At 75.1% G+C, this 112,987-nt stretch carries 114 protein-coding genes, 2 tRNA genes and 4 riboswitches (1 of these 120 cut by a window edge); of the genes, 65 read left to right on the top strand and 51 right to left on the bottom strand.

The features are described from left to right. The 3 genes from pta to AB2L27_RS11385 form a co-directional block, all read left to right on the top strand. Window positions 1-1,704, top strand: the 3' portion of a protein-coding gene (pta, locus tag AB2L27_RS11395) for a phosphate acetyltransferase (protein WP_370441584.1). 408 nt of this gene lie to the left of the window's left edge; the window shows 1,704 of its 2,112 coding nt (coding positions 409-2,112); the start codon falls outside the window, past its left edge; its stop codon occupies window positions 1,702-1,704. Window positions 1,705-1,890: 186 nt separating this feature from the next. Continuing rightward, entirely contained in the window at window positions 1,891-3,588 is a 1,698-nt protein-coding gene (locus tag AB2L27_RS11390; RefSeq protein WP_370441583.1) for a DEAD/DEAH box helicase, read from the top strand. Between the two features lie 128 nt (window positions 3,589-3,716). Continuing rightward, a complete protein-coding gene (locus AB2L27_RS11385; RefSeq protein ID WP_370441582.1) occupies window positions 3,717-4,157 on the top strand; it encodes an OsmC family peroxiredoxin in 441 nt (146 codons plus the stop codon). 36 nt (window positions 4,158-4,193) lie between these two features. Here the strand turns inward: AB2L27_RS11385 and AB2L27_RS11380 are convergent, their stop codons facing one another. Both AB2L27_RS11380 and AB2L27_RS11375 read right to left on the bottom strand, forming a co-directional pair. Further along, window positions 4,194-5,129, bottom strand: a complete 936-nt coding sequence (locus AB2L27_RS11380; RefSeq protein ID WP_370441581.1) for an oxygenase MpaB family protein — start codon at window positions 5,127-5,129, stop codon at window positions 4,194-4,196. A gap of 20 nt (window positions 5,130-5,149) precedes the next feature. Beyond that, complete coding sequence (locus AB2L27_RS11375; RefSeq protein ID WP_370441580.1) at window positions 5,150-6,013, bottom strand: NAD(P)H-binding protein; 864 nt, start codon at window positions 6,011-6,013, stop codon at window positions 5,150-5,152. Window positions 6,014-6,095: 82 nt separating this feature from the next. On the opposite strand from AB2L27_RS11375, the gene AB2L27_RS11370 reads away from it, so the two are divergent. Then, entirely contained in the window at window positions 6,096-6,482 is a 387-nt protein-coding gene (locus tag AB2L27_RS11370; protein WP_370441579.1) for a winged helix-turn-helix transcriptional regulator, read from the top strand. Between the two features lie 12 nt (window positions 6,483-6,494). Here the strand turns inward: AB2L27_RS11370 and AB2L27_RS11365 are convergent, their stop codons facing one another. Then, window positions 6,495-7,343, bottom strand: coding sequence for an SDR family oxidoreductase (locus tag AB2L27_RS11365; protein ID WP_370441578.1), 849 nt, complete (start codon window positions 7,341-7,343; stop codon window positions 6,495-6,497). Window positions 7,344-7,419: 76 nt separating this feature from the next. On the opposite strand from AB2L27_RS11365, the gene AB2L27_RS11360 reads away from it, so the two are divergent. From AB2L27_RS11360 to AB2L27_RS11345, 4 genes are all read left to right on the top strand, one after another. Next, window positions 7,420-9,132: a metallophosphoesterase gene (locus AB2L27_RS11360; RefSeq protein ID WP_370441577.1), complete on the top strand. Its 1,713-nt coding sequence runs from the start codon at window positions 7,420-7,422 to the stop codon at window positions 9,130-9,132. Window positions 9,133-9,184: 52 nt separating this feature from the next. Then, entirely contained in the window at window positions 9,185-9,397 is a 213-nt protein-coding gene (locus AB2L27_RS11355) for a hypothetical protein (RefSeq protein WP_370441576.1), read from the top strand. A gap of 95 nt (window positions 9,398-9,492) precedes the next feature. Next, window positions 9,493-10,113, top strand: coding sequence for a DUF47 domain-containing protein (locus AB2L27_RS11350; protein WP_370441575.1), 621 nt, complete (start codon window positions 9,493-9,495; stop codon window positions 10,111-10,113). Window positions 10,114-10,115: 2 nt separating this feature from the next. Next, window positions 10,116-11,108, top strand: coding sequence for an inorganic phosphate transporter (locus AB2L27_RS11345; protein WP_370441574.1), 993 nt, complete (start codon window positions 10,116-10,118; stop codon window positions 11,106-11,108). 126 nt (window positions 11,109-11,234) lie between these two features. Here AB2L27_RS11345 and pstB read toward each other — a convergent pair whose 3' ends face one another. The 8 genes from pstB to AB2L27_RS11305 form a co-directional block, all read right to left on the bottom strand. Beyond that, window positions 11,235-12,014: a phosphate ABC transporter ATP-binding protein PstB gene (gene pstB / locus AB2L27_RS11340; protein WP_370441573.1), complete on the bottom strand. Its 780-nt coding sequence runs from the start codon at window positions 12,012-12,014 to the stop codon at window positions 11,235-11,237. 31 nt (window positions 12,015-12,045) lie between these two features. Next, window positions 12,046-13,125: a phosphate ABC transporter permease PstA gene (pstA, locus tag AB2L27_RS11335; RefSeq protein ID WP_370441572.1), complete on the bottom strand. Its 1,080-nt coding sequence runs from the start codon at window positions 13,123-13,125 to the stop codon at window positions 12,046-12,048. Further along, on the bottom strand, window positions 13,122-14,069 hold the full coding sequence (pstC, locus tag AB2L27_RS11330; protein WP_370441571.1) for a phosphate ABC transporter permease subunit PstC: 948 nt from the start codon (window positions 14,067-14,069) through the stop codon (window positions 13,122-13,124). Before pstC ends, pstA begins: the two co-directional genes overlap by 4 nt. Before the next feature lie 117 nt (window positions 14,070-14,186). Continuing rightward, complete coding sequence (gene pstS, locus AB2L27_RS11325; RefSeq protein ID WP_370441570.1) at window positions 14,187-15,296, bottom strand: phosphate ABC transporter substrate-binding protein PstS; 1,110 nt, start codon at window positions 15,294-15,296, stop codon at window positions 14,187-14,189. Between the two features lie 219 nt (window positions 15,297-15,515). Beyond that, window positions 15,516-16,511 (bottom strand): NUDIX hydrolase, encoded by a 996-nt coding sequence (locus AB2L27_RS11320; protein ID WP_370441569.1) that lies wholly within the window; start codon window positions 16,509-16,511, stop codon window positions 15,516-15,518. Beyond that, the gene (locus AB2L27_RS11315) at window positions 16,508-18,661 is read right to left on the bottom strand and encodes an RNA degradosome polyphosphate kinase (protein ID WP_370441568.1); all 2,154 of its coding nucleotides are present in this window, start codon (window positions 18,659-18,661) and stop codon (window positions 16,508-16,510) included. The genes AB2L27_RS11320 and AB2L27_RS11315 overlap by 4 nt, the downstream gene beginning before the upstream one ends. A 128-nt stretch (window positions 18,662-18,789) precedes the next feature. Then, entirely contained in the window at window positions 18,790-19,701 is a 912-nt protein-coding gene (gene mshD, locus AB2L27_RS11310) for a mycothiol synthase (RefSeq protein WP_370441567.1), read from the bottom strand. Then, window positions 19,698-20,489 (bottom strand): winged helix-turn-helix domain-containing protein, encoded by a 792-nt coding sequence (locus AB2L27_RS11305; protein WP_370441566.1) that lies wholly within the window; start codon window positions 20,487-20,489, stop codon window positions 19,698-19,700. Before AB2L27_RS11305 ends, mshD begins: the two co-directional genes overlap by 4 nt. 240 nt (window positions 20,490-20,729) lie before the next feature. Here AB2L27_RS11305 and AB2L27_RS11300 point away from each other — a divergent pair, with 240 nt between their 5' ends. From AB2L27_RS11300 to AB2L27_RS11280, 5 genes are all read left to right on the top strand, one after another. Continuing rightward, window positions 20,730-21,548: a hypothetical protein gene (locus AB2L27_RS11300; protein WP_370441565.1), complete on the top strand. Its 819-nt coding sequence runs from the start codon at window positions 20,730-20,732 to the stop codon at window positions 21,546-21,548. Between the two features lie 184 nt (window positions 21,549-21,732). After that, window positions 21,733-22,326: a nitrobindin family protein gene (locus tag AB2L27_RS11295; RefSeq protein ID WP_370441564.1), complete on the top strand. Its 594-nt coding sequence runs from the start codon at window positions 21,733-21,735 to the stop codon at window positions 22,324-22,326. Beyond that, window positions 22,323-22,826 carry a Fur family transcriptional regulator gene (locus AB2L27_RS11290; RefSeq protein WP_370441563.1) on the top strand — a complete coding sequence of 168 codons (504 nt, stop codon included), beginning with the start codon at window positions 22,323-22,325 and terminating at the stop codon, window positions 22,824-22,826. The genes AB2L27_RS11295 and AB2L27_RS11290 overlap by 4 nt, the downstream gene beginning before the upstream one ends. Next, entirely contained in the window at window positions 22,823-23,962 is a 1,140-nt protein-coding gene (gene ygfZ, locus AB2L27_RS11285) for a CAF17-like 4Fe-4S cluster assembly/insertion protein YgfZ (protein WP_370441562.1), read from the top strand. The genes AB2L27_RS11290 and ygfZ overlap by 4 nt, the downstream gene beginning before the upstream one ends. Before the next feature lie 148 nt (window positions 23,963-24,110). Then, complete coding sequence (locus AB2L27_RS11280) at window positions 24,111-24,713, top strand: RsiG family protein (RefSeq protein WP_370441561.1); 603 nt, start codon at window positions 24,111-24,113, stop codon at window positions 24,711-24,713. Between the two features lie 66 nt (window positions 24,714-24,779). Here the strand turns inward: AB2L27_RS11280 and AB2L27_RS11275 are convergent, their stop codons facing one another. Then, complete coding sequence (locus AB2L27_RS11275; RefSeq protein WP_370441560.1) at window positions 24,780-25,274, bottom strand: MarR family winged helix-turn-helix transcriptional regulator; 495 nt, start codon at window positions 25,272-25,274, stop codon at window positions 24,780-24,782. A gap of 54 nt (window positions 25,275-25,328) precedes the next feature. Between AB2L27_RS11275 and AB2L27_RS11270 the strand changes: the two genes are divergently transcribed. Together AB2L27_RS11270 and AB2L27_RS11265 are read left to right on the top strand one after the other, a co-directional pair. Then, a complete protein-coding gene (locus AB2L27_RS11270; RefSeq protein ID WP_370441559.1) occupies window positions 25,329-26,888 on the top strand; it encodes an FUSC family protein in 1,560 nt (519 codons plus the stop codon). Window positions 26,889-26,897: 9 nt separating this feature from the next. Continuing rightward, window positions 26,898-27,236, top strand: a complete 339-nt coding sequence (locus AB2L27_RS11265) for a DUF2516 family protein (RefSeq protein WP_370441558.1) — start codon at window positions 26,898-26,900, stop codon at window positions 27,234-27,236. Window positions 27,237-27,239: 3 nt separating this feature from the next. Here the strand turns inward: AB2L27_RS11265 and AB2L27_RS11260 are convergent, their stop codons facing one another. Next, window positions 27,240-27,563, bottom strand: coding sequence for a hypothetical protein (locus AB2L27_RS11260; protein WP_370441557.1), 324 nt, complete (start codon window positions 27,561-27,563; stop codon window positions 27,240-27,242). An 82-nt stretch (window positions 27,564-27,645) separates the two neighbouring features. On the opposite strand from AB2L27_RS11260, the gene dtd reads away from it, so the two are divergent. Then, the gene (gene dtd / locus AB2L27_RS11255) at window positions 27,646-28,071 is read left to right on the top strand and encodes a D-aminoacyl-tRNA deacylase (protein ID WP_370441556.1); all 426 of its coding nucleotides are present in this window, start codon (window positions 27,646-27,648) and stop codon (window positions 28,069-28,071) included. Between the two features lie 61 nt (window positions 28,072-28,132). On the opposite strand, the gene AB2L27_RS11250 is transcribed toward dtd, so the two are convergent. Continuing rightward, complete coding sequence (locus AB2L27_RS11250; RefSeq protein WP_370441555.1) at window positions 28,133-29,167, bottom strand: LacI family DNA-binding transcriptional regulator; 1,035 nt, start codon at window positions 29,165-29,167, stop codon at window positions 28,133-28,135. 25 nt (window positions 29,168-29,192) lie between these two features. Beyond that, window positions 29,193-29,972: a class I SAM-dependent methyltransferase gene (locus AB2L27_RS11245; RefSeq protein WP_370441634.1), complete on the bottom strand. Its 780-nt coding sequence runs from the start codon at window positions 29,970-29,972 to the stop codon at window positions 29,193-29,195. Between the two features lie 213 nt (window positions 29,973-30,185). Here AB2L27_RS11245 and mshA point away from each other — a divergent pair, with 213 nt between their 5' ends. The 3 genes from mshA to AB2L27_RS11230 are packed head-to-tail and all read left to right on the top strand — an operon-like array spanning window position 30,186 to window position 33,341. Then, window positions 30,186-31,442 carry a D-inositol-3-phosphate glycosyltransferase gene (mshA, locus tag AB2L27_RS11240; RefSeq protein ID WP_370441633.1) on the top strand — a complete coding sequence of 419 codons (1,257 nt, stop codon included), beginning with the start codon at window positions 30,186-30,188 and terminating at the stop codon, window positions 31,440-31,442. A gap of 9 nt (window positions 31,443-31,451) precedes the next feature. Further along, the gene (locus AB2L27_RS11235) at window positions 31,452-32,204 is read left to right on the top strand and encodes a phosphoglyceromutase (protein ID WP_370441554.1); all 753 of its coding nucleotides are present in this window, start codon (window positions 31,452-31,454) and stop codon (window positions 32,202-32,204) included. Next, on the top strand, window positions 32,205-33,341 hold the full coding sequence (locus AB2L27_RS11230) for a glycosyltransferase (protein WP_370441553.1): 1,137 nt from the start codon (window positions 32,205-32,207) through the stop codon (window positions 33,339-33,341). It abuts the gene before it with no gap. A gap of 13 nt (window positions 33,342-33,354) precedes the next feature. Here AB2L27_RS11230 and AB2L27_RS11225 read toward each other — a convergent pair whose 3' ends face one another. Both AB2L27_RS11225 and phoU read right to left on the bottom strand, forming a co-directional pair. Further along, window positions 33,355-34,035, bottom strand: a complete 681-nt coding sequence (locus AB2L27_RS11225) for a hypothetical protein (protein WP_370441552.1) — start codon at window positions 34,033-34,035, stop codon at window positions 33,355-33,357. Between the two features lie 62 nt (window positions 34,036-34,097). Further along, window positions 34,098-34,763, bottom strand: a complete 666-nt coding sequence (phoU, locus tag AB2L27_RS11220; RefSeq protein ID WP_370441551.1) for a phosphate signaling complex protein PhoU — start codon at window positions 34,761-34,763, stop codon at window positions 34,098-34,100. Between the two features lie 226 nt (window positions 34,764-34,989). Between phoU and AB2L27_RS11215 the strand changes: the two genes are divergently transcribed. After that, entirely contained in the window at window positions 34,990-36,300 is a 1,311-nt protein-coding gene (locus AB2L27_RS11215; RefSeq protein WP_370441632.1) for a sensor histidine kinase, read from the top strand. Then, entirely contained in the window at window positions 36,297-36,977 is a 681-nt protein-coding gene (locus tag AB2L27_RS11210) for a response regulator (protein WP_370441550.1), read from the top strand. The genes AB2L27_RS11215 and AB2L27_RS11210 overlap by 4 nt, the downstream gene beginning before the upstream one ends. A gap of 80 nt (window positions 36,978-37,057) precedes the next feature. Here the strand turns inward: AB2L27_RS11210 and AB2L27_RS11205 are convergent, their stop codons facing one another. Beyond that, the gene (locus AB2L27_RS11205; protein ID WP_370441549.1) at window positions 37,058-37,780 is read right to left on the bottom strand and encodes a hypothetical protein; all 723 of its coding nucleotides are present in this window, start codon (window positions 37,778-37,780) and stop codon (window positions 37,058-37,060) included. Window positions 37,781-38,069: 289 nt separating this feature from the next. Here AB2L27_RS11205 and AB2L27_RS11200 point away from each other — a divergent pair, with 289 nt between their 5' ends. Genes AB2L27_RS11200 through AB2L27_RS11185 form a run of 4 tightly spaced genes read left to right on the top strand, consistent with a single transcriptional unit; the run spans window position 38,070 to window position 41,315 of the window. Further along, complete coding sequence (locus AB2L27_RS11200; protein WP_012084764.1) at window positions 38,070-38,552, top strand: CarD family transcriptional regulator; 483 nt, start codon at window positions 38,070-38,072, stop codon at window positions 38,550-38,552. Next, window positions 38,549-39,229, top strand: coding sequence for a 2-C-methyl-D-erythritol 4-phosphate cytidylyltransferase (gene ispD, locus AB2L27_RS11195; protein ID WP_370441631.1), 681 nt, complete (start codon window positions 38,549-38,551; stop codon window positions 39,227-39,229). Before AB2L27_RS11200 ends, ispD begins: the two co-directional genes overlap by 4 nt. Next, window positions 39,226-39,720: a 2-C-methyl-D-erythritol 2,4-cyclodiphosphate synthase gene (gene ispF, locus AB2L27_RS11190; protein ID WP_370441548.1), complete on the top strand. Its 495-nt coding sequence runs from the start codon at window positions 39,226-39,228 to the stop codon at window positions 39,718-39,720. Before ispD ends, ispF begins: the two co-directional genes overlap by 4 nt. Before the next feature lie 23 nt (window positions 39,721-39,743). Beyond that, on the top strand, window positions 39,744-41,315 hold the full coding sequence (locus AB2L27_RS11185) for an AtzH-like domain-containing protein (protein ID WP_370441547.1): 1,572 nt from the start codon (window positions 39,744-39,746) through the stop codon (window positions 41,313-41,315). 2 nt (window positions 41,316-41,317) lie between these two features. Here the strand turns inward: AB2L27_RS11185 and AB2L27_RS11180 are convergent, their stop codons facing one another. The 3 genes from AB2L27_RS11180 to AB2L27_RS11170 all read right to left on the bottom strand — a co-directional run bounded on the left by AB2L27_RS11180 (window position 41,318) and on the right by AB2L27_RS11170 (window position 44,411). Then, window positions 41,318-42,550, bottom strand: a complete 1,233-nt coding sequence (locus tag AB2L27_RS11180) for an AI-2E family transporter (RefSeq protein ID WP_370441546.1) — start codon at window positions 42,548-42,550, stop codon at window positions 41,318-41,320. Between the two features lie 113 nt (window positions 42,551-42,663). Beyond that, window positions 42,664-43,305, bottom strand: coding sequence for an MBL fold metallo-hydrolase (locus tag AB2L27_RS11175; RefSeq protein WP_370441630.1), 642 nt, complete (start codon window positions 43,303-43,305; stop codon window positions 42,664-42,666). Then, window positions 43,302-44,411: an S-(hydroxymethyl)mycothiol dehydrogenase gene (locus tag AB2L27_RS11170; RefSeq protein WP_370441545.1), complete on the bottom strand. Its 1,110-nt coding sequence runs from the start codon at window positions 44,409-44,411 to the stop codon at window positions 43,302-43,304. Before AB2L27_RS11170 ends, AB2L27_RS11175 begins: the two co-directional genes overlap by 4 nt. A gap of 57 nt (window positions 44,412-44,468) precedes the next feature. Here AB2L27_RS11170 and cysS point away from each other — a divergent pair, with 57 nt between their 5' ends. The 4 genes from cysS to AB2L27_RS11150 all read left to right on the top strand — a co-directional run bounded on the left by cysS (window position 44,469) and on the right by AB2L27_RS11150 (window position 47,842). Continuing rightward, window positions 44,469-45,887, top strand: coding sequence for a cysteine--tRNA ligase (gene cysS, locus AB2L27_RS11165; RefSeq protein ID WP_370441544.1), 1,419 nt, complete (start codon window positions 44,469-44,471; stop codon window positions 45,885-45,887). Beyond that, the gene (gene rlmB / locus AB2L27_RS11160; protein WP_370441543.1) at window positions 45,887-46,852 is read left to right on the top strand and encodes a 23S rRNA (guanosine(2251)-2'-O)-methyltransferase RlmB; all 966 of its coding nucleotides are present in this window, start codon (window positions 45,887-45,889) and stop codon (window positions 46,850-46,852) included. The genes cysS and rlmB overlap by 1 nt, the downstream gene beginning before the upstream one ends. After that, window positions 46,849-47,247: a hypothetical protein gene (locus AB2L27_RS11155; protein WP_370441542.1), complete on the top strand. Its 399-nt coding sequence runs from the start codon at window positions 46,849-46,851 to the stop codon at window positions 47,245-47,247. The genes rlmB and AB2L27_RS11155 overlap by 4 nt, the downstream gene beginning before the upstream one ends. A 94-nt stretch (window positions 47,248-47,341) precedes the next feature. Then, window positions 47,342-47,842, top strand: a complete 501-nt coding sequence (locus tag AB2L27_RS11150; protein ID WP_370441541.1) for a MarR family winged helix-turn-helix transcriptional regulator — start codon at window positions 47,342-47,344, stop codon at window positions 47,840-47,842. A gap of 35 nt (window positions 47,843-47,877) precedes the next feature. Here the strand turns inward: AB2L27_RS11150 and AB2L27_RS11145 are convergent, their stop codons facing one another. From AB2L27_RS11145 to AB2L27_RS11135, 3 genes are all read right to left on the bottom strand, one after another. Next, window positions 47,878-48,771 (bottom strand): NAD-dependent epimerase/dehydratase family protein, encoded by an 894-nt coding sequence (locus AB2L27_RS11145; RefSeq protein WP_370441540.1) that lies wholly within the window; start codon window positions 48,769-48,771, stop codon window positions 47,878-47,880. A gap of 26 nt (window positions 48,772-48,797) precedes the next feature. Further along, window positions 48,798-50,066: a DUF4032 domain-containing protein gene (locus AB2L27_RS11140; protein WP_370441539.1), complete on the bottom strand. Its 1,269-nt coding sequence runs from the start codon at window positions 50,064-50,066 to the stop codon at window positions 48,798-48,800. Between the two features lie 94 nt (window positions 50,067-50,160). Beyond that, window positions 50,161-51,237 carry an ABC transporter ATP-binding protein gene (locus AB2L27_RS11135; RefSeq protein ID WP_370441538.1) on the bottom strand — a complete coding sequence of 359 codons (1,077 nt, stop codon included), beginning with the start codon at window positions 51,235-51,237 and terminating at the stop codon, window positions 50,161-50,163. Between the two features lie 318 nt (window positions 51,238-51,555). On the opposite strand from AB2L27_RS11135, the gene AB2L27_RS11130 reads away from it, so the two are divergent. Beyond that, complete coding sequence (locus tag AB2L27_RS11130) at window positions 51,556-52,038, top strand: cation:proton antiporter regulatory subunit (RefSeq protein WP_370441537.1); 483 nt, start codon at window positions 51,556-51,558, stop codon at window positions 52,036-52,038. 34 nt (window positions 52,039-52,072) lie between these two features. After that, a complete protein-coding gene (locus tag AB2L27_RS11125; RefSeq protein WP_370441536.1) occupies window positions 52,073-53,254 on the top strand; it encodes a cation:proton antiporter in 1,182 nt (393 codons plus the stop codon). Here the strand turns inward: AB2L27_RS11125 and AB2L27_RS11120 are convergent. Further along, window positions 53,157-53,897, bottom strand: coding sequence for a TetR/AcrR family transcriptional regulator (locus AB2L27_RS11120; protein ID WP_370441535.1), 741 nt, complete (start codon window positions 53,895-53,897; stop codon window positions 53,157-53,159). The genes AB2L27_RS11125 and AB2L27_RS11120 overlap by 98 nt on opposite strands. A gap of 167 nt (window positions 53,898-54,064) precedes the next feature. Here AB2L27_RS11120 and AB2L27_RS11115 point away from each other — a divergent pair, with 167 nt between their 5' ends. From AB2L27_RS11115 to AB2L27_RS11090, 6 genes are all read left to right on the top strand, one after another. Then, window positions 54,065-55,807 (top strand): phosphatidylglycerol lysyltransferase domain-containing protein, encoded by a 1,743-nt coding sequence (locus AB2L27_RS11115; RefSeq protein ID WP_370441534.1) that lies wholly within the window; start codon window positions 54,065-54,067, stop codon window positions 55,805-55,807. 154 nt (window positions 55,808-55,961) lie between these two features. Then, complete coding sequence (locus tag AB2L27_RS11110) at window positions 55,962-56,285, top strand: hypothetical protein (protein WP_370441533.1); 324 nt, start codon at window positions 55,962-55,964, stop codon at window positions 56,283-56,285. A gap of 67 nt (window positions 56,286-56,352) precedes the next feature. After that, window positions 56,353-57,348 carry a siderophore ABC transporter substrate-binding protein gene (locus tag AB2L27_RS11105; RefSeq protein ID WP_370441532.1) on the top strand — a complete coding sequence of 332 codons (996 nt, stop codon included), beginning with the start codon at window positions 56,353-56,355 and terminating at the stop codon, window positions 57,346-57,348. Next, window positions 57,345-58,361 (top strand): ABC transporter permease, encoded by a 1,017-nt coding sequence (locus tag AB2L27_RS11100; RefSeq protein WP_370441531.1) that lies wholly within the window; start codon window positions 57,345-57,347, stop codon window positions 58,359-58,361. Before AB2L27_RS11105 ends, AB2L27_RS11100 begins: the two co-directional genes overlap by 4 nt. Beyond that, window positions 58,354-59,373 (top strand): iron chelate uptake ABC transporter family permease subunit, encoded by a 1,020-nt coding sequence (locus tag AB2L27_RS11095; protein ID WP_370441530.1) that lies wholly within the window; start codon window positions 58,354-58,356, stop codon window positions 59,371-59,373. Before AB2L27_RS11100 ends, AB2L27_RS11095 begins: the two co-directional genes overlap by 8 nt. After that, complete coding sequence (locus AB2L27_RS11090) at window positions 59,370-60,233, top strand: iron ABC transporter ATP-binding protein (RefSeq protein WP_370441529.1); 864 nt, start codon at window positions 59,370-59,372, stop codon at window positions 60,231-60,233. Before AB2L27_RS11095 ends, AB2L27_RS11090 begins: the two co-directional genes overlap by 4 nt. Before the next feature lie 10 nt (window positions 60,234-60,243). Here the strand turns inward: AB2L27_RS11090 and otsB are convergent, their stop codons facing one another. Together otsB and AB2L27_RS11080 are read right to left on the bottom strand one after the other, a co-directional pair. Then, window positions 60,244-61,038 carry a trehalose-phosphatase gene (otsB, locus tag AB2L27_RS11085; protein ID WP_370441528.1) on the bottom strand — a complete coding sequence of 265 codons (795 nt, stop codon included), beginning with the start codon at window positions 61,036-61,038 and terminating at the stop codon, window positions 60,244-60,246. After that, entirely contained in the window at window positions 61,035-62,489 is a 1,455-nt protein-coding gene (locus AB2L27_RS11080) for an alpha,alpha-trehalose-phosphate synthase (UDP-forming) (protein ID WP_370441527.1), read from the bottom strand. Before AB2L27_RS11080 ends, otsB begins: the two co-directional genes overlap by 4 nt. Window positions 62,490-62,696: 207 nt before the next feature. Here AB2L27_RS11080 and AB2L27_RS11075 point away from each other — a divergent pair, with 207 nt between their 5' ends. Continuing rightward, window positions 62,697-64,610, top strand: a complete 1,914-nt coding sequence (locus AB2L27_RS11075) for a serine/threonine-protein kinase (RefSeq protein ID WP_370441526.1) — start codon at window positions 62,697-62,699, stop codon at window positions 64,608-64,610. Window positions 64,611-64,643: 33 nt separating this feature from the next. On the opposite strand, the gene AB2L27_RS11070 is transcribed toward AB2L27_RS11075, so the two are convergent. The 7 genes from AB2L27_RS11070 to AB2L27_RS11040 all read right to left on the bottom strand — a co-directional run bounded on the left by AB2L27_RS11070 (window position 64,644) and on the right by AB2L27_RS11040 (window position 72,072). Continuing rightward, a complete protein-coding gene (locus AB2L27_RS11070; RefSeq protein WP_370441525.1) occupies window positions 64,644-65,723 on the bottom strand; it encodes a LacI family DNA-binding transcriptional regulator in 1,080 nt (359 codons plus the stop codon). Between the two features lie 30 nt (window positions 65,724-65,753). Continuing rightward, window positions 65,754-66,047 (bottom strand): GNAT family N-acetyltransferase, encoded by a 294-nt coding sequence (locus tag AB2L27_RS11065; protein ID WP_370441524.1) that lies wholly within the window; start codon window positions 66,045-66,047, stop codon window positions 65,754-65,756. A gap of 1,101 nt (window positions 66,048-67,148) precedes the next feature. Next, entirely contained in the window at window positions 67,149-68,117 is a 969-nt protein-coding gene (locus AB2L27_RS11060; RefSeq protein WP_370441523.1) for an ABC transporter substrate-binding protein, read from the bottom strand. A gap of 95 nt (window positions 68,118-68,212) precedes the next feature. Then, a complete protein-coding gene (locus tag AB2L27_RS11055) occupies window positions 68,213-68,998 on the bottom strand; it encodes an amino acid ABC transporter ATP-binding protein (protein WP_370441522.1) in 786 nt (261 codons plus the stop codon). Further along, complete coding sequence (locus AB2L27_RS11050) at window positions 68,995-69,966, bottom strand: amino acid ABC transporter permease (RefSeq protein WP_370441521.1); 972 nt, start codon at window positions 69,964-69,966, stop codon at window positions 68,995-68,997. The genes AB2L27_RS11055 and AB2L27_RS11050 overlap by 4 nt, the downstream gene beginning before the upstream one ends. Next, complete coding sequence (locus AB2L27_RS11045) at window positions 69,963-71,909, bottom strand: FAD/NAD(P)-binding protein (protein ID WP_370441520.1); 1,947 nt, start codon at window positions 71,907-71,909, stop codon at window positions 69,963-69,965. The genes AB2L27_RS11050 and AB2L27_RS11045 overlap by 4 nt, the downstream gene beginning before the upstream one ends. Before the next feature lie 70 nt (window positions 71,910-71,979). Beyond that, window positions 71,980-72,072 (bottom strand): putative leader peptide, encoded by a 93-nt coding sequence (locus AB2L27_RS11040; protein WP_370441519.1) that lies wholly within the window; start codon window positions 72,070-72,072, stop codon window positions 71,980-71,982. Window positions 72,073-72,079: 7 nt separating this feature from the next. Then, window positions 72,080-72,174, bottom strand: a riboswitch (SAM riboswitch). Window positions 72,175-72,248: 74 nt separating this feature from the next. Between AB2L27_RS11040 and AB2L27_RS11035 the strand changes: the two genes are divergently transcribed. Then, window positions 72,249-73,268: an ATP-grasp domain-containing protein gene (locus AB2L27_RS11035; RefSeq protein WP_370441518.1), complete on the top strand. Its 1,020-nt coding sequence runs from the start codon at window positions 72,249-72,251 to the stop codon at window positions 73,266-73,268. On the opposite strand, the gene AB2L27_RS11030 is transcribed toward AB2L27_RS11035, so the two are convergent. Beyond that, the gene (locus AB2L27_RS11030) at window positions 73,255-74,586 is read right to left on the bottom strand and encodes an NtaA/DmoA family FMN-dependent monooxygenase (protein WP_370441517.1); all 1,332 of its coding nucleotides are present in this window, start codon (window positions 74,584-74,586) and stop codon (window positions 73,255-73,257) included. The two genes, AB2L27_RS11035 and AB2L27_RS11030, sit on opposite strands and share 14 nt — an antisense overlap. 10 nt (window positions 74,587-74,596) lie before the next feature. Further along, on the bottom strand, window positions 74,597-75,652 hold the full coding sequence (locus AB2L27_RS11025; RefSeq protein ID WP_370441516.1) for an LLM class flavin-dependent oxidoreductase: 1,056 nt from the start codon (window positions 75,650-75,652) through the stop codon (window positions 74,597-74,599). A gap of 178 nt (window positions 75,653-75,830) precedes the next feature. Between AB2L27_RS11025 and AB2L27_RS11020 the strand changes: the two genes are divergently transcribed. Continuing rightward, window positions 75,831-76,040 (top strand): hypothetical protein, encoded by a 210-nt coding sequence (locus AB2L27_RS11020; RefSeq protein WP_370441515.1) that lies wholly within the window; start codon window positions 75,831-75,833, stop codon window positions 76,038-76,040. 18 nt (window positions 76,041-76,058) lie between these two features. On the opposite strand, the gene AB2L27_RS11015 is transcribed toward AB2L27_RS11020, so the two are convergent. Further along, window positions 76,059-77,417, bottom strand: coding sequence for an aminotransferase class V-fold PLP-dependent enzyme (locus AB2L27_RS11015; protein ID WP_370441514.1), 1,359 nt, complete (start codon window positions 77,415-77,417; stop codon window positions 76,059-76,061). A 51-nt stretch (window positions 77,418-77,468) separates the two neighbouring features. After that, window positions 77,469-77,582: riboswitch (SAM riboswitch) on the bottom strand. Window positions 77,583-77,720: 138 nt separating this feature from the next. After that, window positions 77,721-77,812, top strand: a riboswitch (SAM riboswitch). Between the two features lie 58 nt (window positions 77,813-77,870). On the opposite strand from AB2L27_RS11015, the gene AB2L27_RS11010 reads away from it, so the two are divergent. The 9 genes from AB2L27_RS11010 to AB2L27_RS10970 all read left to right on the top strand — a co-directional run bounded on the left by AB2L27_RS11010 (window position 77,871) and on the right by AB2L27_RS10970 (window position 88,096). Then, window positions 77,871-78,815, top strand: coding sequence for a methylenetetrahydrofolate reductase (locus AB2L27_RS11010; protein WP_370441513.1), 945 nt, complete (start codon window positions 77,871-77,873; stop codon window positions 78,813-78,815). Beyond that, the gene (gene metE / locus AB2L27_RS11005; RefSeq protein WP_370441512.1) at window positions 78,812-81,160 is read left to right on the top strand and encodes a 5-methyltetrahydropteroyltriglutamate--homocysteine S-methyltransferase; all 2,349 of its coding nucleotides are present in this window, start codon (window positions 78,812-78,814) and stop codon (window positions 81,158-81,160) included. Before AB2L27_RS11010 ends, metE begins: the two co-directional genes overlap by 4 nt. Window positions 81,161-81,282: 122 nt before the next feature. Further along, a riboswitch (SAM riboswitch) is annotated at window positions 81,283-81,375 on the top strand. 167 nt (window positions 81,376-81,542) lie between these two features. Then, window positions 81,543-83,138, top strand: a complete 1,596-nt coding sequence (locus AB2L27_RS11000) for an ABC transporter substrate-binding protein (RefSeq protein WP_370441511.1) — start codon at window positions 81,543-81,545, stop codon at window positions 83,136-83,138. Further along, window positions 83,135-84,157 carry an ABC transporter permease gene (locus AB2L27_RS10995; RefSeq protein WP_370441510.1) on the top strand — a complete coding sequence of 341 codons (1,023 nt, stop codon included), beginning with the start codon at window positions 83,135-83,137 and terminating at the stop codon, window positions 84,155-84,157. The genes AB2L27_RS11000 and AB2L27_RS10995 overlap by 4 nt, the downstream gene beginning before the upstream one ends. A gap of 62 nt (window positions 84,158-84,219) precedes the next feature. Continuing rightward, window positions 84,220-85,068 carry an ABC transporter permease gene (locus AB2L27_RS10990; RefSeq protein ID WP_370441629.1) on the top strand — a complete coding sequence of 283 codons (849 nt, stop codon included), beginning with the start codon at window positions 84,220-84,222 and terminating at the stop codon, window positions 85,066-85,068. Further along, window positions 85,065-86,720, top strand: a complete 1,656-nt coding sequence (locus AB2L27_RS10985; protein WP_370441509.1) for a dipeptide ABC transporter ATP-binding protein — start codon at window positions 85,065-85,067, stop codon at window positions 86,718-86,720. The genes AB2L27_RS10990 and AB2L27_RS10985 overlap by 4 nt, the downstream gene beginning before the upstream one ends. Continuing rightward, entirely contained in the window at window positions 86,717-87,226 is a 510-nt protein-coding gene (locus AB2L27_RS10980; protein WP_370441508.1) for a GNAT family N-acetyltransferase, read from the top strand. The genes AB2L27_RS10985 and AB2L27_RS10980 overlap by 4 nt, the downstream gene beginning before the upstream one ends. Window positions 87,227-87,432: 206 nt before the next feature. Next, on the top strand, window positions 87,433-87,702 hold the full coding sequence (locus AB2L27_RS10975) for a hypothetical protein (protein ID WP_370441507.1): 270 nt from the start codon (window positions 87,433-87,435) through the stop codon (window positions 87,700-87,702). Window positions 87,703-87,901: 199 nt separating this feature from the next. Further along, complete coding sequence (locus AB2L27_RS10970; protein ID WP_370441506.1) at window positions 87,902-88,096, top strand: hypothetical protein; 195 nt, start codon at window positions 87,902-87,904, stop codon at window positions 88,094-88,096. Between the two features lie 5 nt (window positions 88,097-88,101). Here AB2L27_RS10970 and AB2L27_RS10965 read toward each other — a convergent pair whose 3' ends face one another. Beyond that, complete coding sequence (locus AB2L27_RS10965; RefSeq protein ID WP_370441505.1) at window positions 88,102-88,566, bottom strand: hypothetical protein; 465 nt, start codon at window positions 88,564-88,566, stop codon at window positions 88,102-88,104. A 212-nt stretch (window positions 88,567-88,778) separates the two neighbouring features. On the opposite strand from AB2L27_RS10965, the gene AB2L27_RS10960 reads away from it, so the two are divergent. Continuing rightward, window positions 88,779-91,421, top strand: a complete 2,643-nt coding sequence (locus tag AB2L27_RS10960) for a SpoIIE family protein phosphatase (RefSeq protein ID WP_370441504.1) — start codon at window positions 88,779-88,781, stop codon at window positions 91,419-91,421. A 10-nt stretch (window positions 91,422-91,431) separates the two neighbouring features. Here AB2L27_RS10960 and AB2L27_RS10955 read toward each other — a convergent pair whose 3' ends face one another. The 4 genes from AB2L27_RS10955 to AB2L27_RS10940 form a co-directional block, all read right to left on the bottom strand. Beyond that, window positions 91,432-92,025, bottom strand: a complete 594-nt coding sequence (locus tag AB2L27_RS10955; RefSeq protein WP_370441503.1) for a phosphoesterase PA-phosphatase — start codon at window positions 92,023-92,025, stop codon at window positions 91,432-91,434. A 119-nt stretch (window positions 92,026-92,144) separates the two neighbouring features. Further along, window positions 92,145-92,217: transfer RNA gene (locus AB2L27_RS10950), tRNA-Lys, on the bottom strand. A 103-nt stretch (window positions 92,218-92,320) separates the two neighbouring features. Further along, window positions 92,321-92,497, bottom strand: coding sequence for a hypothetical protein (locus tag AB2L27_RS10945; RefSeq protein WP_370441502.1), 177 nt, complete (start codon window positions 92,495-92,497; stop codon window positions 92,321-92,323). Between the two features lie 140 nt (window positions 92,498-92,637). Further along, a complete protein-coding gene (locus AB2L27_RS10940) occupies window positions 92,638-92,811 on the bottom strand; it encodes a hypothetical protein (RefSeq protein ID WP_370441501.1) in 174 nt (57 codons plus the stop codon). A 140-nt stretch (window positions 92,812-92,951) separates the two neighbouring features. On the opposite strand from AB2L27_RS10940, the gene AB2L27_RS10935 reads away from it, so the two are divergent. The 7 genes from AB2L27_RS10935 (at window position 92,952) to AB2L27_RS10905 (ending at window position 97,648) form a co-directional block, all read left to right on the top strand. Continuing rightward, window positions 92,952-93,581, top strand: a complete 630-nt coding sequence (locus tag AB2L27_RS10935; protein WP_370441500.1) for a hypothetical protein — start codon at window positions 92,952-92,954, stop codon at window positions 93,579-93,581. 797 nt (window positions 93,582-94,378) lie between these two features. Further along, window positions 94,379-94,708 carry a type II toxin-antitoxin system death-on-curing family toxin gene (locus AB2L27_RS10930; protein ID WP_370441499.1) on the top strand — a complete coding sequence of 110 codons (330 nt, stop codon included), beginning with the start codon at window positions 94,379-94,381 and terminating at the stop codon, window positions 94,706-94,708. A 94-nt stretch (window positions 94,709-94,802) separates the two neighbouring features. After that, window positions 94,803-95,483, top strand: a complete 681-nt coding sequence (locus AB2L27_RS10925; protein WP_370441498.1) for a DUF6226 family protein — start codon at window positions 94,803-94,805, stop codon at window positions 95,481-95,483. 149 nt (window positions 95,484-95,632) lie between these two features. Continuing rightward, a complete protein-coding gene (locus tag AB2L27_RS10920) occupies window positions 95,633-95,863 on the top strand; it encodes a FitA-like ribbon-helix-helix domain-containing protein (protein ID WP_370441497.1) in 231 nt (76 codons plus the stop codon). Then, on the top strand, window positions 95,850-96,242 hold the full coding sequence (locus AB2L27_RS10915) for a type II toxin-antitoxin system VapC family toxin (protein ID WP_370441496.1): 393 nt from the start codon (window positions 95,850-95,852) through the stop codon (window positions 96,240-96,242). The genes AB2L27_RS10920 and AB2L27_RS10915 overlap by 14 nt, the downstream gene beginning before the upstream one ends. Window positions 96,243-96,567: 325 nt before the next feature. After that, window positions 96,568-96,921: a hypothetical protein gene (locus AB2L27_RS10910; RefSeq protein ID WP_370441495.1), complete on the top strand. Its 354-nt coding sequence runs from the start codon at window positions 96,568-96,570 to the stop codon at window positions 96,919-96,921. A gap of 157 nt (window positions 96,922-97,078) precedes the next feature. Beyond that, window positions 97,079-97,648, top strand: a complete 570-nt coding sequence (locus tag AB2L27_RS10905; RefSeq protein WP_370441494.1) for a hypothetical protein — start codon at window positions 97,079-97,081, stop codon at window positions 97,646-97,648. Between the two features lie 206 nt (window positions 97,649-97,854). Here the strand turns inward: AB2L27_RS10905 and AB2L27_RS10900 are convergent, their stop codons facing one another. After that, window positions 97,855-98,256, bottom strand: a complete 402-nt coding sequence (locus tag AB2L27_RS10900; RefSeq protein ID WP_370441493.1) for an NUDIX hydrolase — start codon at window positions 98,254-98,256, stop codon at window positions 97,855-97,857. A gap of 376 nt (window positions 98,257-98,632) precedes the next feature. After that, window positions 98,633-98,845: a hypothetical protein gene (locus AB2L27_RS10895; RefSeq protein WP_370441492.1), complete on the bottom strand. Its 213-nt coding sequence runs from the start codon at window positions 98,843-98,845 to the stop codon at window positions 98,633-98,635. 194 nt (window positions 98,846-99,039) lie between these two features. Between AB2L27_RS10895 and AB2L27_RS10890 the strand changes: the two genes are divergently transcribed. After that, on the top strand, window positions 99,040-99,618 hold the full coding sequence (locus tag AB2L27_RS10890; protein ID WP_370441491.1) for a VanZ family protein: 579 nt from the start codon (window positions 99,040-99,042) through the stop codon (window positions 99,616-99,618). A 132-nt stretch (window positions 99,619-99,750) separates the two neighbouring features. Here the strand turns inward: AB2L27_RS10890 and AB2L27_RS10885 are convergent, their stop codons facing one another. Continuing rightward, window positions 99,751-100,236, bottom strand: a complete 486-nt coding sequence (locus tag AB2L27_RS10885) for a hypothetical protein (protein WP_370441490.1) — start codon at window positions 100,234-100,236, stop codon at window positions 99,751-99,753. Window positions 100,237-100,709: 473 nt separating this feature from the next. After that, complete coding sequence (gene lepB, locus AB2L27_RS10880; RefSeq protein WP_370441628.1) at window positions 100,710-101,324, bottom strand: signal peptidase I; 615 nt, start codon at window positions 101,322-101,324, stop codon at window positions 100,710-100,712. On the opposite strand from lepB, the gene AB2L27_RS10875 reads away from it, so the two are divergent. Continuing rightward, window positions 101,275-101,871 (top strand): hypothetical protein, encoded by a 597-nt coding sequence (locus tag AB2L27_RS10875; protein ID WP_370441635.1) that lies wholly within the window; start codon window positions 101,275-101,277, stop codon window positions 101,869-101,871. The genes lepB and AB2L27_RS10875 overlap by 50 nt on opposite strands. Window positions 101,872-102,143: 272 nt before the next feature. Here AB2L27_RS10875 and AB2L27_RS10870 read toward each other — a convergent pair. After that, window positions 102,144-102,219: transfer RNA gene (locus AB2L27_RS10870), tRNA-His, on the bottom strand. Between the two features lie 117 nt (window positions 102,220-102,336). Next, window positions 102,337-102,966, bottom strand: a complete 630-nt coding sequence (orn, locus tag AB2L27_RS10865) for an oligoribonuclease (RefSeq protein WP_370441489.1) — start codon at window positions 102,964-102,966, stop codon at window positions 102,337-102,339. A gap of 90 nt (window positions 102,967-103,056) precedes the next feature. Here orn and AB2L27_RS10860 point away from each other — a divergent pair, with 90 nt between their 5' ends. Further along, window positions 103,057-104,151 carry a PrsW family intramembrane metalloprotease gene (locus tag AB2L27_RS10860; protein WP_370441488.1) on the top strand — a complete coding sequence of 365 codons (1,095 nt, stop codon included), beginning with the start codon at window positions 103,057-103,059 and terminating at the stop codon, window positions 104,149-104,151. A 115-nt stretch (window positions 104,152-104,266) separates the two neighbouring features. Further along, window positions 104,267-105,739: a malate:quinone oxidoreductase gene (locus AB2L27_RS10855; RefSeq protein WP_370441487.1), complete on the top strand. Its 1,473-nt coding sequence runs from the start codon at window positions 104,267-104,269 to the stop codon at window positions 105,737-105,739. Here AB2L27_RS10855 and AB2L27_RS10850 read toward each other — a convergent pair. Beyond that, the gene (locus AB2L27_RS10850) at window positions 105,723-106,628 is read right to left on the bottom strand and encodes a hypothetical protein (protein ID WP_370441486.1); all 906 of its coding nucleotides are present in this window, start codon (window positions 106,626-106,628) and stop codon (window positions 105,723-105,725) included. The two genes, AB2L27_RS10855 and AB2L27_RS10850, sit on opposite strands and share 17 nt — an antisense overlap. A gap of 112 nt (window positions 106,629-106,740) precedes the next feature. Between AB2L27_RS10850 and AB2L27_RS10845 the strand changes: the two genes are divergently transcribed. The 3 genes from AB2L27_RS10845 to AB2L27_RS10835 all read left to right on the top strand — a co-directional run bounded on the left by AB2L27_RS10845 (window position 106,741) and on the right by AB2L27_RS10835 (window position 108,763). Continuing rightward, window positions 106,741-107,178, top strand: a complete 438-nt coding sequence (locus tag AB2L27_RS10845; protein WP_370441485.1) for a YdeI/OmpD-associated family protein — start codon at window positions 106,741-106,743, stop codon at window positions 107,176-107,178. 78 nt (window positions 107,179-107,256) lie between these two features. Then, on the top strand, window positions 107,257-107,742 hold the full coding sequence (locus tag AB2L27_RS10840; protein ID WP_370441484.1) for a methylated-DNA--[protein]-cysteine S-methyltransferase: 486 nt from the start codon (window positions 107,257-107,259) through the stop codon (window positions 107,740-107,742). A 34-nt stretch (window positions 107,743-107,776) separates the two neighbouring features. Further along, on the top strand, window positions 107,777-108,763 hold the full coding sequence (locus AB2L27_RS10835; protein WP_370441483.1) for a GNAT family N-acetyltransferase: 987 nt from the start codon (window positions 107,777-107,779) through the stop codon (window positions 108,761-108,763). A 10-nt stretch (window positions 108,764-108,773) separates the two neighbouring features. On the opposite strand, the gene AB2L27_RS10830 is transcribed toward AB2L27_RS10835, so the two are convergent. After that, the gene (locus AB2L27_RS10830; RefSeq protein ID WP_370441627.1) at window positions 108,774-109,265 is read right to left on the bottom strand and encodes a low molecular weight protein-tyrosine-phosphatase; all 492 of its coding nucleotides are present in this window, start codon (window positions 109,263-109,265) and stop codon (window positions 108,774-108,776) included. Between the two features lie 109 nt (window positions 109,266-109,374). Here AB2L27_RS10830 and AB2L27_RS10825 point away from each other — a divergent pair, with 109 nt between their 5' ends. After that, the gene (locus AB2L27_RS10825) at window positions 109,375-111,687 is read left to right on the top strand and encodes a peptidase M6 (protein ID WP_370441482.1); all 2,313 of its coding nucleotides are present in this window, start codon (window positions 109,375-109,377) and stop codon (window positions 111,685-111,687) included. Between the two features lie 74 nt (window positions 111,688-111,761). On the opposite strand, the gene AB2L27_RS10820 is transcribed toward AB2L27_RS10825, so the two are convergent. Beyond that, a complete protein-coding gene (locus AB2L27_RS10820; protein WP_370441481.1) occupies window positions 111,762-112,844 on the bottom strand; it encodes a sodium:solute symporter family transporter in 1,083 nt (360 codons plus the stop codon). Window positions 112,845-112,987 lie beyond the last annotated feature (143 nt).

Below are 112,987 nucleotides of genomic sequence, written 5' to 3'. Positions count from 1 at the left end.
TCGGCCGGTCTGCTGGGCGCCGAACCCGGTGCGCCCGAACGCATCGCCGAGGACATGGCCGTCACCGCCGGCACCTACCGCGCGGGGGAGGCGCTGCGCGTGGTCGGCGGGGTGGTCTCCCGCTGGCCCGGGGCCGAGGACCCCGAGACCGCCGTGACGCGGGTGGTGGCGCTGCGGGGGGCCCTGGAGCACCACGGCATCCCGCTCGTCGGGGTCGTGCCCTTCCGCGCGGACCTCACCTGGCCCCGCGTGCGCGACCTCGTCCACGACCTCGACCACGAGCTCGACCTGGACGTCCTCACCCACGGCGACCAGGGCCGGCGCGTCAAGGAGGTCGTCGTCGCCGCGCAGGCCGTGCCGGGCATGCTGCCGCTGCTGCGCGAGGGCCGGCTCATCCTCGTCCCCGGCGACCGCCACGACGTCGTCATGGCCACCTGCCTGGCCGCGCTCAACGGCACCCGGCTGGCCGGGCTGCTGCTGACCGCCGGGGTCGGCATGGACCCGCGGGTGGGGGAGCTGACCGCGGCGGCCGCCGCGACCGGGCTGCCCATCCTGCGCTCGGCGCGCAGCACCTACGCCACCGCCACGGCCGTCAACCGGCTCGACCCCGAGGTGCCCGCCGACGACGCCGAACGGGCGCTGGCCCTGGCCGCCACCGTCGCCGACGCCCTCGACCCGGGGTGGCTGGCGCAGCTGCCGACCGCCGCGCACCGCCCGCGGCTGTCCCCGGCCGCCTTCCGCCGCCGGCTGACGACGCTGGCCGCCGAACGGGTGCAGCGCATCGTGCTGCCCGAGGGCACCGAACCGCGCACCGTGCAGGCCGCGGCGGTCTGCGCCCGGCGGGGCATCGCGCGACCGGTCCTGCTGGGCGCCCCCGACGAGGTCGCCGCCGTCGTCGCCGGCCTGGGGCTGACTCTGCCCGAGGGGGTGGAGGTGCTGGACCCGGCCGGGCTCGTGGACGACTACGTCGACGTGCTCGTCGAAGCCCGCAAGCACAAGGGGCTGCAGCCCGACGTGGCCCGCGACACCCTGTCCGACCCCATCTGGCTGGGCACCGCGATGCTGCAGGCCGGGCACGTCGACGGCCTCGTCGCCGGCGCCGTGCACACGACCGCCGCGACCGTCCGCCCTGCGCTGCAGGTGGTCCGCACCAAGCCGGGGGCCCGGCTGGTCTCCAGCGTGTTCTTCATGTGCCTGCCCGACGACGTCGTGATCTACGGCGACTGCGCCGTGAACCCCGACCCCGGGCCGGAGGACCTCGCCGACATCGCTCTGCAGTCGGCGGCCTCGGCGCGCGCGTTCGGCATCGAGCCGCGGGTGGCGATGATCAGCTTCTCCACCGGGTCCTCTGGGTCGGGGTCCAGCGTCGACAAGGTGGCCGAGGCGACCCGCATCGCCCGCGAGCGCGAGCCCGGCCTCGTCATCGACGGCCCGCTGCAGTACGACGCCGCCGCCGTGGCCTCCGTCGCGGCGTCCAAGGCGCCGGACTCGCCCGTCGCCGGGCGGGCCACCGTGTTCGTCTTCCCCGACCTCAACACGGGCAACACGACGTACAAAGCGGTGCAGCGCAACGCGGGTGTCATCTCGGTGGGCCCGATGCTGCAGGGCCTGGCCAAGCCGGTGAACGACCTCTCGCGCGGGGCGCTCGTCGACGACATCGTCTACACGATCGCCCTGACGGCCATCCAGGCCTCCCGGGGCTGAGCGCGCGGGAAGAGCCGGGGTCCGCGGCCTGTTACCCTGGAGGCGACGGTGTCGATGCCGTCCACTCAGCGGGCGAGCCGCCCGCGAGGTCGCTTGAGTCTCATCCCTCAGCATCAGTGCGCTTTCGCGTGTCCTGGGGGCGGACCGCCGTGCGGCCGACGAGCCCCACGTGGAGTTCAGTACCCCATGCCCCAGTACGACGACCGTTCGTACCGTTCCTCCCGCCCCCGCAACGACGAGGGTGGTTACCAGCGCCGCGACTCGCGCGCCTACACCGACCGCTACGAGCGGTCCGACCGCGGTGAGCGCTCCTTCGACCGCGACGACCGCCCCCGCGGCGGCGGCGGGAACTACTCCCGCGACGAGCGTCCTCGCTCCGGTGGCTACGGCTCCCGCAGCGGTGGTGGCTACCAGGGCCGCTCCGGCGGCTCCGGCGGTGGCCGCTTCGGTGGCGCCCGTCGCAACGGGCCCCCGCGCAGCCCGCGCTCCTTCGCCCCCTCGGCGACCGAGCAGGCCCTGACCGCGGCCGAGTCCATCGAGGTCGTCGAGGCGACCTTCTCCGAGCTGGGTCTGCCCGACGAGCTCGTCGCGGCGCTGGAGCGCCGCGGGATGACCGCGCCGTTCGCCATCCAGCAGCGCGTGCTGCCCGACGGCATCGCCGGCCGCGACATCCTCGGCCGCGCCCGCACCGGCTCGGGCAAGACGCTGGGCTTCGGCCTGCCGATGCTGGCCCGCCTGGCCCAGCAGAAGCGCGCCCGCATCACCGGCGCCCCCCGCGGCCTGGTCCTCGTGCCGACCCGTGAGCTGGCCATGCAGGTGGCCGACGCGCTGCGTCCTCTCGGTGACTCCCTGGACCTGCGGCTGTCCGTGGTCGTCGGCGGTGTCCCGTACGGCCGCCAGATCGCCGCGCTGCAGCGCGGGATCGACGTCCTCATCGCGACGCCGGGCCGCCTGGTGGACCTCATCGAGCGTGACGCCGTCTCCCTGGCCGAGGTCGACGTGGCCGTGCTCGACGAGGCCGACCACATGGCCGACCTGGGCTTCCTGCCCAACGTGCGCTCGATCATCGAGGGCACCAAGCCCGGCGGCCAGCGGATGTTCTTCTCGGCCACGCTGGACCGCGGCGTCGAGGCCCTGGTGACGGACTTCCTCACCGACCCGGCCTTCCACGCCGTCCCGGCCGACCCCGAGGCCGTCGGGCACATGGAGCACCGCGTCTTCGCCGTGCGCCCGCACGACAAGCTGCCGATCCTCACCGAGATCAGCCAGCGCCCCGCGCGCTCGATCTTCTTCGTGCGGACCAAGCTGGGCGCCCAGCGCCTGGCCGACCAGCTGCGCGAGGCCGGTGCTCCGGCCGAGGCGATCCACGGCGACCTGCGCCAGTCGCAGCGCTCCAAGGCGATCGACGCCTTCTCGGCCGGGGAGACCCGCGTCCTGGTGGCCACCGACGTCGCCGCGCGCGGCATCCACGTCGACGACGTCGACCTCGTCGTGCACGTCGACCCGCCGAACGACCACAAGGACTACCTGCACCGCTCGGGCCGCACGGCCCGCGCCGGCGCCAAGGGCACGGTCCTGGCCATCGCCCTGCCCGACCAGGTCCGCCGCTACGGCTGGCTGCACCGCGACGCCAACGTGAGCGCCAACTCGGTGGAGAACGTCCTGGCCGGGGACGAGACGGTCCGCGAGGTCGCCGAGTCCGGTGAGCCCGTGGTGGTCAAGCCGAGGCGCACGACGGAGAACCGTGAGGGCCGTGGCCCTCGCCGCGGTGGTCCTCGCCGCGACGGCTTCCGCGGTGGCCCGCGCCGCGACGGTGGCCGTGGCCCCCGCCGCGAGGGCGGGTCCCGCGACGGCGGTCGCCGCGAGAGCACCCCGCGCGACTGACGTCCCGCACCCGGAGGGGGCGGAGGGCTGCGGCCCTCCGCCCCCTCCGGCGTCCCGTCCCGGTGGCGGCGGGGGCCGGAGCTGGTGAGGATGTGTCCGCACGAACCGATCCCGACCGTGGAGGACGCATGCCCACCCGCACCGCACGTACCGCCTGGAACGGCACCCTGGAGAAGGGGTCCGGCCAGGTCGAGCTGTCCAGCTCCAAGGTCGGCACCTACGACGTCTCCTTCCCCAAGCGCGCGGCCGACGACGCGGGCGGCACGACGAGCCCCGAGGAGCTCATCGCGGCCGCCCACTCCTCCTGCTACGCGATGCAGTTCTCCGCCCTGCTGGCCGAGGCCGGTGGCACCCCGGAGAACCTCGAGGTCGTCGCCGACGTCTCCCTCGGGCCCGACTCCGCCGGGGGGTTCAAGCTGACCGGCATCACGCTCAAGGTCACCGGTGAGGTCGGCGGCCTCGACGCCGACACGTTCGCCGAGGTCGCCCAGAAGGCCAAGGAGACGTGCCCCGTGTCCAAGGCCCTGACCGGCGTGGAGATCACGCTCGAGGCCTCGCTGGACTCCTGAGCCGCACGCCACCCGTCGTGCACCGGCCGCCCGGGGTCAGGCGACGGGCCGCCCGGTCTCGGGTGGCCGCACCGTCCCGGCGGCGGGCGTCGTGCGACGCTGCGCCACGAGCGCGTGCGGCCACAGCGCTAAACGTTGCGGCAGAACGGGTCTGACCGCGGTCGTCGTCGTGCGCAGGGCGCGGGCGGCCGCGCGGCGGGCCGGGGTGCGGGGGATGCCGTAGGCGTCGGCGAGGGCGGGCGGCAGCAGGTCGGCGGTCACCGTCCGGGCCGTCGCGGCCGCTCCGGGCAGGGGCGGGGTGGTGCGCTGGGTGAGGATGTCGCGCGCGATGCGGCGGGCGTCGTCGGTGACGACGAGACCGCGGACGGTGTCGCGGACGTACTCGTCGAACTCGGCCACGGTGCCGGGCAGGACCCGTTCGGGCACGGCGAACACCCGCGCGAACGGCTTGGACTCCTGCCAGTGCCGTTCCCGCTCGGCCGGGCTCAGGCGCAGGCCGGCGTAGCGCTCGGTCACCCGCCGGGCCGTCCAGACGAGGGTGGCGTGGACCCACAGGGCCAGGTCGGGGTCGTTCCCGCGGTAGGGGGTGCCGGCGGGGGTCCCGGGGACGCCCGTGCGGGTCGTGCCGCGGACGGGGGCGTGCGCGCGCCCGACGTGCCGGGCGGCGGCGCGGGCCTGCTCGGTGTCGCCGAACGTCACCGTGAGGGCCGCCTGCAACGTCCCGACGAGCCGGCGGGCCGGGCCGTCGGCGTACCGGCTGTGGACGGCGACCCCCTCGGCGACGAGCGGGTGGGCGATCTGCAGCAGGATCGCCGCGGGCCCGCCCAGGACGGTGACGCGCTCGCCGGTGACCCGGCGGAACTGCGGACCCGGGCACGGGCCCGGGTCCCCGGGCAGCCCGGCCCCGGGGGCCGGGGGGAACAGCGCCCCCACCGGCACCCGGGGCGTCCTGCTGCGCGGCGCGTTCGGCACGCGGGCCATCCTGCCCGAGGTCAGGCCGCCCGGTGGGCGGCGTCCACGGCCTCGCGCAGGGTGGAGGCGGGCCGGCCGAGCAGGGCGGCGAGGTCGGTGCGGTCGGTGTGCAGGTCACCGGCCGCGATGGAGGCGTCGAGGGCGGCGACGAACCCGGCGGTGCCGGCGTCGAGGCCGTGGCCCTCCAGCGTGCGCCGGTACTCCTCGCCGGTGACGTCGCGGGAGACGACGGTCGTGCCGGTGACCTCGGTGATCGTCGCGGCGAGGTCGGTGAGGGTGAACGTCTCGCCCGCCAGTTCGTGCACGCCCTCGCCCTCGTCGTCGGCGAGCAGGGCCGCGGCGGCCGCGGCGGCGAAGTCGGCGCGGCTCGCGCCGCCGATCCGGCCGTCGTGGGTGGCGCCCAGGACCTCGCCGGTGGCGAGGTACTGCCCGAGGCTCGCGGTGTAGTTCTCGTAGTACCAGCCGTTGCGCAGCAGCACGTGGGGCAGGCCGGAGTCGGCGATGGCCTGCTCGGTGGCCCGGTGCTCGGGGGCCAGCGGGCTCGTGGAGGTGTCCGCGCGCAGCAGGGAGGTGTAGACGAGGCGCCCGACCCCGGCGGCCTGCGCGGCCTCGACGACGTTCGCGTGCTGCGCGACGCGCTGGCCGACCTCGCTGCCGGAGACGAGCAGGAGGCGGTCGACGCCGGCGAGCGCGCCGTCCAGGGAGGCGCGGTCGGAGTAGTCCCCGGCGCGGACGACGACGCCGCGGGCGGCGAGGTCGTCGGCCTTGGCCGGGGTGCGCACGACGGCGACGACGTCGGAGGGGGTGACCCCGCGCTCGAGCAGGGCGTCGACGACGAGGCGGCCCAGCTGGCCCGTGGCGGCGGTGACGGCGTAGGTGGTCATGGGGTCTCCTGAGGTGAGTGCTGTGCGGTGGAAGGCACTAACGAATCTACAGTGCCAGTTCTTCCCGCGGTACCCTGGTGCCGTGGACGACACCCCGGACGGACCGGCGCAGGACCTCCTCGCGGACGTCTTCGCCCGCGACTGCACCTCCCGCGGCGCCTTCGAGTCCGTCACCGCCAAGTGGGCCTCGCTCGTCCTGCTCGCCCTGGGCGAGAGCACGTTCCGGTTCAACGCGTTGCGCCGCAAGGTGGACGGGGTCAGCGAGAAGATGCTGGCGCAGACCCTGCAGACCCTGGAGCGCGACGGCATGGTGACCCGGGAGGTGCTCACCGCGATCCCGCCGCGGGTGGAGTACGAGCTCACACCCCTCGGAGCCGCGATCGCCGCGCGGCTGCGCGACCTCGCCGACCTGCTGGAGGCGTCCGTGGCCGACGTGGAGGCCTCGCGCCGCGAGCACGCGCAGCGCTGAGCGCCGGTCCGCTCAGGGCCGGCGCCAGGTCTCCTCGCCCAGGTGCGAGCCGGCCATCGGCCCCATCTGCAGCATCCCGCCGTCCACCGGGTACGACGCCCCCGTCACGTACGAGGCCTCCGGTGAGCACAGGAACGCCACGACGGCGGCGACCTCGCGGGCGTCCCCGGGCCGGCCCAGCGGCACCCCCGGGCGGGGCCGGGTGCGCGGGTCGACGTCCGCCATCCCCGTCATGGGCGTGGCGATCTCGCCCGGGGCGACGGCGTTGACCGTGATGCCGTGCTCGGCCAGCTCCAGGGCGGCGGTCCGCGTCAGCAGCCCCAGCCCGCCCTTGGCTGCGCAGTAGGCGCCCGAGCCCACCCGCGGCTGGTGCTCGTGGACGCTGGTCACGTTGACGACGCGACCGCCGCGACCCGCCGCCACCATCGCGCGGGCGGCGCGCTGCAGCAGCAGGAACGGCCCGTCCAGGTCGACCGCCAGCACCTCGCGCCAGTCCTGCCACGGCAGGTCCAGCAGGAGCGAGGACGTCCCGACCCCGGCGTCGTTGACGAGCACCTCCAGCCCGCCCAGCTCCCCGGCCACCGCGTCCACGACGTCCGCCGCCGCGGGCAGCTCCCGCAGGTCCAGGTGGTGCAGCACGGCCCGCCGCCCCAGCGCGCGGACCTGCTCGGCCGTGGCCCGACCGGCCGCCTCGTCGCGGAACCAGGTGACGGCGACGTCGTGGCCGCGGCGGGCCAGCTCCACCGCCACGGCCCGGCCGATGCCCGACTCCGAGCCGGTGACCAGGGCCGGGCCGGCCGGGCCGGTGGGGGAGGGGGAGCGCAGGTCGCGGAAGGGGCCCGTCGGGGCGTGGTCGGTCATGCCCTCCCCGTACCCCGGCCGGCCGGGAACCACCCCTGGACGGCGGCCCGGGCCCGGCTGCGAGAGGATCAGCCCGATGTCCGCCAGGATCCGCCGGCCCGCGCTGCGCCTGCCACGCCCCTCACCGGCCCGCCGCGCCGCGTGGTCGCGCCTGGCCGCGCGACCCGTCCCGCGCTTCGCCCGCCGGCACCTGCTGCCCTGGATCGCGGTCCTGATCGTCACCGCCGCCGGGGCCGGGGTGGGTTTCGCCCTGGCCCCCGGCGCCAGCACCTACGTCGGCCCCCTGCAGACGGAGGTGCGGGTCCGCCCGAGCCTGACCCCCGGCGTCGAGGTCGACCTGCCGCCCGTCGGCAAGATCACCTTCGACACCCACCGCGCCCCGGTGGTCGTGACCGCGAACGTCGAGAGCGTCGACGTCGACGCGGCCGCCCGCCTCGTCCGCTCCCCCCAGCAACTGCTGGCCCTGGAGCTCACCGCGGCCGACACCGTGCGCGACGCGACCGTCCGGGCGGCGACCCACAGCCTGCTGTGCGGGTTCGGCGGAGCCCTGCTGGCGGCCGTCGTCGTCTTCCGCGGCCGGCGCCGCACGCTGCAGACCGGCGCGACGCTGCTCGTCCTCGTCGTCGCGACCGGGGCGGGCACGTGGGCGACCCTGGATCCCTCCGCGCTGCGCCAGCCGCGCTTCACCGGCCTGCTCTCGCGCGCGCCCTACGTCGTCTCCAGCACCCAGAACGCCCTGGACCGCCTGGAGAGCTACCGCAGCGGCCTGTCCGACATCGTCCGCAGCGTCTCCACGCTGTACGCCGCCGCGGCCAACCTGCCCGTCCTCGGGGACGCCCAGGACGGTCCCACCGGGCTCGGCGCCGACGTCACCACGGTCCTGCACATCTCCGACCTGCACCTGAACCCCCTGGGGTACGACCTCACCGAGAACCTCGTCGAGCAGTTCGGGGTCCAGGCCGTCGTCGACACCGGCGACACGACGACGCTGGGCTCGGAGGTGGAGTCCAGCTTCCTCGGGCGCATCGGCGGCCTCGACGTCCCCTACGTCTGGGTCCGCGGCAACCACGACTCCACCCAGACCCAGGAGCAGGTCGCCGCCCAGGGGGCGGTCGTGCTGGACCAGGGGGCCGTCACGGAGGTCGCCGGTCTGGTCCTGGCCGGGCAGGGCGACCCGGTCTTCACCCCCGACGGGGAGGGGGAGCAGGCCACCGGCAGCGCCGAGGAGATCCAGGAACGGGCCAACGAGGTGCTGGCCGGGGGCATCGAGGACTGGGAACGGGCCAACCCCGACGAGCCCGTCGACGCCGCGCTCGTGCACGACCCCAGCGGGCTGCAGCCGCTGCTGGGCCGGGTGCCCCTCGTGCTCGCCGGCCACCTGCACAAGCGCTCCGTCACCCTGGACGCCTCGGGCACGCGGATCATGGTCGAGGGCACCACCGGTGGTGCCGGGATCACCTCGGCCGGTCTCGACCGCCTCGCCGACGGCTCCCCGCTGCCCCTGTCCGCCACCCTGCTGTACTTCGCCCGCTCCGGGGACCGGGCCGGTGAGCTGCTGGCCTACGACGAGGTGACCGTCGGCGGGCTCGGCCTGGCCGAGGTGAACCTCCAGCGCACCGTCCTGACCGAGGAGGACCGGCCCCCGCTGACGGTCCCGGACCCCTCGGCCACCACGGGCACGGCCACCACCACGGGCACGAGCACGGGCACGGGCACGGGCAGCACCGGGGGGGCGAGCCCGACGGAGTCCCCCCTGACGCTGACGCCGACGGGCTCCGCGACCGGGTGAACGGGCCGAAGGCTCCCCGTCCCCGGCGGCTGCGGCGTACGGTGGCCCCATCATGACGAACCCCGATCCGGTACCCGTTCCCGACCAGGGCCGCCGCGTCCTGCCGGGGACGCGCGGCGGCGCGCCGCTCGCGGACACCGTCCTGGCCGAGGAGATCGAGCTCTACACCGACGTCGTCGTGGCCGCCTCCGAGAGCGACGGGCCGCTCGTCGACGGCGAGCTGGACCGCGTCCTGGGCGTGGAGGGCGGCCCGGCCCGGGACTGAGCGGCGCGGGCGGTGTCCGGGCCCCGGCCCGGCACCGCTTAGAGTCGCCGGTCGGGTCGCGTGCGCGGCCCGAGGCCGACACCGTGGAGCATGGCGTGCGTTTCCGACTGACCCCCCAGGACACCTCGTTCTTCGAGCTGTTCGCCGGAACCGGCCGCATCCTCGTGGAGGCCACCACGGTCCTGACCGAGGCCATCGGCAGCGACCCGCGGCGCCGCGCCGAGCTCGGCGCCCTCATGGAGGAGATCGAGCACCGCGGGGACGAGGCCGCCCACGCCGTCCTGCGGCGGGTCAACTCCTCCTTCGTGACCCCCTTCGACCGCGAGGACATCTACCAGCTCACCTCCCGGCTCGACGACTGCCTCGACCTCATGCAGGCCGCCGTCGACCTCATGGTCCTGTACAAGGTCGACCGGCTGCCGGACGCCGTCGGGGAGATCGTCCAGGTCCTGGCCCGCCAGGCCGAGCTCACCGCCGAGGCCATGCCGCGGCTGCGCTCGTTGCCGGACCTGTCCGACTACTGGGTCGAGATCAACCGCCTGGAGAACCAGGCCGACCAGATCCACCGCCGGCTCCTGGCCGAGCTGTTCGACGGCGGCTACGACGCCATCGCGATCATGAAGCACAAGGAGATCGTGGAGACCCTCGAGAACGCCGCGGACGCCTTCGAGCACGTGGCCCACACGGTGGAGACCATCGCGGTCAAGGAGTCCTGAGCGTGGAGCTCGCCCTCGTCGTCGTGGTGGTGGTCGTCGCCCTCTCCTTCGACTTCACCAACGGCTTCCACGACGCCGCCAACGCCATCGCCACCTCCGTCTCCACCCGGGCCCTGACCCCGCGCATCGCCCTGCTCATGGCCGCGGCGTTCAACCTGCTCGGCGCCTTCCTCGGCACCGGGGTGGCCGAGACCATCGGCTCGGGCATCGTCGACGTCGGGATCGGGCAGCACGGGATGGTCGTCGTGCTCGCCGCCCTGTTCGGGGCCATCGGGTGGAACCTGCTGACGTGGCGGCTCGGGCTGCCCTCCTCCAGCTCCCACGCCCTCATCGGGGCGCTCGCCGGCGCGGGGATCGCCTCGAGCACGACTGTGCACTGGCCGGTCATCCTCGACAAGGTCGTCGTGCCGATGATCGTCTCCCCGCTCACCGGCTTCGTCCTGGGCTACCTCGTCATGGTCGTGATCCTGTGGGTTGTCCGGGCGAAGGCCCCCGCCCCGACGCACCGCCGCTTCCGGATGATGCAGACCGTCTCGGCCGCGGCGATGGCCCTGGGGCACGGGCTGCAGGACGCGCAGAAGACGATGGGGGTCATCGTCCTGGCCCTGGTCGCCGGCGGGTTTCACACCGGTGAGTCCATCCCGTGGTGGGTCAAGCTGTCCGCGGCCCTGGCCATCAGCGCCGGGACGTACTCCGGCGGCTGGCGCATCATGCGGACCCTGGGCCGGCGGATCATCCACCTGGACCCCGCCCGCGGGTTCGCGGCCGAGTCGGTCTCGGCGGTCGTCCTGTACGTCGCCGCGCTCGGGTTCCACGCCCCGATCTCCACGACCCACACCATCTCCTCGGCGATCATGGGAGTGGGGGCGACCAAGCGCCTCTCGGCCGTCCGCTGGGGCGTGGCGCGCTCGATGGTGGGGGCGTGGGTGCTGACCCTGCCGGCCGCCGGCCTCGTCGCCGCGGCCTTCTACTTCCTCCTGCGCCTCTTCCTCTGACCCCGGTTCCCCTCGCCCCCTGGGGGTCCGGTGGGCCGGTGGGGGAGACGGCGAGGGGGACCGCCCCACCCCGGCTCGTCGGGCGAGCCGGGGTGGGGGCGGTCCCCCTGCGCGGAGCGCGGCCGGTCAGCCGAAGCGGCCGGAGATGTAGTCCTCGGTGGCCTTCTGCGACGGGTTGCTGAAGATGATCGAGGTGTCGTCCACCTCGACGAGCTTGCCCGGCTTGCCGACGCCGGAGAGGTTGAAGAAGCCGGTGCGGTCGGACACGCGGGCGGCCTGCTGCATGTTGTGGGTCACGATCACGATCGTGTACTCGCTCTTGAGCTCCCCGATGAGGTCCTCGATGGCCAGCGTCGAGATCGGGTCCAGCGCCGAGCACGGCTCGTCCATGAGGAGCACCGACGGGCGGATCGCGATGGCGCGGGCGATGCACAGCCGCTGCTGCTGCCCACCGGACAGGCCCAGACCGGGCTTGTCCAGGCGGTCCTTGACCTCGGTCCACAGGTTCGCCCCGCGCAGCGAGCGCTCGACGAGCTCGTCGAGGTCCTTCTTGCGCATGCGCTTGGCGTTGAGGCGCACCCCCGCCGCGACGTTCTCGTAGATCGACATCGTCGGGAACGGGTTGGGGCGCTGGAACACCATGCCGACGTGCTGGCGCACCGAGACCGGGTCCACGTCCCGGTCGTACAGGTCCTGCCCGTCCATGACGACCTTGCCCTCGACCCGGGCGCCGGGGATCACCTCGTGCATGCGGTTCAGCGTCCGCAGGAACGTCGACTTCCCGCAGCCCGAGGGCCCGATGAGCGCGGTGACGGCCCGCGGCTCGATCGTCATGTTGACGTCCTCCACGGCGAGGAAGTCACCGTAGTAGATGTTCAGGTCGCTCACGTCGATGAGCTTGGCCATGTGGCCCCTCCTTGCAGGTGTCGGTGAGCGGTCAGCGGCCGGTCTTGGGGGAGAAGACGCGCGAGATGACCCGCGCGACCAGGTTGAGCGCCATCACCAGGATGATGAGCACGAGGGCGGCCGTCCAGGCCCGCTCGACACCGGCCTCGGCCGGGACGCCGGGCTGGGTGTAGGAGTAGTACGCGAACACCGGCAGGGTGGCCATGCGGCCCTCGAGCGGGTTGAAGTTCGTGCCGACGGTCAAGCCCAGGGTGACCAGCAGGGGAGCGGTCTCGCCGGCGACGCGGGCCACGGCCAGCGTGACGCCGGTCGCGATGCCGGACAGGCTCGTGCGCAGGACGACCTTGACGACGGTGCGCCACTTGGGGACCCCCAGGGCGTAGGCCGCCTCGCGCAGGTCGTTCGGGACGAGCTTGAGCATCTCCTCGGTCGAGCGCACGACCGTGGGGATCATGAGGATCGCCAGCGCGATCGCCCCCATGATGCCGATGCGCAGGGACGGGCCGAACAGCAGCGCGAAGAACGCCGCCACCGCGAGCCCGGCGACGATGGAGGGGATCCCCGTCATCACGTCCACGAGGAAGGTGATGGCCTTGGCCAGCCGGCTCCGGGCGCCGTACTCGACGAGGTAGACCGCGGTCATCAGGCCGATCGGCACGGAGATGACGGTCGCGATGAGGGTCACGATGATCGTGCCCCAGATGGCGTGCAGGGCGCCGCCGCCCTCACCGACGATGCGGAACATCGACTGGGTGAAGAACGCGGCGTCGAGGCGGTGGCGGCCGTTGTCGATGACGGTCCACACGACCGAGACCAGCGGGACCATGGCGATGCCGAAGGCGATCGTCACCAGGGCGGTGACCAGGCGGTCCTTGGCCTTGCGGCTACCCTCGCGCACGCCCGAGGCCACCCCGGTGATCACCAGGTGCAGGAGGGCGGCGACCACGACCGTGGCGGCGATGGAGCCCGTCGTGGGCAGCAGGACCGCGCCGGCGACGACGACGGCCAGGGCGAGCGAGCCCCACGGGAACCACCGGGGGAGCGTGGCCTGGTTCAGGGGCTGGTCGAAGGTGGCGGGGAGTTCCCGCGACCCGGGCGTGGTCGTGGTCATGCCTTCGCTCCCGAACGTCCGACGATCCAGCGGGCGGCGAAGTTCACCAGGAAGGTGATGACGAACAGGGCCAGACCGCTGGCGATGAGGGTGTTGAGGTTGATGCCGTACGACTCCGGGAAGTTCAGCGCGATGTTCGCCGCGATCGTCGACGGGTTCGTGGTGCTGATCAGGTTGAAGGTCACGACGTTCGAGACCGACAGGACCAGGGCGACGGCCATCGTCTCGCCGAGGGCGCGCCCCAGCCCGAGCATCGAGGCGCTCACGACACCGGAGCGGCCGTACGGGATGACCGAGTACTTGATCATCTCCCACCGGGTGGCGCCGAGGGCCAGCGCGGCCTCCTCGTGCAGGCGCGGGGTCTGCAGGAAGATGTCCCGGCTGATGGCGGTGACGATCGGCAGCACCATGACCGCCAGCACCAGGCCCGCGGTGAGGATCGTGCGGCCGGTGGCCGAGGCGGGCCCGGCGAACAGCGGGATGAACCCCAGGTTCTCCTCGAGCCAGGCGTAGATCGGGGCGGCGGCCTGGGACAGCACGACCGCGCCCCAGATGCCGTAGACGATGCTCGGCACGGCGGCGAGCAGGTCGACGAGGTACCCCAGGGTCTGCGCGAGGCGGCGCGGGGCGAAGTGCGAGATGAACAACGCGATGCCCACCGAGATCGGGGTGGCGACCAGCAGGGCGATGAGGGCGGCCAGGACGGTGCCGAAGACGAACGGCCAGACGTAGGCGACGAGGCCGTTCCCGCCCTGGATCTCGCTCGGGTCGGCGGTGATGGCCGGCAGGGACTGGCCGACGAGGAAGGCGGCGACCCCGGCGAGGACGAGCAGGATGACGACACCCGCCCCCGTCGCCGTACCGCTGAAGATCTTGTCGCCGGGGCGGGTGGCGCCGCGTTCGATGTCGACGCGGTCGCCGGCGGTGGGGGTGGGGCTGCTCACCCGGGTCCTCCGAGGTCGTGGTCCCCCAGGACGGTCGTCCCGGGGCGGGGGGTGGAACGGCGCGGCGGTGACGGGTGGAGTCGGACTCCCCCGCCACCGCCGTCGGTGTCGTCCCGGTCAGGAACCGATGCGGTCCAGGGACTCGGTGATCTGCTCGCGCAGGTCGTCGGAGATCGGCGAGGAGCCGGCCGCCTTCGCCGCCGCCTGCTGGCCGTCCTCGGAGACCACGTACTCCATGTACGCCTTGACGAGGGCGCCCTGGTTCTCGTCCTCGTAGGAGGAGCAGACGATGTCGTAGGAGACCAGGACGACCGGGTAGGCGCCGTCGGCGGTCGTGGTGCGGTCCAGCTCGATCGCGATGTCGCCCTCGGGGCGGCCCTCGACCTGGGTGGAGGCGTCGACCGCGGCGGCGGCGGCCTCGGCGGTCGGGCCGACGTAGGCGTCGCCGACCTTGACCGAGACGGTGCCGAGCCCGGTCGGGGCGACCTGGGACTCGTCGGCGTAGCCGATGGCGCCCTCGCCGGCCTGCAGCGCCTGCACGACACCGGAGGTGCCCTGGGCGGCCTCGCCGCCCTGCAGCGGCCAGGCGCCGTCGGCCTCGGCCGTCCAGGCGTCGGGGGCGGTCGCGTGCAGGTAGTCGGTGAAGTTCTCCGTGGTGCCGGAGTCGTCCGAGCGGTGCACCGGGGTGATGGTGGTGGCCGGCAGCTGCACGCCGGCGTTCTCGGCGGCGATCGCCGGGTCGTTCCAGGTGGTGATCGTGCCGGCGAAGATGTTCGCGACCGTGGCGGGGGAGAGGTTCAGCGACTCCACACCGGGCAGGTTGAAGGCGATGGCGATCGGGGAGATGTAGACCGGCAGGTCCATGGCGTTGCCGCCGTTGCAGCGCTGCTCGGCCTGGGTCAGCTCCTCGTCCTTCAGGTAGGCGTCGGAGCCGGCGAAGGGGACACCGCCCTGGAGGAACTGGGTGCGGCCACCGCCGGACCCGACCGGGTCGTAGTTGAGCGTCACGTCGGGGTTGGTGCCGTTGAAGTCCGCGGCCCACTGCTGCTGGGCGACGGTCTGGGTGCTGGCGCCCGCGCCGTTCAGCGAGCCGCTCAGCGACGAGGAGGACGAACCCTCGCTCGCCGTGGTGCTACCGGCCTCGTTCGACCCGCTGCAGGAGGCGAGGCCGAAGGTCAGGGCCAGGGCGGCCGGCACGGCGGCGCGACGGAAGGTGCTGCGGTTCACGGGGAGAGCTCGCTTTCGCTCGACGGGCGGGCGCGGGAGAGCGCCGGCGCGGGTCTGACGGGGCAGACGTTAGGCAGGCGACATGACGCGATCGGCTGCCGCGGGTGAACGAGGGGTGAACTGAGCGGGTCGAACGCGCCCTGCCCGGGGGGACGGGGGTCGTCCGGGAGGTGAACGGGTGACGTGGGTCACTGGCCGTGATGACCCGGTGATGCACGGTCACACCTTGTGGCGCTCGGCCGCGATCACCCGGGCGCTCGCGCCCCCACCGCTCACGTGCGCGACGAGCAGGGCCGCCTTGTCGAGCTTGGCGGTCACCGTCCGCCCCACCCGGCCCCCGGCGCGGGCCGCCACGACCTGCTGCAGGTGCGGCAGGACGGGACCGTGCGAGCAGACGGCGACGGGCCGGGCGGCGTCGAGCAGGCCCGTCACGACCGCCGCCGCCGCGTCCGGGTCGGCCCGGAAGGCGTGCTCGGTGAGCGCGGGGTCCTCCTGCACGGCCAGCCCCGTCAGCTCCGCCGCCGGCAGCACCGTCTGCACGCACCGCGCCCACGGCGAGGTGAGCAGGGCCCGCAGGTCGAAGCAGGCCAGCAGGGGAGCCAGGTCGCGGGCCTGGGCGTGCCCGCGGTCCAGCAGCGGCCGGGAGGGCTCACCGTCGGCGCCCCCGGGCCAGTCGGCGCGCTTGACGGCCCGGGCGTGCCGCAGCACCACCAGCGGCCACGTCGGTGGCGGCAGCTCGTCCGTCGGCAGGGCCGCCTCCAGGACGTCCACGTCGGCCGGGTACGTCAGCAGCCCGCGCGCCGCCTCCCGGCCGAACCACCCCACCTCGGTGATCTCCCCGGCGTCGGCCGGCTCGACGTCCCCCTCCTCGGCCGGGCCGGCCGGGCGCGCCAGCCAGTACCGGACGCGCTTGCGCAGCCCCCCGGGCACCGGGCCGGGCACCCGGTAGCGCTGCGCCGGCAGCGGGACGCCGAGGTGGACGCGCAGCCCCGTCTCCTCCGCGCTCTCGCGCACGGCGGCGACGGCGGGGTGCTCGCCGTCCTCGAGCTTGCCCTTGGGCCAGGACCAGTCCGCCGGCCGCGTCGCGGTCGCGGGCCGGTGGACGAGCAGGACCTCCGGCCCCTGCGGCCCGGGCCGGACGACGACGCAGCCGGCCGCCTCCACGTCGGCGCCCCCGTCCGTCCCCCCGTGCGGGGAGGAGTCCCGCGGGCTCACCGACGACGACGGGCGGTGGGGCGCCGGCCGGGCCGGGTGGCGATGATGTGCTCCTGCAGGTCGCGCAGGGGTTCACCGGCGGCGTCGAGGTGGTGGCGCGTCCACGTCCCCTCCGCGCCGAGGTGCCACGAACTCGTCGTGTCCGCCATGCACTCGTCCAGCAGCAGCGAGACCTCGCGCACGTGCCGGGGGTCGGACAGCCGCACGACGGCCTCGACGCGGCGGTCGAGGTTGCGGTGCATCATGTCCGCGCTGCCGATCATCGCGACCGGCTCGCCGCCGGAGGCGAACCAGAAGATCCGGCTGTGCTCCAGGAACCGGCCCAGGATGCTGCGGACCCGGATCGTCTCGGACAGGCCCGGCACGCCCGGCTTCAGCGCGCAGATGCCGCGCACGACCACGTCGACCGGGACGCCGGCCGCCGAGGCGCGGTACAGGGCGTCGATGATCCCCTCGTCGACGATCGAGTTCACCTTGAGGCGGACCCCGGCGGGCAGCCCCTGGCGGGCGTTGTCGATCTCGCGGTCGACCCGGTCGATGAGACCGGTCCGCAGCGAGCGCGGGGCGACGAGCAACCGCTTGTAGGCCGTCTTGGGCGCGTAGCCGGAGAGCTGGTTGAACAGGCGGGTGAGGTCCTCGCCCACCTGCGAGTCGTCGGTCAGCAGGCCCATGTCCTCGTACAGCCGGGCCGTCTTGGGGTTGTAGTTGCCCGTCCCGACGTGGCAGTACCGCCGCAGGCCGCCCTGTTCCTGGCGCACGACGAGGCTGAGCTTGGCGTGGGTCTTCAGGCCCACGAGGCCGTAGACGACGTGCACGCCGGCCTGCTCGAGCTTGCGCGCCCAGCTGATGTTGGCCTGCTCGTCGAACCGCGCCTTGATCTCGACCAGGGCCAGGACCTGCTTGCCGGCCTCGGCCGCGTCGATGAGGGCGTCGACGATGGGGGAGTCCCCCGAGGTGCGGTACAGGGTCTGCTTGATGGCCAGGACCTTGGGGTCGGCCGCCGCCTGCTCCAGGAACGCCTGCACGCTCGTGGAGAACGAGTCGTAGGGGTGGTGCAGCAGCACGTCGCGGTTGCGGATGGCCGCGAACAGGTCCGACGGCTTGGCCGTCTCGGCGCCGTCGGTGAGGTCGCGGTGGGTGCGGGCGACGAACTTGGGGAACTTCAGCTCCGGCCGGTCCAGGTCGGCGATGTCGCCCAGGCCCCGCAGGTCCAGCGGCTCGGTCAGTTCGTAGACCTCCTGCTCGTGCACGCCGAGCTCGCGCACCAGCAGCTCGCGCACCTCCGGGGCGATGTCGGAGGCCACCTCCAGGCGCACGGCCGGGCCGAACCGGCGGCGCAGCAGTTCCTTCTCCAGCGCCTGCAGCAGGTTCTCGGCGTCGTCCTCCTCGACCTCGAGGTCCTCGTTGCGGGTGACGCGGAACGTGTGGTGCTGCACCACCTCCATGCCGGGGAACAACTGGTCCAGGTGCTCGGCGATGACGTCCTCGAGGGGCACGAACCGGGCCGAGCGGGGGTCGGCGCCGTCGGCGGCCTCCACGGCCACGAACCGCGGCAGCAGCGGCGGCACCTTGACCCGGGCGAAGTGCTCCTTGTCCGTCGTGGGGTTGCGCACGACGACGGCCAGGTTCAGGGACAGCCCCGAGATGTAGGGGAACGGGTGCGCCGGGTCGACGGCCAGCGGCGTCAGGACGGGGAACACCATGTCCCGGAAGAACCCGTGCAGACGGGCCTGCTCCTTCTGCGCCAGCTCGTCCCAGCGCACGATCGTGATGCCGGCCTCGGCCAGCGCCGGGCGCACCGAGCGCAGGAACACCTCCGCGTGCCGCTCGGTCAGCTCGTGCGCCCGCACTGCGATCGTGTCGAGCACCTCGCGCGGTTCCAGGCCGCTGGCCGCGGTCACCGCCAGACCCGTCGCGATCCGGCGCTTGAGCCCGGCGACGCGGACCATGAAGAACTCGTCGAGGTTGTTGGCGAAGATCGACAGGAACCGGGCGCGTTCCAGCAGGTGCGTGGCCGGGTCCTCGGCCAGCTGCAGGACGCGCTCGTTGAACGCGAGCCACGACACCTCGCGGTCGGCGAAGCGGTCCTCGGGCAGCTCGGCCGTCTCGTCGACCGGGCTCACAGCGGGGAGGGGGGTGGTGGCCGTCATGGCGATCAGTCTGCCACCGGGACCCGGGCCCGCCGCGGTGAGCGGGGACCCCCGCAGGAGCGCCGGGTGAGCCGGGTGAACGGTGGAGGACCGGCCGGTGAACCGCCGGTGACCACCCCCGGGGAGGCTCAGCCGGCGGGGGCGGCGTACTGCACGTCGACGGCCGCGCGCTCGAAGCCGAGCCGGGCGTACAGCCGCAGGGCCGGGACGTTGTCGCCGTCGACGTACAGGTCGACCAGCGCGGGCGGGGCGGGGGCGCCCGCCACGGCGCGCAGCCCGCGCACGAGCAGGGCCCGGCCCAGACCGGCACCGGCGTGCCCGGGGGCGACCCCCAGGACGTACAGCTCGCCGTGGCCGTCCTCGACCTTCATCCAGCAGAACCCCACGAGACCGCCGGGCCCCTGGGCCAGCAGCAGCAGCGCCGGGTCGAACCACGCCTCGGCCAGCCGGGCGCGCAGGTCCGGCACCGTCCACCGGCCCTGCTCGGGGTGCCCGGCGAAGGCGGCGGCGTTCAGGGCCACCCACGCCTCGTCGTCGGCGCCGGGGACGAACGGGCGCACGCGCACCCCCTCCGGCAGCGCGGGCACCGGCAGGTCGGCCAGGCCCGCGGCGGGCCGCTCCAGGCGCAGCAGCTCCCGCACCCGCCGCCAGCCGTGCCGCCCGGCCAGGGCCGCCGCGCCCGGGGTGTCCCCGTGCGACCACAACCGCACCGCACCGCCCGTGCCCGCGCTCAGCCGCTCGACCTCGGCCAGCAGGGCGGTGCCGTGACCCCGGCGGCGGTGCCCGGGGTGGACGACGAGCTCGCCCTCGCGGGCCTGCGCCGGTCCGGCCAGCTGGGCGTACCCGGCCGGCGTGCCGTCGGCGGCGCGCCGCAGCAGGTGGACCACGTCGCCGTGCCCGCCGGGGCCGGACCCCAGGCGCAGCACCGCGTCCTCCGACAGCGACGTCGCGCCGTCGGCGCGGGAGGCGGCCGCGGCGAGGTCCAGGACGCCGCGGCGGTCCGCCTCCGCCAGCACCTCCAGGACGTCCGGCGCGCTCACCGGGGACGCACCGGGTCGGCCGGGCGCGTCGGGGCGGGAACGTCCTGCGGGGCGGGGACGTCCCGGGCGGCGTCGTCCTCGGCGGGCAGCCCGTCGTCGAGGTCACGACTGGAGGTGACGAAGCGGTAGCCGACGTTGCGCACCGTGCCGATGGCGTTCTCGTGCTCGGCGCCGAGCTTGGCCCGCAACCGCCGCACGTGGACGTCGACGGTCCGGGTCCCGCCGAAGTAGTCGTACCCCCACACCTCCTGCAGCAGCTGGGCCCGCGTGAAGACGCGGCCCGGGTGCTGGGCCAGGTGCTTGAGCAGCTCGAACTCCTTGTACGTGAGGTCGAGCTGACGGCCGCGCACGCGCGCGGAGTAGGCCGCCTCGTCCACGACGACGTCACCGGCGCGGATCTCGGAGGTCGTGCCGTCCTGCTCCTGCTCGGCCGGGCGGCGCAGGCGACCGGCCGTCAGGCGCAGCCGCGCGTCGAGCTCGGCCGGCCCGCACGTGTCCAGGACGACGTCGTCGGCGCCCCAGTCGGCGGCCACCACGGCCATCCCGCCCTCGGTGACGATCAGCAGCAGCGGGTGGGACAGGCCCGTCGTGCGCAGCAGGCGGCACAGCGAGCGCGCGGGGGCCAGCTCGCGGCGGCCGTCGACGAGGACGGCGTCGGCGGTGGGTTCGTCGACCAGGACCGAGGCCTCGGCGGGCAGCACCCGCACGGTGTGGGGCAGCAGCCCCAGGGCCGGCAGCACCTCGGTGGAGGGGGTCAGGGCGTTGGTCAGGACGAGGAGCTGGGCCACGGCTGTCCTGTCCTCCGTTCACTGCGGACGTCCCGCCCGGACCGGCCCACCCCGGGCCCGTGGGGGCGGTGCGGGGCGTGGCGGGTGCCGTCAGGCCAACGAGGCCCAGCCTACGCGTGTCGTGCAGGCGAACGGACCACCCCGAACCGGTCCGCGCGCCTCTGGGAGGATCACCGTCGTGACCGTCGTCGAGACCGAGCCGCAGGCACCCGCCGCCCCGGGGGCCCGCAGGGGCGCCGCGTGAGCGCGTCCGCGACGGCCACGGCGACCTTCGCCCTGGCCGCCCTCGTGGGGCTGGCCTCCTTCGGCGGGGTGCCCGTCCTGGCGGTGGCCGCCGTCGGCGTCGGCGTCCTGGTCGCCGCGGGCTGGCCGGAGCTGCTCGACCTGCCCGCCCGCCGCGGCTCGACCACCGTCGTGGCCCTGGTGGCGGTGGCCGCGGCCCTGACCGCGGCCCTGACCGTCGGGGCGGCGCGCGCCGAGGGCAGCCAGGTCTCCGGGGTGCTGGGGCACCTGCCGGCCGTCGCCGCGCTCGCGCTGCTGGTCGCCTTCGTCCACCAGCTCCTGCGCCGCGACGGCCGGCCCCGCCTGGTCGAGTCCGTCACCGGGGTCGTCGCCGCCCAGGCCGTCGTGGTCCTGGGGGCCGCCTGGGTGGCCGTGCCCACGACGTACGCCGGCGCCGCGCTGGCCCCCGTCGTCCTCGCGGCCCTGGCCGCCACGAGCGCGGTGTCCGCCACCGCCTGGCCCCTGCGGGTCGTCGGGCCCGTCAACCTCGTCGTCGGGGCGGCCGTGGGCTGGCTGGCGAGCACCGTCACGGCCCTGCTCGGCGGCGGGGGCACGAGCCCGCTGGCCGGCGGGGACCCCCTGGTCACCGAGGGCCGCTGGGTGGTCGCGGGCATCGTCGCCGGGCTGGGCGCCGGCCTCCTGGTCTCGGCCTGGCGGGCGCTGTCGAGCCGGCTGCCGGCCGCCCGCACGCTGCCGGCGGCGCTCGCCGTCGCGGCCGTGCCCGTCGCCCTCGGCGGGGCGGGGGCCTACCTCGTCGGGCGGCTGCTGCTGCTGTGAGCGGGTGCGGGGCCGGGAGTGAGCCGCCCCACGTCGGGGGGTCCGGCGGGCCCGGCGCCGGTAGTCTCGGTGCGTGCACGCGCTCGAAGTCTTCTTCCTCGTCCTGCTCATCGTGGTGTCGATCGTCATCACGTGGTTCGCGGGCTACGTGATCTACCGCCTCTACCAGGGCCAGCGCTGACCCGTGGTCGTCCCGCTGCGCACCGACACCCCGCTCGCCCTCGTCCCGCTGTCGTGGCTGATCGGCCGGTGGGAGGGCGCTGGTGTCCTCGGCCACCCCGCCCGCGGTGAGACCGACACCCGGTTCGGTCAGGTCGTGGAGTTCACCCACGACGGCCGCGACTTCCTGAGCTACACGTCCACGACGTGGGCCCTGGACGAGGACGGCCGCACGACCGACCCCCTCGACGTCGAGACGGGGTTCTGGCGGCCCCAGCCCGTCGACCTCGACGCCCCCGCACCGGCCGACGGGCCCCGGCCGGTCGAGCTGGAGGTGCTGCTGACCCACCCCACGGGCGTGGTGGAGATCCTCGCCGGCACGGCCCGCGGCCCGCGCATCGACCTGTCGACGGACGTCGTGGCCCGCACGACCACGGCGCACGAGTACACCGCGGGGTCGCGGATGTACGGGCTCGTGGAGGGCGACCTGCTGTGGGCGCTGGACGTCTCCCTGGAGGGTCACCCGATGCGCAGCTACGCCTCGGCGCGGCTCAAGCGCGTCGCCGACCACGCCCCGGACGCGGCCGCCGAGGAGCCGGGCACCCCGCCCGCGCCGTGACGGGGACCCCGGCGCCCGACGACCTCGGGCCGGCCCTGCACGCCCGGGGCCTGCGGCTGACCCCGCAGCGCCGCGGCGTGCTGGCCGCCGTCCGGTCCCTGGGGCACGCCAGCGCCGAGGAGGTGGCCGCGCACCTGGCCGACCGGGCCGACCGGGCCGACCGGGCCGACCCGGAACAGGGCGGAGCGGACGGCGGTTGGCCCACGGTGGACCCCTCGACCGTGTACCGGTCGCTGGCGGTCCTGGAGGAGGTCGGGCTCGTCGCCCGCACCCAGATCGACCGGCGGGTGCCGTCGTTCCACGCCGTGGAGCACGGCGGGCACCTGCACCTGGTCTGCGAGGGGTGCGGGACGGTGGCCGAGGCCGACGCCGGGCCCGCCCACGACCTGGCGGCGGTCGTCTCGTCCCGCTACAACTTCGTCGTGGACACGGCGCACCTGGCCCTGCGCGGCCGGTGCGCCGCATGCCGCGCCCCGCAGGCCCCCGAGGAGCAGCCGTGAGCACGCCGACCCAGACGCCGCAGCCCCAGACGCCGCAGACCACCCCGTACCGCTCGCCGCTGCTGGCCGCTCCCGGCGCCGTCGCCGCGGAGGGCCTGGACGCGGGGGTGGCCTGGCACTACGGGGACCCGCACGCCGAGCAGCGCGCGCTCGTGGGCGGTGGGGCCGTCGTGGACCTGTCGCACCGCGGGGTGCTGCGGCTGAGCGGGCCGGACCGGCTGTCCTGGCTGCACAGCATCACCAGCCAGGCCCTCACGGGGCTGCCGGCGGGGGTGTCCACCGAGACGCTCGTGCTGAGCCCCACCGGCCGCATCGAGCACGCCCTGCACCTCCTGGACGACGGGGAGGCCACGTGGATCACGCTCGAACCCGGCCGGGTCGAGGGGTTGCGCAGCTGGCTGGAGCGGATGCGCTTCACGCTGCGCGTCGAGATCGAGGACGTCACCGACCGCTGGGCCGTGCTGGGGGAGCCGGACCGCTCCCCGCAGTCCTCCTGGGGTCCGGTGTGGGTGGACCCCTGGCCCGGTGCGACCCCGCTGGCCGAGGGGGGCAGCGCCGACACCGCGAGCTACGCGGCGGTCCCCACCCTGGAGCACCCCGGTGCCGAGCGGGCCTGGCGCGAGGTGCTCGTGCCGCGCGGGCAGCTCGTGGCCGCGGTCGCCGACCGTCGCCTCGCCGGCACCTGGGCCGCCGAGGCGCTGCGCGTGGAGGCCTGGCGCCCGCGGCTGGGACGGGAGACCGACGAGCGGTCCATCCCGCACGAGCTGGACTGGCTGCGCACCGCCGTGCACCTGCACAAGGGCTGCTACCGCGGGCAGGAGACCGTGGCCAAGGTGCACAACCTGGGCCGGCCCCCGCGCCGGCTGGTCCTGCTGCACCTGGACGGGTCCTCCCACGACCTGCCCGCGCCCGGTGACGCCGTCGTCGACCCCGCGGCGGGGGACCGGCGGGTCGGGCACGTCACGACCGCGGCGCGCCACCACGAGCTCGGTCCCGTCGCCCTGGCCGTCCTCAAGCGGTCGCTGCCTGTCCAGGCCCGGCTCGTCGCCCTCGCCGGGTCGGCGGCCGGCGAGGCGGACCCGCAGGAGGCGCCGCGCCGGATCGCCGCGGCGCAGGAGGTCGTCGTCGCCCCCTGAGCCGCCCCTGAGTCGACTCCGAGCCGTTCCGGGCCGCTTTCCGGGCGTGGGTCCCTGCGCCGTCCGGCCGGGTGGGTCATACTCGGCGGAACGCACGCTGGGTAGCTAGCTGCGTGCGGTGAGTGGTACTCGAGCCGGGGGAGGCGTCGTGGACGAGCGTGAGGACGGGCAGGTCAGCGGGTACCAGGCGGGGGGACGGCGGGCGCTGGACAAGGTCCTGGCACCGCAGTTCCTGGCCGGTCTGCAGGACATGGACCTGCAGGTGCTGCGCGAGCACCGCACGGTCGCCGAGCAGGAGGAGGCCGACCTGTCCTACGCGCGCCGGCTCCTGCAGGGACGGCTGGACCTGCTGGGGGCCGAGGAGGACCGTCGCGCCGGCACCGACGGGGCCGCCGACGTGCGCCACGCCCGCTCCGACGCCGAGCTCGTGGCCAAGCTCACCGACGTCCTGGCCGACCCGCGACGCACCGACCACGGCATGGGGCGCTTCACGTCGGTGGAACCCTCGCGGGTGGGTGAGCACCGCCGCCGGGCCGAGCTGGCCGTCGCCGACCCGCACCTGTCGGACCTGTCCGCCATGGACGACGCCCAGCTCGCCGCCGCCCGCGAGCGCCTCGTCGCCCTCGAGCAGGAGCTGTCGGCCGACCGGCACCGCGTCCAGGAGGCCATGGACGCCTGCACCGAGGAGATCACCCGCCGCTACCGCGACGGGGTCGTGTCCGTGGAGGACGCGCTGCGCAGCGCGCGCTGACCGGCCCCTCGTCGACCCGCCCCTCGCCGACCCGCCCCGCGCCCGGCCGGTCCCGCCGGAGGGGTCTCACGCGCCGTGCTCGGCGAGCAGGACGCCCAGCGCCTCGCTCGTCGCGGTGCGCTGCCCGGCGCTCAGCGACGCGGCGAACGCGCGCTCGGCCGCCAGCAGCAGCGGCAGGACCCGGTCGACGAGCGCGGCGCCCGCGGGGGTCAGCGACAGCCGGCTCACCCGGCCGTCGCGCTCGTCGGGGGTGCGCTGCAGGTGCCCCACGCCCGTGAGGTGCTCCAGCCGCTTGGTCGTCGCGGCGCCGGAGGACAGCGTCGCGGCGGCGACGCCGGTCGGGGTCAGCGGGGTGTCCCCGGCGCGGCGCAGCGCGCTGAGGACGTCGAACTCCGGGCGCGTCAGGCCCTCGGCGCGCACGACGGGGTCGGTGGCGCGGGCCAGGGCCGCCGCGACCAGGCGCAGCCGCCCGGCCAGGCCCATCGGGGTCGTGTCGAGGTCGGGGCGCACCGCGGCCCACTCGGCGCGGGCGAGGTCGACCGGGTCCGGGGACGGGCTCACGGCGGGATCCTCGCACAACTGCTTCGTAGGTGAAACACCTGCTAACTTGATGGGGTGACCCTCCCCGCCCACCTGCTCCGAGCCGTCCGCGGGTGGGCGCGCATCACCCCCGGTGCCCACCCCTGGTGGGCCGCCGGCACCGCCGGGCTCGCCCTGGGGGTGCCGCTGGCCCTCACGATGGCCGCCGACGTCCCGGTCCTGGCCGCGCCCGCCACGTTCGGTGCGCTGGTCAACGTCTACGGCCGGCACGAGACGTACGCGCGGCGCTGGCGCACCCAGGCGTGGACCGGGCTCGGCCTGGTGCTCGCGGTCCTGGCCGGGGCCGGCACCGCGGTGCTGCCCCTGACGGGCTGGGCCGACGTGCTCGTGCCCGCCCTCGTGGTCGCGCTCGTGGCGGCCGTGGCGAAGTTCGTCACCGACGCCGTGCGCACCGGCCCGCCCGCCGGGCTCATCCCCGTCTTCGCGGCCGGGACGCTGAGCGCCGAACCGCTGCGGGCCACCGACCTGCCCGTCGTCGCGGCCGTCACCGTCGCCGGCGCCGGGCTCGGGATCGCGCTGTCCTGCGCGCCGGGCCTGTGGCGACCCGACGGGCCCGAGCGCCAGGTGCTCGCCCGCGCCGTCGTGGCCGTCCTGGCCGCCACCGGCCGCGACGGCGGGACCGGGACCGGCGCCGCGGACCGGCACCGCGCGACCGTCGCCGTGCACGCGGCCTGGGACGTCCTGGGCCCGCGCGCGGCCGGACCGCTGGGGGCCTGGCTCGCCCACGCCGAACGCGTCCTGCACGCCGGGGCCCCCGCGCGGCCGCTGCACGCGCTCCTGGCGGCGCTGCCCGGGAACCGGGTCCTGCCCGCCGCGCCGGCCGGCCCGGTGCCGCCCGCCCACCCCTGGCCGCGCCGGCGGGTCCTGCGGGCCGTGCGCGGTGCCGGGCACCTGCGGGTGCCCGCCCTGCGCGTGGGGCTGGCGTGCGCGGCCGTCGTGCTGGTGGCCGCCGCGCTCGGGCTCGGGCACGTCTACTGGGCCGCCGTCGGGGCCGCCGCCGTCCTGCAGTCGCCCTCGGCCGGGATCACGGTCCAGCGCGGGGTGCAGCGCGGCGCCGGGACGGTCGTCGGGGTCCTGCTGGCCGCCGGGCTGGTGAGCCTGGCCACCGACGACGTGCGGTTGTGGTTGCTGACGGTCCTGTGCATGGTCGCGGTCGAGCTGTGCATGCCGCGCAACTACGCCCTCGGCACGGTCGCCATCACCGGGCTGTCGCTGCTGCTGACCCGGCTGGGCGGCTCCGGTGCCGGCCTCGGCGGCCTCGTCCTGGACCGGCTGGCGGACACCGCGCTCGGGGTCGTGGTCGCCGTCCTCGTCGCGGTCCTCGTGCGGAACCGGTCCGCGGCCCGCACCCTCGACGGCGCCCTCGCCGAGCTCGACGCGGCCCGGGACGCCGCGGTGCTGCGGGGACGGCTGGTGGCCCTCGCCGAGGCCCGCGCCCGGCTCGCCGACGACGACTGGCGGCTGCCCGCCCCCCGCGCGGCCGCCGACGGGGAGCAGGACGCCTACCGCCGGCTGGGGGACCTGCTGGGGGCCGACCGGGGCGATCGGGGAACTCCCGGGGCCCTCCGACCGTAGAGTCCAGGTGTGTTGGACGCGCTGAACAGCCTGCAATCCGGTGTCCTGCTGCTCCTGGGCGTCGCGGCGTTCGGGCTGGAGGTGTGGGCGCTGCTCGACTGCCTGCGCCGCCCGGCCGGGGCCTTCACCGCCGCGGGCAAGCGGACCAAGACGTTCTGGACGGTGATCGTCGCCATCGCCGCGGCCGTCGGGTTCGTCTCGATCTTCTCGGTCCTCGGCCTCTTCGGAGCCATCGCCGTCGTCGGTGCCGCCGTCTACCTCGTCGACGTCCGGCCGGCCGTGCGCCAGTACGGCGGCGGACCCCGCCGCGGCGGCCGCGGGAACTCCGGGCCCTACGGCCCCTGGTGAGCCTCAGCGGGCGGGCAGCGCGCCCGCCCGGCCCCGGTCGCCGGCCCGGCGCACCGCCCGCCACCCGCACCGGGCGAGCGTGAGCCCGGCCACGAGCAGGGCCGCCACCGACAGCAGGTCCGCCTCGGTGAACCCGCGGTCCAGCGTCCAGCTGTGCAGGACCCGGCCCTCCACGGGCTGGTTCACCCGCGACCAGATCGCGGCGAGCAGACCGAGCACGACCGCCGCGTCCAGCCGCGGCCGCCACAACGCCCCCACCGCGCACACCCCGAGGGCCGCCAGGGTGAGCGGGATGACCACGGGGCCGTCGAGCAGGGTCTGCAGCACCGCTCGATCGTAGGTCGGCAACCCCGCCGACACGTCGGGTCCACCGTCCCGTCACCGCACCACCACCCGGAGGGAGCAGCCCGTGCGCGCCGTCGTCCAGCGGGTCACCCGCGCCCGCGTCACCGTCGGGGAGGAGACCGTGGGGGAGATCACCGAACCCGGCCTCCTCGTGCTCCTGGGGGCCACCCACGACGACGGGCCCGCCCAGGTCGAGCTCCTCGCCCGCAAGGTCGCCCAGCTGCGGATCCTGCGCGGGGAACGGGCCGCCGTCGACGTCGACGCGCCCGTCCTGCTCGTCAGCCAGTTCACCCTCTACGCCGACACCCGCAAGGGCCGGCGCCCCACCTGGAACGCCGCGGCCCCCGGCCCGGTCGCCGAACCCCTCGTCGAGGCCGTCGGCGCGGCGCTGCGCGGGCACGGCCTGCGCGTGCAGACCGGCCGGTTCGGGGCCGACATGGCCGTCGAGCTGGTCAACGACGGGCCGACGACGATCTGGCTGGAGGCCTGAGCCGGCCCCCGGGGTGCGGGCGCGGCGCGCGCGGGGACGTGCCGGGCCCGGCCGGGCGTGCTCACCCCACCGGGGCCCGGACCGTCGTCCCGCGCACGACGAGGCGGTGCGGTTCACCGGCCGGCGCCTGGCCGGGACGGCCCTGGAGGACCTCCAGCAGCAGCCGCGCGCTGCGCGCCCCGTCGGCGACGACGTCGCGCTGCAGGCAGCTGATCGCGGGGCTCACCAGCCGGCACAGCATCGAGTCGTCCCCGGCGACGACGGCCAGGTCCTGCGGCACCCGCACCCCCAGCGCCTCCCGCTCGGCCACGACGGCGGCCGCCATGACGTCGTTGTCGTAGACCACCGCCGTGGGCGGTTCGGCACCGGCGAGCAGGCCGCGGGTGGCGGCCAGGCCGCCCGCGGAGGTGTAGTCGGCGACGACGACGGGGGCCGGCGCGCCCAGGGCCGACCGCGTCACCTCCGCCCACGCGACGTCGCGGCGCAGGGTGTGCAGGAACTCCCGCGGCCCGGCCACACGGGCCAGGCGCCGGTGGCCCTGCGCGCACAGGTGGGTGACGACCTCCTCGAAGGCCTGCCGCTCGGCCTGCACCGAGGTGGCCCGGCCCGCACCGGCCGGCACCGCGCAGGGGATGCCCAGCTCGGCCACGAGCGCGACGCGCGGGTCCTGCACGCGCAGGTCGGTCAGGACGACCCCGTCGACCCGCCGCTCGCCCCACCAGTCCCGCAGCACCCCGACGGCGGCCTCGACGTCGGGCACGACGCTCAGCAGCAGCGAGAGCCCCTCGCGGGCCAGGACGCTCTCCATGCCCGCGATGAAGCGCATGTAGTACGGCTCCTCCTCCAGCAGCCGCACGTCGCGCGCCACGGCCAGCCCCACGGCCCCGGCCCGGGCCCGCGACAGCGAGCGCGCCGCCGCGCTGGGCCGCCAGCCCAGCTCGGTGGCGGTGGCGCGGATGCGGGCGCGCGTCTGCTCCGAGACCCCCGGCAGGTCGTTCAGCGCGTACGAGACGGAGGCCTTGGACACCCCCGCCACGCGGGCGATGTCGCGGATGGTGGGCCGGGCGCCGGCGGCGCCGTCGGTCGTGCGTGCCACCGGACCTCCTCCCTCGATCAGCCGATCATGCCCGACCCCGGCGGGGGGCGACGCACGACCACGCCACGGTGAGCTCACCGAGCCGCCAGCGGGCGGCGCCGCCCAGCACCGGCCAGTCCCGGGCGAGGTCGCGGCAGGTGGCGATCCACCGCTGCCGCACCCCGAACGTGCCGGCCGGCGCGGCCCGCGCCCACGCCGCGTCGGCGGCCCGCAGCAGGTCGTGCACCCCCTCACCGGGGACGTTGCGGTGGATGAGCACCTTCGGCAGCCGCTCGGCCACCGCCGAGGGCGCCGGCAGACCCGCCAACCGCACCGACACCGTCAGCGACACCGGCCCGGCCTCGCGCTCCAGCGCCACCCACGTGCACCGCCGGCCCAGCTCGTCGCACGTGCCGTCGACGAGCAGGCCACCGTCGGCGAGCCGGCCGCGCAGCCGGTCCCACGTGCCCTCGACCTCCTCGGACTCATACTGCCGCAGCACGTTGAAGGCGCGCACCAGCACGGGGTCGCCGTCGGTGGGGACCTCGAACCCGCCGACGGCGAAGGCGGGCGGGGCGGGCAGGTGCGCCACGGCCGCGCGCGCCGCCGCGACGCGCTCGGGGGCGATCTCCAGGCCGACGACGCGCACGTCCGGCCGGACCCGGCGCAGCCAGCGCTGCAGGTCGGTCACCGTCACGGCCGAGGCGCCGTAGCCGAGGTCGACGACCAGGGGGTCCCCGGCCCGGCGCAGCCGCGCGTCCTGCGTCCCGGCCAGCCAGCGCTCGACCCGGCGCAGGCGGTCCGGGCCGGTCGTGCCGCGGGTCACCGCGCCCACCGCGCCGGTGCCCCCCGCACCGGCACCCGCACCGACCCCGGCTCCGGCCGAGCGGACGCGGGAGGCAGACTGCCGGGGCACGCGGGGACACTACCGACGGGCGCCGCGGGTGCGGGGCGGGTGCGGGGCAGGTGCGGGGCAGGTGCGGGGCAGGGACGAGGGCGGGCCGGGAGGCAGCGGGTGCAGAAGGTCTCGCGGGTGGCGATGGTGTCGGTGCACACCTCGCCGCTGGCCCAGCCCGGCACGGGCGACGCCGGGGGGATGAACGTCTACGTCCTGGAGCTGGCCCGCGAGCTGGCCCGCCGCGACGTCGAGGTCGAGGTCTTCACCCGCCGCACCGGCTCCGAGCAGCCGCCCGTCGTCGAGGACCCCGGCGGCCGGGGCGGGGTCCGCGTCCGGCACGTGGCCGCCGGGCCCTACGAGGGGCTGGGCAAGGACGACCTGCCCGGCCAGCTGTGCGCGTTCACCGCCGGGGTGCTGCACACCGGCGCCCGCCACTCCGAGCACCACTACGACGTCGTGCACTCGCACTACTGGCTCTCCGGCCAGGTCGGCTGGCTCACCGCCGACCGCTGGGACGTCCCGCTCGTGCACTCCATGCACACCATGGCCAAGGTCAAGAACGCGGCGCTGGCCGAGGGGGACACCCCCGAGCCACCGGGCCGGGTCATCGGCGAGCAGCAGGTCGTCGACGCCGCCGACCGCGTCGTGGCCAACACCCTCGCCGAGCGCGACGACCTCGTGGACCTCTACGGCGCCGACCCGGCCAAGGTCGTCGTCGTGCCCCCCGGGGTGGACCTGGGCACCTTCGGCCCCGGTCCGGGCCGGGCCGCCGCCCGCGAGCGCCTGGGCCTGCCCGCCGACGCAGAGGTGCTGCTGTTCGTCGGCCGCATCCAGCCGCTGAAGGCCCCCGACCTGCTCGTGCGCGCCGCGGCGGAGCTGCTGCGGCGCCAGCCGTGGCGCCGCGAGCGCCTGCGGGTGGTGGTGCTCGGCGGGCCGAGCGGGTCCGGCACCGCGCACCCGGAGTCCCTGGCCGAGCTCGTCGCCGACCTGGGGCTGGGCGACGTCGTGCGGCTGGCCCCGCCGACCCCGCGCGCGGAGCTGGCCGAGCACTACCGCGCCGCCGACCTGGTGACGGTGCCCTCGTACAACGAGTCCTTCGGCCTGGTCGCCCTGGAGGCCCAGGCCTGCGGGACCCCCGTCGTGGCCGCCGCCGTCGGCGGGCTGCGCACGGCCGTGGACGCCGACCCCTCGTCGGGCACCGGTGCCCTCGTGCCCGGCCACGACCCCGCGACGTGGGCCGGGGTGCTGGCCGACCTGCTGGACGACCCGGTGCGCCGGGCCGCGATGGGGCAGCGGGCCGCCCGCCGCGCCCGCGGGTTCGGGTGGGGGGCCACGGCCGAGGCGACGCTGGAGGTCTACGCGCGGGCGCTCGCCGACCGGGCGCGGGGGTCTCGGTAGGGTTGGGCCATGACTGAAGCGGCGCACACCCTCGTCCTCCTGCGGCACGGCGAGAGCGAGTGGAACGCCCTGAACCTGTTCACCGGCTGGGTCGACGTGCCCCTGTCGGAGAAGGGGCGGACCGAGGCCACCGCCGGCGGGAGGATGCTCGTCGACTCCGGCGTCCTGCCCGACGTCGTGCACACCTCCGTCCTGCGCCGCGCCATCACCACGGCCTCCCTGGCCCTGGACGCGGCCGACCGGCACTGGATCGGCGTCAAGCGGTCCTGGCGCCTGAACGAGCGGCACTACGGTGCGCTGCAGGGCAAGGACAAGAAGCAGACGCTCGCCGAGTTCGGCGAGGAGCAGTTCATGCTGTGGCGCCGCTCCTACGACACCCCGCCGCCGCCGATCGAGCTCGGCTCGGAGTTCTCCCAGGACGCCGACCCCCGCTACGCCGCGCTCGGCGACGACCTGCCGCGCACCGAGTGCCTCGCCGACGTCGTGGCCCGGATGCTGCCGTACTGGGACGAGGAGGTCGTCCCGGACCTGCGCGCCGGCAAGACGGTCCTGCTCGCCGCGCACGGGAACTCGCTGCGGGCGCTGGTCAAGCACCTCGACGGCATCTCCGACACCGACATCGCCGGGCTGAACATCCCCACCGGCATCCCGCTGGTGTACCGCCTGGACGCGGACCTGCGCCCGACCGTGCCGGGCGGGCAGTACCTCGACCCCGCCGCCGCGCAGGCCGCCGCCGCCGCCGTGGCCAACCAGGGCCGCTGAGTGGGGGGTCGCGGACCCCGCGTCCTCGTCCTCGAGGGTGCGCTGCGCGACAACGGGGGCCTGCGGGTCTCGGCCGACCTGGCCCGGCGCTGGCAGGACCTCGGCGCCCGGGTGCGGTTCCTCGTCCTGGAGGACGTGGTGCCCGACGGGCCGATGTACGAGCCCGACCCGCGCCTGGACGTGCGCTGGGGCAGCGACCGGGTGCGCCGGTTCCGGTCGGCCGCCCCGCGCATCCTGGCCACCACGCTGCGCCACGTCCGCCGGGCCGACGTCGTCGTCTCCGGCAGCGAGGTCGGGTACGGGCTGCTGTTCGGCTGGGTGGCGGCGCGCATCGCGCGCAAGCCGTTCGTCGTGCTCGTCCAGAGCTCGCTGCCGCGCGCCGTGGCCGCCTGGACCCCGGCCCGGTTGCGGCCGCTGCTGACCCAGGTGCACCGGCGCGTCGACGCGGCCGTGTGCGTCTCGCCGGGGCTGGTGCCCGACGTCCTGGAGGTCGGGCTCGAGGCGTCCCGGGTGCACGCCGTCGACGTCGGCATCGACGTGGCGGCCACGCAGGCGGCGGTGCAGGCGGCCGGCGGGCCGCGGCGCTCGACGTCGGGGCGGACCCGGCTCGTCGCGGCGGGCCGGCTGGTGGAGCAGAAGGGCTTCGACGTCCTGCTCGACGCCCTGGCCCGGGTCGTCACCGCGGGCGGGGACGTCGAGCTCGTCCTCGTCGGCGCCGGTGAGCTCGACACCGACCTGCGCGACCGCGCGGACCTGCTCGGCGTCGCCGACCGCGTCGAGTTCGCCGGGCACCGCGAGGACCTGCCGAGCCTGCTCGCCGGGGCCGACCTGTTCGTCCTGTCCTCGCGCTACGAGGGCAACGGCAGCCTCGTGCTGCTCGAGGCCCTGGCCGTGGGGGCCCCGGTCGTGGCGACGGACTGCCCGACCGGCCCCCGCTACGTCCTGCGCGAGGGCCGCCTGGGCGACCTGGTGCCCGTGGAGGACTCCGCGGCGCTCGCCGACGCGGTGCTCGGCTTCCTGGCCGACCCCGGGCCGCTGCGCCGCAAGGCCGCCGGGGGGCCGCAGCGGGCGCTGGACTTCGACCAGCGGCGCGCGGCCGCCGTCTCGGCGCGGATCCTCGCCGACCTGACGCGCTGAGCCCCCGGGCCCCTCACCCCGTGGTGGTGGGGGAACCGGACGGGGACTGCGAGGGGGCCTCGGAGGGGGAGGCGTCGGCCGGGGTCCCCGCGCACGCGCGCTCGATCTCGGCCTGCAGCCGCTCCTGAGCCTGCACCACCTCGGTGGCGGCGGAGGGGTCGGGGTCGCGGGCCGCGTCGAGGGCGTCCATCGCCCGGGCCAGGTCCTCGGCCGAGCCCGTACCGGCCTCCAGCGTGCCGACGCGCTCGGCGAGGCGGGTGTAGTAGTCCAGGACCACCTGCGCGTCGTCCTGGGCCTGCGGCGGTGCCGCGTCCAGGACGTCCGCGTAGTACTCCGGTCCCTCGGTCGTGGTGACGATGGTGAACACCGTCTGGGCCCGGGGGTCACCGCGCCCGATGTCCAGCCGCTCCAGCTCGCTGTCGTACGCGGCGTCGAGCTCGGCCTGCGCGGAGCGGATCGCCCCGCAGTCGGCGCCGGGCCCGGAGCTCGTGGCCGTCGCCGGGGCGGAGGTGCCGGGGGTGGTGGGGGTGCTGGTGGGGGTCACGGTCGTCGTCGTGGGGGCCGGGTCCGGCTCGTCGCCGCCGCCGCACGCCGCCAACCCCGTCAGCGCCGTCACCGCGACCAGGGCGGTCAGGACCGGCACCGTCCGCCGGGAACGCCCCGGTGCGCCCGACGTCGGACCGGTCGTGATCACACCGCGACGGTACACCCGCCCGGGTGCCCCGGCGCGTCCGCGACGGGGGCCCGGGCTGCTCGTCAGACCCGCTGCGCGGCCACGTCCTCGTCGCGCGAGCCCGTCACCAGGAACAGCACGGACTTGGCCACCGACACGGCGTGGTCGGCGAAGCGCTCGTAGTAGCGGCTGCACAGGGTCAGGTCCACCGCGACCTCCGTCGGGTGGTCCCAGGTGCGGGCCAGCAGCTGCTCGAAGACCTGCCGGTGCAGCCGGTCCATCTCGTCGTCGTCGACCTCCATCTCGGCGGCCAGCGCGAGGTCGCGGGTGGCGATGACGCTGCCGGCCTTGGCCACGATGCGCTCGGCCACCTGGCCCATCTGCAGGATGGTGGCGCGCAGCTCGGCGGGCACCACCGCGTCGGGGTAGCGCAGCCGGGCCAGCTTGGCCACGTGCCGGGCCAGGTCGCCCATGCGCTCCAGGCTGGAGCTCATCCGCATCGCGGTCACGACGACGCGCAGGTCGGTCGCCACCGGGGACTGGCGGGCCAGGACGTCCACGGCGCGCTCCTCCAGGTCGCGCTGGAGGTCGTCGATGCGCCGGTCGGCGGAGATGACCGTCTCGGCCAGCTCCCGGTCGGCGTCGAGCAGGGCGGTCGTCGCCCGGGTCATCGCGGACTCGGCGAGCTGGGTCATCTCCACCAGCGTCTCCACCAGGCCGCTGAGTTCGTCGTGGTACACGTTGCGCACGGGGTTCCTCCAGGGTTCGTCGAGCAGCGCGTCCCGTGCTCCGCGGGCAGACGCCGCGGTCGTCGTGCCGCGTCTCGGCCGTCGTCACCATCATCACCGACGCCCCCACCGTTCCAGGTGCGGGTGAACGAGCGGCCCCCGCCGGGTGAACATCTGGGCCCCGCTGCGGTGGCGGGACCGTCGGTGGCCCGGGAGCACCGGGCGAGAACCGTAGGCTGGTGCGGTGCTGGGCGAAGCCTCCGTCTCGATCGCCGCGGCGGTCGGCGTGCTGACCGGGGCCGCGGGGGTCCTGGCGTTCCGGGTCTCCGAACGCCTGCAGCGTCCCCCGGCGCGCCCCTCGACCCCGGTGGGCGGGTTGCCCCCGGGGGTCAGCGACGTCCTCGTGGCGCTGCGGTCCTCCGCCGTCGTGCTCGCCGCCGACGACGTGGTCGTCAAGGCCAGCGCCGCCTCCTACGCCACGGGCGTCGTCTCCGGCGGGGAGCTGGTGGACGCCCAGCTGCGCGAGATGGTGCGGGCGTGCCGGCGCGACGGGCGGGTCCGGGAGATCGAGACCGAGCTGGGCGCGGGGCTGGGGCGGGCCCCGGCCGTCGTCCTGGCCCGGGTCACCCCGCTCGGACCGCACCACGTCCTGCTGCTGCTGGAGGACCGCACGGAGTCGCGGCGGGTCGAGGCCGTGCGCCGCGACTTCGTCGCCAACGTCAGCCACGAGCTCAAGACGCCGGTGGGGGCGCTGTCCCTGCTGTCCGAGGCCGTCGAGGACGCCGCCGACGACCCCGAGGCCGTGCGCCACTTCGCGAGCCGGATGCGCCGGGAGTCCATCCGGCTGACCGCGCTCGTGCAGGAGATCATCGACCTGTCGCGGTTGCAGGCCGCCGAGACCGTCCTGCAGCCGGAGTCCCTGGAGGTCGACCAGATCGTCGCCGAGGCCGTCGACCGGGTCGGGTCGGTGGCCCACCAGCGCGGGTCCGAGGTCGTCGTGGCCGGCCGGCGCGGGCTGCACGTGCGGGGGGACCGGGAACTGCTCGTGACGGCCCTGCGCAACCTCGTCCACAACGCGCTGGCCTACTCCCCCGAGCGCAGCCGGGTCGTGGTGGAGGTGCAGCGGGGGACCGGACGGGTCGTGGGGACGCCCCCGGGGCAGCAGGTCCCGACCATCGACCTGTCGGTCGCCGACCGCGGGGTCGGCATCAGCCAGGCCGACCTGCACCGCATCTTCGAGCGGTTCTACCGCGTGGACGCGGCCCGCTCCCGCTCGACGGGCGGCACCGGCCTGGGGCTGTCCATCGTCAAGCACATCGCCGGCAACCACGGCGGGGACGTGCGGGTCTGGAGCGCCGAGGGCGAGGGGTCCACCTTCACCCTGCGGCTGCCCGACCCCGACCCCGTGACCGACGCCGGGGTCCGCCCGCTCGCCACCGCGCCCGACCCGGCGAGCCCGACGCCGGCCGGGCCGGCGTCCTCCAGCCCACCGTCGGCCGCGGGTGGGACCGCCGGTCGACGGCCCGCACCGAACAGTCCCTTGGAGGTCCGACCGTGACGCGCATCCTGGTGGTCGAGGACGAGGAGTCGTTCTCCGACCCGCTGTCCTACCTGCTGCGGCGGGAGGGGTACGACGTGGCGGTCACCGAGAACGGACCCGACGCCCTGGAGGAGTTCGACAAGGAGGGCGCCGACCTCGTCCTGCTGGACCTCATGCTGCCCGGGCTGCCGGGCACGGAGGTCTGCCGGCAGCTGCGCACCCGCTCCAGCGTCCCCGTCATCATGCTCACCGCCAAGGACTCCGAGATCGACAAGGTCGTGGGGCTGGAGATCGGCGCCGACGACTACGTGACGAAGCCGTACTCCTCGCGCGAACTGCTCGCCCGGGTCCGCGCGGTGCTGCGCCGGGGGGCCGAGCCGGAGGAGCTCGTGCAGACGACGGTGGAGGCCGGCGGGGTGCGGATGGACGTGGAGCGCCACGTCGTGACCGTCCGCGGCGAGCGGGTGCCGCTGCCGCTGAAGGAGTTCGAGCTGCTGGAGCTGCTGCTGCGCAACGCCGGCCGGGTGCTGACCCGCGTCCAGCTCATCGACCGGGTCTGGGGGTCGGACTACGTGGGGGACACCAAGACGCTGGACGTCCACGTCAAGCGGCTGCGCGCCAAGATCGAGCCGGACCCCTCCAACCCGCGGTACCTGGTGACCGTGCGCGGCCTGGGGTACAAGTTCGAGGGCTGAGCGGCCCGGGACGAGCGAGGGGGAGGTGGCCCACCGGGCCACCTCCCCCTCGCTCGTGCACCCCGGACGGGGCGGGCGGGCTACTCCTCGCCCTCGCCCTCGTCGCTCAGCAGGCCCTCCTCGCCCAGCGCGGGACCGCAGGTGATCGTCGGCGAGGGGGTCGCGGCGGTGGCGGTCCCCGTGCCGGTGCCGGTCTCCGCGTCCGCGCCGGCGGCCGGGGCGGCGGTGGGCGTCAGGGTGGCGTACTCGAAGCAGGGCAGCAGGACCTGGGCGTTGACCGAGGCCTCCTCGCCGCCGACGGTGAAGCTGACGGGGACCGTCTGGCCCGGGACGACGGGCACCTGCGGCACCTGCAGCCACGCCACGCGCTGGTCGTTGGCGGACTCGGCGCCGGCGGTCGAGGCGGCGTCCTGGCTGACCGCCTCCGGGTCGCCGATGTGCAGGGCCGCGTTCTCGGCCAGCGTGTAGGACTGCGTCGTCGGGGTGCCGGCCTCGACGTCGACCGAGACGGAGACGTCGGCGATCTGGTCTCCGGAGTTGACGAGCACGGCCGACAGCACGCCCGGCTGGTCGACGCCGGTGGAGACGAGCAGGACGTTGCGGACCTCCACGCCCCCGACCCTGGTCTGCGAGCCGTCGCTGGGCGCGTACGGCTTGAGCACGGTGGGCGGGGAGAACACCGAGCACCCGGCGACCCCGAGGACGGCCGCGGAGGTGAGGACCGCGAGGGCGGAGCGGCGGACGGGGCGGGTCCACCCGCGGGTCCGGTCGCCGCTGGTCGGGAGCGGGGTGCGCAGCTTCACGCGGTCAGACTACCGGCAGTCGTAGGTGTGGTCGCAGGGGAGCGGTGCGCAGCGATCACGTCCCGATCACGGTCTCGTCACGACACGGACGGGCTCGCGGTGGCCCCCCGGCGTGCCCGGCCGATGACGCAGGGCAACCGTCTCTAGCGGGCGCGAAGCACGTCACCGGGGACCTGTCAAGCCCCGGGAGTGGAGCTGTGAGCCTCTGACCTGCACAAACGCTTCGTCCGAGGCTGTCCGGCCCCCGTTCAACGTGGTAACCTGGGGGCAGGGAAAGGGGTCACGTTCTATGGCTTTCACGGTCGGCGAAACGGTCGTCTACCCCCACCACGGGGCAGCACTGATCGAGGAGATCAAGACCCGCACCATCAAGGGTGAAGACAAGCTGTACCTCGTCCTGAAGGTCGCCCAGGGCGACCTCACGATCGAGGTGCCGGCGGACAACGTGGACCTGGTCGGCGTCCGCGACGTCGTGGGCCGCGAGGGGCTGGACCGGGTGTTCTCGGTCCTGCGCACCCCGTACGCCGAGGAACCCACCAACTGGTCGCGCCGCTACAAGGCGAACCTGGAGAAGCTGGCCTCCGGCGACGTGGTCAAGGTCGCCGAGGTCGTGCGCGACCTGTGGCGCCGGGACCAGGACCGCGGTCTGTCCGCGGGGGAGAAGCGCATGCTCGCCAAGGCCCGGCAGATCCTCGTCTCCGAGCTCGCGCTCGCCGAGAACACCAACGAGGACAAGGCCGAGTCGCTGCTCGACGAGGTCCTGGCCTCCTGAGGACCGCGCTCGTCGTCCCGGCCGCCGGCCGGGGCGACCGGCTCGGCGCACCGCGCCCCAAGGCGCTCGTGCCGCTGGCCGGTGAACCACTGCTCCTGCACGCCCTGCGGCGCGCCACCGCCTCCGACGTCGTCGACGTCGTGGTCGTGGTCGCGCCCGCGGGGGAGTGCGAGGAGGTCCGTTCGCTCCTGACGTCCGAGGTGCCCGGCGTCCTCGTCGTGCCCGGCGGTGCCGAACGGCAGGACTCCGTGCGCGCCGGTCTGCGGGCCCTGCCCGCGGACGTCGACGTCGTGCTCGTCCACGACGCCGCGCGCTGCCTGACCCCACCGGGGGTCTTCACCGCCGTCGTGGCGGCCGTCCGCGCCGGCGCCGCCGGCGTCGTGCCCGTCGTGCCCGTCTCCGACACGGTCAAGCGCGTCACGGGGCACCACGTCGTGGAGACCCTCGACCGCTCCGAGCTCGTCGCCGTGCAGACCCCGCAGGGGTTCTCCGCCGACGTCCTGCGCGCCGTGCACGAGGCCGCGGTGCCCGGGGCGGCGGCCACCGACGACGCGGGGATGCTCGAAGCCCTCGGGCACACCGTGCGCACGGTGCCCGGGGACGAACGGGCGTTCAAGGTGACCCGCCCGCTGGACCTGCTGCTCGCCCAGTCGCTCGTGGACCAGGAGGCCCCGTGAACCCCCCGCCCGCTGCGGGCCTGCCGCGCGTGGGCACGGGCCTGGACGTGCACCCGCTGGCCGCGGGCCGCCCCTGCTGGGTGGCCGGGCTGCTGTGGGAGGACGAGACGGCCGGCCCGGAGGGTCACTCCGACGGGGACGTCGCCGCCCACGCCTGCTGCGACGCCCTGTTCGCCGCCGCCGGCCTGGGCGACCTCGGCGCCCACTTCGGCACCGCCCGCCCCGAGCTCGCCGGGGCGCCCGGGGTGCGGCTGCTCGGCGAGGCCGCCCGGCTCGTGCGCGAGGCCGGGTTCGAGATCGGCAACGTCTCCGTCCAGGTCGTCGGCAACCGCCCCAAGGTCGGGCGCCGCCGCGCCGAGGCCGAGGCCGCCCTGTCCGCCGCCGTCGGCGCCCCCGTCTCCGTGGCGGGCACGACCACCGACGGGCTGGGCCTGACCGGCCGCGGCGAGGGCATCGCCGCGATCGCCACCGCGCTCGTCGTCCCCCGCTGACCCACCACCCCGGAGGCCCACCCGTGACCGTTGCCGCCCCGAGCGAGCCGCCCCGGGACGAGGCCGGGCTGCTCGCCGCGCTCACCCGCTACGAGCGCGCCCTCATGGCCGACGACGTCGCCGTGCTCGACGAGCTGTTCGCCCCCGGTCCGGCCACGCTGCGGGCCGAGGGGACCGGGGTGCTCGTCGGGTCCGGGCACATCGCCGCGTTCCGGGCCGTCCGCGGCGGGGCCCCGGCCCGGTGGCTGCGCCGCGTGCACGTGCGCTGGACCGGCCCGGACGCCGCCCACGTCGTCGCCGAGTCCGAGCGCGAGCACGGCGCCGGGGTGCAGACGCAGTGGTGGCGCCGGGACGAGGACGGCTGGCGCGTGCACGCCGCGCACGTGTCCGGCGGGCCGGTGGCCGCGCCGGTGGACCCCGGTGCCGCGGACGACCCCGCCACCTGGCGGGTGCGGGGCGCGCCCCTCGTCGCCGGTGCCGGCTCCGGCCCGCTGGCGGGCGTCCGCGTCGCGGTGAAGGACCTCGTGGCCGTCGCCGGGCAGCGCGTCGGCGGTGGCGTCCCGGCCTGGCTGGAGCAGGCCCCCGTCGAGGCCGCGCACGCCCCGGCGTTGCAGCGCCTGCTGGACGCGGGGGCGGAGGTCGCGGGGATCGCGCAGACCGACGAGCTCGCGTTCTCCCTCACGGGCGTCAACGAGCACAGCGGCACCCCGGTCAACCCCCGGGCCCCCGGGCGGGTCCCCGGCGGGTCGAGCTCGGGGTCGGCCGCCGCGGTCGCCGCGGGCACGGCCGATCTCGGGCTCGGCACCGACACCGCCGGGTCCCTGCGCGTCCCGGGGTCGTACTGCGGCCTGTACGCCTGGCGCCCCACCCACGGCGCCGTCCCGGTCGAGGGGGTGCTGCCGCTGGCGCCGGACTTCGACACCGTCGGCCTGCTCGCCCGGGACGGGGCGACCCTGCGCCGGGCGGGTACCGCGCTGCTGGCCGCGCCGGGCGACCGGGCCCGCCCGGAGGTGTTGCTGCGCAGCCGGACCCTGCTGGAGCTGGCCAGCCCCGAGACGGCCCTCGCGGTCGAGGCGGCCCTGGCGGCGCTCGCCGTCGCGACGGGGTTGCCGGTGCGCGACGTCGACGTCCCCGCCGACGCCCCCGCGGCGTGGACGGCGGCCTTCCGCACCGTCCAGGCCGCACAGGCCTGGGCGAGCCACGGCGCGTTCCTGCGGGCCCACCCGGGCGTGGTCTCCCCGTCGGTCGCCGCCCGCTTCGGGGCGGGGGAGGCCGTCGGCGCCGAGGAGCTCACCACCGCCCGGGACGTCGTCGCGCGCACCCGCGCGTGGCTGGACGACCTGCTCGCCCAGGGCTGGCTGTGCCTGCCGAGCACGAGCACCCCGGCCCCGTCGCGCGAGGCCGGGCCCGACGGCTTCGAGGCCGCGCGCGCCGGCACCCTGCAGCTCACGACGCTGGCCTCGCAGTGCGGGGTGCCCGCCCTGGGGCTGCCGTGGGGCCGGGTCGGGGACCTGCCCGTCGGGCTGTGCGTGCTGGCCCCCCGGGGGGCCGACGCCGGCCTGCTCGCCCTGCTGGACGGGCTCGGGCCGGCCTGAGGTCAGTCGCGGGGCCCGGGGTCGCGGTCGGCCCCGGCGCCCGCGGGCTGCTGGTCCTGGTCCTCCTCGGGGTGGCGCTTCCGGCGCTTGCGCTTGTTCGCCGCCTCCGCCTGCGGGTTCTCCGGTTCCTCCGGGACCAGCTCGTGGTGGACGTAGCGCAGGACGACGGTGCCGATCGCCGCGACCGGCACCGCCAGGAACGCCCCCGTGATGCCGAACAGGGTGCCGCCGATGGTCACCGAGCCGATGACGACCGCGGGGTGCAGGGCCAGCGACTTGCCCACGAGCATCGGCTGCAGGACGTTGCTCTCCAGCTGCTGCACCAGCAGGACGATCCCCAGCACGATGACGGCCTGCACCCACCCGAGCGTCACGAGCGCCACGAGGGTCGCCAGGGCCCCGGTGACGACGGCCCCGACGATGGGGATGAAGGCCGCGAAGAAGATGGCGACGGCCAGCGGCAGGGCGAAGGGCACCCCGACGATGGCCAGCCCGATGCCGATGAAGACGGCGTCGACCAGGGCCACCGCGGCCTGGGACAGGATGTAGCCGCGCAGCGTGGTCCAGACCCGCGACCCCAGGGCGGTGACGTGCCGGTGCGCCTCCGGGCTCATCCAGCGCCGCGACCACGGCAGCAGGCGGTCACCGTCGGACAGGCAGAAGAACGCCAGCACGAGGACCAGCACGAAGGTCACGACCCCGGTGCCGATGGTCGCCCCGACCGTCCCGACCCCGCCGACGACGCCGAGGGCGATGGTCTGGGCGTTGCTCTGCAGTTCGGCGATGCCCTGGTTGACGAGGTTGCCGATCTGGTCGTCCCCGAGGTTCAGCGGCGGGCCCGTCACCCACTCCTGCACCTGGTCCAGGCCGGCGATCGCGGAGTCGGCGACCTGACCGGACTGGTCGGCCACGGTGGGGATCAAGGCCGCGAAGATGCCGACGACGGCCGCGATGAGCAGCAGGAGCGACACGAGCGCGGCCAGGGCCCGGGGCAGCACCGCGCGCAGGACGTGGGTCAGGGGCCACAGGATCGCGCTGAGCAGGATCGCCAGCAGCAGCGGCAGCAGCAGCGACCAGCCCTTGCCGAGCAGCCAGATGAGCCCGGCGACGCCGATGCCGAGGACGAGCAGGCGCAGGGCCCAGCGCGAGGCCTGCGTGACGCCGCGCGCGACGACGTCCGTCGCCGGTTCGCGGGGAGCCGTGGGGGTGGGCGGGGCGTCCGGCTGATCACTCACCCCCGGATGCTCTCAGGTGCACCGCCGTCCGGCACCCGGCAGCGGACGCGACGGCCCGGTCGCCCGCGCGGGGCGACCGGGCCGTCAGGGGTCGAGGCAGGGGCGGGCCGGGGTCAGTGCCCCCGGTCGATCCACTCCTGCACGTGCGGGGCCTCGTCACCGATCGTCGTGTCGTCCCCGTGCCCGGTGTGCACGCGGGTCTCGGCCGGCAGCTCCAGCAGCACCGTGCGGATCGAGTCCACGATCGTGCCGAAGTCGGAGAACGACCGCCCCGTCGCGCCGGGCCCACCGGCGAACAGGGTGTCCCCGGTGAACACCGTCGCCAGGTCCGGCGCGTACAGGCTCACCGCCCCCGGCGTGTGACCGGGGGTGTGCAGGACGTGCAGGTCGGTCCCGGCCACGGAGACGACCTGCCCGTGGGCCAGGTCGGTCGTCGCCACGCCGGGGTGCGTGAGCTCCCAGACCGGGCGGTCGGCCGGGTGCAGCAGCACGGGCACCTCGTGCTCGGGGGTGGAGAACCGCTGCGCCAGCGCGGGAGCCTGCCGCACGTGGTCGTCGTGGGCGTGCGTGCACACCACGGCCAGCAACCGCCGGTCCCCGATCGCGGCGGCGATCGCGTCCACGTCGTGCGGGGCGTCCAGGACGACGACCTGCTCGTCGTCGCCGAGGATCCAGACGTTGTTGTCGACGTCGAACGTCTGCCCGTCGAGGGAGAACGTGCCGGAGGTGACCAGGTGCTCGACCCGGGCGCTCAGAAGACCACCACCGAACGCAGGACGTCGCCGCGCTTCATGGTGGCGAACGCCTCCTCCACGTCGTCCAGGCCGATGCGCTCGGAGACGAACGCGTCCAGCGGCAGCCGGCCCGCGGCGTGCAGCTCCAGCAGCTGCGGGAAGTCCCGCTCGGGCAGGCAGTCGCCGTACCAGGACGACTTCAGCGCCCCGCCGCGGCCGAAGACGTCCAGCAGCGGCACCTGCAGCTGCATCTCGGGGGTGGGGACCCCGACGAGGACGACGGTGCCGGCCAGGTCGCGGCCGTAGAACGCCTGCCGCCACGTCTCCGGGCGCCCCACGGCGTCGATGACGACGTCGGCGCCGAAGGAGTCGGTGACCTCGGCGATGGCCGCCACGACCCCGTCCTCGTCCAGCCCGCGGGAGTTCACGGTGTGGGTGGCGCCCAGCTGCTCGGCCCAGCTGAGCTTCTTGTCGTCCAGGTCGACGGCGATGACGCGGCGGGCCCCGGCCAGGACCGCCCCGGCCACGGCCGCGCACCCCACGCCGCCGCAGCCGATGACGGCCACGGTGTCCCCGCGCTGGACCGGGGCGGTGTTCACCGCGGCGCCGATGCCGGCCATGACCCCGCAGCCCAGCAGCCCGGCCACGGCCGGGTCCCAGCTGTCCCCGAGCACGGAGGTGTCGATCTTGGTGGCCTGCCCGGCCGCGACGAGGGTCTTGGGGGTGAAGGCGCCGATGCCCAGGGCCGGGGACAGCGGGGTGCCGTCGGTCAGGGTCATCGACTGCGAGGCGTTGTGGGTGGCGAAGCAGTACTGCGGGCGACCGCGCTTGCACGCCCGGCACTGCCCGCACACCGCGCGCCAGTTCAGGACGACGGGGTCACCGGGGGCCACGTTCGTGACCCCCTCGCCGACCGCCGAGACGGTGCCGGCGGCTTCGTGACCGAGCAGGAAGGGGTAGTCGTCGTTGATGCCCCCTTCGCGGTAGTGCAGGTCGGTGTGGCAGACGCCGCACGCGGCGACGTCCACGACGACCTCACCGGCGACCGGTTCGGGGACGACGATGTCCACCGTCTCGACGGGCGCACCCTTGGTGCGGGAGATGACTGCGGGGACGGTCCAGGCCATGGCCGCGACCCTAGCGACGCGCCCGGACACGGTCGAGCCGCCGGTAGCCTGGAGCCCGTGACCCTCCACCTGCACGACAGCGCCACCGGCGCGGTGCGCGAGTTCGCGCCGCTCGTCCCCGGGCAGGTCGGCATGTACGTCTGCGGCCCCACGCCGCAGGGGTCCCCCCACCTCGGGCACGTCCGCAGCCAGGTCGTCTTCGACGTCCTGCGCCGCTGGCTGGAACGCTCCGGCCTGCGCGTGACGGCCGTGCGCAACGTCACCGACATCGACGACAAGATCCTCACCAAGGCGGCCGAGGCCGGCGACGAGTGGTGGGCCCACGCCTACCGGTTCGAGCGCGAGTTCACCGCCGCCTACGACGCCCTCGGCGTGCTGCCCGCGACGGTCGAACCCCGCGCCACCGGTCACGTCCCGGAGATGGTCGAGCTCATCGACCGGCTCGTCGAGCGCGGGCACGCCTACGCCGCGCAGGACGGCTCCGGCGACGTGTACTTCGACGTGAGGTCCTGGCCCGCCTACGGCGAGCTGACCCACCAGCGCCTGGACGACATGGAACCGGCCACCGACGCCGACCCGCGCGGCAAGCGCGACCCGCGCGACTTCGCCCTGTGGAAGGGGACGAAACCGGGCGAACCGGCGACGGCGTCCTGGGCCACCCCGTGGGGCCGGGGCCGGCCCGGCTGGCACCTGGAGTGCTCGGCCATGATCGGTCGCTACCTCGGCCCGGCGTTCGACATCCACGGCGGCGGCCTGGACCTGCGCTTCCCCCACCACGAGAACGAGCAGGCCCAGTCCCGCGCCGCCGGCGACGGGTTCGCGAACTTCTGGCTGCACAACCACTTCGTGACGATGGCCGGGGAGAAGATGAGCAAGTCCCTGGGCAACGTCCTGGGGATCCCGCACCTGCTGCGCAGCCACCGCGCCGTCGTCCTGCGCTACTACCTCGTCTCCGGGCACTACCGGACGCACCTGGAGTGGTCGGAGACCTCCCTCACCGAGGCCGAGACCGCGTACTCGCGCCTGGAGGGTTTCGTCCGCCGCGCCGCCGAACGCCTCGGGTCGGCGGGGGAGGCCGGGCAGGTGCCGGACGCCTTCGCCGCCGCGATGGACGACGACCTCGCCACCCCGGCGGCGCTCGCGGTCCTGCACGAGACCGCGCGGGCGGGGAACTCGGCCCTGGCGGCCGGGGACGACGCGGCGCTGCGGACGACGCTGGAGCACGTGCGGGCCGGGCTCGACGTGCTGGGGCTGGACCCGTTCGCCCACCCGTGGGTGGAGCAGGCGAGCGGGTCCGACGGGGCGCGGGCGGCGCTGGACGTGCTCGTGCGCGCGCGGCTGGAGGAGAGGGCGGCCGCCCGCGCCGCCCGGGACTTCGCGACCGCCGACGCGGTGCGCGACTCCCTGAAGGACGCGGGCATCGTGATCGAGGACACCCCCACCGGGGCACGGTGGGTTCTGGAGGGTGAGCAGTAGTGGCAGGGAACAGCCAGCGCCGCGGCGCGGTCAGCAAGGGCAAGAAGGGCCCCACCGCGGGCAGCGGCGGCAAGAACCGCCGGTCCCTGGAGGGCAAGGGCCCGACGCCCAAGGCGAGCGAGCGCCCGTACCACCCGGCGGCCAAGGCGGCGAAGAAGGCCGCCCACCGCGCGGCCACGACGAACGCCCGCCCGGGGGGCCGTCCCCCGGTGCGGCGCAGGGCCTCCGGTGAGACGGAGTGGATCGCCGGGCGGAACTCCATCGTCGAGGCGCTGCGCGCGGAACTGCCCATCACGGGGATCTACGTCGCCTCGCGCATCGAGACCGACGACCGCGTCAAGGAGATCCTCGCCGCGGCCGGCAACCGGGGCATCCCGCTGCTGGAGGCCTCCCGACAGGACCTCGACCGGTTCACCGAGAACGCCGTCCACCAGGGCGTCGCGGCCACGGTGCCGCCGTACGCGTACAAGCACCCGATGGACCTGCTCGACACGGCGGCCGACTCCGGGCGCCCGGCGCTCGTCGTCGCCCTCGACGGGGTGACCGACCCGCGCAACCTCGGTGCGGTCGTGCGGTCCGTGGCGGCCTTCGGCGGGAACGGCGTCGTCGTGCCCGAGCGGCGCGCGGCCGGCATGACGGCCTCGGCGTGGAAGACGTCGGCCGGGGCGGCCGCCCGGGTCCCCGTGGCCCGCGCCACGAACCTCGTCCGCGCCATCGAGGAGTACCAGAAGGCGGGGTTGTTCGTCGTCGGCCTGGACGCCGACGGGGACGTGGACCTGCCCGACCTGCGGCTGGCCGACGGTCCGCTCGTGGTCGTCGTGGGCGCCGAGGGTGCGGGGTTGTCGCGGCTGGTCCGCGAGACGTGCGACCAGGTCGTGAGCATCCCGATGGCCGCGGCCGTGGAGTCGCTGAACGCCGGGGTCGCCGCGGGCATCGCCCTCTACGAGGTCGCGCGCCACCGGTGAGCCTGGACGTCTTCCTCACGCGGTACGCCGGCGGGGCCGAGGTCGGGCTGGACCCGGCCGCCGTCCGCGCGGTCGTGGACCCGCTGGCCTCCGAGCACGACCCCGAGCACCTGTTCGTGCGGGTGGAGACGCCCGACGGGGCGGCCGACGTGTACGGCTACGGCGAGCCGTTCGAGTCGCTCATGCTCGACCTGGAGGTCGGCGGGGACGGCGCGGACGGGGTGCTCGCGGTCGTCCTCGACCTCGCGCGGGCCACGGGGGCCGTCCTGGCGCCCACGGCTCCGCCGGTCGCGGTGCCCGACGAGGCGCTGCTGGCGCACCTGCCGGACGATCTGCGGTCCGGGGCCGTCGTCGTCGGGGACGTGGGGGAGCTGGCGGAGTTCCTGCGGTCCTGACCGGGCCGGCACGACGGGTTCCGTGGCACACTTGGGCCTGAGGACCCGTCGTGCAAAAGTAGTTCAACGTTGAACTATATGGTACCGTGTCCGGATGACCGAGCAGACGCCCCGCTGGCTGAACCCCGACGAACGCCGGGTCTGGTTGCGCCTCAGCGCCCTCATGGAACTGCTCCCCGCCGCCCTCGACGCCCAGCTCCAGCGCGACGCCGACCTCACCAAGACGGGGTACCTGACCCTGGCCATGCTCTCGGAGGAACCCACCCGCAGCCTGCGCATGAGCGAACTCGGCGCCCGCTCCAACGCCAGCCCCTCGCGCATCTCCCACGTCGTGTCCCGGCTGGAGCGGGGCGGGTGGGTGCGGCGGGAGAAGAGCCCCGACGACGGCCGCGGCCAGCTCGCCGTCCTCACCGACGCCGGCTGGGACAAGGTCGTGGCCTCCGCGCCCGGTCACGTCGAACGCGTCCGCCAGCTCGTCCTGGACCCGCTGGAGGCCGACGACCTCGCCCGCCTGGACGCCGTCGTGGTCAAGCTCCTGGACGTCCTGGACCCCGACGCGCGGTTCGCCGCGACGGCGCTGGCCCGCCAGGTCTGAGCCCGGCCCCCGCGCGCGGGGGCCGGGCCGGACCGTCAGACGTGGTCGCGCCAGGAGTGCTCGGGTTCGTACCCCAGCAGCCGGCGGGCCTTGTCGATCGAGAGCAGCGTCTCGTGCTCGGCGAGCTCCCTGCGGACCTCCACGCCGGGGTACACCTCGGCCATGAGCGAGGCCGACGAGCGCGTCATCACGGTGTCGGCGTTGGCCACGATGCACACCTCGACACCGGGACCGGTGCGCTGCAACGCCTTGCGCACGGCCTGGGCGCCGTCGCGGGCGTCGACGTACCCCCACAGGTTCCACTTGCGCAGCCGGGGGTCGGCGTCGAAGGAGGGGAACCGGGCGTAGTCCTCGACGTGCATGACGTTCGAGAACCGCAGGCCGGTCATCGTCAGCTCCGGCTCCCACCGGCAGAAGTGGTGGGCCATCTCCTCCTCCAGCGACTTCACCAGGGAGTACGTCGACTCTGGGCGCACCCGGTACTCCTCGTCCAGCGGCGCGTACGGCGGGGGAGCGGCCTCGAAGGGCAGGCCCAGGACGGTCTCGCTGGAGGCCCACACGACGCGGCGGATCCCCGCGGCGCGGGCGGCGTCGAAGACGTTCCACGTCGCGGCGGAGTTGTTGCGGAACGTCGCGCCGTTCGGGGCCAGGCCCGGGGCGGGGACCGCGGCCAGGTGCACGACGCCGTCGAAGGGGCCGCCGCGTTCCTCGATCCGCCCCGTGATCGCCTCGGTGACCGCGCCGTGGTCGGTCAGGTCGATGCGGACGAACTGCGCGTCGTCGTCCCCGCTCAGGCCCGGGGGCGGGGTCTGGTCCAGGGCCAGCACCGAGACGTCGTGGTCGAGCAGGTCGCGCAGCACGGTGCGGCCGAGCTTGCCGGCCGCTCCCGTCAGCACGACGCGGGGTTTGGCGGGTCCAGCAGCAGACAACGTCGTCCTCCAGGTGGGGCGGGGTCTCAGTACAGGTCCGGGTCGGCGGCCGGCAGGGACCGGGAGTCGACCCCCAGCACCGCCCGCTCGTCGGGCTTGTTCGGCAGGACGCCGACGACGTAGGAGTTCACGGCCTCCTCCAGGCCCACGTCGTGCGCGGCGCGTTCGGACAGGTACCAGCGGTGTTCGAGCACCTCGTGGAAGAGTTCAGCAGCTTCGACCTTGCCCCGCATCTCCCGGGGGACGGCGCGCTGGACGGGTTCGAAGACGTCGGCCACCCAGTCGTGGGCGACGATCTCCTCGTCCTCGCCCTGCCGGCCGTTCGCGGCGGTGTAGGAGTCCAGGTCGTTCAGCAGCCGCCGGGCCTGGTTCTCCTCCGCGTCCAGGCCGGTCAGGCGCAGCAACCGCCGGGAGTGGTGGCCGGCGTCGACGACCTTGGGCTCGATGCGGACCGTCGTGCCGTCGATGTCGGTGGTGATGGCCAGTTCCCCGACGTCGAACCCGAGGTCGTTGAGGCGGCGGATGCGGGCCTCGACGCGCCAGCGGTCCCCGCGCTCGAACGACTCCGGCTCGGTGAGCTCGGCCCACAGCGCGTGGTAGCGGGAGACGATGCGGTCGGCGATGGCCAGCACCTCGTCCATGTCCGCGTCCAGGGCCTCGGAGGCGACGACGTCCATGAGCTCGCCGGCGATGTTGGTGCGGGCCAGGTCCACGTCGTAGTCGCGCTGGCCGGGGGACAGCTCGTCGTACAGCTCCCCGGTCTCGGCGTCGACCAGGTACGCCGCGAACGCGCCGGCGTCGCGGCGGAACAGGGCGTTGGACAGCGAGACGTCGCCCCAGTAGAAACCGGTGAGGTGCAGCTTGACGAGCAGGACCGCCAGGGCGTCAACGGCGCGCTTGGCCGTGTCCGGCCGCAGCATCTGGCTGTACAGCGCGCGGTAGGGCAGCGAGTACTGCAGGTGCCGCGTGATGAGCACCGCGTTGAGGGGTTCGCCGTCGCGCCCCACCCGGCCGGTGATGACGGCCACGGGGGCCACCGAGGGCACCTCCAGCCGGTTCAGCAGCCGCAGCATGCGGTACTCGCGGTGCGCGATCGGCGCGTTGGTCTCCTTGACGGCCAGGACGCGGTTCCCGAGCTTGACGAACCGGACGACGTGGCGCGAGATGCCGCGGGGCAGCGCAGCCAGGTGCTCCTCGGGCCACTCCTCCAGCGGGACGTCCCACGGCAGGTCCAGCAGGTCGGGGTAGGGGCGGGCAGCGGTGATCTGCAGCGACGCCACCGTCGGGGTGCTCACCCGTCCATCCTCTCAGCCCGGCACCGGGCGGTCACAGCACGGAGGGCCGCCACCCCCGCGGGGAGTGACGGCCCTCCGGCCTCGCCTCGGGCGCTCAGGCGCCGATGCGCTGACCGCTGGTCACGTCGAACAGGTGGACGTGGCCCTGCTTGGGGGTGAAGTGGACCGTCGAGCCCTTCTCCGGGGGACGACGGCCGTCGACGCGCGCGATGACCTGGTGGGCCTCGCCGCCAGCCTGGGCCAGCGAGCCGTAGATGTAGGCGTCGGCGCCGAGCTCCTCGACGACGTCGACCTGGACCGGCAGGCCGGAGGTGGACAGCTCCAGGTCCTCGGGGCGGACCCCCAGGGTGACCTTGTCGCCCGTGCCGGACAGGAGCGAGCGCTCCACCGGGTGCACGGTGTCGCCGAGCTTGAGGCCGCCGTCGGTCGCGTCCAGCGTCAGCAGGTTCATGGCGGGGGAGCCGATGAAGCCGGCGACGAAGACGTTGTTCGGGTGGTCGTACATGCGGCGCGGGGTGTCGACCTGCTGCAGCAGACCGTCCTTGAGGACCGCGACGCGGTCGCCCATCGTCATGGCCTCGACCTGGTCGTGGGTGACGTAGACGGTGGTGACGGCCAGGCGGCGCTGCAGCGAGGCGATCTGGGTGCGCGTCTGGACGCGCAGCTTGGCGTCGAGGTTCGACAGCGGTTCGTCCATGAGGAAGACCTGCGGCTGGCGGACGATCGCGCGGCCCATGGCGACGCGCTGGCGCTGACCACCGGAGAGGGCCTTGGGCTTGCGGGTCAGGTACTGCTCGAGGTCGAGGATCTTGGCCGCCTCCTGCACGCGGCGCTTGATCTCGTCCTTCGGGGTGCCGGCGATCTTGAGCGCGAAGCCCATGTTGTCGGCGACCGTCATGTGCGGGTAGAGCGCGTAGTTCTGGAACACCATCGCGATGTCGCGGTCCTTCGGCGGGACCGTCGTGACGTCGCGGTCACCGATGAGGATGCGTCCGCCGTTGACGTCCTCCAGGCCGGCGAGCATGCGCAGGGAGGTGGACTTGCCGCAGCCGGAGGGGCCGACGAGGACGAGGAACTCGCCGTCCTCGACGTGCAGGTCCAGGGCGTCCACCGCGGGCTTGTCGCCGCCGGGGTAGATGCGCGTCGCCTTGTCGAACGTGACCGTGGCCATCGTCGTTTCCTTCCACCGGCAGGTACGTGCCGGACGATCCGTCGTGGAATGGGTGTCTTCAGTTGGGCCGCGTCGGCGGGCACGGGGGTGCCTGCCGATGTGCATCGCTGCACCGCGGTCCCCGGATCATGCACGACGGATCCCGTCCGGGCAAGGGTTTGCCGCGGTGGGTCGGGCCGGTGTCCGTCCCCGGGTCCGGGAACGGCGGGGCGGGCCGGTGGTGTTGGGGGAGGCAGGAGGCCGCGCCGTCGCGGCGTCCGGGGGACGGTCGCCGCCCTGGCCGCCGGCCCCCTCCGACCGTGGAGGACACTGAGGACCGTGGACCTGGAAGAGACCAAGCTGCCCGGCGTCGGGCTGCGGCACGACTTCACCACCGCGCGGGGCCGGCGCATCGGGGTCATCTCGACCCGCGGCGGCGAGCGCGAGCTGCTCGTCTACTCCCAGGACGACCCCGACGCCTGCCACGCCGTCGTCGACCTCGACGGCGACGAGGCCGAGGTCCTGGCCGAGCTGCTGGGGCAGCCCCGCGTCGTGGAGCGCCTCGCGCGGTTGCGCGAGCAGATCGAGGGCCTGGCCACCGAGGGCATCTACCTGGAGGCCACCTCCCCGTACGTGGGCAGGACCCTCGGCGACGCCGCGATCCGCAGCCGCACGGGCGCCTCCGTCGTGGCCCTCGTGCGGGCCGGGGAGGTCGTGCCCTCCCCGTCGCCGGCCCAGGTGTTCGCCGCCGGTGACAAGATCGTCGTGGTGGGCACCCAGGAGGGGGTCCGCGCGACCGCGGAGCTGCTGCAGAACGGCTGAGGCCGCAGCGGGGAGGGGGACGGGTCTGGAACAGGTGCACACCGCCGCTCTGCTCATCGAGCTCGGCGCGGTCATCTTCGGTCTCGGCCTGGTCGGCCGGCTCGCCGGGCGCCTGGGGATCTCCCCGGTCCCGCTCTACCTGCTGGCCGGGCTGGCCTTCGGCGCCGGCGGGCTCGTCCCGCTGAACGCCCCCGAGGGCTTCCTGGACGCCGCCTCCGAGATCGGCGTCGTCATGCTCCTGCTCCTGCTGGGCCTGGAGTACTCCGCCGGTGACCTGCTCGGCAACCTGCGGCGCCAGGCCCCCGTCGGGGTCCTGGACCTGCTGCTCAACGGGTTGCCGGGGGCGGCGTTCGGGCTGCTGCTGGGGTTCGGGCCGGTCGGGGCGCTGGCGATGTTCGGCATCACCGCCGTGAGCTCCTCGGGCATCGTCGCCAAGGTCCTGTCCGACCTGGGCCGGCTGGGGAACCGGGAGACGCCCTCGGTCCTGGGCATCCTCGTGCTGGAGGACCTGGGGATGGCCGTCTACCTGCCGGTCCTGACCGCCGTCCTGGCGGCCTCGGGGGTCTGGGAGGCGACCGGGTCGGTGCTCATCGCCCTGGGCTGCCTCGCGGTGGCGCTCGTGGTGGCGCTGCGCTGGGGCTCGGTCATCTCCCGGTTCGTCTCCGGCGGCTCCGGGGAGGTGACGCTGCTGCGGGTCCTGGGCCTGGCCCTGCTCGTGGCCGGGGTGGCCGAGCAGCTGCACGTGTCCGCGGCCGTGGGGGCGTTCCTGCTGGGCATCAGCCTGTCCCAGGACCTGGACGAGGAGACCCGCCACCGCCTGGAACCGCTGCGGGACCTGTTCGCCGCCGTCTTCTTCGTCTCCTTCGGCCTGGTCACCAACCCCAGCACGCTGCCGCCGGTGCTGCTGCCGGCCCTGGGCCTGGTCGTCGTCGGCGTGGTGACCAAGCTCGTGACGGGGTGGTTCGCCGCCCGGCGGGCCGGGATCGCCGTGCCCGGCCGCGTCCGCGCCGGGGCGGCGCTCATCCCGCGCGGGGAGTTCTCCATCGTCATCGCCGGGCTGGCGACCGCGGGCGGGGTCGACCCCCGGCTGGCGGCCCTGGCGGCGGCGTACGTGCTGGTCATGGCCGTGCTGGGCCCGGTGCTGGCCCGCTTCGCCGACCCGTGGGCGCGCGCCTGGGTGCGGCGCCGGCGCGAGCGGGCGGCCCCGGCGCGCTGACCGCGCCGCCGGGGCCGGGGCCGCTCCACCCGGCCTGCTCCGGGGCTCGTCCCGGGGGCTGCTGCGCCCGCCAGGCCCGCAGGAGCAGGTGCAGGGCCTGGAGGCCGAGCCGGTCCGCGCGCTCGCGCCCGACCGTCGGCAGGCGCCCCAGGGTGGCGACGCCGTACAGGGTGCCCCACAGCAGCAGGCAGGCGTCCTCGACGTCGAGGTCGACCCGGTGCCGGCGGGCCCAGCCGGTCACCAGGGCCAGCAGGACCTCGTTGACCGGTGCGGCCGCCTCCCGACGCCCGCCGGCCTCCAGGGTGGTGCCGTTCATCACCTCGAACAGGTGCTCGTGCTCGCCGGCGAAGCGCAGGTACTGCCCCGCCACGGCGGCCAGGCTCTCGTCGTCGTCCACGGCGAGCCGGGCCGCCGCCATCCGGCCGGCGAGCTCGCGGTACCCCTGCCGCACGAGCTCGGCGAGGAGGGCGTCCTTGCCGCCGAAGTGCTGGTAGATGACCGGTGCCGTGTAGTCGACGTCGGCGGCGACGCGGCGCATCGTCACGGCCTCGACCCCCTCGGCGGCCAGCGTCAGCCCCGCCGCCCGCAGGATCCGCTCGCGCACCTGCGTCCGTTCGCGGGCGCGCCGCTCCCCGCCGGCCATGGCCCTCCCCGATCCGTCCGGTCCCTGCTGGTCCCCGGGAGGGTAGCCGGGTCCCGCCAGGGGTGTCGCCGCCCTCGGTCTCACAGCGGTGGACGTCCTCCCACGTCGGGAGGAGCCCGTGATCCTCCACCGCCCGGGCCGACCCGCTGTAGTAGCGTCGCCGGACTGTGGGAGACCAGACGGGCGGGACCGGTGATCGTGCCGACCTCGAACGGGGGTGGCGGCCCCGGGCCGTGTCCTCGCGGTGGCGCTCCTCGTGGTCGGCCTCGGTCGTGACGGTGCTGTACACCGTCTCCGGGGTCCTGTCCGTGCTGATGGGCCTGTCCCCGGCGCTGGTCGACCGGGCCCTGCGGCTCCCGGAGGTCCTGACCAGCTGGTTGTTCCTCCTCGGCTGGCCCAGCCTCGGCTACGGGACCCTGCTGCTGCTCCTGGCCCGCTCCCTGCACCGGCGCAAGCGCGCCGCGTGGCGGGTCCTGGCCGTGCTCGTCACGGCGAACGCCGTCGTCGGGCTGGGGGTCGCGCTGCGGGCCGAGGACGGCTCGCCCTGGGGCGCGGTCGTCCAGCTCCTCCTGCTCGCGGTGGTGCTGCACGCGCGGCCGCAGTTCACGGTGCGCGGGGACCCCGCCGACGTCCGGGCCGCCGCCGCGGTGCTGGCGGTGCTGCTCGTCGGGTGCCTGGTCCTGGGCAGCACGCTGGTGGTCGTCCTGGACGCCGGGGACGCCCCGGTCTGGCACGACGTCGTCTTCACCGTGGGCACCGCCCTGCTGTCCGTGGACCTGCCGCTGCCCGTGCCGCTGGACGTCGACGTGCCCTCGTGGGTCGTCGTCGTGCTGAACGCCTCCGGCACGCTCGCCCTGGTCGTCGCCGCCTACGTGCTGTTCCGTCCCCGCCGGGGGGTCGCGGTGCTGGCGCCGGAGGACGAGGACCGGCTGCGCGACCTGCTGTCGCGCTACGGGGCCCGCGACTCGCTGGGGTACTTCGCGCTCCGGCGGGACAAGACGGTGACGTTCTCGGCGACCGGCAGCGCGGCCGTCGTCCACCGCGTCGTCGGCGGGGTGGCCCTGGCCAGCGGCGACCCGATCGGGGCGGTGGCCGCCTGGCCGGGGGCGATCGAGGCGTGGCGGCAGCAGGTCCGCGAGCACGGCTGGACCCCCGCCGTGCTCGGGGCGTCCGAGGAGGGCGCCACGGCCTACGGCCGCTACGGCCTGGACGCCCTGGAGATGGGCGACGAGGCCGTGCTCGACGTGGCCACCTTCAGCCTGGAGGGGCGGGCGGTGCGCGGCCTGCGGCAGACGAAGGGCAAGGTCGCCCGGGCGGGGTACACCGTCCGGGTGCGCCGGCAGGCGGAGCTGGACGCGACCGAGACGGCCCGGCTGGCGGCGCTGGTCGACCAGTGGCGCGCCGGTGAGGTGGAGCGCGGGTTCTCGATGGCCCTGGGGCGGGTGGGCGACCCCGGCGACGGGGACCTCCTCGTCGCCGAGTGCCTCACCCCGCAGGGGCAGACCTGCGCGGTGCTGACCTTCGTGCCCTGGGGCGGGGACGGCCTGTCGCTGGACCTCATGCGCCGCGACCGGTCGGTCGAGGTCAACGGCCTCACCGAGTTCACCGTCCTGGAGGTCCTCGCCCGGGGCGCCGACCTCGGCGTGCGCCGGGTCTCGCTGAACTTCGCCGTCTTCCGGTCGGTGTTCGACCGGGGGTCGCGCCTGGGGTCGGGCCCGGTGCTGCGCCTGTGGTACCGGCTCCTGGTCTTCGGGTCGCGGTGGTGGCAGCTGGAGTCGCTGTACCGCTCGAACGTGAAGTACCGCCCCGAGTGGTTCCCCCGGTTCCTGTGCTTCGCCGCCGTGGGTGACCTGGCCCGCATCGGCGTCGCCGCCGCGCGGGCCGAGGGCTTCGTCACCTGGAGGCGTTGACCTCCGGCCGGGTCACGTCCTCGTCTTCCACCTCGCCCTCGACCTGGTGCCCGCCGTCCGGGCGGCCGCCGACGGCCCCCGCGGACGTCACCGCCGGGCGGCTGCTGCAGGTGCACCTCGGCCCGGACCTCGACGACGACACCCTGCGGGCACCGTGGCGTGGCTGGCCGAGGTCGTGCGCGAGGACCCGGTGCTCGCCGACGTCCTGGTGCGGCACCGCCACCGGATCGACGGGCAGGTCGAGGCGGTGCTCGTCGGGGTCGGTGTCCCCGCCGCCCACCGGGAACTCCTCGCCGCGGTCCTGGACGGGGTGCTGCTGCGCGCCGTGGCCGGACGGCGGGAGGGGATCGCCGACCGGATCCGCGCGGTCACGGTGCAGGAGCTGCGCGTGCTGGCCCGACGTCGGCGGCGCGCGCCACCACCAGCCGGTGCGGGCCGTCGTGCGAGGGGTGGCCACCGCGCCGAAACGCATGGTTAGCTGAGCCTTGCCTTGCTGCTAGCGTGGCGCCGTTCGCCATCCCGGTCCCCGTTCCGAGAGGTTCCCCATGACCGTCCTGCGCCCCACCCGTCGCCGCTCCGCGGTCGTCGCGCTGTCCGCCTTGCTGGTGCTGACCGCCTGCGGCGGTGGCAGCGCCGACACCGCCGGCCCGGCGTCCGGCTCGGCGTCCGGCTCGGCGTCCGGCCCGGCGCAGACCACCACGGTCTCCACGAACCTCGGCGACCGCGAGGTCCCCGCCGACCCGGTCCGGGTCGCGGCCCTGGACAACACGTCCTTCCAGACCCTCCTGGACCTCGGGATCACACCGGTCGCCGTGCCCAAGGGGCTGCTGCCCCGGAGCGGTTTCGAGGCCTGGGCGGACGACGCGGACATCGCCGACGCCGGGAACCACCGCGAGCCGGTGCTGGAGGCCATCAGCGAGGCCGAGCCCGACCTCATCATCGGCGGGTACCGGTTCCAGGACTACCAGGGCGACCTGGAGAAGATCGCGACCACCATCGACATCGCCCCCGCCGACGACTCCGAGGGCGGCTACGTCGAGGGGCTGAAGGCGCAGACGACCACGCTGGGGGAGATCTTCGGCAAGCAGGACGAGGCGGCCCGGCTCGTCGCCGAGTTCGAGCGGGCCGAGCAGGAGGCCGCGGCGCAGACCAGTGGGGAATCGGTGTTCCTGGCGGTGGCCAGCGGTGGCCGGATCGACAACGGCGCCTCGCGCATCGGGCGCATCATCGAACCGCTGCAGCTCACCAACGTGCTCGCCGCCGAGGGCGACTCCATCCACCACGACTCCGGGCTGGCCCCGGAGACCATCGCCCAGCTCAACCCCGACTGGATGATCGTCATGGACCGCGACGCCGGCACCGGGGAGTCCGACGCCACCCCGGCCCGTCAGCTCATCGCGGCGCAGGAGGCGTGGGAGAACACCACGTTCGTGACCCGGGACCACGTCGTGCACCTGCCGCCCACGTTCTACGTCACCGAGGGCATCCAGGCCTACACCGAGGTCTACGACCAGATCGCGTCGGCCTTCCGGGCGGCGTGACCCCCACGCGCCCCGCGACCACCGACCGGCCGGGCACCACCGCCCGTCCCGGCCGGCGGTCCGGGCTGGCCGTCGCGACCGCGCTGACCCTTGCGCTGGTCCTCGTGTCCCTGGGGGTCGGGGGGTACGACATCACCCTCGACGGTCTGCTGCACGACCCCGCCGCCCGGGAGATGTTCCTCATCTCCCGGGTCCCGCGGACCCTCGCCCTGGTCCTGGCCGCCACGGCGATGGGGTTGTCCGGGGTGGTCCTGCAGATGATCGTCCAGAACCGCTTCGTGGAACCCACGACGATCGGGTCCGCGCAGTGGGCGGCCCTGGGGATCCTGCTGGTCACCTGGCTGTGGCCCGGTGCGGACCCGCTGTCCCGGATGGCGATCGCCAGCACCTTCGCCTTCGTCGGCACGCTGGTCTTCCTGGGGGTGCTGCGGCGGGTCTCGCTGCGCAGTTCCGTCGTCGTCCCGATCGTCGGCATGATGCTGGGCTCGGTGGTCAGCGCCGGAACCCTCTTCCTGGCCAGCGAACTGCAGCTCCAGCAGGCCCTGGCCTCCTGGCGCAGCGGGGGTTTCAGCTCCGTCGTGCGCGGTCAGTACGAACCGCTGTGGGCGGTGGCGGGCATCGTGGTGGTGGTCTACGTCGTCGCGGACCGCTTCACCATCGCCGGGCTCGGCCGGGAGGTCTCGACCAACCTCGGCCTGAACCACACCCGGGTGGTGTTCCTCGGCTCGGCCCTGGTGGCCCTGGCCACCGGGGTGACCGCCGTCGTCGTGGGGTTCCTGCCCTTCCTGGGGCTGATCGTCCCCAACGTCGTCTCCATGCTGCGCGGGGACGACCTGCGGCGGAACCTGCCGTGGGTGGCGCTGGCCAGCACCGCGCTGATCGTGGTGTGCGACCTGGTGGGCCGCACCGTGGTGTTCCCGCTGGAGATCCCCGCCTCGGTCGTCCTGGGCGCGGTGGGCGCCACCACGTTCGTCGTCCTGGTCCTGAACCGCCGGAGGTGGCTGCGTGCCTGAGGACGTGCCCACCGCGACCGCGCTCCCGCCCCCCACGGCCGACCGCCCGCTGCGCGGGCCCGGTGGCCGCAGCGGGCTGCGGCTGACCGTGCTGGCCCTGGTCACCGCGGGCGCCGCCGCGGCCTACTGCCTGCTGTTCGTCCGCGGCGCGTTCGACTTCGCCGTGGAACGCCGGCTGGCCGTGGCCGGGGCGATCGTCGTCGCCGGGTTCTGCCAGGGCGTGGGCACGGTCATGTTCCAGACGGTCACCCGCAACCGGATCCTGACCCCGTCCATCATGGGGTTCGAGTCCGTCCACACGCTGTTCCAGACCGCGCTCGTCGTGGTCTTCGGCGGCAGCGTCCTGGCCGCGACCGACGGGGTCGCCAAGACGCTCGTCCAGACGGTGCTCGTCGTGGGTTTCGTCACGGTGCTGTTCCGGTGGCTGTTCTCCGGGCGCGACACCGACCTGCGGGTGCTGCTGCTGGTCGGCCTCGTCCTCGGGCTGGCCTTCGACTCCCTGTCGGTCTTCGGCCAGCGCGTGCTGTCCCCGGCCGAGTACGACGTGCTGTCCGTGCGCCTGTTCGGGCGCCTCTCGCACGTGGACCCCGCGCAGTTCCCGCTGGCCGTCCTGGTCTGCGCGGTGGTGGGGGCCGTGGTCTGGCGCCGCCGGCACCGGCTGGACGTCCTGCACCTGGGCCGGGACGTGGCGACGAACCTCGGTGTCGACTACCGGCGCGAGCTGACGGTCATGCTGGTCTGCGTCAGCACGCTCGTGGCGTTCTCCACGGCGCTGGTGGGGCCGATGACGTTCTTCGGGTTCGTCGTCGCCCTGCTGGCCCGCCAGTTCGCCGGGACCCACCGGCACGCCGTCGTCCTGCCCGCGGCCGTGCTTCTCGGCGTGCTCGTCCTGTTCGTCGGGCAGTTCGTCATGGAGCACGTCTTCTACGCCGCGGGCCAGCTCACCGTCGTCGTCGAACTGCTCGGCGGCGTCGTCTTCCTGTTCGTGCTGCTCAAGAGGGGCACCCTGTGATCCGTTTCACCGACGTGACCAAGAGCTACGACACCCGTCGTGGCGGCCGGCCGGTGCTGGGCCCGGTGACGGGGGAGTTCCGGCGCGGGGGCATCACCAGCGTCATCGGGCCCAACGGCGCCGGCAAGTCCACCCTGCTCACGGTGGTGGGCCGCCTGATGGACCCGGACACCGGCACGGTGCACGTCGACGACGTCGACGTGCACCGGGCACGCTCGGCCGACGTCGCCAAGGTGGTGGCGGTGCTGCGCCAGGAGAACCACTTCACGGCCCGGGTGACCGTGCGGGAACTGGTCTCCTTCGGCCGGTTCCCCCACTCCGGGGGGCACCTCACCACCCGGGACGTCACCGCGGTGGAGGAGGCCCTGGGGTTCCTGGACCTGACGGCGCTGGGCGACCGGTTCATCGACCAGTTGTCCGGCGGGCAGCGCCAGCGCGCGTTCGTCGCCATGGTGCTGGCCCAGGACACCGACTTCGTCCTGCTGGACGAGCCCCTCAACAACCTCGACGTGGCCCACTCGGTGCGGATGATGCGGCTGCTGCGCCGGGCCGCCGACGACCTGGGCCGCTCGGTCGTCCTGGTCGTGCACGACATCAACTTCGCCGCGGCCTGGTCCGACCGCATCGTCGCGGTCAAGGACGGGCGCGTCGTGGCCGACGGCACCCCGGAGGAGATCGTGCGCCCGGAGGTGATGCGGGACGTCTTCGACACCGCGTTCACCGTGCACCGGGTCGACGGCCGTCCGGTGGCGGTCTACTACCGGCCCGCCGACGACGCCGACGAACCCGGCGACACCCACGACCCCGACGACACCACCGCGGCCACGGGGCCGGGCGTGGCGGTGGGCGGCCCGTCCTGACCCGGGAGGGTCAGCGCGAGCGCAGGTCCGCGAGGCGGTGCAGCAACCCGGCCACGTCCACCGGCCCCTGCACGCGGAACCCGGCGGCGCTCTGGCCGTCACCGACCTTGACCGTCACGTCCCCGGCGCCGGGGTCCAGGGCGGTGAAGGCGTCCTCGTCGGTGACGTCGTCCCCGGCGAACAGGACCGCCTCCACCGGCGGGCCGTCCGCCGACAGCCGCTCGCGCAGCCGCAGCAACCCCGCCCCCTTGCCGAGCTCGACGGCCCCCAGCTCCACGACCTCCTTGCCGCGCAGCGCGTGCACGCCCTCCCACGTCGCGGGCCCGGCCAGCACGGCCCGCGTCACGCGCTCGGCGTCCGGGCGCGCGGCGCGACGGGTGTGCAGGACCGCGGACATGGGCTTGCGCTCCACGTGCGCCCCGGCCACGTCCGCGGTGAGCCGGTCGAGCTCGGCGCCGAGCCGGTCGAGCAGGTCGGACTCGGCCTCGTCGAGGCTCTGCCCACCCGCCGCGCCCTCCAGCGAGCTCTGCGTGCCGTGACCACCGACGAGGACGACGGCGGCCGGGGGAGCGGCGCAGGCGCGCAGGTCGTCCAGGTCGCGCCCGGAGACGAGGGCCACGTCCGTCGTGGCGACGAGCCGCTCCAGGGCCGTGACGGCCTCCGGCAGCGGCCGCGCCGCCGACGGCTCGTCGACGATCGGGGCGAGCACGCCGTCGAAGTCCAGGGCCACGAGCACCCGCCCGCGGGCGGCGAAGCGTTCCAGGGCCGCCGCCACGTCCGCGCCGGTGCCCTCCTGCGGGTTCACGCGGGCTCCCCCTCCCCGGCCGCCTGGGCCACCGAGGCCGAGGCCGCCGTCGTGTGGTGCTCGGCCAGGGCCTGCAGGAAGGAGGCCGCCCACCGCTGCACGTCGTGGTCGCCCACGCGCCGGCGCAGCGCCCGCATCCGGCGCCCGGCCTCCCGCGGCGACATCCGCAGCGCCCGCACGATCGTGTCCTTGAGGCCGTCGATGTCGTGCGGGTTGACCATGAGGGCCTGCCCGAGCTCGTCGGCCGCGCCGGTGAACTCCGACAGGACCAGCACCCCGCGCTCGTCGTGGCGGGAGGCGACGTACTCCTTGGCGACGAGGTTCATGCCGTCGCGCAGGGCGGTGACGAGCATGACGTCCGCGGCCAGGAACAGCGCGGCCATCTCCTCCTTGCCGTAGGAGTGGTGCAGGTAGTGCACGGCCGTGTTGCCGATGGTCCCGTGCGTGCCGTTGATGCGCCCGACGGTGACCTCGACGTCCTGGCGGAGCTGGATGTACTGCTCGACGCGCTCGCGCGAGGGCGTGGCGACCTGGATGAGGGCGGCCTCCTCGACGCTGACCTTCCCGTCGTCCAGCAGCTCCTCGAAGGCCTTGAGGCGGTGCAGGATGCCCTTGGTGTAGTCGAGCCGGTCCACCCCGAGCAGCACGTGCTCGGGGTTGCCCAGGTCGCGGCGGATCTCGGCCGCGCGGGCCTTGATGTCCTCGCGCTGGGCCAGCTCGTCGAGGGTGGCGAAGTCGATGGAGATGGGGAAGGAGGCTGCCCGCACCTCCCGGCCGCCCTCGGCGTCCAGGCGGATCCGGCCCGAGCGCCCCGGCAGGTTGGAGGCCCGGCGGCACGCGCGGGTGAAGTTGCCCGCGTCCGCCGCGCGCTGGAACCCGACGAGGTCGGCCCCCAGCAGGCCGTCGATGATCGCCTTGCGCCACGGCAGCTGCGCGAAGATCTCGAACGGCGGGAACGGGATGTGGTTGAAGAAGCCGATCGACAGGTCCGGCCGGCGCCGGCGCAGCATCCGCGGCACGAGCTGGAGCTGGTAGTCCTGCACCCAGACCGTGGCGCCCTCGGAGGCCTGCTCGGCCGCGGCCGCGGCGAACCGCTCGTTGACGCGGACGTAGGCCTCCCACCAGCTGCGGTGGTAGCCCGGCGCGACGATGACGTCGTGGTACAGCGGCCACAGCGTCCCGTTGGAGAACCCCTCGTAGTAGTCCTCGACCTCCTCGGCCGACAGCCCGATGGGCACGCACCGCACACCCTCGGCGTCGAAGGGCTCGGGCGGGTCCCCGGCCGAGCCGGCCCAGCCGACCCACGCGCCGTCCTCGCGCTGCATCACCGGTTCCAGGGCCGTGACCAGGCCCCCGGGGCTGCGCCGCCAGCCCATCGATCCGTCGGGTTCCTCCACCCGGTCCACGGGGAGCCGGTTGGCCACCACCACCAGGTCGTAGTCGCCGGCCATCGAGACGTCCTCCTCGGTCGAACGATCGCGACCTCGCTCCGATCGCTCCGGCGACCCTATCGACTGCCCGCCCACCCCACCCGTCGTGATCGCCGGTTCCCGGGACCGGCACCGGAACCGGCCCGGTCCGCCGGACGGCCGGGTGGGAGCCTGTGAAGGGGCCGTGCGCGCCGGGGCGGCCGGGCACGGCTGCCGTACCGTGGGGGCGTGGTGACCCCCTACCCGCACTCCTCGGGCGACGCGCGCACGCGTGCCGTGACCACGGGCGAGCACGGGGGTGGTCGGGGTGGCGCGGGGTCCGGTGGCGCCGACGACCTGCACGTCCAGCGCACGCCCGCCCAGAGCTGGCCGCCGTACGTCCACGCCCCCTCCCCGGGAGACCGGCTGGGCCCGTACCGCCTCGACCGCGAGATCGGCCAGGGCGGCATGGGCATCGTCTACCTCGGGCTGGACGAGGAGCACCGCGCCGCCGCGCTGAAGGTCCTCAAACCGCACATCGCCGCCGACCCCCAGGCCCGGCAGCGGCTGGCCCGCGAGGTCGCCACCCTCGAGCGCGTCCGCTCCCCGCGCGTGGCGGAGGTCCTCGCCGCCGACGTCGACGGCCCGTGGCCGCACCTGGTCACCCGCTACGTCCCCGGCCCCTCCCTGGAGCACGTCGTCCAGACGCGCGGGCCGTTGCGCGGCAGCCGGTTGCGCGACCTCGGTCACGGGCTGGCGCAGGCCCTGGAGGCCATCCACGCCGCCGGGGTGGTCCACCGCGACCTCAAGCCCAGCAACGTCCTGCTCCTGGACGGGCTGCCCGTGGTCATCGACTTCGGCATCGCCCACGTCGCCGACGACGTCCGGCTGACCTCGACCGGGCTCGTCATGGGCACCCCCGGGTACCTCTCGCCCGAGGTCGTCGCCGGCGGGCTCGTGTCCCCGGCCACCGACTGGTGGGGCTGGGCCGCGACCGTCGCCTACGCCGCCAGCGGCCGGCCGCCGTTCGGCACCGGTCCGATGGAGGTCGTCCTGGACCGCGTCCGGCGCGCCGACGTCGACCTGTCCGAGGTGCCCGCCGACCTGCGCGGGCCCGTCCTGGCGGCCCTGGCGGTCAACCCCGCCCACCGGCCCCACCCCGAGGCCCTGCTGCGGGCCCTGGACGGCGCCACCACCGGCCCGCAGGTCCGCACCGACCAGGGGGCGTCCACGACGGCGGTCCCGGCCGAGGAGCCGGGGCGCTCGCGCTTCGCCTCGCTCATCGCCGAGGAGGCGCACCCGCCGGGACGGCCGGCGACGGACCCGGGGTCCGCGGCCGAGGGGGCGACCAGCGTCCTGCCCCCGGTGCGGCCGGCGCCGCCGACGGCACCCTTCCCCCAGGCCGGTCCGCAGGACCGCCGCCCGCCCGTCCAGCAGGCCCCGCCGGGGTGGATCCCGCAGGCCCCCGGTCCCGGGCCGGGCTGGGCGCCGCCGGTCCCGGCCGGGTACGGGCCCCCGCAGGCCGGCCCCGTGCCCGGCGGGCAGCCCGCCGCCCAGGCACCGCGCCTGGCCGGCAACGGCGAACCCGCCCGACCGCAGCGGTCGTGGACGATCCTGGCCGCGTTGACGGCCCTCGTCGGCGTGTTCGCCGTCGCCCCGGCCGCCGCCGTCGTCCTGGCCGTCGTGGGCGGCACCCTGGCCCGGACCGTCGACCGGGCCGCGGCCGGGTTGTTCCGCCGCCGCTGGGAGGCCGGACCGCGCTCCACCGACGCCCTCGCCGTGGGGGCCGCGACACCGTGGCACGCGCTGCGCGCCGCGGTCTCGACGGTCTTCGCCTCGATCATCCCGCTGCTGGTCGGCGTCAGCGTCGTGTTCATCCTCGGGACGTTCACCCAGGGCGCCCTCGGCGGGTACCAGGGCCCGTGGACGCTGGCCGCCAGCGGTCTGGTGGGCACGCTCGTGGCCTGGCACGGGCCGGGGGGACGGTCGCTGCAGCGCGGGACCCGCACCACGATCCGCGCCGCGCTGCGCGGTGAGCGCGAGACGGGCGTCGCCATCGGCGTCCTGCTGCTCATCGCCTTCGCCGCGCTGCTCGTGGTGCTCGGCGGCGGCACGCCGGACTGGCGGCCGCTGTCGTCCTCCCCGCTGGACTGGTTGACCTGACCCCGGCGCCGGGGGCGGGCGCGCCGGTGGCGCTCAGCCCAGGGCCGGGGTGCTGGCCCGCAGCAGGACCTCCCCCTCGACGTGCTCGACCCGCTGCGGGCCGCCCGCGGCGGAGTGCACGAGGTCGACCAGCCGCCCGCCCACCTCGGTCAGCGGCAGGCGGACCGTCGTCAGCGCCGGGGCGACGTCGCGCAGCGTGGGGATGTCGTCGAACCCGGCCACGGCCAGGTCGCGGGGGACCTCCAGACCCGCGTCCCGCGCCGCCGCGATGGCCCCCACGGCCATGACGTCGTTCGCCGCCAGCAGCACCGGCGGGGGACCGGTGCGCCGGCGGCGCCGGGGACGGCCGGCCAGCAGCCCGGCCACGGCCTCGTACGCGCCGTCGCGGGTGAAGGGGCCGCTGACGCGGCACGCCGGGTCGATCCCCCGGGCGCCGAGCCCGGCGAGGAAGCCCGCCGTCCGGTCCCGCGCGGTCAGCAGGTCCGCCGGCCCCTCCAGCAGCCAGAACTCCCGGTAGCCCAGGTCCACCACGGCCTCGCTCAGCCGGCGCGCCCCACCGGCGTTGTCGACCAGGACGCTGTCGACGCCCAGCACGTCCTGGGTGGCCGCGGCCACCGCCCCACCCCCGCTGCGGAACGCCTCCAGCTCGGCGCGCAGGGCCTCGGTGCGCTCGGCGTCGGCCCAGCGCGACCCGGCCAGCAGGACCGCCCGCACCCGCTGGCGGCGCAGCGTCGCGACGTGGGCCACCTCCCGGTCGGCGTCCCCGCGGGTGACCGACAGCGTGACGATGGCCCCGGCCGCCTCCGCGGCGTCCATCACGCCCGCGGCCAGGGAGGAGAAGTAGGGGTCGGCGATGTCGTGCACCACCAGCCCCACGACGTCCGAGCGTCCCCGCGCCATCGCCTGCGCCTGGGCGTTGGCGCTGTAGTCCAGCCGCGCCGCCGCGTCGTGCACCCGCTCGCGCAGCGCCTCGCCGACCACCCGGGTGCTGCCGTTGAGCACGCGGGAGGCGGTGGCCAGGGACACCCCCGCCTCGCGGGCGACGTCGTCGAGGGTCACCGGTCCGTCCGGGCGGGACCGCCGGGCACGTCGTCGGGGTTCAGCGCTGGCCACCGGGACATCGTGCCCTGTCCGCACGCGCCCCTAGAGCACGTCGGCGTACTCCTGCGCGTGCCGGCGCACGTGAAGCCGGACGAAGGAGCAGGCCGGCACGACGCGCCACCCCCGCGCCCGCGCCTCGTGCAACGCGGTGTCGACGACCTTCGTCGCCAGGCCCTCGTGCTCGTGGGCCGGGTCGACCTCGGTGTGCACCAGCGCGATCCCGTCCCCGTGCGGGACGTAGTCCGCGAGCGCGACCACCCGGCCCGCGAGGCGGCCCTCGAAGCGGTGGGCGGTCTCGTCGTGGGTGACGACCAGGTCCTCGGCGGGGGCTCCCATGGCCCGTGCAACGTCCGCCACCGCCCCGCCCTTCCCGATCCCCCGGCGGCCGGGCGGGGGCGGGGGCGGGCAGGTGCACCGCGCGGCGGGGGCGGGGGCCGCGAGCGTCACGAGCCGGCGGCCCTGGGGATCCGGCCGGAGCACGCGCAGCGCTCACCGCTCCACCTCGCTGGGGCTGCCCGCGGTCGGCCCCGGCGAGCGTGCGCAGCTGGAACTGCTCGAGGCGCTCGCCGGGTTGCACGGCGCGCTCGTCCGCCGGGCGCACGAGCGCGCCGCCACCCCGGAGCAGGCCCGCGAGGCGAACGTCGAGCTGCGCCGCACGGTGCCCCGGCCGGTTCAGCGTCGGCGTGGGCGTGCCCTCCGCGCACGTGCGGGGGTTCCGCTGCCGGGAGACCACCGAGCGCTCGCAGTCCCGCTGCCCGGACCCGACGTGGTGCCGGGTGCCCCCGGCCGACCTGGCGCGCCGGTGGGCGGCCCACCCCCGCCCGTCGGCGCGGGCAGGCTCCCCGTGTCACGCTGGTCCGGCGTGTGAGCTGTTGCGGAGCAACGGACCTGGCCGTCTGGCACCCGACGCGTTCCCCGGACACCGAACGCCGTGAGCTGGCCGAGGTGCCCGGGGCCGAGCTCACCGCCGGGGACGCGCTGCGCGGGCCCTCGTGCCGCTGCTGACGATCGTCCTGCTGGCCGCGAGCGCTGGGGTGGCGGCGAGCTCCGTCGTCGTCGTGGCCCTCGCCCACGGCACCGGGCGCCTGGTGGGCCGGTCCGTCTGAGCCGGGTCCGTCTCGACCGTCACCCGGACGCAGCCGCTCCTCAGCGGCGTCCACGCTGCGCTCCTGCCGGCTGCCCACGTGGCAGGCACGCGGGTCCCCCCACCCGGGGACGGCACCCGCCCCGGGGCCGGGGTTCCGTCCCGACGTGGGGGACCGGCTGCGCCGCAGCCGGTTCGTCGCCTCGACGGGCGCGGGGCTCGCGCCCGGTGGTGTCGTGACCGCGGCGTCGCCCGGTGCGGCGGTGCCGGCGTCGGCCTGAGTCCGGGGTCCCGGGCGGGTGGGACACCCACGGCCCACCCCGCGCGGTGGCGCCCGTGGGTGTCCCGCGCGGTCAGGACGTCTTCGGCAGCCCGGGCGGGTTCACCTGCGACTGCTGCACCGCCTCGTTCGCCAGGTTCCACCGCTGCAGCGTCCCGGCGTACTGCCCGCCGTCGATGAGGTGGTTCAGGGCGGCGGCGAGGGCCTGGACGAGGCCGTCGTCCTTCTTCGTCATCGCGGCGATGTCGGCCTGGATCGTGCCCCCACCGGGCACCGTGCCGACGATCTTCGTGTCGCCGGCGACGAGGGCGTGGTAGGCCGCGGTGGGGTTCGGGCCGAAGTTCGCCTGGATGCGCCCGGACTTCAGCGCGAGGTAGGTGTCGGAGGCCTGCTGGTAGTACTGGATGGTGGCGGGCTCGCGACCGGCGGCCTCGTTCTGCTGGTTCCAGTCCAGCAGGACCTTCTCCTGGTTGGTGCCCGACCCGACCGACACCGTGAGACCGGCGACGTCCGGGGGACCGGCGATCTCCGTGATGTCGGAGTCCTCCGCGACCTCCCAGGCCAGCGTGTCCACGCGGTAGGAGGCGAAGTCGTACTTCTCCTTGCGCTCCTCGGTGACGGTGACGTTCGAGAACCCCACGTCGAACTGGCCGGAGTCGACCGACAGGAAGAGGTTCTCCCAGCTCGTCGCCCGCACGTCCGGCTCGAGGTCGAGGACGCCGGCGACGAGCAGGGCGATGTCGGGTTCGATGCCGATGACGGTCTTGTCGTCGTCGGCCTTGAAGCTCAGCGGCGGGGCCCCGTTGCCGGTGGTGCCGATGACGAGGGTCCCGCGGTCGCGGATCGCCGGGGGCACCAGGGCCGCGATCTCCGGCACCGCCTGGACGGTGAGCCGGCCCGTCTGGGCGGGGCTCGTGTCGACCCCTCCGGCCGCGCTCGACGTCGCGGGCGCGGCGGCGGGGTCGGCGTCGCCGGTGGCGCACGCCGACACGGCCAGCGGGGCGGCCGCCAGCGACAGGAGCCAGGTTCGACGGCTGATCACGGTGTTCTCCTCGGGGTCTGGCCGCCCGGTGGGCAGGCCGGCAGGGCGGTCCGGCGGGCGCCGGACCGGTGGGACGGTGGGACGGGTGGGGCGGGTCAGAGCACCTTGGCCAGGAAGGCCCGGGTGCGTTCGTGCCGCGGGTGGTCGAACACCTCGGTGGGGCTGCCCTCCTCGAGGACGACGCCCTCGTGCATGAAGAGCACGCGGTCGGCCACCTCGCGGGCGAAACCGATCTCGTGGGTGACGACGACCATGGTCGTGCCCGCCGCGGCCAGGTCGCGGATGACGTCCAGCACCTCCCCGACGAGTTCGGGGTCCAGGGCCGAGGTGGGTTCGTCGAAGAGGACCAGCGACGGGTTCAGGGCCAGCGCGCGGGCGATGGCGACGCGCTGCTGCTGACCGCCGGACAACCGGCGGGGGTACTCCCCGGCCTTGTCCAGCAGGCCGACCCGTTCCAGCAGGGCCCGCGCCTCCACCTCCACCTCGGACCGGCGGCGCCTCTGCGCCGACACCGGGGCCTCGACGACGTTCTCGAGGACGGTGAGGTGCGGGAACAGGTTGAAGTGCTGGAACACGAACCCGATGCGCGAGCGCTGGCGCAGGACCTCGCGCTCGTGCAGTTCACGCAAGTGCCTGCCCGCACGGCGGTAGCCGATGAGCTCGCCGTTCACCTCCACGACCCCCGCGTCGACCTTCTCCAGGTGGTTGATGGTCCGCAGGAGCGTCGACTTCCCGGACCCGGACGCCCCGAGCACCACGGTGACCGTGCCGGCGGCGACGGAGAGGTCGATCCCGCGCAGCACCTCCAGCGCACCGAACCGCTTGTGGACGCCTTCGAGGTTCACGACGGGCGGGGCGGTGGGGGTGGGGGTGGGGCTCATCGCGGGACTCCCTGGCGGCGCGCGCGGGCGGCGCGCGCGGAACGGAGGAGCTGCAGGAACGGCAGCGGGGTGTCGGCGCGGGAACTGCCGCGGCCGTAGTAGCGCTCGACGAGCCACTGCAGCACCGACAGGACGGTGGTGAGGACGACGTACCAGACGGCGGCGACCAGCAGCAGCGGGATCACCCGGCCGGTCCGGTTGTAGACGACCTGGACCTGGTAGAAGAGTTCCGGCAGCGCCATGACGTAGACGACCGACGTCCCCTTGAGCAGGCCGATGACCTCGTTCCCCGTCGTGGGGACGATGATGCGCAGGGCCTGCGGCAGCTGGATGCGCCAGAACTGGCGGACCCGGGGGATGCCCAGGGCCGCGGCCGCCTCCCGCTGGCCGGGGTCGACGGCGAGGAACCCCGAGCGGACGATCTCGGCGAAGTACGCCGCCTGGTGCAGTCCGAGCCCGAGGAACGCGGCCGTCAGGGGGCCGACGAGGTCTTGAGTCGGGAACGTCCAGAACTGCGGGCCGAACGGGATGCCGAACCCGATGACCGTGTAGAGGATCGCCAGGTTGTACCAGAACAGCAGCTGCAGGATCAGCGGGACCGAGCGGAAGACGCTGATGTAGGTGAAGCTGACGGCCTTGAGCAGGGGGTTGTGCGACATCCGCATGAGGGCGAGCACGGTGCCGAGGACCAGGCCGATCGCCGTGCCGACGAGCGTGAGCCGGACCGTCAGCCACATCGACTCCAGGATCGTGGCCGAGAACAGGAACTGCCCGACCGTCGGCCACTCCCACGCCGGGTTGGTGACGAGGGCGTTGACGGCCATCGCGGCGAGCACCGCGACGACGGCCGTGGCCACCCAGCGCCACGGGTGCCGCGCCGGCAGCACCGTGAGCGGCTGGGCGGGCGCGGACCGCTCGGCCGGTGCCGTGGTCGCCGCGGCCGGGACGGCGCGGGCGGTGTCGCTCATCGACGTTCTCCCTGCGGGTCGGACAGCAGATCGGACAGCGGTGCGGACGGCGCGGCGGCGGCTCGCAGCAGTTCGGCCGCCAGGCGGTCCGCGTGGCGGAACAGTTCCGCGTCGGTGCCGGGCCGGGCGAACGCGGCGGCCGACGCCTCCCCGCAGACCCAGGCGCCGGTGGCGAACCGGCGCGGGTGGGGCGCCCCGTCCGTCCCCACCAGCCGGGCCGACCGGTCCACGACCAGGCGACCGTTGGACCACCGCGACCCGTCGTCGGTGACGTCGTGGGCGCGGACCTCGCCCCGGTCGCGCAACCGGCCCAGCAGGACGTCGGACGTCCGTTCCACGTCCGGGACCGGCAACCGGGCTTCCACCAGCGCCTGGGCCCGGACCTCGTGCGGACCGCTGGTCGAACCGGCCGTGAAGGCGGCCGCCCCCGGGGTGGGGTCGGCCTCGACGTGGACGCCGGCGCCGAGGAACCGCACGAGCCCGGCGCGGGCCAGGGCGGCCAGCTGCCGGAGCCGGTGCGGCGGGGGGCCGCTGGCGACGTAGCTGAAGAACCCGTGCCACCAGCCGTCGAGGTCGACCGCCGCCGACCGGGCGTTCAGCCGGCCGGCCGCGTGCAGCGCGGCGGTGACGGCGTACGCGGACAGCACGGCCGCGAGCACCGCGGCGTCGGGGGAGAACCTCGGGTCGCCGCGCCGCGCGCGGTCGTCCTCGAGGTGCTCCAGGACGCGGGCGTGGACCTCCTCGCCCGAGGTCCCCCACCAGCCGTCGAGCGGGCGGTCGAGCTCGGCCGGGTCGAACCGGTCCGCGGGGTCCGGTACGGCGCGCCCGACGAGGGCGTCGAGTTCGGCCGAACCCCAGGCCGCCCGGGTGAACGCCTCGTCGAACTCCGCGGCCGGCAGGGTCGTCCGGTCCGGGTGGGACCGGAACAGCTCGCGGTAGTGCGCGCCCGCCATCTCCCGCGCGATGAGCGGCCAGAGGTCGGCGCGCAGGTCCAGCGGGGCGTCGCCGTGCTGGGCCGCCACGGCCTGCGCGGAGTAGAAGCGGGGGAGCCCCAGGTCGGTCGGGACCGGGTACTCGATCTTGGAGCGGTAGGGGACCCCGCGTCGGGACCCCACGTGCAACCGGGGTTCGCGGCCGCTGGGCCGGTAGTCCAGCGAACCGTCCGGGCGTTCGGTGAACCGGCCACCGCGACCCTCGGTGAGGCGCACCACGAGGTCGACGAAGGCCAGGCCCATGCCCACGACGACGACGTCCGCGCCGGGGCGCAGGACGTCGAGGTCCTGCTCGCTGGTGTACCCGGGGCGGACGTGGGCCAGCCCGTGGTCCCGGGCGAAACCGGCGGCGCGCCGCTCCCGGGGGCCGGGGCGTACGCCCAGGTGCCCCTGGGCCAGGAGCACGACGTCGACCGCGAGGGTTCCCGCCGTGCCGTCCAGGTGGAGCATCTGACCCCCGTCGGCGGGGTCGTCCGCGAGGTCCAGGACGGTCCGCAGGTGCCGGTGCACCCGGACCCCCGCCGGGAGGGCGGCCACCGTGCGGTCCCAGGCGTCGGCGAAGTAGCGGCTGGCCAGGCGCCGGGAGGTGAAGGACGCCGGGCCGTGACCCAGCACCTCCTGGCGCAGCAGGTCGTCCCCGGCCGCGGTGGCCTCGCGCACCAGGTCGGCGCGGTGCTGCGCGACCCACTCCTCGAGCGAGGGTCCGCGCAGGACCGGGGCGGTGAGCCCGGTGACCGACGGGTCGGGCAGGACGGTGACGTCGGCGGCGCGGGAGTTCATCCACAGCAACGGGTCCTGCGCCGCGCGCCAGACCCGGCCGGCGCCGGAGTCGAAGGGGTCGACGACGTGGACCTCGAGCGGGCGCCCGCCGGCGTGGGCCGCGAGGCGCTGCAGCAGGACGAGGGTGCGCGGGCCGGCGCCGACGACGCCGACACGGGTGGGACGAGACACGAGGGCTCCCGGGGAGGTGCCGCGAGGGCACGGGGTGACGTCCGCGGGTACGGCCGCGACGGACGGGGGGTCAGCGCCCGGGACAGACCGCCGAACTCAGGCGACCGAGGTCCACGTGCCGGCGGCGGACGAGCGGGGACCGGGGTGCGGTGCGTTCACTCACGGGTCGACTCCCATCGGTCCTGGCGGAAGCACCCGCGCCTGATCGCTCAGGGGGTTGCTGCGGCGTCGACGAGCCAGGCCTCTCGGCCGCTCTGGATGGACGGTGCGAAAATACCCCACGCAGGCTCCGGGCGGCAAACCCCGCCCGGGTACCCGACCGCAGGACCGGAGGCACCGATGACCACCGAGACGCGCACCGCACCGGCGGCCCCCACGCGGGCGGGCTGGTCGCTCGAGGTCGGCGGGGAACCCCGGGTGCACGTCCTGCACGACAACCCCGACTGGTTCGCGCCGTTCGCGGCCGCGTTCGCGGCCGCGGGGGTGCCGTTCCAGGAGGTGCTGCTCACCGACGGGTCGATCGACCTCGACGCCGAACCCGCCGCCGGCGTCTACTGGTCGCGCCTGAGCGCCTCCTCGCACACCCGCGGTCACGACCACGCCAAGGAGTTCACGCGGTCCGTCGTGGCCTGGCTGGAGGGCTGGGGGCGCCGCGTGGTCGGGGGATCGCACGTCGTCGAGCTCGAGGTGAGCAAGGTCCGCCAGCACGCGCTGCTGCGCCGCCACGGGATCGACGTCCCGCGCACGCTGGCCGTGTTCGGCCGGGACGACCTGGCCGTCCGGGCGCGACAGCTGCCGGCGCCGTTCATCACCAAGCACAACCAGGGCGGCAAGGGACTGGGTGTGCGGAGGTTCGACTCCCACGAGGAGTTCGAGACCTACGCGGCCTCCCCGGAGTTCGAGGAACCGGCGGACGGCGTGACGCTGCTGCAGGAGTTCCTGCGGACCGCCGGGCCGTTCGTCACGCGCGCGGAGTTCGTCGGTGGGCGGTTCGTGTACGCGGTCCGGGTGGACACCTCGACGGGCAGCTTCGAACTGTGCCCCGCCGACGCCTGCGAGGTGCCGGGGACGGTGGTCGAGCCGTTCGCCCTGCGCCCGGAGGTGACCGCCGACACCCCGGTCGTGCGCCGCTGCGCCGAGATGCTGCGGTCGGCCGGTCTGGAGATCGCGGGGGTCGAGTTCGCGGAGACGGTCGACGGTCGCGCTGTGGTCTACGACGTGAACACCAACACGAACTACAACCCCGCGGTGGAGGCGGTCGCCCCGGAGTCGGCCCCCGGGGCGATCGCCCGTCACCTCGGCGACCTGCTGCGCGCCGAGCGGTTCCACCGCCCGGCGACGGAGGTCAGCGCCGGGTGAGCGGGGCCCGCAGGCCCAGGTGCTCGCGCAGCGTCGTCCCCGCGTACTCGGTCGGGTAGGCCCCGCGGTCCTGCAGGGCGGGCACGAGCTGGTCGACGATCTCGTCCAGACCGCCCGGCACCAGGTAGGGCGTGATGTTGAACCCGTCGCTGGCGCCCGTGCGCACCCAGCGGGTGAGCTCGTCGGCCAGCTGCGAGGCGGTGCCGGCGAAACCGCGCTCGGAGGAGTTGTGGAGCACCAGTTCGCGCAGCGAGTACTTGTTCTCCTCCGCGATCGCCCGCCAGCGCTGCGCCAGCGCGCGGGCGTCGGCGCCGGCCCGGTGCGCGCCGCGGGTGCCGTCGATGTCGGTGATGACGGGGTCGTGCGCGGGCAGGGGCCCGTCGGGGTCGAGGTGCGAGAGGTCCTCGCCCCACACCTGCCCCACGAGGGACAGGGCGGTGGCCGGCGTGACCTGCTGCTCCAGGACCCAGCGCGCCTTCTCCTCGACCTCGGCCTCGTCGTCCGCCACGACGATCTGCGTCCCGGGCAGGACGAGCACGTCGCCTTCCGGGCGTCCGGCCGCGACGGTCCGCCGGCGGATGTCGTCGGCGAACTCCAGGGCGTCGGCGTGGTCCGTGCCGTGCCGGGAGAAGACGACGTCCGCCGTCCGCGCCGCGAAGTCGCGCCCCGCGGAGGAGTCACCGGCCTGGAACAGGACCGGGTGCTGCTGCGGGCTGCGCGGGACGGTCGGGGTGAACTCGACGTCGAAGACCCCGTCCTGGACGCGGACGGGCGTGAAACGCTCGCCGTCCCAGCTGTCCCACACCCGCTGCGCGGTCCGGACGAACCGTTCGGCGCGCTCGTAGCGGTCGGCGTGGTCGAGGTACCCGCCGCGCCGGAAGTTCGCCCCCGTCCAGGCGTTGTCGGTCGTGACCACGTTCCAGGCGGCGCGACCGCCGGAGAGGACGTCGAGCGAGGCGAGACGGCGCGCCAGGTCCGCGGGGTCGTTGTACGTCGTGTTCTGCGTCGCCACGAGACCGATGTGCGTCGTCAGACCGGCGAGGGTCGCGAGTTCGGTCAGGGCGTCGGGGCGGCCGACGACGTCGAGGTCGTGGATCTTCCCGCGCTGCTCCCGCAGGCGCAGGCCCTCGCCGAGGAAGAACGCGTCGAACAGCCCGCGCTCGGCCGTGCGGATCAACTGCGCGAACGTCGAGTGCGCCATCTGCGACCCGCTGCGGGGGTCGGACCAGATGGTGCTGTGGTTGACGCCCTGGAAGAAGACGCCGAAGTGGACGACGGCGTCGGGGAAGCGGAGGTCGTCGGTGGCCGGGGTGCTCATCGTGGTCTCCTCAGGCGTCCGCGAGCTGGGGGGCGAACCGGTTGGCGGGGCGTTCCAGCCCCAGCGTGCTGCGCAGGGTCGCCCCGGGCAGCGGGGCCCGCAGCAGCCGCGCGACGCGCAGCGCGGGCAGCGTCGTGCGGACCAGCGCGCGCAGGTCCTCGTCGAGGACGGCGGCGTGCAGCCGCACCCCGTCGACGGTGCCGGCCAGGTCGGTCAGGAAGCGGACGAACCCCTCGCCCGATCCCGTCCACCGCACCCGTCCCCGGTCCGGTGCGGGGGCGTGCGCCTCCAGCGCCGCCAGCCGTTCGGTGGCCGGGTGCGCCTCGGTGTCGAGCGTGAACTCGACGTCGAGGACGACGAGCGGGCCGCCGGGGGAGCGGCGCGCCCCGGTGTTCCCGCTGAGCACGACGTCCGCGGCGGTCCGGTCGGTCACGTCGGTCTCGTGGACCACGACGACCGCGTGGCCCTGGGGGGACCGGGGCACGGTCAGCGGACCCTTCACCGACCAGCGGCCGGTGTCGACGTCGACGTGGTGCAGCCGGTCCCGGTCGACGTAGCGGCCGGTGGCGACGTCGCGGACGACGGCGTCGTCCTCCCAGGAGTCCCAGAGGGCGCGGACGGTGCGCACCACGTCGGCGAGCTCGAGCGCGGGGTCCTGCGCGACGGGCAGGTCCACGCCGCGTGCGGCGGACGCCGGCGACGTCGTCGCGATCCACCCGGCCCGGCCGGCGCTGGAGTGGTCGAGCGAGGCGATCTGGGCGGCCACGTGGAAGGGCTCGGAGTAGGTCGTGGCCGCGACCGGCAGCAGCCCGACGGCCTCCGTCGTCCCCGCCAGGAACGCCGCGCGCTGGACCGCGTCGAGGCGCCCCGCCGGGCTGCGCGGGTCGGGCAGCGGCGTGTCCTCGAACGTCAGCGCCGTCAGGCCCTGGGCCTGTGCGGTGGCGGCGAACCCGCGCAGCCGCGCGGGCGAGAGCACGTCGTCGGGCGTGCTGCGGGAGCGGCGCCAGGCGGCGGGGTGCCAGCCGCCCCCGTCGACGTCGAGGAACAGGTGCAGGGGGGTGGTCACGGGGTCTCCCGGGGTGGTGTGCGGGGGGTGCGGCTCGGACGTCGGGGGAGGGGGTGGCGAGGGGCCTGCCGGGGGTGCCGGACGTGTGCGACAGTGAGGCACCCGAGAGCGGAGGTGTGAGGTGCTGCGACGACAGTGGGCGCGATGGTGCGCTGCCGCAACCAGTCTGGGCTCGATCGTGGTGCAGGGTCTCACGCTGGCCGGGCACGGCCAGTGGGGGTTCCCGTGGGCACCCGCGGACCTCGTCCGCGACGACGGTCACGACCTCGGACCCGGTCCCGGTGAGCTGAGCTGGGCCGAGTTCGAGTCCGAGCTGCACGCGCTGCTCGCGCAGGAGGCCCCCCGCACGGGGGACGGCCCGCGCCCGAGCAGCGGGCCGCTGGCCTGACCGCGACGCCCGCGGAACTCACCGGGACGCGGGTGCGTCGGCGGCGAGGTAGGCCGCCGGGGCCGGGCGGGGGTCCGACAGCGGCCCCCAGCACCCGTCGACGACGCCGTACCGCAGGGCCGGGCCGGTCGTGAGGAACTGCCGCAGCGCCCGCAGCAGCCGGTCCACGTCGGCGGACGACGTGCCGACGCCCGTCGAGACGCGCAGGCCCCCCTCGGCCAGGCCCAGGGCGTCCGCGAAGCGGTGCGCGCAGAAGCGGCCGTCCCGCACCCCGGTGCCGTGCTCGGCGGACAGGTAGGCCGCGACCTCGGACACGGACCGGCCGGGCACGGTGAGGGTCACGACCCCGACGGCGTCCTGCGGGTGCGGCCGGACGACCTGCACCCCGGGCAGCGCCTCCAGCCCGTCGACGAGGCGGGCTCGCAGCGCCGCCTCGTGCGCCTCCAGCGCGCCGGGCGGCAACGCCCCCAGCGTCAGGCAGGCCTGCGCCAGCGCCACCGCGCCGACGACGTTGGGGGAGCCCGCCTCGTGCCGGTCGGGACCCGTCGCCCACCGCACGCCGTCGTGGCGCACGTCCAGCGTGGCACCGCCACCGGCCAGGTACGGATCGGCCGCGTCCAGCCAGTCGCGGCGGCCGACGAGCGCGCCGCTGCCGAACGGGGCGTAGAGCTTGTGCCCGGACAGGGCCAGGTAGTCGATCCCGTCCCGGCCGACGTCCACCCGCCGGTGCGGCAGGAGCTGGGCGCCGTCCACCGCGATGCGTGCCCCGGCGTCGTGGGCGGCGCGGGCCAGCCGCCGCAGCGGCAGCACCTCGCCCGTGACGTTCGACGCCCCGGCGACGGCGAGCAGGCCGTAGCGGCCGGCGGCCAGCTCGGCCTCCAGCAGCGCGGTCGTCTCCTCCGCGTCGGCGCCGCCGCGCACGACCGTGGTCCGCGCCGACCGCTGCCAGGGCAGCAGGTTCGCGTGGTGCTCGACGTCGGCCACGAGCACGCGGGCCCCCGGGGGCACGGCCCGTGCGAGCAGGTCCAGGGCGTCGGTCGTGCTGCGCGTGAAGACGACCAGGTCCTCGGGCCGGGCCCCCGCGAACCGGCCGACCTCCCCGCGGGCCTGCTCGAACAGGGCCGTGCTGACGCGGGAGAGGTACCCGGCACCCCGGTGGACGCTCGCGTAGTGCGGCAGCACCTGCGCGACCCGGTCGGCGACGGCGCGCAGGGCGGGGGTGCTCGCCGCGTTGTCGAGGTTCACGTAGGTCGTCGTGCCGCCGGTGGCCAGGGGGACCACCGTGTCGGCGCCGACGACGGGCAGCAGCGCACCGACCGCGTGGCCGGACGGGACCGGGCAGGGGGGACGGGCGGGGGAGAGGGTGCTGGTGCTCACGCGGAACTCCTGGGGGAGGGGACCCCACCGGGGGCCGGGGCACCCCGGCGAGGTCCGCGCTTGCCGGCTCCACCACGGAACCGGCCAGGTCGTCACCCGGGGCACCCCACCGCGGAGGAGGGTTGCCGGCCAGCGAGCCGGGGCTTGTCGCTGGCGCTCATGACCTGGGAGGAGCCTGCCACGAGGTGGCGGCCGGATCAACATCGGCACGTCGGCGGCGCGGCTGAAACCCCCCGTGCGCCGCCCGGGTGACCGGCCCGGGACCACTTGTGGAGGGCAGCCGGAGCACCCTATGGTCGGGGAACACCATCCAGAGCGGCTGAGAGTCCTGGCTCGACGACGCCGCAGCAACCCCCCGAGCCCGGGCGAGGGTGCTAACGCCAGGCCGATGGAGCACGTGATGCGCAACACCGATGTCGAACCCTGCCCGCCTCCCGGCGCAGGACCCGCACGATGACGCTCGCCCCCCTCGTCGCCGGCGCGGCGGGGCGGCCGACGCTCAGTTTCGAACTCTTCCCGCCGAGGACTCCGGACGGCCGTGATGCGCTGTGGCGCAGGCTGTCCGACCTGCTGGGCACCAGCCCGGACTTCGTGTCGGTGACGTTCGGGGCGGCCGGGGTCACGCGGGGCCCGAGCCGGGACCTGCTGGCCCACGTCCTGAGTTCCACGGCGGTCCCGGCCATGGCGCACCTGACGTGCGTGGGCTCCTCGCGCCGCGAGGTCGTCGACCTGGCGTGCGAGTTCTTCGACGCGGGGGTCCGCAACGTCCTCGCCCTGCGCGGGGACCCGCCGGCCGGGGCGGGGGAGTTCTCCCCCCACCCCGACGGGGTTCCGACGGCCCGCGACCTCGTCGAACTCCTGCAGGTGGCCGACCGGCGTCGCCTCGCGCTGCGGGGCGGGCGTCTCCCCGTCGACGTCCCCCCGCTCAGCCTCGCCGTCGCCGCGTTCCCCCGGGACCGCGACGAGCACGAGCTCGCCGTCCTGCGCGCCAAGCAGGACGCCGGGGCACGGTTCGCCGTCTGCCAGGTCGGCTGGTCCGCCCGGGAGTACGCCGGTTTCGTGGCCCGCGCCCGCGCCGCGGGCGTCACGATGCCCCTGCTGCCCGGGCTCGCCGTGACCCACGAGGCCCGCCGGCTGGCGCGGATCGGCGAACTCACCGGCGTCCCCGTCCCGCGGGCGCTGCTCGCGGCCCTGGGCACCGGCGACGTCCGCGACCGTCGCCGCGCGGCCACCGCCTTCTCCTCGGGCCTGGCCCGCGACCTGCTGGACGCCGGGGCACCCGGCCTGCACCTCTACACCTTCAACGCGGTCGAGCCCGTCCTGGACCTGCTCGACCACCTCGACCTGACCCGCCCCACCGAACGCCGCGCCCGCGCGGCAGGAGGAGTCACCCGATGAGCCAGAACCCGACGGACGACGACCCGGCGTGGACCGCGACGATCCTCGGCTACCCCCGGATCGGTCCCGACCGCGAGACCAAGAAGGCCCTCGAGGCGCTGTGGGCCGGGCGCACCGACGTCACCGCGACCGAGACGGCGCTCGCCGCCGTCCGGGCCGCCACGGTCCGCCGCCTCAACGCCCTGGGGCTGCCCGCCCACGACGCGTCGATCCCGTCCTCGTTCTCCGCCTACGACCAGGTGCTCGACACCGCCGTCGCCGTGGGGGCGGTGCCGGAGCGCTTCGCGGACCTCGTGGGGGCCGACGGCCGGGTGGACCTCGAGGCCTACTCGACGATCGCCCGCGGCCGGGGGGCGCTGGCGCCGCTGGAGATGACGAAGTGGTTCGACACGAACTACCACTACCTCGTCCCCGAGATCGGGCCCGGCACCACGTTCCGGTTCGCCGACGACCGCGGCGTCCGGGAGTTCTCCGAGGCGCTGGCCGACGGTTTCCTCACCCGCCCCGTCGTCGTCGGTCCGGTGACGTTCCTGCTGCTGGCCAAGGCATCCGCCGACAGCCCGGAGGGCTTCTCCCCGCTGGCGCGCCTGGAGGACCTGCTCGGCGCCTACGAGGGGCTGCTCGCCGCCTACGCCGCGGCCGGGGCCACGTGGGTCCAGCTCGACGAGCCCGGCCTGGTGAGCGACTCGGCGACGGCCGGGGTGGAGAGGCTGGCCGACCTCCTGCGGGCGGCCTACGAACGCCTCGCGGCGGTCCCGGGCCGGCCCCGGCTGCTGGTGGCCACGCCCTACGGCGACGCCCACGGGTTCCTGGGGTCGCTGAGCGCGGTGGAGGGGGTCGCGCTCGACCTCGTCCGGGGGACCGTGCCGGCGGACGCGTCCGCACTGGCCGGCAAGACCGTCGTGGGCGGGGTCGTCGACGGGCACAACATCTGGCGGGGTGACCTCGAGCAGGCGCTGACGACCCTGCGCTCCCTGCGGGCGACCGCCGCGCACGTCGTGCCGGGGACCTCGACGTCGCTGCTGCACGTCCCCCACGACGTGACGCGCGAGACGGCGCTGCCGGAACGGCTGCGCAGCTGGCTGGCGTTCGCCGACCAGAAGGTCGCCGAGGTGGTCCTGCTGGGCCGTGCGCTCGCCGACCCCACCGCACCGGGGGTCGCCGACGGGCTGGCGGCGTCGGCCGCGGCCCGCGCCGACCGCCTCGGCGCGCCCGGTGTCGTGCGGCCGCAGGTGCGGGAGCGGCTCGCCGCGCTCGGGCCGGACGCGTTCAGCCGCAGCGACTACGCCGTCCGCCGGGCGGCGCAGGAGGAGGTCCTCGGCCTGCCGCTCCTGCCGACGACGACCATCGGCTCCTTCCCGCAGACACCCGAGATCCGCAGGGCGCGGGCGGCCTGGAGCCGCGGCGAGGTCGCGCACGACGCCTACGAGGAGTTCCTGCGCTCCGAGATCGACCGGGTCGTGCGACTGCAGGAGGACCTGGGCCTCGACGTCGTCGTCCACGGTGAACCCGAGCGGAACGACATGGTCCAGTACTTCGCCGAGCAGCTCGACGGGTTCGCGGTCACCGAGCACGGCTGGGTCCAGTCCTACGGCTCGCGCGGGGTCCGCCCGCCGATCCTGTGGGGCGACGTCGCCCGGCCGGCACCCATCACGGTGCCGTGGAGCACGTACACCGCGAGCCGCACGGCGAAACCCGTCAAGGGGATGCTCACCGGGCCGGTGACGATCCTGGCGTGGTCGTTCGTCCGCGACGACCAGCCGCTGGGGGACACCGCGAGCCAGGTGGCGCTCGCGCTGCGGGACGAGGTCGCCGACCTGGAGGCGGCCGGCATCGGGATCGTCCAGGTGGACGAGCCCGCGCTGCGGGAACTGCTGCCGCTCGCGGCGGCCGACCAGCCCGCCTACCTCGCCTGGTCCGTCGCGTCCTTCCGGCTGGCCACCGCGGGCGCCGCGGATGCGACGCAGGTGCACACCCACCTGTGCTACTCCGAGTTCGGTGAGGTCATCGACGCCATCAACGGCCTCGACGCCGACGTCACCAGCATCGAGGCCGCGCGGTCGCGGATGGAGGTGCTCGAGGACATCGCACGGGCGGGTTTCGCCCGAGGCATCGGTCCCGGCGTCTACGACATCCACTCCCCGCGCGTCCCGTCCGTCGAGGAGATCGTCGGCCTGCTGCGGTCGGCCGTCGCGTCGGTCCCGGCGCGGCAGGTGTGGGTGAACCCCGACTGCGGCCTCAAGACGCGCGGGTACGCCGAGACGACCGAGTCCCTGCGGAACCTCGTCGAGGCGGCCCGCACCGTGCGGGCCGAACTGCCGGCGGGCGTCCCCGTCGTCGGGTAGCCCGTCCAGCCCGCAGAACCCCTCCGTCCGGCCCGGGCCGGACGGAGGGGTTTCGTCGTCCCGGGACCCGCTGCGCCGCCGGTGGTTGAGTTCCGGCACGGTTCCCCGTACAGTTCCCGGTACGACCATCCAGAGCGGCTGAGAGACCTGGCTCCGCGACGCCGCAGCAACCCCCCGGACACGGGCGCGGGTGCTTCCGCCAGGAACGATGGAGGGGTTCAGGTGGAACGGACGTCGCACGTCGCCATCCTCCGGCGCGTCGTGGACCTCTGCCGCACGGGCGCGACCGGCTGTCGCTGACCCGTCCCCCCTCGCCGGCCCTTCGCCGGCCCTCGCGCCGGCCGTCCCACCGGTGCGTTCCACACACTCCTCAGGAGACCCCTTGCGCAGCAGCACGTCCCGGTCTGCCGCCGTCCTGGTCGCCGCCCTGGCCACCCTCACCGCCTGCGGCGGGGGCGCCAGCAACGCCGGGGGCGCCGCCGACGCGACCCCCGTCCGCGGCGGCAACCTCGACGTCGCCATCTCGGTCGACTCCGGCTGCATCGACCCACAACAGGTCGGGAACAACGACGCGCTGAACATCGGCCGCCAGCTCGTGGACTCCCTCACCGTCCAGGACCTCGACGGTCGGATCCAGCCGTGGCTCGCGCAGCGCTGGGAGGTGAGCCCGGACGCGACGACGTTCACGTTCCACCTCCGGCCGGGGGTGACGTTCTCCGACGGCACCCCGGTCGACGCGGCGGCCGTGAAGGCGAACCTCGACGGGATCGTGGCCCTCGGGGCGAAGGCGTCGCTCGGGTCCACCTACCTCCAGGGGTACACCGGGACGCAGACGCCGGACGCGCAGACGGCCGTCGTCACGTTCTCCCGTCCCAGTGCCCAGTTCCTGCAGGCCACGTCGACCATGAGCCTGGGGCTGCTGTCCGTCCCGACCGCCACGGCCGACCCCGCGACCCGTTGCACCGGAGCCACTCTCGTGGGTTCTGGACCCTTCGTCGTCGGCAGCTACGTCAAGGACGACCAGACCGTGCTGGAGCGCCGCACCGGGTACGACTGGGCGCCGACCGGGGCGAAGCACGCCGGAGAGGCCTACCTCGACACCATCACCTACCGGGTGGTCCCCGAGGCGGGCGTGCGCACCGGTTCCCTGCGCTCGCACCAGATCGACGCCACCACCGGCATCGCCTCCCAGGACCTGCCCCAGTTCGACGGCAACGGGTTCTGGACCCAGCGGCGGGCGAACCCCGGGATCCCGTACAACTTCTTCCCCAACGAGTCGCGGGCCCCCTTCGACGACGTACGGGTCCGGCAGGCCCTGTCGAAGGCGATCGACCGCGAACAGCTCGCCAGCCTCCTCAACCCCGGGGACGAGGCGGTGACGTCGGCCCTGTCGGTGTCCACGCCCGGCGCCCCGGACGACGCGGCGGACCTCGCCCGGGACCTCGCCGGGGCGAACCGCCTGCTCGACGCGGCCGGGTGGACCAGGGGTGCAGACGGGATCCGCGAGAAGGCGGGGCGCAGGCTCACGTTCACCGTCCTGTTCTGGCAGCCCACGTCCGCCGTCCTGGAGCTCGTGCAGCAGCAGGTCCGCGAGGCCGGGATCGACCTGCAGCTCAAGCAGGGGACGACGGCCGACACCGCGGCCCAGCAGAGTTCCGGCGACTACGACGTCCTGTTCTACAACCTCACCCGGTCCGACCCGGACGTCCTGCGCACCATCTTCTCGACCGACACGCGGAACGTGAACCAGCGGCCCCGCGGCGCGGTCGACGACCTCCTCGCGGAGCAGTCGTCGACGACCGACGCGACGCAGCGCGCGCAGCTCGTGGCCCGGGCCTCGCAGCTGCTGGTGCAGGAGGCGCACTCCATCCCGCTCATCGAACTGTCGACGGTCATCGCGGCGTCCGACGACGTCCACGACCTGCAGTTCGAGGGGTCCTCCCGGCTGTGGATCCACGACGCCTGGAAGCAGTCGTGACCGGGTACGTCCTGCGGCGGCTGGGGCAGGCCGTGCTCGTGCTGTGGGCCGCGTTCACGGTGACGTTCGTCATCCTCTACCTGCTGCCCAGCGACCCGGTCTCGATCATGCTCGCCGGGGGCCAGGGCGGTGAGCAGTCGACCGCCGACCCCGCGCAGGTCGCGGCGCTGCGGGCCGAGCACGGCCTCGACGACCCGCTGCCCGAGCAGTACGCCCACGCGTTGTGGCGGACGCTGCACCTCGACCTCGGGACCTCCATCCAGAACGGTGCCCCCGTGACGACGCTCATCGGCGACGCGGTGCCGCAGACGCTCGCCCTCGCGGCGGCGGCGTCCGCCCTCGCCCTCCTCCTCGGGGTGGGGACCGCCCTGGCCGCCACCGCGGTCCGGCGGGCCTGGCTGCGCACGACGCTGCAGGCCCTGCCCCCGCTGGGGGTCTCGCTGCCCACCTTCTGGGTGGGACTGCTGCTCATCCAGGTGTTCTCGTTCCGGGTCCCGGTCTTCCCGGCCCTGGGCAACGAGGGCCTCGCGAGCCTCGTGCTGCCGGCGGTGACGCTGGCGGTCCCGGTGTCGGCCTCCATCGCCCAGGTGCTGGCCCGCAGCCTGCGGACGGCCCTGGCCGAACCGTACGTCGAGACCGCCCGCGCCAAGGGAGCCTCCCGCTCCCGCCTCCACCTGCGGCACGCGCTGCGCAACGCCGCGATCCCCACCCTCACGCTGGGCGGGGTCATCGTCGGGAACCTGCTGGCGGGTGCCGTGGTCGTCGAGACGGTCTTCTCCCGGGTGGGCCTCGGGCGGCTCACGGTGAGCGCGGTGAACGGTCAGGACATCCCGCTCGTGCAGGGCCTCGTGCTGCTCGCGGCGACCGTCTTCGTGGTCACCAACCTCGTCGTCGACCTGCTGCACCCGCTCGTCGACCCGCGCCTGCGCCTCGTCGGCGGGGCCCGGGCCCCGCGGCGGCGCACCCGCAACGCGGGCGACGTCGAGGCGGAGCGCGTCCTCGTGGGCGGTGCCGCGTGAGCCGCGCTCCCTCCCGCGCTCGGGACCGCGGGACCCCCGAGGACGTGCTGGACGTGCTCGACATCGAGGCCCGCTACCGCGCAGCGGGTGCGGGTCGACGCCCGGTGCCGGCCCGGCTGCGGCACCCCGACCTCCTGCTGGCCGGACTCGTCCTGCTCGTCGTGCTCGCCTGGGCGGCGGTCCCCGCACTGTTCACCGGGCAGGACCCGGTGCAGGGGGTTCCGGCCGACCGGCTGCAGGGGCCGTCGGCGGCGCACGTCTTCGGCACCGACCACCTCGGCCGCGACCTGTTCGCGCGGGTCGTGCACGGGTCCCGGCTGACGCTGCAGGCCACGGTCCTCGCCGTGCTCATCGGCCTGGTGGTCGGAACCCTCGTCGGGCTCGTCGCCGGCTCCCTGCGCGGGGTGGTGGACGACGTCCTCATGCGCGCCGTCGACGTCCTGCTGTCGATCCCGGCGCTGCTGCTGTCGATGGCCCTCATCACGGCGCTCGGGTTCGGCACCGTGAACGTGGCGATCGCGGTCGGCCTCGGCACGGTCGCGAACTTCGCCCGCGTCATGCGCTCGGAGGTGCTGAAGGTCAGCACCTCGCCCTACGTCGAGGCCGCCCGCGCCAGCGGGGTGCGCACGACGGGAGTGCTGTTCCGCCACGTGCTGCCCAACGCCGCCGGGCCCGTCCTGGCGCTGGCGGCGCTGGAGTTCGGCGTGGCCGTCCTGGCCGTGTCGGCGTTGAGCTTCCTCGGGTTCGGCGCCCCGCCGCCGGCCCCGGAGTGGGGGTCGCTGGTCTCCGGCGGCCGTGACTACCTGGCCACCGCCTGGTGGCTGACGACGTTGCCCGGGCTGGTGGTGGCGGCGGTCGTGCTGTCCGCCAACCGGATCGCCCAGGCCCTGGAGAACGGAGCGACGACGTGAGCGCAGGCGTGGGCGATCCCCTGCTGAGCGTGCGGGACCTGCGGGTCTCCTACGGCGGCCGCACCGGGCGGCGCGAGGTCGTGCACGGCGTGTCCCTCGAGGTGCACCCCGGGGAGGTCGTCGCGGTCGTCGGCGAGTCCGGGTCGGGCAAGAGCACGACGGCGCACGCCGTGGTCGGTCTGCTGCCCGCGGACGGGAGGGTCGAGGCCGGGTCGGTGCGCTTGGAGGGCGACGAGCTGGTCGGTCTGGGCGAGCGGGCCTGGCGGTCCGTGCGCGGAGCGCGGATCGGGCTGGTCCCGCAGGACCCGACGCTCTCCTTGAACCCCGTCGTTCGGGTGGGGGACCAGGTGGCCGAGGCGTTGCGGGTGCACGGGCTGGCGCGGGGCGCGGCCGCCCGGGAGCGGGCGGTGGAGCTGCTGACGGCGGCGGGCCTCCCGGACGCCGCGGTGCGCGCCCGGCAGTACCCCTCGGAGCTGTCCGGCGGGATGCGCCAGCGCGTCCTCATCGCCGTCGGGCTCGCCGCCGGCCCCCGGTTGCTCGTGGCCGACGAACCGACGAGCGCCCTCGACGTCACCGTGCAGCGCACCGTCCTGGACCACCTGGGGCGGCTGACCCGCGAGGCGGGCACAGCCGTCCTGTTCATCACCCACGACCTGGCGGTGGCCGCGGACCGGGCCTCGCGCGTGGTCGTGATGTCGCAGGGGGAGGTCGTCGAGACGGGGACGGCGCAGCAGGTCCTGACCCGCCCGCAGCACACGTACACGGCCTCGCTCCTGGCGGCTGCGCCCAGCCTGACCGCCACCCGGCTGCGGGCGGTCCCGCGGCCGGTCGCTCCCGCCAGGACGCCGGGACCCCGGACCGGGGCCCCGCTGGTGCAGGTGCGCTCGCTCGTCAAGGAGTTCCCCCTGCCGGGGCGCGGCCGGGTGCACCGGGCCGTGTCCGGCGTCGGCTTCGACCTCGGCCGGGGCCGCACGGTGGGGCTCGTGGGGGAGTCGGGGTCGGGCAAGACCACCACGGCCCGCCTCGTGCTCGGCCTGGAACGCCCGACGTCGGGGCAGGTGCTCCTGGACGGCCGGGAGACCGGGCAGCTGCGCGGGTCCGCCTGGCGCGCGCTGCGCCGGCGGGTCCAGCTCGTCTACCAGAACCCGTACGCGTCGCTGGACCCGCGCCTGCCGGTGGGGGAGACGATCGCGGAACCCTTGCGCGCCTTCGGCGTCGGCGACCGGCGGTCGCGCCGGGCCCGGGCGCTGGACCTGCTCGACCAGGTGCGCCTGCCGGCCGAGCTGGCCGACCGCCGGCCCGCGGCACTGTCCGGGGGGCAACGCCAGCGCGTGGCCATCGCCCGCGCGCTGGCGCTCGAACCCGACGTCGTCGTGTGCGACGAGCCGGTCTCGGCGCTCGACGTCTCGGTCCAGGCGCAGATCCTCGAGCTGCTCGTGCAGTTGCAGGCCGACCACGGTCTGAGCTACCTCTTCATCTCGCACGACCTGGCCGTCGTGCGGCAGGTCAGCGACGAGGTGGGGGTCATGCGGCGCGGTGAGCTGGTCGAGTTCGGGCCGACGGCCGACGTGTTCGACCACCCGCGCCACGAGTACACGGCCGAGCTCCTCGACGCGATCCCCGGACGGCGCGCGCTGGAGGACGCCCGGTGACGACCACGGTCAGCGGGCCCACCGGGGGACCCGCTGGGCTCGTCGTGCGGGCCGTGGGGGTCGGCGACGACCTGGCCCGTCCCCTGTTCGACGACCTCGCGCGCGAGTACGGGACCCGCTACGGCGGGACCCCCGAGCAGGTGCGCGAGGAGCTGCTGCGCTACCCGGCGGAGGAGTTCACCGCCCCCGGCGGGATCCTGCTGCTGCTCCTGGAGCGCGGCGCGGCCGTCGCCGGGGGCGCCTACCGCCGCTACGACGGGACGACGGCGGAGCTCAAGCGCATCTGGACCCACCCGGCCCACCGGCGGCGGGGGCTGGCCCGGCAGGTGCTCGCGGAACTGGAGCGGCGGGCGGTCGGGGCCGGGTACGCGCGCCTGTTCCTCACGACGGGGCCACGGCAGCCCGAGGCCAGGCACCTCTACCTGCGGACGGGGTTCCGTCCGCTCTTCGACGTGTCGGCCGATCCCGAGACCATCGGTCCCCTGGCGTTCGAGAAGGACCTGTAGCCGCGCCCGGCACGACCGCACCGGCCCGCCCGTCCCGGGCGAGCGGCAGGCCGAACGGGTGCGGGCGCGGCCGCGAGGGGGCGGGCGGGGCACCGGTCACCCGCCGGCCACCCGTCGATCCCCGTCGGGGCCGAGCGGGTGGTCCGTTGCCGCCGTGCGGGTGAGCAGGGGTCGAGGTGCGGCCCCGGCGGCTCGACACCTGTGGTGTGCAGCAACAGAGTCGAGCCATCGCGTCGTGGTGGCGCCAGGTCACCCCCGCGGCCCGGTCCGAGCTGGTGACCCTCGGGCCCGGGGACCCCCTGTCCGGCCCGCTCACCGACGACCTGCGGGCCTTCGGGGTCGACGTGGCCGACGTCGCCGTGGCGCTGGAGCTGCACGGGCGCACCTACCGGGTGCACGCCCAGCCCCCGGCGCTCACCGCCTTCCTGGCCGCCGCCCGCGTGTGGGACCAGGGCTGGCGCGAGCCCGCCGCGTGAGCCCCGCGCCGGCGGCGGGGGAGCGGCAGGCGCAGCGGGGCCCGTTCCGGGGTGCGCGCCGGCGCCCGGGACGGGACGGTGTGCACCGGTGCACGGGTCGGCGTCCCGCCGGGTCCGGGCCAGGAGGTCGACGTCCAGGAGGGACAGCGCAGGTGGTCGTGCGGGAGGGCCCGGTCCGGGGCCGTGGGGCAGGTCGGTCGTGAGCGGGCCACGGATCCCCGACGACGACCGGGCGGTGCGGCGGGCGGCCCTGCTCGCGGCCCGGCACGCGGCGTGGGTGCGGCGGCGGGCCCGCGGGTTCCAGCCGCGCCGCCTGCCGCTGGTGCCGCGCCCGGCGGCGGGGCGGCCGGTGCCCCGCCGCCGGGCCGACCCGCCCCTGGACCAGGACGGGTAGCGGGCTCAGAGCTCGGTGCGGCGGGCCACGACGTCACCGACGTGCACGTGCACGCGCACGTCCACGCCGGTGCCCGGGCCGGGCTCGCCGAGGACGTCCCGGCAGGTGGCGGTCAGCACCGCGCGGGCGGCCTCGCCGGCCGTCGGCAGGTGGGTGCCGAACAGCGCGACGACCTCCACGGTCACGCCCGTCAGGGCGGCGTCCGGGCCGGTCGCGCAGTGGACGGCGGTGACCGCCACGTCCGGCACGGACTCCACGGACCGGCGCAGGGCCGCGACGAGGACGTCGGTGCTCAGGAGGAAGTCGCCGTGCGCGTGCCGGCCGCGCACGGGGGCCGAGGGGCGGTGCGCGCGGCGCGCCAGGTCGAGCAGGTCCTCGCGCACGGCGGCCCAGCCGTCGGGGGTGTGGCGGCGCAGGGCCACGGTCGCCTGCGCCAGGAGGTCCGCGCCGTCGCCGCGCCGTCCGCTCATGCCGGGCCCATCTCCGTCCGTCGTCCCCGTGCGCCGCGGGTCTGGACGTGGACGGGTCACGGGGAGAGTGTCGCAGGTCCCTTCCCTGTGACGAAGATCCCCAAACCCGTGACAGCGCGTCACTATCTAGAACAGAATGCTCCCTGTGGTGGGACGCCCCACCGCAGGAGACGCCGCCGGTCCGGTCGGCGCCCGACCGAGAGGGGACCGTCGTGGACGACGCCGCCGCCGACGGCCGCGTCCCCGCGCCGACGGTCACCGGCGGACCGTCCCTGCCCCGCCCGGCCCGTCCGCCCCGCGACGACGCGCACCGGGCCGCCGACCAGCTCACCGCCGACGCGGCCCGCACCTCGAGCGCCCGCCGGCTGCAGACGGCGACCACCCGCCCCGACCTCGACGGCCTGGCCACCGTCGCCGCCCGGCTCCTGGGCGCCGCCTCCGGGCGGATCACCCTGCTCGCCGACGGCCCGGTGGTCGTCGGGTCCCACGGACCGCAGCCGGCGGCCGAGGCGGGTGCCCCCGGCGCGGCGCTCGCGCGGACGGTCTGCGCCCAGACCGCCGCCGCGGGCCGCCCCCTCGCCATCGGTGACACCCGCACCGACCTGCGCGTCGCCGAGCTGCCCGTCGTGCGCGCCGGGGACGTCGGCTCCTACCTCGGGGTGCCGCTGGCCACGCGGGACGGGCGCGTCGTCGGCGCCGTCTGCGTGTTCGACCGCGAGCCCCGCCACTGGGAGCCCGGCGCCGCGGACCTCCTGCAGCACGTGGCCGGCGCCGCGACCGCCGAGCTGGAGCTGGCCGCCGCCGGTGAGGCCCGCGCCGGGGCCACGGTGGCCGAGACGGCCGTGGAGTCCGCCGGGGTCGGCACCTTCGTCCTGCAGGTCGCCACCGGCCGGGTGGACTGGGACGACCGGACGCTGGCCCTGTTCGGCCTGCGCCGCGAGGAGCTCAACGACGACGTGGAGGTCGCCTTCGAGCGCATCCACCCCGAGGACCGGGTCGCCGCGCGCGCCGACCTGGCCGTCGCCCTGGCCACCGGCGGCTACACCTCCTCCTACCGGGTCCTGCTGCCGGACGGGACGGTCCGGTGGATGGAGGCGCGCGGGAGCGTCCTGGACGGTGGCCGGCCCGCGACCGAACGGCTCGTCGGGACGGTCCTGGACGTCACCGCCCACCACCGCGTCACCGGCCGGATCGCCCAGGCCCTGGAGGGCATGGCCGTGGGCTACCTCGCGGTGGACCGCGGCTGGCGGGTGGCCCACGCCAACGCCGCCGCCGAGCGGCTGTGCGGCACCGGGCGCGCGGACCTGCTGGGGCGCAGCGTCGTGGACCTGCTCGGCGCGGGCGCCACCGACGAGCTCACCGACCTCCTGCGCCGCGCGCTGCGCACCGGGGAGGCCGTCGTCGAGCTCGCCCGCCCCGGGTCCGCGCCGCGCTGGGTCGAGGTCCGCGCCGTCCCCGAGGGGGAGGGGCTGGCCGTCTACCTGCTGGAGACCACCGCCCGCCGCGAGGCCGCCCGCGCCACCGAGCGCGCGAGCACCCGCGCCTGCCTGCTGGCCGAGGTGACCGCCGTGTTCACCGGCGAGGCCGACCCCGACGTCGCCGCCCAGCGGTTCGCCGAGCTGGTCGTCCCCGCCCTGGGGGACTGGTGCGTCGTCACCCTCGTCGACGACGACAGCCCGGTGAACACCCCCGTCCGCGCCGTCCCCCGCCCCGCGGACCTGCGCCGCGGCCTGCGCGACGTGGGGCACTGGCACCGCGACCCGGCCCGGCGCCCCCTCGTGGCCCGGTACGCCGAGCACCGCCTGGCCGACCTGACCCGGCACGCCTTCCTGTGGCGCGCGCTGCGCGAGGGCCGGCCCCTGCGGATCCCCGACGCCACCACCGCCGTCTCGGCCGTCCTGGCCGAGGACGGGACCGCCCGCCGCCTCCTGCACGAGCTCGCCCCCTCCTGCGGGCTCGTCCTGCCGCTGCCGGGCCGGGGGCGGACCACCGGTCTGCTGACGGTGTTCCAGGACGCCGGCCGCCCGCCGCTGGACGCCGAGGACGTCGGCACCGTCGTCGAGCTCGCCGGTCGCGCCGGGCTCGCCCTGGACTCCGCGCGCCTGCACCGCCACCAGCGCCGCTTCGCCGAGGAGCTGCAGCGGTCCCTGCTCACCGACCCGCCCGCACCCGCCCACGCCGACCTCGCCGTGCGCTACGTGCCCTCGGCCCGCACGGCCCAGGTCGGGGGCGACTGGTACGACGCGTTCGAGCAGCCCACCGGCACGGTCCTGGTCATCGGCGACGTCGTGGGCCACGACACCCGCGCCGCCACGGCCATGGCGCAGGTGCGCACGGTGGTGCGGACGCTGGGGGCCGTCGGCGACGACCGGCCCGCCGACGTCCTGGCCCGCAGCGACCGCGTCGTCGCCTCCTCCCAGCCGGACCTGACCGCCAGCGCGCTCGCCGTCCGCCTCGAGGACGTCCCGGGGGAGGGGACGGGCACGCGGCTGCGCTGGTCCTCGGCCGGGCACCCGCCCGCGGTCGTCCTGGGCCCGGAGGGGACCGTGGACTTCCTCACCGCCGGTGAGGCCGACCTGCTGCTCGGGGTCGACCCCGCGGCGCCGCGGCACGACCACGTCGTCGACCTGCCCGCCGGCAGCACGGTCCTGCTCTACACCGACGGCCTGGTCGAACGGCGGGACGCCTCGCTGGACGAGGGGTTCCAGGCCCTGGCCCAGGCCCTGGCCGACGTCCACGCGCAGGCCCCGGCGGACCTGGACGCCCTCGTGGACGCCCTGCTGGCGCGCACGCTGCCCGCCGAGGCGGCCGACGACGTCGCGCTCCTGGCCGTGCGGCTGCACCCGCGCGCCTGACCCCCGCCGCTCAGACCAGGGCCAGCGCCCCCGCGGCCAGGACGGCGCCCACGGCCGAGCCCACCACGACCTGCGCGACCGTGTGCGCCCCCAGCCGGACGCGGGCCGCGGCGAGGACCGGGACGGCGAGCAGGACCGGCGCCGAGACCGGCACCAGGCCCACGAGCACCACGGTGGAGGCCGCGACGACCATCGCGTGCAGCGAGATCTTCCAGCGCCGCGAGACGGCCACCCCGACGAGGGCGCAGGCCGCCATGAGACCCAGGAACACCAGGGACGACGTCGCGCCGTCGAGCAGGACGAGGAGGACGGCGGCCAGCGCGGTCAGACCGGCGACCATCGCCAGCAGGGGTGGACGGTCCTCGCGGCGGGGCACGTGCAGGGAGGCGTAGCGCCCGCGCCGGACACCGGCGGTGACGACGGCGACGGGCACGACCGCGCACAGGACGGTGACGAGCAGACCGGACAGGGCTCCGCGCCAGGCCGGTGCCGTCGTGAGCGCCGAGACCAGGACGGGCATGACCGCGGCCAGCCACCAGGGGGCCAGCACCTCGCTGGCCACGTGGGCCCAGCGCGCCGGGCGCGCGGGAGCGGTGGGGTCCACGTCGCCTCCTGGGAACCGGGCGGGGCCTGCCACGTCGAGACCGGGCGCGGGGGAGGGCGGGCCCGGACGCAGAAGCGGCGCAGTCACCGGAGTGACTGCGCCGCAGGGCCTTTCTGCTGTGCGCCACCATGGACTCGAACCATGAACCCGCTGATTAAGAGTCAGCTGCTCTGCCAATTGAGCTAGTAGCGCGTACGAGAAGAACGTTAGCAGACCTGCACCGGTGCGACGAAATCCGGTCCCTGGGGGGAACGAGAGGGGGCGTGCCCCCCGGGGACCGGACGCGGTGGCCGGGTCAGTCCCGGGTCCACCACTCGTCGTCGGGCAATCCCTCGGCGGCCAGCAGCTCCGCGGAGTGCGGCCCGTCCGGCGAGGCCATGTCCATGATCAGGGACAGCGGGATGTGCTCGGAGAGCATCTCCATCACCGGTTCGGCGGCGCTGTCGGCCGACGGGGTCTTCTCCTGCGTCATGCATCCTCCCGGGGACTGGGCCACCCCCTCCACGTGGTGGGGGATGCACACGTCGTCGTCGCCCGGGGGCGGATCCTTGAGACGGGGCCCGGAGGAGGACCCGTCCGGCGCACCGGCGGGCGCCGCCGTCCCCGTCGTCGTCACTGCCCGTGCACACCGGGGTCCGCGCGGCGGGTCCCCGCGGGGGTCGCGGCGGGCACCCCGAGCCGTTCACCGGCCTCGCGCCGCACCGCGACGACGACCGCGATCCGTCGTCGCCGGCGGCGGGCGGCCGAGGCGTCGAGCGGGTAGCGGGTCAGCACCGGAGCGGTCATGGCCCGACCGTAGGGGCCGGGCCCGCGCGGGCGCATCGGCCGCGGGCGGTACCCGGGGATCACCCCTGGGGTTGACGTGGAGGGGGCACCCACCCGCCGTCCAGGTGGACGCGGGGTGCCCCGCCGCGCACAGTGGTGCGATGCGCGCCGCCGGAGCGTGGGGGATCGACCTCACCATGCCGCAGTCGCTGGTGCTCGCCCTGCACCTGCGCGACGCCGCGGGCCTGGACCCGCCGACGTCCCCGCTCCTGCCGGCGCTGCCGCCGCTGGACCCCCCGGTGCGCCGGCTGACGGCGGCCGGCGGGCTGTCCGGTCTGGACGCCGCCTCCCGGCAGTGGGCGGACTGGTGGGTCGAGCGGTTCCCCGGCGGTCCGGACGCGTTGACGTCGATCCTGCCGCCGGGCTACCCCGGTCTGCGGGGGCGCACCGAGCTGCGGGGCGTGGCCGAGCTCGGGATGGACGAGGCCGTCACCTGGTGCACCCGGGTCCGCGAGGTCGAGAAGCGCGTCGTCACCCGCTCACCCAGCGCGCTGTTCGAGACGAACCTGCTCGAGGAGGTCGAGCGCGAGCTCGGCCGGCGCATCCGGCCGTTCTCGCTGCGCGTCGTCGTGCTGCCCGTGGCCGGCGCCCACGCGTGGGACGTGCTGGGGCAGGCGGTGATCTCCCTGGGCCTGCGCGCGGACCGGGACGCCTACCTCACCTGGCTGCGCGAGCGGCTGGTCGAGATCGGCCGGCAGCGGATCGCGCGCAGCGAGGGGCAGAGCACCTGAACGACCGCCCGGCGCGCCGTGGCCCGCCGGAGCCCGGCGGGGGTCAGGGCAGTCGTGCCGCCACCTGCAGGCGGACGTAGTCCACCTCCGGTCGCGGCAGGCGCTGCGCGACCTGCCGGACGACCTCGGCGCGCCGCTCCCCGGGCAGCGGGTCGAGCACGGCCCCGAGGACGACGGCGGTGTCGCACCCATCGGTGTCACCACGTGGAGGGAGCCGTGGGTGCCCCGTCGCGGTCGTCCTGGCGACGTCGTGGGGACACCCACGGCTCACTCCACGACCTCGCCCTCGTCGCGCACGACGCGACGCCGGCCCCACGGCCGTTCCGACCTCACGATCGTCCCGCTCGTGTGGGTGTCGAGCACCGGGGCGCCGTCCGCAGACGCCGCGACACCGTGCCGCGCCGTTTCCTGCGGCCGGGGTGCGGCTCGGCCCTCAGTCGCCGGCACCTGGCCGACGTCGGTGCGCTGCTCGCAGGGCAGCACCCAGCACCGGGTGCAGGACGAGCGCGCAGGTGACTCCGAGGGCGACGGACAGCAGTCTCGGCTCAGGGAGCGCGTCGCGGAAGAACGAGATGAACAGGCCCGCGAGCAGACCGGAGGCCAGGGCCTGCACCACGCCGGTCCCAGGGCCGCGGCGAGCGGGTGACACCGAACCGCTGTCTCCACGGCGACCGGTAGCCATCAATTCACCCTAGGTGAGCTGACGAAGGATCTCGCGCCCACCGCCCCGGGTGAGGGACCTGGCGCGCCCGTCCCTTCCGCCTGGCCGTCGCGGCTCACCCGGCCCGCCTCGCCCGGTGAGTGCGGACCGCCGCCTCGACCACCTGTCCACCGAGGGCCTGCTGGCCTCCGCCGCCGCGCGACCTCGCACCACCGTCCTCGGTCGCGAGGCCTACCCCACCCTGGCCGACCGGGCCGCGGCCCTGGTGCACTCGCCGGCCCGCAACCACCCGCTGATCGACGGCGACGAGCGCCTGGCCTGGTCCGCCGCCCGCACCTCCTGCCCGCTCGAGGGCACCGATCTGATCGTGGACGTCGACGACGCGGAACACGTGGTCCTCACCGCGGCCGCCGGAGGTCTCGACGCTGCGGAAGCAGCCGAGGTGATCAGCCGGCACCTCGGGTGAAGCGCGCGCACGGTGCCGATCCCCGGGTGCTCCCGGCGCCGTCACGACTCCCGCTGACGACCCGGCGCGACACCGTGCGTCCTACGCTCCCGCCGTGGACCAGGACACGCTGCGCGCGGCCGCTGATGCCGCCTTCGAGGCCGCCTTCGAGCAGGACCCCACGTCCATCGCGGCCTGGCCCGACCCCCACGCCGACCACGAGCCCGACCCGCAGGAGTACTCCCGCTGCCTGGACCCCGCCAAGTACCGCGTCCTCGCCATCCGGGCCGGCGCCTGGACGCGAGTCCTCGCCGACGCAGGACTGGCCACCCCCGAGCCCGTCGACCTCACCCGGCCGGACGACACGTGGCGCGACGGCTCCCCCTCGGGGATCACCCCCATCCGGGCCCACCGACTGCGCCCGCACCAGCGCGGCGCCATCCCCCTGGTGCTGAGCTTTCGCGGCTTCGACGGCCCCGACGACAACCTCCTCACCATCAGCGCAGGCGAACCCGCCGTCCCCCTGGCCACCGTGCCCGCCTGCGGCTGCGACGCCTGCGACGACGGTTCCGAGCACCTCCTGGCCGAAGTCGACGAGCACGTCCTCGGCGTCGTCACCGGCGACTTCGTCCACGTCAGCACCCCCCGCCTCACCGCCTTCGGCACCAGTCGCGGCTGGCAGGCCAGCGCGACCGACGACGACGGCGACGGTCTCGGTCAGGTCGACCAGCTCCTCCAGGACGCCCGGGCAGGCCGCTCACCGCACCGCGTCGTCCACGGCGCCCGGTGGTGGTGACGCCCACCCACCGCCTGAGCGCCTCAGCCCCGGGAGCCACCGCGCGTCGCAGCCGACCGCGCGGTCATCCCGCGCACACCGCGCTCTTGGCGATGACCAGGGATGACCATGCGATGGCACATCGGCGCCAGTAGCGCCTCAACGGCGCCATGCCGAGCGTTCAGATCAAGGACGTCCCCGACGAGACGCACTCCGTCCTGCGCCGCCGCGCCGCCCTGGCCCACCAGTCCCTGCAGGAGTACCTCCTCGCCAAGCTCGTCGAGGAGGCCAGCACCCCCACCCTCGACGAAGTCCTCGAACGAGCCGGTGGCCGAGCCGGCGGCAGCCTGTCCTTCCGCGACGCGGTGAAGGCGGTGCACGACGACCGTGATCGTCGTTGACGCCAGCGTCCTCGCTCCCGCCCTGGCCGACGACGGCCCCGACGGCGACCGCGCCCGGGACCGGCTGCGTGGAGAGGTCCTCACGGCCCCCGACGTCATCGACCTCGAGGTGACCTCCGTCCTGCGCCGCACCGCGAACGGAGGTCACCTCCCCGAACGTCGCGCCGATCTGGCCCTGAACGACCTCCTCGACCTACCGCTGCGCCGCGCCGGCCACCGACCGCTGCTGCGCCGCTGCTGGGAGCTGCGCCACACCGTCACCAGCTACGACGCCGCCTACGTCGCACTGGCCGAGATGCTGGGCATCGTCCTGGTCACCGCCGACACCCGCCTGTCCCGTGCGCCGGGCATCACCTGTGAGGTAGAGGTTCTGCGCTGACCGCGGCGCAGCAGTCACTGCTGAGCAAGGCGCCATCGACGTCCGCACATGGCGAATGGCGCGAGGCCGGTCCCACGGCCGGTCCGACGTCGGAACGGCGGTGGGAACGGTGAGAACGTTGCTCTGATGGCCACCAGGCCGTTCCCACCGCCGTTCTCATCCCTGGTTCGACGTCACGGTCATCCCGCTGTCCAGGACGTCGATGACCCCACGACCGCGCTCGTGTCGAAATCGACCATCCTCAGCGTGGCGGCACCACTACCGCCCTGTCACTCTTGCTCAGGTGGCTCTTCCTGCCGGTCGAACGCTCTGCCCCCTGGTCGCCGTGCTGCTGATGGCGACCCTCCCCGGCTGCTCGGGCCAGGAGACCGGAGAGATCACCGTCGAGACCAAGCTGCACCTGTGCCGTGAGCAACAGTGTCGGGACCTACCGGCCGCAGGAGCCGAGGTCATCTTCTACTCCGGCGGCGACCAGGTCGCGACAGCCACTTTGAACGACGCAGGGCGCGTCACGCGGACCTTCGACACAGGGACGTATGCCGTGGACGTCTCGATGCCCGAGCTCGGCCTCCACATCACCCAGGACGAGACGCCTCCCGCCAGCCTGGGTGCCGGGGAAGGGCTCACCTTCGCCCTGGCCTTCCCCGGCGTGCTGCACCTGCAGCCCGACCCGTCCTGACGCAGCCCGACTCCACGACGTCACACGGTCATCCCGCGGTGCGCAGAGCGCACGGTCACCCCGCGGTGTGCGCGGTCCTGAGCCGGCAGCGACGTCGCGGTCGTGCCGGTACCCGCCGTCTTGGCACCGCCGACCGGATGGCACCTAGCCTGACGTGATGACCGACGACGAGCTGCTGGACGAGCTCGAACGGCGCCTGCGCAAGCACGTCGACCCCGAAGTCACCTACGACGGCGACGCCTTCGTTCTGCACCGCTGGGACGGCGCAGTCCAGGACCCACCCCTGCTCCTGCACGCCACCGCTGCCCAGCTCGCGCGCTCCTGCGACGTGGAGGAGAGCACCCGCGACGCCCTGTGGCCGAGCGCGCCCGTCCCGATCGCGGGCTTGAACCTGCTGCAGATGCACCTCGAACGCGTCGTGAGCCAGGCCCTGACCCGCGCCCCGCACCGCCGCCACGTCGTGCTGCACCCGCGCCTGGCCGTGCTCAGCGACCCCGCCGTTCCCGACGAGCCGGATCCACCCCGACCACCTCGCCCGCAGCGACCGGACGGGCGGCGCTTGTTCGCACACGCTCCCTTGGCCGGACAGACCTACACACCGCGTCCCCAGCCGCCGCCGGGCGGACGGTGCCACGCGATAGCGCGGACGAGGCGGCGGCATAGCTGCCTATCCGGTCATCCCGCGGATGGTGCGCAGTCGCGGCTGGGCGCGACTTCACGGCTCTGACGACGAGCGAAGCGGCGGAGCGCCGTTGGAGTGGTGCGTTCCATCCCGTTTCTCCGCGGTGAACGGGTTGCAACGCACCACTTCCGCGGTGCGGCACGTTTCGTCGCGGCGCACCGGCGACCACCCGGTCATCCCGCCCTCCGGGCGACGTCGCGGTCCTGGCGCCGAGCGGGACGACCGATCGTGTCCGGAGGTGCCCGGCGGGGTCAGACGGCCAGCAGACCGTCCTGGACCAGTCGTGGGACCAGGACATCGCGCACGGCAGGGGCCAAGACGTCGGGGGCTCGTAGGCCCGTACCGGTGATCCAGCGTGAGTCGGCCAGTTCAGCGGCCAGCCGAGGCGGCGCAGCGAGGCCGCAGCGGAAGACCGTCATCTGCATGGGCACTCCCTCCAGCGCGGCAGGCGCCCGCACCACCAGGTACGGCTGGACATCGAGAGGAGTCGTCGACAGCTCCTCCGACAGCTCGCGGGCGAGGGTCTGCTCCGGCAGCTCCTCGGCGTCCGGCTTGCCGCCGGGCAAGTAGAAGACGTGGGCGGCGGCGGTCTTGCTGACCGTCAGCAACCGTTGATCGACGAGAACAGCAGCTGCGACGACCTCCAGAACCACGACGGGCAGGGTAGAGGTCGCGGACCGATGGCCGATTGCGCGGTCATCCCGCGTCCGGGGTGGTCGGCGGGTGTTGCGAGCACGAGTCGCGGCACCCGCCGATCAGTCGAAACCGGGGAAGACCCCGTCAGGACCGGCAGACCCCGCGAGGTCCTACCAGTCCACGGTGGCGATGGACAGGTCGTTCCCCACCGAGGCCAGAACCTGGGCAGCTACCCCCGGCCCGGGCTCGCCCGCCCAGGACTCCGAGCTCACCGTCTGCGTCTCGGTCTCATCCCGGTCGGAGCGACGGACGCCCTCACCGGGAGCCCCCCGACCACGAGGGCCGTCGACCTCCCCACCGCGACCGGCGCGCGCCCGGGGACCCGGGGGAGGCTCAGACCCCACCACCGCCCCCGCGCATCCACGCGTTGCGCCCCATCGACCGCAACGCCGCGTCCTCGCCGTCGGTCTCCTGCTCCTGCCCGGCGCGCAGGGCGTCCTCGCGGCCGCGGGCCCTGCGCCGGCGCGCACGCCGCACCGCGAACGCGCTGAGTGCGATGACCACCAGCGCCACCGCGACCAGCACCAGGACGGACTCGGTCGTCATCCACCCAGCCTGCCAGCCACGAGACCGCCGGGCCCACCGACCCGGCCGAACCTCGTCGCCGGTCCACGGGTGCCGGCCGCGGCCGGGAGCGCGGGGCCACCGGCAGCGGGACCACGACGACGGTCGACCGCTCCTCGGCCGACCCCTGCGATGATCACCCCGCCCGCAGACCCACCGCCAGCACGAGCACGGCCGTGCTCACACCGGGAGCCGAGACGTTGTTCCGCCAAGTACCCGTCCTGCCCGTCGTGGTCCCGGTCGCCGCAGTGGCCTTCCTGGGTCTGCTCTGGTCGTTGCGACGGCGTGGCCGCCTGTCGCTGCCGCGGGCTGCCGTGGCCGCCGCTCTGTGCGTCTACCTCGCCGGCACCATCGCCAACACCGTCTTCCCGGTCTTCCTGGACAAGCCCACCGGCACGAGGCCGTGGTCGGCCTTCCTGAACGTCGTCCCCGTGGTGGGGTACGAACCGGCCGACTTCGCGATGAACGTCGCCGTCTTCGTCCCGCTGGGGGTGCTCGTGGCCCTGGTGGTGACCCGCCCCTCGTGGACGCGCGTGCTGGCCGTGGCCGCGGCCATCAGCGCGACCATCGAGGTCACCCAGTTCGTCACCGCCACGACCCTGGGCGGAGGTCACGTCGCCGACGTCAACGACCTGTTGTCCAACGTCGTGGGCGGTCTGCTCGGCGCCGGGCTGCTGGCCCTCCTCGATCGGGTGCCGGCCGTCCGCGCGGTGGTGGACCGCTTCCGCTGGCAGGACGGCTCCCCGGCCCGCTGAGACCCGTGGACGGGCGGGAGCGCTGGGCGTCGGGGTCTGCTGCACTGATCGGTGACACCTCATCACGCAGCAGATCCCGGTCATCCCGCCGTCAGGGCGGTCAGCCACCCCGCGGTCGAGCAGGCGAGCACCTCAGTGCCAGGCTCGACGTCCCGCCACCGTCAAGGTCAACACCACCTCTGCTCGCCGCAGGCCAGGGCCCCACTGCACCGGTGCGGTGGCGGTGAACGTCGCCGGCCCCGTGAAGTCGCCGGTGAAGTCCGCCCACACCCACCACCCGTTGAAGGGCAGACGCGATCCCCAGTCCTCCGGGTCCCAGCCCAAGGCTTTCGGCCGCGGCTGCCACGGCTGCTCTCCTGAGGCGCTGTCGAGCACCAACGCCGCCCCTGCTGAGATCACACGCTGCGAGACGGTCTGGACCACGGCGTAGCGCTCCACGCCGGAGGGGCTGGCGAAGTCCACGCTGACCGGGAAGGGCCACTCCTGCAGATCGTCGTGCTCGTCCCGGTCGTGCTGCAGCGACCGGTCCGGAGCGGCGATGAGCCCCACTCGTGGCAGAGGCAGGCCGGGACCGGCGCCACGCATCCGCACCGACGCTTCGACCGAGAAGCCGCTCATGCCGCCCAGGCTGCCGCACCGGCCAGACCTGCGGTGGGAGGAGTCCTCGAGAGCGGCGTCGCGCTCGTGGCGCGAGCCAGGACACCGACGACCAGGTGGTCTTGACGAAGAACGGGTGATCCCCCTGGTGCCGGGCTGACACGGAGAGGATCGTGTGTGACTAGCTGACGGAGGTGGTGGCGGTGCGCTGGGCTCGTCGAGGTGTCCACGACCTGGCCGCCTGGCTCACCAGCGCTCGCCGACCGGTGACCAGGAAGCCGGTGAAGCAGACCAAGGTGGCCCGGGAACTCACGTACCTCGACCCTCCCGATGGTGCTTCCGCCGGAGCGCGGCGACCTCGCTGACCAGGGAGGGCATCGACGCTCCCGTCGTGGTGCGCGTGGAGGGCACGGTCATCCCGCGCTGCACGCGGACGTCGTGGTCGTGCCGTTGGCCAGGACGTCGTGCCCGTGGGGATCGTGGTGCAGGGAACCTCACGAGACCCCGGAAGGGCCGCTGACGGAGTCGAAGTCCGAGGGAGTGCCCAACCACGCCGTCCGCCCCAGCGGCCACACCACCGCCAGAGCCCGACCGGTGACCAGCTCGATCGGGACGAACCCGCCGTAGGGCGCGTCGGGGTGGTAGCGCGAATCCCCGGAGTGGTCGCGGTTGTCGCCCATCACCCACAACCGGTCCGCCGGGACGGTGACGTCGAACGCCTCCCCGCACGGCGCCGCGCCGGGCTTGAGGTAGGCACCCTCGTCGATCCCGACCCCGTTGACGCTCACCCGGCCCTGGGCGTCGGTGCACACGACGTGGTCCCCGGGCAGCCCGACGACCCGCTTGATCAGGTGCTCCTCGGAGTGCTCGGGCAGCAACCCCACGAAGGTCAACGCCCCGGCGACGACCGTGCCGACCGGCCCGCGCCGGACGGGGGTGGTCTCGTCCAGCCAGTGCCCGGGATCGGAGAAGACGACCACGTCGCCGCGGTGCAGGGCGAAGGGGCCGGGGGTGAGCTTGCTGACGATGACCCGGTCGCCCTTGACGAGGGTGTCTTCCATGGACTCCGACGGGATGAAGAAGGCCTGCGCCAGGAAGGTCTTGACCACCAAGGAGACCACCAAGGCCACGGCCACAACCAGCACGACCTCGCGGACCGCGGCCACGAGCCCACCGGCCGGTGCGCGCTTCGACGCTGCCGGCGCAGGGGTGCTGGCGGTCTCATCGCCTGGACCGGGGCTCGTCACACCCTCGATCATGGCCGACCCGGCGACGGTCTGGCTCGACGGGCGCGAGGGGCCGCCTCGACGTCACGGTCACGTCGAGTTCCGGACGGATCGCTGGCTACCGCTCGCGCCGTTCGGCTCGGCGGTCGTGGAGGTCGGTGGTGACCACGAAGGGTCCCGCCAGGCCGACCAGGAAGAGGAGCAGCACGACCCCGTGGGGCACGCTCGTCTGCCACAGCACGCCGACTGCCGCGGGAGCGCAGACGAGCCCTGCGACGACGACCAGGAGGTCAGCACCACGCAGTGGACCTCGAGCTCCGAGGAGCGGCAGACGCCGATCACCCGCTCGACCCACCTCACGAGCACCGATCACCGCGCACAGCACGCACGCCGCCACGAGCAGGCCGAACCCCAGCGCCCTCACGTCTGACATCGTCGCCTGAACCAAGAACCAAGAACCAAGAACCGAGACCCAGGAACGCAGGAGGTGGTCACCGTGACGGCGGCCTTCAGGGCGCTCTCACCGTCGTCCCGCCGGCCACGACGGCGTCCGCACCGCGACGGAGAGCGGTGCAGGGCGTCAGGGCCTTGTGGACCTGCCGCGGTGACGATCACGCCACCGCGTTCCCGGACGCCCGGGGGAGAGGCCGGGTGGGACGACGAAGGGCGGCCCCGGGAACCGGGGCCGCCCTGCGTCTCGCCTGGGGTGAGTGACGGGACTTGAACCCGCGACTTCCTGGACCACAACCAGGTGCTCTACCAGCTGAGCTACACCCACCACGACACGTCCTGACCGGTGCTCCACCGGCGCACGTGACGGGACGAGGATACACGCGCGCGGGGCTGCCCCCGCACGCGGAACGGGTGGGGTGACCCGCCCGGCGCAACGTCCCCGTCAGGCCCCGGACGCGTCGGGCTTGAGCTCGAACTTCGCCCCGGCCGCCTTGGCCGTGTCCGAGTCCGGGCCGGGGTCGGGCACGAAGAGGACCTCGCGGTAGTACTTCAGCTCCTGGATGCTCTCGCGGATGTCCGCCAGCGCCCGGTGCCCGCCGTGCTTGCGGGGGGTGTGGAAGTACACGCGGGGGAACCAGCGGCGCGCCAGCTCCTTCAGCGAGGAGACGTCGATGAGCCGGTAGTGCAGGTGCTCGGTGAGCTCGGGCATGTCCCGGGCCAGGAACGCGCGGTCGGTGTGGACCGAGCTGCCCGCCAGCGGGGCCTTGCGCGGTTCGGGGACCCACCGGCGCACGTACTCCAGGACGAGCCGCTCGGCCTCGGCCAGCGTCGTGCCCGAGGGGATCTCGGTGAGCAGCCCCGAGGTGGTGTGCATGTCCACGACCACCGGGTCCATGTGCTCCAGGGTCTCGGCCGGGGGTTTGACGACGACGTCGACACCGTCGCCGAGCACGTTGAGGTCGGCGTCGGTCACCAGCACCGCGACCTCCACGAGGGCGTCGTCGGTCAGGCTCAGGCCCGTCATCTCGCAGTCGATCCAGACGATCCGGTCGGTGACCTTGTCGGTGCTCACCGGGGCAGCGTAGTGGGGCGCACCCCGGCCGGGCCGGTCGTGGGCGCGCGGTGGGCGGGCGGGGCGCGCACCAGCCCGTACCCTCGGGCCATGCCGGCGCCGCGAGTCCGCGTCCGCGCGCTGGCCCCCCTGACGGTCCTCGTCCTGCTCGTCTGCGGCGTGCTGAGCCTGACCGCGGTGACGGCCGAGGTGGGCTGGCAGGGGCTGCTGCCGGGGCTGGCGCTGGCCGCGGTCCCGGTCGGGCCGGTGCTGGCGACCGTGCTGTGGCTGGACCGGCACGAGGCCGAGCCGCCGCACCTGCTGGCCTTCGCCTTCGGCTGGGGGGCCTGCGTCGCCAGCCTGGGGGCGCTCGTCCTGAACACCGGGGCCTCGCGCCTGCTGGACCGCGCCGTGGGCGACGTGACGAACACGTCCGTCCTGGTGGCCCCGCTGGTGGAGGAGGCCCTCAAGGGGGTGGGCGTCCTGCTCCTGCTGCTGCGCCGGCGCCACCAGTTCGACGGCGTCGTGGACGGCATCGTCTACGCCGTCTTCGTCGGCGTCGGCTTCGCCTACCTGGAGAACGTCCTGTACCTGGGGCGCGCGCTGGGCGACGAGCACCCCGCCTCCCTGGTCGCGGTGTTCGTGCTGCGCTGCCTGGTGTCCCCGTTCGCGCACCCGCTGTTCACGATGGCCGTCGGGGTGGGGCTGGGGATCGCCGCGCGGCGCCGCTCGCCGCTGCGCCGGGTGGGCGCGCCGCTGCTGGGGTTCGTCGTCGCCGTCGTCCTGCACGCCCTGTGGAACGCCTCGGCGAGCTCGGGGGTGGCCTCCTTCGTGGAGCTGTTCCTGCTGCTGCAGGTGCCGGTCCTGGCGGCCGCCGTCGCCGTGGCCCTGGCCGCCCGGGTGCGCGAGACCCGGCTCGTCGGCCGGCACCTGCAGGTGTACGCGCGCACGGGCTGGCTGCAGGAGTCGGAGGTGCGGGTGCTCGCCTCGGCCGGGGAGCGGCGCCGGGCCCGCTCGCTGGCCGCCGCCCGCGGGGGCCGGGCGGCGGCGCGGGCGGTGCGGGAGTTCCAGGAGACCGCCACCGCGCTGGCCTTCCGCCGCGACCGGTTGCGCCGCGGGACGCTGGAGTCCTCCCCGGAGGAGGAGCTGGAACTGCTGGACCGGCTCGTCCGGCAGCGGCGCGAGGTCCTCGCCCTGCTGCCCTGACCGGCGCTGAGACGCACCTCACGTGTGAGGTGGGGCACGGGTGCCCCGTCCGGGCGGCGGCCCACCCGGCCCAGGCCGTAACCTCTGGTGGTCCGCAGGTCGACGACGAACGAGGGTGAGCCCGGTGCCCGCAGCGAACCGCTACGACGCAGTTCTCATCGGGGGCGGGGTCATGAGCGCCACCCTCGCGACGATGCTGGCCCAGCTGGAGCCGGACTGGTCGGTCCTGGTCCTGGAGAAGCTCGACACCGTCGGGGCCGAGAGCTCGGACATGTGGAACAACGCCGGCACGGGCCACTCGGCCCTGTGCGAGCTGAACTACACCCCGGCCACGGCCGACGGCACGGTCGACATCGCCAAGGCCGTCACGATCAACGAGCAGTTCCAGGCCAGCCGCCAGTTCTGGTCGCACCTGGTGGAGGAGGGCGTGCTGTCCGCGCCCGGGGACTTCATCAACGCCGTGCCCCACATGAGCTTCGTGCGCGGTGGGGACGTGGACTTCCTGCGGGCCCGGTTCGAGGCCCTGTCCCGGCACCCGCTGTTCGCCGAGATGGAGTGGGCCGACGACCACGCCGGCATCGCCGAGTGGGCGCCCCTGCTCGAAGCCGGCCGGGACCGCTCCGAGCGGGTCGCCGCCACCCGCTCGCTCAACGGCACCGACGTCGACTTCGGCGCCCTGACCAAGCAGCTGTTCGCCGGGGCCGCCAAGGGCGGGGTCGAACTCCTCACCGGGCACGCGGTCAAGGACGTGCGCCGTCGCGGTTCGGGCTGGACGGTCGTGGGGGACAGCTCCGAGGGCGGGTTCGCCGTCGCCACCCCGTTCGTCTTCGTCGGCTCCGGCGGGGGCGCGCTGCACCTGCTGCAGCGCAGCGGGATCCCCGAGGGGCAGGGGTTCGGCGGGTTCCCCGTCAGCGGCCAGTGGCTGCGGTGCACGAACCCCGAGGTGATCGCCCGGCACGGCGCCAAGGTCTACGGCCAGGCCGAGGTCGGCGCGCCGCCGATGTCCGTGCCGCACCTGGACACCCGGTACTCCCACGGCGAGAAGGCCCTCATGTTCGGCCCCTACGCCGGGTTCTCCCCGAAGTTCCTCAAGCAGGGCTCGTTCCTGGACCTGCCGCTGTCGGTCCGGCCGCACAACCTGCTGCCCATGCTGGCGGTGGCGCGCGACAACGTCTCGCTCATGACCTACCTGGGCAAGCAGATCGTGCAGTCGATGGACCAGCGCCTGGACGCCCTGCGGGTCTTCTACCCCGACGCCCGCGCGCAGGACTGGGAACTGCTGACCGCCGGCCAGCGCGTGCAGGTCATCAAGAAGGGCCCGCGCGGCGGGGTCCTGCAGTTCGGCACCGAACTCGTCCACGCCGCCGACGGGTCGGTCGCGGCCCTGCTGGGCGCCTCCCCGGGGGCCTCCACGGCGGTCGCCGTCATGCTGCGCCTGCTGGCGCAGTGCTTCCCGGCCCACCAGGACCGCTGGCGCGACCGGCTGCGGACGATGGTCCCCTCCTACGGCACCAAGCTGTCCGACGACCACGAGCTGCTGACCCGGACGCTGGCCCGCACGGCCGACGTCCTCAAGCTGGCGGCCTGAGCCGGGACCCGACGAGCGCGTCGACGGCGGCGTCGACGCGCCGGGTGAACTCGCTCTCGACGCCGGCGACCTTGCGGGCGAACGGTGCCCCGTCGGCCAGCGCCGCGTCGACGTCGGCCACCCCCAGGACCCGCGGGTGGGCGTCGGCGGCGGTCGGGAAGACCGTGAACGAGGTCGCCCCCGCCACCGTCCGCAGGTCCGGGCGGGCGGCCAGCACGGAGTGCACGAAGGCCTCGTCGGGCAGCAGGGTCGTGGCGAACCAGCCGCCGACCGCGGGGTCGGCGGCGGCCTCGACCACGGCGCTCACCGCGGCGCGGGACAGCACGCACCAGAACGAGCCCTTGACGTAGGGCACGGGCGACCCGCCCCGGCGCGGGTGGTGGGCCACCCACGTGCGTTCCCCGGCCCGGCTCACCCCGGCGGGCAGTCGCAGGCGGCGCGAGAGACCCGCCAGCCCCGACCACACGGGCCCGAGCCCGTCCTGGGCGGGCAGCGCGTGCCAGCACCCCCGCCAGCGCGCGGAGTGGTCGCGGGGGTCGCGGCGCAGGACGGCGTCGACGCCGACGAGACCGGCCTCCCAGGCGGTGAGGTCGGTGACGGGGTGGTCCTGGCCGGAGACCAGGACGACGTGGTCGGGGTCCCACCGCCGCTGGGCGGTGGTGAGGGCCTGCACGGCCGCGGCGGTGAGCGACCAGTCGCCCCAGCGCACGGCGATGTCGCTGCGCAGCACCGCGACGCCCAGCGCGGCGGCGTCCGCGTCAGACAGCAGGGCACCGGCGGAGCGGACCAGGACGTGCGAGTGCGGGGCCAGCTCCCGCAGGCGCCGCACCCGGGCCGCGACCTCGGCCGGGCCGGTGTGGGCCATGACGACGTACGCGACGCCACCCATCGAGCGAGACCTTCCCCGGAAGTCCCCACCGGCGGGGACGAACTGCGTCACGATGCACCGTGGACGACACCACGTGCAACACGGGGTGACTGTGACGTCACGGGAGGTTGATGTGCCGGTCTTCACCACCACGTTGGGTCTGCACGGCAGGACCGCGACCGGGCTCGAGGTGCCACCGGAGGTCCTCGAGGAGCTCGGCGGGGGGCGTCGCCCCGCGGTCGTGGTGACGCTGCGCGGGCACGCGTACCGCACGACCGTGGGTGTCATGGGCGGTCGCGCGCTCGTCCCCGTCAGCGCCCGGGAGCGGGCCGCCGCCGGCGTCGCGGCCGGGGACGTCCTGGAGGTCCGCCTCGAGCTGGACACCGCCCCGCGCACCGTCGAGGTCCCCGACGACCTCGCCCGCGCCCTCGACGCCTCCGGCGTCCGGGCGGCCTTCGACGCGCTGTCCCCGTCGCAGCGCAAGGCCCACGTCACCTCGGTCGAGGGGGCCAAGGCCGAGGCGACGCGGGCCCGCCGTGTCGAGAAGGTCGTCGCGGGGCTGACCGGCTGACCGGGGACCCGCGGTGGGACCCTGGGGGCGTGCCCCGGGGACCTCCCGGGGCGGACACGGACGGGGGGAGGAGCGGGCGTGCGCTGGGGTGTGCTGCCCTCACCGCTGGGGGACCTCACGGTCGCGCGGACGGACCGGGGCCTGGCCGGCGTCTGGTTCGCCGACCACCGCGGCGGGCACCGCGTCGGCCCCGGGGACGAGCGCGACGACGACGCCTTCGCTGACGTCCGCGGGCAGCTGGGGGAGTACTTCGCGGGCACCCGCACGACCTTCGACCTGCCGCTGGACCCGCCCGGGGACGCGTTCGCCCGCCGCGTGTGGGACGCCCTGACCCGCGTCCCCCACGGCCGCACGACGACGTACGGGCAGATCGCCCGCACCCTCGGCGGGATCGGGCACGCCCAGGCCGTCGGCGTCGCCAACGGCCGCAACCCCCTGTCGATCGTCGTGCCCTGCCACCGCGTCGTGGGCGGCGACGGGGACCTCGTCGGCTACGCGGGCGGGTTGTGGCGCAAGCGGTTCCTCCTGGACCTGGAGCAGCCCGCCGACGAGCGGCTGTTCTGACCCCGCCCGGACGCGGGTCTGCCAGGGTGGGCCGGTGCTGCCCGGACTCACCTGCCGACCGCTCACGACCGACGACGTCCCCGCCTGGGCCGACCTGCTCGACCGGGCCGCCGCGGTCGACCGCCCGCACGTCCGGGACTCCCCGGAGTGGCTGCGGCGCACCCTGACCGCCGACGGGTTCGACGCCGCCACCCAGAGCCTGGCCGGGGTCGACGCCGACGGGGTCCTGCGCGCGGTCGCCGTCGTGGAACTGCGGCTGGGGGACCTGGCCCACCTGCGCCTGCCGTGCGACGGGGTCGTGGACCCCGACCGGCGCGGGCGCGGGGTCGGCCGGGCCCTGCTGGCGTGGGGGGAGCGCGCGGCGCGCGAGCGCGTGGCGCGCCGCCGCCGGGACCTCGGCCGTGACGTCACCGCCGACCTGCAGGTGTGGGCCGGCGAGCACCGCGACGACGTCGCCCGGCTGTGCGCCCGCGCCGGGCTGAGCCCCCTGCGGTACTTCAGCACCATGCGGCGCACGCTGCCCACCGACCAGGTGCCGCCGGAACCGCAGGTCCCGCCGGGGCTGCGGCTGGTGCGGTTCGACGAGCACGGCACGGCCGGGCTGCGCGAGCTGCACAACGCCGTGTTCGCCGACCACTGGGGGTCCCAGCCCCTCACCGAGACCGACTGGCAGCGGTTCGTCGTCGGCAACCCCGAGTTCCGGCCCGCGTGGAGCTGGGGCGTGCTCGACGCGGACGGGGTGCTCCTCGCCTACGCGAACGTCTACGCCCACGAGTCCGACTGGCCCACCCTCGGCTTTGCCCAGGCCGACCTCGGCACCCTCGGCGTGCGGCGGGAGGACCGCGGGCGCGGGCTGGCCCAGGTGCTGCTCGCGGCCGTCGCCCGGCGCGCGCACGAGGTGGGGATGGCCGCCGTCAGCCTCGACGTCGACGGCGAGAACCCCTCGGGCGCGGTCGGCCTGTACGAGCGCGCCGGGTACGTGCGGGTGCACGGCGACGTGCTGCACGCGAAGGGCCTGTGAGCCCGGACCCCTACCCGAGCAGGCGCCGGACGTGCTCGACGATCGCGTCGGCCGCGGCCTCCACCTGCGCGAGGGTGCGCTCGAAGTCCTCCCGCCCGCCGTACCAGGGGTCGTCGATGTCCAGGTCGGCCTCGTCGGCCACGGAGTCCAGGCCGGGGGCGGCCGGGTCGAACGAGCGGTACATCCGCACCCGCCCCGCCGACGCCTCGTCCGGGGCCTGCGTCCGCAGCCACCGCGCGTGCCGGGACGTCATGGCCAGCAGCAGGTCCCGGTGCGCGATCTCCTCGCGCGTCACCTGGTGCGCGCGGTGGCGCGGCACCTCGTAGCCGTGCTCGCGCAGCACGCTCGCCGCCCGCCGGTCGACGGGGTTGCCGTCCTCCTCCTCGGAGATCCCCGAGGAGTCCACGACGACGCGGTCCTCCAGGCCCGCCGCGCGGAAGCGGTCGCGCAGGACGACCTCGGCGATGGGGGAGCGGCAGATGTTGCCCGTGCAGACGGTCATGACGCGCAGCGGTTCGGACGGGGCGTTCGCCTGGTCGGTGGTGCCGGGATCGGTGCTCACCTCAGACAGTCTGCCGACCTCGTTGCCCGGTGACTCTTGTGGGTCGGCTGTGCGTGGTGGAAGCTCACGCTCAGCAACGCAACCACCACGGAGGCTCACGCATGGGGACCAACCCACGGCGCGGGGGGCTGCTCGCCCTCGCCGCGCTCTCGGCGACGGCGCTCGCCGTCCCGGCCACCGCCGCCTCGGCCGCGCCCACCGGCCCGCAGGCCCGCAGGCCCGGCAGAACGTCCCGACCGACGTCCGCCTCCTCGACGGCGACTACAAGGGCGGGGCGGCGCTGCCGTTCACGGCCGCGGCCGCGCAGAAGCTGCGCGCCGCGCAGGACGCGCGGGGCCGCAGCACGCTCGCCGCCCCGCAGAGCTCCGGTGCCGACCTGCAGGTGGGGGACCGGAAGGACTGGCTGTCCCTCGTCGACGGCGGCGTCACCCCCGACGGGGAGGAGGTCGCCGGCGGCATCGACGTCCGCGGCTACACGCTGCGCGGGCTCGGGGACCACCTGGAGGTCTGGGTCGCCGACGACCTGAGCTTCCCCGACGGGGACTGCCGCAACACCCTCGACGGGGGCGCGCTCACCCGCGTCACCGACGAGCAGGCGCAGAGCTTCGCCGACGAGTTCGACGAGAACGTGCTGCCGAAGGAGTCCGAGGCCTTCTCCGTGGCCCCGGACCGCGACGGCACGAACGGTGTCGTGGACCAGCTGTTCCCCGACGCCGGGTACCCGGCGGACCACTGGGCCGGGAAGGGCGACCGCACCGTGGCCCTCATCGACAACGTGCGCGACCAGAACTACTACGACCCAACGAACGTCAACGGCCGCACGTACATCGCCGGGTTCTTCTTCTCCACGTTCAACGAGCTGCTCGACCGCAACGTCATGACCATCGACGGGTTCGACTGGCTGCACCGCACCGGGACCAACCCGCCGGACGACTCCGCCGACCCCGGCTACCTGGCGTGCGCGGAGTACCTGGGCCGGCCCGGACTGGGTGAGCCCAGCCCCCGCACCTACGAGGGCACCTTCGCCCACGAGTACCAGCACCTCCTGCACTACTACGCCGACCCCGACGAGGTGAACTGGGTCAACGAGGGCCTGTCGGACTGGGCGCAGACCCTCGTCGGCTACGTCGACCCGACGATCCCGCTCGACGACCCCGCGGCCGACAACCACCTGGCGACGTTCTACGGCTGGAACCCGCAGCAGAGCTTCGGCGGCCCCGAGCAGTCCCTCACCCAGTGGGGCGACCAGGGCGACCCGGAGACCCTGGCCGACTACGGCGCGACCTACGCGTTCATGTTCTACCTCTACGACCACTTCGGCGGCGAGGAGTTCATGAAGCTGCTGCACAACGAGCCCGACAACGGGCTCGTGGGTCTGCAGAAGGTGCTGGACCGGACCGGGAACCGGGTGCGGGCCACCGACGTCGTCCACGACTTCCTGGCGATGAACGCGGTCGACGCCGCGATCGACGGCGGGGCCCGGGTCAAGCGCGGCGACGCCGGCCGGCTCACCACCGACTCGCTGTCGGCGACGATCAACTGGGACACCCCGCAGGCGTACGACTCGCCCGGGGCCCCGGTCAACGGCGCCGACTACGTCCGGCTGCGCACCCTCGACGGCTGGCTGAGCGACGGGTTCGTCGACTTCACGGGCGCGAAGAACTACCCCGTCTCGCCCGTGGAGTGGACCGCGCAGGACGGCGACCTCGTCTCCGGCAGCGGGGACAACCTGGACCGCGCGGTCGTCCGGACGTTCGAGATCCCGGCCACCGACCCGACCGTGACGCTGGGCCTGGACCTGGACACCGAGGAGGGCTACGACTACTTCTACGTGCAGGTCTGGGACGCCGCGACGGGCACGTGGGTGAACCTGCCCACCGAGGGGGCGGACGAGAACACCGGTGGCCTGGACGGCACGTTCGAGGGGGAGAAGACCTTCGACGCCTCCCGGTTCGCGGGCCAGACCGTCGACGTCGCCCTGCGCTACGTCACCGACGGCGGGGTCTCCAACCCCGGTGTCACCGTCACCTCGGTGAGCGTGGGCGGTCAGCCGGTGGCCGACGCCGGTGACCTGTCGACGTGGAAGTCGCTGACGCAGGCCCACCCGGTCCCGGTGGCCGGCTGGACCGTGCAGCTCGTCGGGTACGACGGCAAGCGCGCCTCGGTCGTCAAGCTGCCGACGGTCCAGACCCCGTGGGGCTGGAAGACCGTCGCACCGGTCAAGTTCACCCTCGGGTTCCGGCCCGACGTCGCCGCCGTCCTCGTGACCGCGGACGACCCGACGGAGACGGCGCCGTCCTACGCGCCGTACCAGTTGTTCGCCAACGGGGTGCTGCAGCCCGGTGGTGGTTCGGGCGCCTGACGCCCGGCGCAGCGAGGGCCCCGGAACCGCACCGGTTCCGGGGCCCTCGTGCGTGCAGGGCGGGGCGGGGTGGGTCAGACGACCGCGAACACCACGTACCCGGCGACGGCCAGCGTGAGGACGAGGACCGAGAGCACCGTGGGGTTGCGGTACCAGCCTGCCTCGCGGGGGACCGCCCGCACGTCGGCCGGGGTGAGCGACCACACCAGGCCCCGCAGGTCGGCCTCCGGGCGCGGGGTCCCGCCCCGGGAGATCAGCCAGCCGACGAGGACGGCCACGACGGTGGCGACCCCGCCGCCGAGGAAGCTGGACCCCTGCCCCGACAGCGACAGGACCCCGACCTGGTTGAGGACGAAGACGAACACCGCGCTCACCGTGCCCGACAGCAGCCCCCAGAAACCGCCGTTGCCGGTGAGCTTCCTCCAGAACAGCCCGAAGGCGAACACCGCGAACAGCGGGACGTTGAAGAAGGAGAACAACGTCTGGATGTAGTCCATGATGTTCGTGAACCCGGCGGCGATGAACGCCGTCCCGATCGCCAGCGCCGTCCCGATCACGGTGACGAACCGGCCCACCTTGAGGTAGTGGACGTCGTCGCGGCCCGGGCGCAGCCAGTCCTGCCACAGGTCGTAGGTGAAGACCGTGTTGAACGAGCTGACGTTGGCCGCCATCCCGGCCATGAACGCGGCGAGCAGACCGGCGAGCGCGACGCCGAGGAACCCGCTGGGCAGCAGGTCGCGCAGCAGCAGCGGCACCGCGTCGTTGTAGGTCGCATCGCTCGGCAGGCCGCGCTTGAGGTTCTCCACGCCGGGGATGAGCACCGCGGCGATCATGCCGGGGATGATGATGACCAGGGCGATGAGGACCTTGGGGATCGCGGCGATGAGCGGGGTGCGCTGGGCGGCCGAGGCGTTGCGGGCCGAGAACGCGCGCTGCACCTCGGTGAAGTTCGTCGTCCAGTACCCGAAGCTCGTGACGAACCCCAGCCCCAGCACGACCCCGAACGTCGAGCCGATGGAGGAGCCGATGCCCGTGAGGTCCTGACCGGGGAAGGCCTGCAGCATGTTCGCGTCACCGTTGGCGGTGAGCTGGTCCACCAGGCCGTTCCAGCCGCCGACCCGGTGCAGGCCGACGAGGGTGATCGGGACCATCGTCACGACGATGACGAAAAACGGCTCTCCTGACTGATGTGTGAGCCTTCAGCGGCCCCCGCGACCCGGTAGTGGCGGACAGAACCCACCCAGCGCCAGCATCGCCAACCCCACCAACGGCGCCGCCGAATGGAACCCGAACGCCACCC

The sequence above is a fragment of the Kineococcus halophytocola genome (assembly GCF_041276425.1).
GTDB classification, from domain to species: domain Bacteria; phylum Actinomycetota; class Actinomycetes; order Actinomycetales; family Kineococcaceae; genus Kineococcus; species Kineococcus halophytocola.
This window is presented reverse-complemented; position numbering and strand designations above follow the sequence as displayed.

What these genes read in the sequence shown, in the direction of transcription:
- AB2L27_RS11390 (WP_370441583.1), top strand. Translation starts at nt 1,891, where the DNA reads ATGCCCCAGTACGACGACCGTTCGTACCGTTCCTCCCGCCCCCGCAAC.
- AB2L27_RS11385 (WP_370441582.1), top strand. Translation starts at nt 3,717, where the DNA reads ATGCCCACCCGCACCGCACGTACCGCCTGGAACGGCACCCTGGAGAAG.
- AB2L27_RS11375 (WP_370441580.1), bottom strand. Translation starts at nt 6,013, where the DNA reads ATGACCACCTACGCCGTCACCGCCGCCACGGGCCAGCTGGGCCGCCTC.
- AB2L27_RS11365 (WP_370441578.1), bottom strand. Translation starts at nt 7,343, where the DNA reads ATGACCGACCACGCCCCGACGGGCCCCTTCCGCGACCTGCGCTCCCCC.
- AB2L27_RS11360 (WP_370441577.1), top strand. Translation starts at nt 7,420, where the DNA reads ATGTCCGCCAGGATCCGCCGGCCCGCGCTGCGCCTGCCACGCCCCTCA.
- AB2L27_RS11355 (WP_370441576.1), top strand. Translation starts at nt 9,185, where the DNA reads ATGACGAACCCCGATCCGGTACCCGTTCCCGACCAGGGCCGCCGCGTC.
- pstB (WP_370441573.1), bottom strand. Translation starts at nt 12,014, where the DNA reads ATGGCCAAGCTCATCGACGTGAGCGACCTGAACATCTACTACGGTGAC.
- pstA (WP_370441572.1), bottom strand. Translation starts at nt 13,125, where the DNA reads ATGACCACGACCACGCCCGGGTCGCGGGAACTCCCCGCCACCTTCGAC.
- AB2L27_RS11315 (WP_370441568.1), bottom strand. Translation starts at nt 18,661, where the DNA reads ATGACGGCCACCACCCCCCTCCCCGCTGTGAGCCCGGTCGACGAGACG.
- mshA (WP_370441633.1), top strand. Translation starts at nt 30,186, where the DNA reads ATGGTGTCGGTGCACACCTCGCCGCTGGCCCAGCCCGGCACGGGCGAC.
- AB2L27_RS11235 (WP_370441554.1), top strand. Translation starts at nt 31,452, where the DNA reads ATGACTGAAGCGGCGCACACCCTCGTCCTCCTGCGGCACGGCGAGAGC.
- AB2L27_RS11200 (WP_012084764.1), top strand. Translation starts at nt 38,070, where the DNA reads ATGGCTTTCACGGTCGGCGAAACGGTCGTCTACCCCCACCACGGGGCA.
- AB2L27_RS11170 (WP_370441545.1), bottom strand. Translation starts at nt 44,411, where the DNA reads ATGGCCTGGACCGTCCCCGCAGTCATCTCCCGCACCAAGGGTGCGCCC.
- AB2L27_RS11150 (WP_370441541.1), top strand. Translation starts at nt 47,342, where the DNA reads ATGACCGAGCAGACGCCCCGCTGGCTGAACCCCGACGAACGCCGGGTC.
- AB2L27_RS11135 (WP_370441538.1), bottom strand. Translation starts at nt 51,237, where the DNA reads ATGGCCACGGTCACGTTCGACAAGGCGACGCGCATCTACCCCGGCGGC.
- AB2L27_RS11120 (WP_370441535.1), bottom strand. Translation starts at nt 53,897, where the DNA reads ATGGCCGGCGGGGAGCGGCGCGCCCGCGAACGGACGCAGGTGCGCGAG.
- AB2L27_RS11105 (WP_370441532.1), top strand. Translation starts at nt 56,353, where the DNA reads ATGACCGTCCTGCGCCCCACCCGTCGCCGCTCCGCGGTCGTCGCGCTG.
- AB2L27_RS11080 (WP_370441527.1), bottom strand. Translation starts at nt 62,489, where the DNA reads ATGGCCGGCGACTACGACCTGGTGGTGGTGGCCAACCGGCTCCCCGTG.
- AB2L27_RS11065 (WP_370441524.1), bottom strand. Translation starts at nt 66,047, where the DNA reads ATGGGAGCCCCCGCCGAGGACCTGGTCGTCACCCACGACGAGACCGCC.
- AB2L27_RS11055 (WP_370441522.1), bottom strand. Translation starts at nt 68,998, where the DNA reads ATGAGCCCCACCCCCACCCCCACCGCCCCGCCCGTCGTGAACCTCGAA.
- AB2L27_RS11050 (WP_370441521.1), bottom strand. Translation starts at nt 69,966, where the DNA reads ATGAGCGACACCGCCCGCGCCGTCCCGGCCGCGGCGACCACGGCACCG.
- AB2L27_RS11035 (WP_370441518.1), top strand. Translation starts at nt 72,249, where the DNA reads ATGACCACCGAGACGCGCACCGCACCGGCGGCCCCCACGCGGGCGGGC.
- AB2L27_RS11030 (WP_370441517.1), bottom strand. Translation starts at nt 74,586, where the DNA reads ATGAGCACCCCGGCCACCGACGACCTCCGCTTCCCCGACGCCGTCGTC.
- AB2L27_RS11010 (WP_370441513.1), top strand. Translation starts at nt 77,871, where the DNA reads ATGACGCTCGCCCCCCTCGTCGCCGGCGCGGCGGGGCGGCCGACGCTC.
- metE (WP_370441512.1), top strand. Translation starts at nt 78,812, where the DNA reads ATGAGCCAGAACCCGACGGACGACGACCCGGCGTGGACCGCGACGATC.
- AB2L27_RS10965 (WP_370441505.1), bottom strand. Translation starts at nt 88,566, where the DNA reads ATGAGCGGACGGCGCGGCGACGGCGCGGACCTCCTGGCGCAGGCGACC.
- AB2L27_RS10945 (WP_370441502.1), bottom strand. Translation starts at nt 92,497, where the DNA reads ATGACGCAGGAGAAGACCCCGTCGGCCGACAGCGCCGCCGAACCGGTG.
- AB2L27_RS10940 (WP_370441501.1), bottom strand. Translation starts at nt 92,811, where the DNA reads ATGACCGCTCCGGTGCTGACCCGCTACCCGCTCGACGCCTCGGCCGCC.
- AB2L27_RS10935 (WP_370441500.1), top strand. Translation starts at nt 92,952, where the DNA reads ATGCGCGCCGCCGGAGCGTGGGGGATCGACCTCACCATGCCGCAGTCG.
- AB2L27_RS10920 (WP_370441497.1), top strand. Translation starts at nt 95,633, where the DNA reads ATGCCGAGCGTTCAGATCAAGGACGTCCCCGACGAGACGCACTCCGTC.
- AB2L27_RS10905 (WP_370441494.1), top strand. Translation starts at nt 97,079, where the DNA reads ATGACCGACGACGAGCTGCTGGACGAGCTCGAACGGCGCCTGCGCAAG.
- AB2L27_RS10895 (WP_370441492.1), bottom strand. Translation starts at nt 98,845, where the DNA reads ATGACGACCGAGTCCGTCCTGGTGCTGGTCGCGGTGGCGCTGGTGGTC.
- AB2L27_RS10885 (WP_370441490.1), bottom strand. Translation starts at nt 100,236, where the DNA reads ATGAGCGGCTTCTCGGTCGAAGCGTCGGTGCGGATGCGTGGCGCCGGT.
- AB2L27_RS10875 (WP_370441635.1), top strand. Translation starts at nt 101,275, where the DNA reads ATGGACTCCGACGGGATGAAGAAGGCCTGCGCCAGGAAGGTCTTGACC.
- AB2L27_RS10860 (WP_370441488.1), top strand. Translation starts at nt 103,057, where the DNA reads ATGCCGGCGCCGCGAGTCCGCGTCCGCGCGCTGGCCCCCCTGACGGTC.
- AB2L27_RS10850 (WP_370441486.1), bottom strand. Translation starts at nt 106,628, where the DNA reads ATGGGTGGCGTCGCGTACGTCGTCATGGCCCACACCGGCCCGGCCGAG.
- AB2L27_RS10830 (WP_370441627.1), bottom strand. Translation starts at nt 109,265, where the DNA reads ATGACCGTCTGCACGGGCAACATCTGCCGCTCCCCCATCGCCGAGGTC.